The 115343-nt window shown below is 45.2% G+C and carries 109 protein-coding genes and 4 pseudogenes (1 of these 113 running past the window's edge); 66 read left to right on the forward strand and 47 right to left on the reverse strand.

Annotated features, from left to right (window positions below; translation table 11 throughout):
• Positions 1–374: 374 nt before the first annotated feature.
• From ACP2WE_RS14530 to ACP2WE_RS14545, 4 genes are all read right to left on the reverse strand, one after another.
• The gene (locus tag ACP2WE_RS14530) at positions 375–500 is read right to left on the reverse strand and encodes a hypothetical protein (RefSeq protein WP_330483535.1); all 126 of its coding nucleotides are present in this window, start codon (positions 498–500) and stop codon (positions 375–377) included.
• A 152-nt stretch (positions 501–652) separates the two neighbouring features.
• On the reverse strand, positions 653–1456 hold the full coding sequence (locus tag ACP2WE_RS14535; protein WP_425216268.1) for a transglutaminase domain-containing protein: 804 nt from the start codon (positions 1454–1456) through the stop codon (positions 653–655).
• A gap of 88 nt (positions 1457–1544) precedes the next feature.
• Positions 1545–2348: a beta-carotene ketolase CrtW gene (gene crtW / locus ACP2WE_RS14540; RefSeq protein ID WP_425216269.1), complete on the reverse strand. Its 804-nt coding sequence runs from the start codon at positions 2346–2348 to the stop codon at positions 1545–1547.
• A 550-nt stretch (positions 2349–2898) separates the two neighbouring features.
• Positions 2899–3861 carry an orange carotenoid protein N-terminal domain-containing protein gene (locus ACP2WE_RS14545; RefSeq protein ID WP_425216270.1) on the reverse strand — a complete coding sequence of 321 codons (963 nt, stop codon included), beginning with the start codon at positions 3859–3861 and terminating at the stop codon, positions 2899–2901.
• Positions 3862–4090: 229 nt separating this feature from the next.
• Between ACP2WE_RS14545 and ACP2WE_RS14550 the strand changes: the two genes are divergently transcribed.
• Positions 4091–4231 (forward strand): hypothetical protein, encoded by a 141-nt coding sequence (locus ACP2WE_RS14550; protein WP_425216271.1) that lies wholly within the window; start codon positions 4091–4093, stop codon positions 4229–4231.
• A gap of 339 nt (positions 4232–4570) precedes the next feature.
• Here the strand turns inward: ACP2WE_RS14550 and ACP2WE_RS14555 are convergent, their stop codons facing one another.
• The 3 genes from ACP2WE_RS14555 to ACP2WE_RS14565 form a co-directional block, all read right to left on the reverse strand.
• Positions 4571–4876, reverse strand: a complete 306-nt coding sequence (locus ACP2WE_RS14555) for a DUF1830 domain-containing protein (RefSeq protein WP_425216272.1) — start codon at positions 4874–4876, stop codon at positions 4571–4573.
• A 215-nt stretch (positions 4877–5091) separates the two neighbouring features.
• Entirely contained in the window at positions 5092–5772 is a 681-nt protein-coding gene (locus tag ACP2WE_RS14560; protein WP_425216273.1) for a response regulator transcription factor, read from the reverse strand.
• A gap of 90 nt (positions 5773–5862) precedes the next feature.
• Positions 5863–6627 carry a sensor histidine kinase gene (locus ACP2WE_RS14565; RefSeq protein WP_425216274.1) on the reverse strand — a complete coding sequence of 255 codons (765 nt, stop codon included), beginning with the start codon at positions 6625–6627 and terminating at the stop codon, positions 5863–5865.
• Between the two features lie 432 nt (positions 6628–7059).
• Between ACP2WE_RS14565 and ACP2WE_RS14570 the strand changes: the two genes are divergently transcribed.
• From ACP2WE_RS14570 to ACP2WE_RS14585, 4 genes are all read left to right on the forward strand, one after another.
• The gene (locus ACP2WE_RS14570) at positions 7060–8703 is read left to right on the forward strand and encodes an ATP-binding protein (RefSeq protein WP_425216275.1); all 1644 of its coding nucleotides are present in this window, start codon (positions 7060–7062) and stop codon (positions 8701–8703) included.
• 296 nt (positions 8704–8999) lie between these two features.
• A complete protein-coding gene (egtD, locus tag ACP2WE_RS14575) occupies positions 9000–10034 on the forward strand; it encodes an L-histidine N(alpha)-methyltransferase (RefSeq protein WP_425216276.1) in 1035 nt (344 codons plus the stop codon).
• Positions 10035–10080: 46 nt separating this feature from the next.
• Positions 10081–10959, forward strand: a complete 879-nt coding sequence (locus ACP2WE_RS14580) for a hypothetical protein (RefSeq protein ID WP_425216277.1) — start codon at positions 10081–10083, stop codon at positions 10957–10959.
• Positions 10960–11100: 141 nt separating this feature from the next.
• Positions 11101–12408 carry a 2Fe-2S iron-sulfur cluster-binding protein gene (locus ACP2WE_RS14585; RefSeq protein ID WP_425216278.1) on the forward strand — a complete coding sequence of 436 codons (1308 nt, stop codon included), beginning with the start codon at positions 11101–11103 and terminating at the stop codon, positions 12406–12408.
• A gap of 144 nt (positions 12409–12552) precedes the next feature.
• Here ACP2WE_RS14585 and ACP2WE_RS14590 read toward each other — a convergent pair whose 3' ends face one another.
• Complete coding sequence (locus ACP2WE_RS14590; protein WP_425216279.1) at positions 12553–12828, reverse strand: hypothetical protein; 276 nt, start codon at positions 12826–12828, stop codon at positions 12553–12555.
• A gap of 212 nt (positions 12829–13040) precedes the next feature.
• On the opposite strand from ACP2WE_RS14590, the gene ACP2WE_RS14595 reads away from it, so the two are divergent.
• The 14 genes from ACP2WE_RS14595 to ACP2WE_RS14660 all read left to right on the forward strand — a co-directional run bounded on the left by ACP2WE_RS14595 (position 13041) and on the right by ACP2WE_RS14660 (position 25562).
• Positions 13041–13613, forward strand: a complete 573-nt coding sequence (locus ACP2WE_RS14595) for a TetR/AcrR family transcriptional regulator (protein WP_425216280.1) — start codon at positions 13041–13043, stop codon at positions 13611–13613.
• A gap of 10 nt (positions 13614–13623) precedes the next feature.
• Positions 13624–14817 carry an ABC exporter membrane fusion protein gene (locus ACP2WE_RS14600; RefSeq protein WP_425216281.1) on the forward strand — a complete coding sequence of 398 codons (1194 nt, stop codon included), beginning with the start codon at positions 13624–13626 and terminating at the stop codon, positions 14815–14817.
• A gap of 35 nt (positions 14818–14852) precedes the next feature.
• The gene (locus ACP2WE_RS14605; protein WP_425216282.1) at positions 14853–15011 is read left to right on the forward strand and encodes a hypothetical protein; all 159 of its coding nucleotides are present in this window, start codon (positions 14853–14855) and stop codon (positions 15009–15011) included.
• Positions 15001–16167, forward strand: coding sequence for an ABC transporter permease DevC (gene devC / locus ACP2WE_RS14610; RefSeq protein ID WP_425216283.1), 1167 nt, complete (start codon positions 15001–15003; stop codon positions 16165–16167). The genes ACP2WE_RS14605 and devC overlap by 11 nt, the downstream gene beginning before the upstream one ends.
• A 45-nt stretch (positions 16168–16212) precedes the next feature.
• A complete protein-coding gene (locus ACP2WE_RS14615; protein WP_425216284.1) occupies positions 16213–16959 on the forward strand; it encodes a DevA family ABC transporter ATP-binding protein in 747 nt (248 codons plus the stop codon).
• Positions 16960–17170: 211 nt separating this feature from the next.
• Positions 17171–17974 (forward strand): SDR family NAD(P)-dependent oxidoreductase, encoded by an 804-nt coding sequence (locus tag ACP2WE_RS14620; protein ID WP_425216385.1) that lies wholly within the window; start codon positions 17171–17173, stop codon positions 17972–17974.
• A complete protein-coding gene (locus tag ACP2WE_RS14625) occupies positions 17974–18768 on the forward strand; it encodes an MIP/aquaporin family protein (RefSeq protein ID WP_425216285.1) in 795 nt (264 codons plus the stop codon). Before ACP2WE_RS14620 ends, ACP2WE_RS14625 begins: the two co-directional genes overlap by 1 nt.
• Positions 18769–18939: 171 nt before the next feature.
• Positions 18940–19416 carry a DM13 domain-containing protein gene (locus ACP2WE_RS14630; RefSeq protein ID WP_425216286.1) on the forward strand — a complete coding sequence of 159 codons (477 nt, stop codon included), beginning with the start codon at positions 18940–18942 and terminating at the stop codon, positions 19414–19416.
• A gap of 217 nt (positions 19417–19633) precedes the next feature.
• Positions 19634–20188 carry an SRPBCC family protein gene (locus ACP2WE_RS14635; protein ID WP_425216287.1) on the forward strand — a complete coding sequence of 185 codons (555 nt, stop codon included), beginning with the start codon at positions 19634–19636 and terminating at the stop codon, positions 20186–20188.
• A gap of 47 nt (positions 20189–20235) precedes the next feature.
• Entirely contained in the window at positions 20236–21705 is a 1470-nt protein-coding gene (locus ACP2WE_RS14640; protein ID WP_425216288.1) for an NAD(P)/FAD-dependent oxidoreductase, read from the forward strand.
• A 50-nt stretch (positions 21706–21755) separates the two neighbouring features.
• Positions 21756–22274, forward strand: a complete 519-nt coding sequence (locus ACP2WE_RS14645) for a DoxX family protein (protein WP_425216289.1) — start codon at positions 21756–21758, stop codon at positions 22272–22274.
• An 88-nt stretch (positions 22275–22362) separates the two neighbouring features.
• Positions 22363–23907, forward strand: coding sequence for a GMC oxidoreductase (locus tag ACP2WE_RS14650; protein ID WP_425216290.1), 1545 nt, complete (start codon positions 22363–22365; stop codon positions 23905–23907).
• A 144-nt stretch (positions 23908–24051) separates the two neighbouring features.
• Positions 24052–24408, forward strand: coding sequence for a hypothetical protein (locus tag ACP2WE_RS14655; RefSeq protein WP_425216291.1), 357 nt, complete (start codon positions 24052–24054; stop codon positions 24406–24408).
• Between the two features lie 77 nt (positions 24409–24485).
• Positions 24486–25562: a VOC family protein gene (locus ACP2WE_RS14660; protein ID WP_425216292.1), complete on the forward strand. Its 1077-nt coding sequence runs from the start codon at positions 24486–24488 to the stop codon at positions 25560–25562.
• Between the two features lie 442 nt (positions 25563–26004).
• Here ACP2WE_RS14660 and ACP2WE_RS14665 read toward each other — a convergent pair whose 3' ends face one another.
• Together ACP2WE_RS14665 and ACP2WE_RS14670 are read right to left on the reverse strand one after the other, a co-directional pair.
• Complete coding sequence (locus ACP2WE_RS14665; protein WP_425216293.1) at positions 26005–26601, reverse strand: cupin domain-containing protein; 597 nt, start codon at positions 26599–26601, stop codon at positions 26005–26007.
• A gap of 56 nt (positions 26602–26657) precedes the next feature.
• Positions 26658–27194 carry a sigma-70 family RNA polymerase sigma factor gene (locus ACP2WE_RS14670; protein WP_425216294.1) on the reverse strand — a complete coding sequence of 179 codons (537 nt, stop codon included), beginning with the start codon at positions 27192–27194 and terminating at the stop codon, positions 26658–26660.
• 412 nt (positions 27195–27606) lie between these two features.
• On the opposite strand from ACP2WE_RS14670, the gene ACP2WE_RS14675 reads away from it, so the two are divergent.
• Positions 27607–28254 carry a ferritin-like domain-containing protein gene (locus ACP2WE_RS14675; protein WP_425216295.1) on the forward strand — a complete coding sequence of 216 codons (648 nt, stop codon included), beginning with the start codon at positions 27607–27609 and terminating at the stop codon, positions 28252–28254.
• Positions 28255–28342: 88 nt separating this feature from the next.
• On the opposite strand, the gene ACP2WE_RS14680 is transcribed toward ACP2WE_RS14675, so the two are convergent.
• Both ACP2WE_RS14680 and ACP2WE_RS14685 read right to left on the reverse strand, forming a co-directional pair.
• A complete protein-coding gene (locus ACP2WE_RS14680) occupies positions 28343–28849 on the reverse strand; it encodes a hypothetical protein (protein WP_425216296.1) in 507 nt (168 codons plus the stop codon).
• Between the two features lie 41 nt (positions 28850–28890).
• A complete protein-coding gene (locus ACP2WE_RS14685; protein WP_425216297.1) occupies positions 28891–29685 on the reverse strand; it encodes a RecB family exonuclease in 795 nt (264 codons plus the stop codon).
• A 230-nt stretch (positions 29686–29915) separates the two neighbouring features.
• Between ACP2WE_RS14685 and ACP2WE_RS14690 the strand changes: the two genes are divergently transcribed.
• Genes ACP2WE_RS14690 through ACP2WE_RS14700 form a run of 3 tightly spaced genes read left to right on the forward strand, consistent with a single transcriptional unit; the run spans position 29916 to position 30483 of the window.
• A complete protein-coding gene (locus ACP2WE_RS14690) occupies positions 29916–30173 on the forward strand; it encodes a ribbon-helix-helix domain-containing protein (RefSeq protein ID WP_425216298.1) in 258 nt (85 codons plus the stop codon).
• 2 nt (positions 30174–30175) lie between these two features.
• The gene (locus tag ACP2WE_RS14695) at positions 30176–30301 is read left to right on the forward strand and encodes a hypothetical protein (protein ID WP_425216299.1); all 126 of its coding nucleotides are present in this window, start codon (positions 30176–30178) and stop codon (positions 30299–30301) included.
• A gap of 17 nt (positions 30302–30318) precedes the next feature.
• Positions 30319–30483: a hypothetical protein gene (locus ACP2WE_RS14700; protein WP_425216300.1), complete on the forward strand. Its 165-nt coding sequence runs from the start codon at positions 30319–30321 to the stop codon at positions 30481–30483.
• Positions 30484–30554: 71 nt separating this feature from the next.
• Here ACP2WE_RS14700 and ACP2WE_RS14705 read toward each other — a convergent pair.
• The 7 genes and pseudogenes from ACP2WE_RS14705 to ACP2WE_RS14735 all read right to left on the reverse strand — a co-directional run.
• Positions 30555–31052 (reverse strand): annotated as a pseudogene (locus tag ACP2WE_RS14705) (IS256 family transposase); the annotation flags it as partial.
• 2 nt (positions 31053–31054) lie between these two features.
• Positions 31055–31400: pseudogene (locus ACP2WE_RS14710) on the reverse strand (Rpn family recombination-promoting nuclease/putative transposase); the annotation flags it as partial.
• 471 nt (positions 31401–31871) lie between these two features.
• On the reverse strand, positions 31872–33524 hold the full coding sequence (gene groL / locus ACP2WE_RS14715; RefSeq protein WP_425216301.1) for a chaperonin GroEL: 1653 nt from the start codon (positions 33522–33524) through the stop codon (positions 31872–31874).
• Between the two features lie 141 nt (positions 33525–33665).
• Positions 33666–33977, reverse strand: a complete 312-nt coding sequence (gene groES / locus ACP2WE_RS14720; RefSeq protein ID WP_425216302.1) for a co-chaperone GroES — start codon at positions 33975–33977, stop codon at positions 33666–33668.
• Between the two features lie 243 nt (positions 33978–34220).
• Positions 34221–34802, reverse strand: a complete 582-nt coding sequence (locus ACP2WE_RS14725) for a 5-formyltetrahydrofolate cyclo-ligase (protein WP_425216303.1) — start codon at positions 34800–34802, stop codon at positions 34221–34223.
• A 234-nt stretch (positions 34803–35036) separates the two neighbouring features.
• Positions 35037–35285, reverse strand: coding sequence for an SH3 domain-containing protein (locus tag ACP2WE_RS14730; protein ID WP_425216304.1), 249 nt, complete (start codon positions 35283–35285; stop codon positions 35037–35039).
• 199 nt (positions 35286–35484) lie between these two features.
• Complete coding sequence (locus ACP2WE_RS14735; protein ID WP_425216305.1) at positions 35485–35802, reverse strand: SH3 domain-containing protein; 318 nt, start codon at positions 35800–35802, stop codon at positions 35485–35487.
• 541 nt (positions 35803–36343) lie between these two features.
• Between ACP2WE_RS14735 and gatB the strand changes: the two genes are divergently transcribed.
• Entirely contained in the window at positions 36344–37819 is a 1476-nt protein-coding gene (gene gatB, locus ACP2WE_RS14740; protein WP_425216306.1) for an Asp-tRNA(Asn)/Glu-tRNA(Gln) amidotransferase subunit GatB, read from the forward strand.
• 81 nt (positions 37820–37900) lie between these two features.
• Here the strand turns inward: gatB and ACP2WE_RS14745 are convergent, their stop codons facing one another.
• Positions 37901–39424 carry a hypothetical protein gene (locus ACP2WE_RS14745; protein ID WP_425216307.1) on the reverse strand — a complete coding sequence of 508 codons (1524 nt, stop codon included), beginning with the start codon at positions 39422–39424 and terminating at the stop codon, positions 37901–37903.
• 234 nt (positions 39425–39658) lie between these two features.
• Between ACP2WE_RS14745 and purQ the strand changes: the two genes are divergently transcribed.
• From purQ to ACP2WE_RS14785, 8 genes are all read left to right on the forward strand, one after another.
• Positions 39659–40375, forward strand: a complete 717-nt coding sequence (purQ, locus tag ACP2WE_RS14750) for a phosphoribosylformylglycinamidine synthase subunit PurQ (protein WP_425216308.1) — start codon at positions 39659–39661, stop codon at positions 40373–40375.
• 116 nt (positions 40376–40491) lie between these two features.
• Positions 40492–40992: a phosphohistidine phosphatase SixA gene (sixA, locus tag ACP2WE_RS14755; protein WP_425216309.1), complete on the forward strand. Its 501-nt coding sequence runs from the start codon at positions 40492–40494 to the stop codon at positions 40990–40992.
• Positions 40993–41092: 100 nt separating this feature from the next.
• Positions 41093–41968: a prolipoprotein diacylglyceryl transferase gene (lgt, locus tag ACP2WE_RS14760; protein WP_425216386.1), complete on the forward strand. Its 876-nt coding sequence runs from the start codon at positions 41093–41095 to the stop codon at positions 41966–41968.
• A gap of 29 nt (positions 41969–41997) precedes the next feature.
• Positions 41998–42624 (forward strand): DUF2232 domain-containing protein, encoded by a 627-nt coding sequence (locus ACP2WE_RS14765; RefSeq protein ID WP_425216310.1) that lies wholly within the window; start codon positions 41998–42000, stop codon positions 42622–42624.
• A 298-nt stretch (positions 42625–42922) separates the two neighbouring features.
• On the forward strand, positions 42923–43285 hold the full coding sequence (gene pedR, locus ACP2WE_RS14770) for a photosynthetic electron transport-dependent transcriptional regulator PedR (RefSeq protein WP_425216311.1): 363 nt from the start codon (positions 42923–42925) through the stop codon (positions 43283–43285).
• Positions 43278–43598: a hypothetical protein gene (locus ACP2WE_RS14775; RefSeq protein WP_425216312.1), complete on the forward strand. Its 321-nt coding sequence runs from the start codon at positions 43278–43280 to the stop codon at positions 43596–43598. Before pedR ends, ACP2WE_RS14775 begins: the two co-directional genes overlap by 8 nt.
• Before the next feature lie 68 nt (positions 43599–43666).
• Entirely contained in the window at positions 43667–44950 is a 1284-nt protein-coding gene (gene hisS, locus ACP2WE_RS14780; RefSeq protein WP_425216313.1) for a histidine--tRNA ligase, read from the forward strand.
• Positions 44951–45086: 136 nt separating this feature from the next.
• Entirely contained in the window at positions 45087–45737 is a 651-nt protein-coding gene (locus ACP2WE_RS14785; RefSeq protein WP_425216314.1) for a DUF1361 domain-containing protein, read from the forward strand.
• 80 nt (positions 45738–45817) lie between these two features.
• Here ACP2WE_RS14785 and ACP2WE_RS14790 read toward each other — a convergent pair whose 3' ends face one another.
• The gene (locus ACP2WE_RS14790; RefSeq protein WP_425216315.1) at positions 45818–48829 is read right to left on the reverse strand and encodes an AAA family ATPase; all 3012 of its coding nucleotides are present in this window, start codon (positions 48827–48829) and stop codon (positions 45818–45820) included.
• Positions 48830–48914: 85 nt separating this feature from the next.
• Here ACP2WE_RS14790 and ACP2WE_RS14795 point away from each other — a divergent pair, with 85 nt between their 5' ends.
• The 6 genes from ACP2WE_RS14795 (at position 48915) to ACP2WE_RS14820 (ending at position 55422) form a co-directional block, all read left to right on the forward strand.
• Positions 48915–49274 carry a hypothetical protein gene (locus ACP2WE_RS14795; protein WP_425216316.1) on the forward strand — a complete coding sequence of 120 codons (360 nt, stop codon included), beginning with the start codon at positions 48915–48917 and terminating at the stop codon, positions 49272–49274.
• A 64-nt stretch (positions 49275–49338) separates the two neighbouring features.
• Positions 49339–50181, forward strand: coding sequence for an endonuclease/exonuclease/phosphatase family protein (locus ACP2WE_RS14800; RefSeq protein WP_425216317.1), 843 nt, complete (start codon positions 49339–49341; stop codon positions 50179–50181).
• Positions 50178–50363 carry a hypothetical protein gene (locus ACP2WE_RS14805; protein ID WP_425216318.1) on the forward strand — a complete coding sequence of 62 codons (186 nt, stop codon included), beginning with the start codon at positions 50178–50180 and terminating at the stop codon, positions 50361–50363. The genes ACP2WE_RS14800 and ACP2WE_RS14805 overlap by 4 nt, the downstream gene beginning before the upstream one ends.
• A gap of 267 nt (positions 50364–50630) precedes the next feature.
• A complete protein-coding gene (locus ACP2WE_RS14810) occupies positions 50631–52313 on the forward strand; it encodes a SulP family inorganic anion transporter (protein ID WP_425216319.1) in 1683 nt (560 codons plus the stop codon).
• 329 nt (positions 52314–52642) lie between these two features.
• Complete coding sequence (locus tag ACP2WE_RS14815; protein ID WP_425216320.1) at positions 52643–54175, forward strand: phytoene desaturase family protein; 1533 nt, start codon at positions 52643–52645, stop codon at positions 54173–54175.
• Positions 54176–54207: 32 nt separating this feature from the next.
• The gene (locus tag ACP2WE_RS14820; protein WP_425216321.1) at positions 54208–55422 is read left to right on the forward strand and encodes an FAD-dependent oxidoreductase; all 1215 of its coding nucleotides are present in this window, start codon (positions 54208–54210) and stop codon (positions 55420–55422) included.
• Here ACP2WE_RS14820 and ACP2WE_RS14825 read toward each other — a convergent pair.
• Entirely contained in the window at positions 55419–55868 is a 450-nt protein-coding gene (locus tag ACP2WE_RS14825; protein ID WP_425216322.1) for a 4a-hydroxytetrahydrobiopterin dehydratase, read from the reverse strand. The genes ACP2WE_RS14820 and ACP2WE_RS14825 overlap by 4 nt on opposite strands.
• Positions 55869–55941: 73 nt before the next feature.
• Between ACP2WE_RS14825 and chlG the strand changes: the two genes are divergently transcribed.
• Positions 55942–56919: a chlorophyll synthase ChlG gene (chlG, locus tag ACP2WE_RS14830; protein WP_425216323.1), complete on the forward strand. Its 978-nt coding sequence runs from the start codon at positions 55942–55944 to the stop codon at positions 56917–56919.
• Positions 56920–56970: 51 nt separating this feature from the next.
• On the opposite strand, the gene ACP2WE_RS14835 is transcribed toward chlG, so the two are convergent.
• The gene (locus tag ACP2WE_RS14835) at positions 56971–57846 is read right to left on the reverse strand and encodes a transglutaminase family protein (RefSeq protein WP_425216324.1); all 876 of its coding nucleotides are present in this window, start codon (positions 57844–57846) and stop codon (positions 56971–56973) included.
• 446 nt (positions 57847–58292) lie between these two features.
• Between ACP2WE_RS14835 and ndhL the strand changes: the two genes are divergently transcribed.
• From ndhL to mutL, 5 genes and pseudogenes are all read left to right on the forward strand, one after another.
• Entirely contained in the window at positions 58293–58538 is a 246-nt protein-coding gene (gene ndhL / locus ACP2WE_RS14840; protein ID WP_425216325.1) for an NAD(P)H-quinone oxidoreductase subunit L, read from the forward strand.
• Between the two features lie 71 nt (positions 58539–58609).
• Entirely contained in the window at positions 58610–58927 is a 318-nt protein-coding gene (locus ACP2WE_RS14845) for a DUF3007 family protein (protein WP_425216326.1), read from the forward strand.
• A complete protein-coding gene (locus tag ACP2WE_RS14850; RefSeq protein ID WP_425216327.1) occupies positions 58927–60714 on the forward strand; it encodes a hypothetical protein in 1788 nt (595 codons plus the stop codon). The genes ACP2WE_RS14845 and ACP2WE_RS14850 overlap by 1 nt, the downstream gene beginning before the upstream one ends.
• Positions 60715–60987: 273 nt before the next feature.
• Positions 60988–61809 (forward strand): annotated as a pseudogene (locus tag ACP2WE_RS14855) (IS630 family transposase); the annotation flags it as partial.
• A gap of 33 nt (positions 61810–61842) precedes the next feature.
• A complete protein-coding gene (gene mutL / locus ACP2WE_RS14860) occupies positions 61843–63585 on the forward strand; it encodes a DNA mismatch repair endonuclease MutL (RefSeq protein WP_425216328.1) in 1743 nt (580 codons plus the stop codon).
• A gap of 67 nt (positions 63586–63652) precedes the next feature.
• Here mutL and ACP2WE_RS14865 read toward each other — a convergent pair whose 3' ends face one another.
• Positions 63653–65863 carry a phosphoketolase family protein gene (locus ACP2WE_RS14865; protein ID WP_425216329.1) on the reverse strand — a complete coding sequence of 737 codons (2211 nt, stop codon included), beginning with the start codon at positions 65861–65863 and terminating at the stop codon, positions 63653–63655.
• A 401-nt stretch (positions 65864–66264) separates the two neighbouring features.
• On the opposite strand from ACP2WE_RS14865, the gene ACP2WE_RS14870 reads away from it, so the two are divergent.
• On the forward strand, positions 66265–66636 hold the full coding sequence (locus ACP2WE_RS14870) for a hypothetical protein (protein WP_425216330.1): 372 nt from the start codon (positions 66265–66267) through the stop codon (positions 66634–66636).
• 84 nt (positions 66637–66720) lie between these two features.
• Here ACP2WE_RS14870 and ACP2WE_RS14875 read toward each other — a convergent pair whose 3' ends face one another.
• Positions 66721–68409 carry a tetratricopeptide repeat protein gene (locus ACP2WE_RS14875; RefSeq protein ID WP_425216331.1) on the reverse strand — a complete coding sequence of 563 codons (1689 nt, stop codon included), beginning with the start codon at positions 68407–68409 and terminating at the stop codon, positions 66721–66723.
• Between the two features lie 234 nt (positions 68410–68643).
• Here ACP2WE_RS14875 and ACP2WE_RS14880 point away from each other — a divergent pair, with 234 nt between their 5' ends.
• The 4 genes from ACP2WE_RS14880 (at position 68644) to ACP2WE_RS14895 (ending at position 72835) form a co-directional block, all read left to right on the forward strand.
• Positions 68644–68907: a flavin reductase family protein gene (locus ACP2WE_RS14880; protein ID WP_425216332.1), complete on the forward strand. Its 264-nt coding sequence runs from the start codon at positions 68644–68646 to the stop codon at positions 68905–68907.
• Positions 68908–69003: 96 nt separating this feature from the next.
• Complete coding sequence (locus ACP2WE_RS14885) at positions 69004–69993, forward strand: FkbM family methyltransferase (RefSeq protein ID WP_425216333.1); 990 nt, start codon at positions 69004–69006, stop codon at positions 69991–69993.
• 229 nt (positions 69994–70222) lie between these two features.
• The gene (locus tag ACP2WE_RS14890; RefSeq protein ID WP_425216334.1) at positions 70223–71743 is read left to right on the forward strand and encodes a protein kinase domain-containing protein; all 1521 of its coding nucleotides are present in this window, start codon (positions 70223–70225) and stop codon (positions 71741–71743) included.
• A 210-nt stretch (positions 71744–71953) separates the two neighbouring features.
• Positions 71954–72835 carry an Rpn family recombination-promoting nuclease/putative transposase gene (locus tag ACP2WE_RS14895; protein ID WP_425216335.1) on the forward strand — a complete coding sequence of 294 codons (882 nt, stop codon included), beginning with the start codon at positions 71954–71956 and terminating at the stop codon, positions 72833–72835.
• Positions 72836–72870: 35 nt separating this feature from the next.
• On the opposite strand, the gene ACP2WE_RS14900 is transcribed toward ACP2WE_RS14895, so the two are convergent.
• The 6 genes and pseudogenes from ACP2WE_RS14900 to ACP2WE_RS14925 form a co-directional block, all read right to left on the reverse strand.
• Positions 72871–73023 carry a hypothetical protein gene (locus tag ACP2WE_RS14900; RefSeq protein WP_425216336.1) on the reverse strand — a complete coding sequence of 51 codons (153 nt, stop codon included), beginning with the start codon at positions 73021–73023 and terminating at the stop codon, positions 72871–72873.
• A gap of 132 nt (positions 73024–73155) precedes the next feature.
• A complete protein-coding gene (locus ACP2WE_RS14905; RefSeq protein WP_425216337.1) occupies positions 73156–73665 on the reverse strand; it encodes a GNAT family N-acetyltransferase in 510 nt (169 codons plus the stop codon).
• A 15-nt stretch (positions 73666–73680) separates the two neighbouring features.
• Entirely contained in the window at positions 73681–74295 is a 615-nt protein-coding gene (locus ACP2WE_RS14910; protein ID WP_425216387.1) for a histone deacetylase family protein, read from the reverse strand.
• On the reverse strand, positions 74296–75012 hold the full coding sequence (locus ACP2WE_RS14915) for a hypothetical protein (protein WP_425216392.1): 717 nt from the start codon (positions 75010–75012) through the stop codon (positions 74296–74298).
• 152 nt (positions 75013–75164) lie between these two features.
• Positions 75165–75362: pseudogene (locus ACP2WE_RS14920) on the reverse strand (RHS repeat-associated core domain-containing protein); the annotation flags it as partial.
• Between the two features lie 57 nt (positions 75363–75419).
• Positions 75420–76952, reverse strand: coding sequence for an EAL domain-containing protein (locus tag ACP2WE_RS14925; protein ID WP_425216338.1), 1533 nt, complete (start codon positions 76950–76952; stop codon positions 75420–75422).
• Between the two features lie 330 nt (positions 76953–77282).
• Here ACP2WE_RS14925 and ACP2WE_RS14930 point away from each other — a divergent pair, with 330 nt between their 5' ends.
• From ACP2WE_RS14930 to pntB, 5 genes are all read left to right on the forward strand, one after another.
• The gene (locus ACP2WE_RS14930; RefSeq protein WP_425216339.1) at positions 77283–79520 is read left to right on the forward strand and encodes a hypothetical protein; all 2238 of its coding nucleotides are present in this window, start codon (positions 77283–77285) and stop codon (positions 79518–79520) included.
• Positions 79517–80518: an ATP-binding protein gene (locus tag ACP2WE_RS14935; protein ID WP_425216340.1), complete on the forward strand. Its 1002-nt coding sequence runs from the start codon at positions 79517–79519 to the stop codon at positions 80516–80518. The genes ACP2WE_RS14930 and ACP2WE_RS14935 overlap by 4 nt, the downstream gene beginning before the upstream one ends.
• A gap of 4 nt (positions 80519–80522) precedes the next feature.
• A complete protein-coding gene (locus ACP2WE_RS14940) occupies positions 80523–81854 on the forward strand; it encodes a vWA domain-containing protein (protein WP_425216341.1) in 1332 nt (443 codons plus the stop codon).
• A gap of 565 nt (positions 81855–82419) precedes the next feature.
• Positions 82420–84000, forward strand: coding sequence for a Re/Si-specific NAD(P)(+) transhydrogenase subunit alpha (pntA, locus tag ACP2WE_RS14945; RefSeq protein WP_425216388.1), 1581 nt, complete (start codon positions 82420–82422; stop codon positions 83998–84000).
• 30 nt (positions 84001–84030) lie between these two features.
• Complete coding sequence (pntB, locus tag ACP2WE_RS14950; RefSeq protein WP_425216342.1) at positions 84031–85476, forward strand: Re/Si-specific NAD(P)(+) transhydrogenase subunit beta; 1446 nt, start codon at positions 84031–84033, stop codon at positions 85474–85476.
• Between the two features lie 512 nt (positions 85477–85988).
• Here pntB and ACP2WE_RS14955 read toward each other — a convergent pair.
• From ACP2WE_RS14955 to ACP2WE_RS14965, 3 genes are read right to left on the reverse strand one after another with little or no spacing between them, the layout of a single operon-like run.
• Positions 85989–87158 (reverse strand): DUF3095 domain-containing protein, encoded by a 1170-nt coding sequence (locus ACP2WE_RS14955; RefSeq protein WP_425216343.1) that lies wholly within the window; start codon positions 87156–87158, stop codon positions 85989–85991.
• Positions 87159–87164: 6 nt separating this feature from the next.
• Complete coding sequence (locus ACP2WE_RS14960; protein WP_425216344.1) at positions 87165–87953, reverse strand: ABC transporter permease; 789 nt, start codon at positions 87951–87953, stop codon at positions 87165–87167.
• Positions 87950–88963, reverse strand: a complete 1014-nt coding sequence (locus tag ACP2WE_RS14965; protein ID WP_425216345.1) for an ABC transporter ATP-binding protein — start codon at positions 88961–88963, stop codon at positions 87950–87952. Before ACP2WE_RS14965 ends, ACP2WE_RS14960 begins: the two co-directional genes overlap by 4 nt.
• Positions 88964–89497: 534 nt before the next feature.
• On the opposite strand from ACP2WE_RS14965, the gene ACP2WE_RS14970 reads away from it, so the two are divergent.
• On the forward strand, positions 89498–90421 hold the full coding sequence (locus ACP2WE_RS14970; RefSeq protein ID WP_425216346.1) for an EAL domain-containing protein: 924 nt from the start codon (positions 89498–89500) through the stop codon (positions 90419–90421).
• A 41-nt stretch (positions 90422–90462) separates the two neighbouring features.
• Here ACP2WE_RS14970 and ACP2WE_RS14975 read toward each other — a convergent pair whose 3' ends face one another.
• From ACP2WE_RS14975 to blaOXA, 3 genes are all read right to left on the reverse strand, one after another.
• On the reverse strand, positions 90463–91977 hold the full coding sequence (locus ACP2WE_RS14975; RefSeq protein ID WP_425216347.1) for a serine/threonine protein kinase: 1515 nt from the start codon (positions 91975–91977) through the stop codon (positions 90463–90465).
• Between the two features lie 166 nt (positions 91978–92143).
• The gene (locus ACP2WE_RS14980; protein ID WP_425216389.1) at positions 92144–94192 is read right to left on the reverse strand and encodes an amylo-alpha-1,6-glucosidase; all 2049 of its coding nucleotides are present in this window, start codon (positions 94190–94192) and stop codon (positions 92144–92146) included.
• Positions 94193–94308: 116 nt separating this feature from the next.
• Positions 94309–95205, reverse strand: coding sequence for a class D beta-lactamase (gene blaOXA, locus ACP2WE_RS14985; RefSeq protein ID WP_425216348.1), 897 nt, complete (start codon positions 95203–95205; stop codon positions 94309–94311).
• A 412-nt stretch (positions 95206–95617) separates the two neighbouring features.
• Between blaOXA and ACP2WE_RS14990 the strand changes: the two genes are divergently transcribed.
• From ACP2WE_RS14990 to ACP2WE_RS15000, 3 genes are all read left to right on the forward strand, one after another.
• A complete protein-coding gene (locus tag ACP2WE_RS14990) occupies positions 95618–96907 on the forward strand; it encodes a 4-hydroxy-3-methylbut-2-enyl diphosphate reductase (RefSeq protein WP_425216349.1) in 1290 nt (429 codons plus the stop codon).
• 3 nt (positions 96908–96910) lie between these two features.
• Positions 96911–99034 carry a spermidine synthase gene (locus ACP2WE_RS14995; protein ID WP_425216350.1) on the forward strand — a complete coding sequence of 708 codons (2124 nt, stop codon included), beginning with the start codon at positions 96911–96913 and terminating at the stop codon, positions 99032–99034.
• A 589-nt stretch (positions 99035–99623) separates the two neighbouring features.
• Entirely contained in the window at positions 99624–100514 is an 891-nt protein-coding gene (locus ACP2WE_RS15000; RefSeq protein WP_425216351.1) for an S-methyl-5'-thioadenosine phosphorylase, read from the forward strand.
• A gap of 323 nt (positions 100515–100837) precedes the next feature.
• Here the strand turns inward: ACP2WE_RS15000 and ACP2WE_RS15005 are convergent, their stop codons facing one another.
• Complete coding sequence (locus tag ACP2WE_RS15005; RefSeq protein ID WP_425216352.1) at positions 100838–101908, reverse strand: glucose-1-phosphate thymidylyltransferase; 1071 nt, start codon at positions 101906–101908, stop codon at positions 100838–100840.
• A 187-nt stretch (positions 101909–102095) separates the two neighbouring features.
• Complete coding sequence (gene rfbB / locus ACP2WE_RS15010; RefSeq protein WP_425216353.1) at positions 102096–103112, reverse strand: dTDP-glucose 4,6-dehydratase; 1017 nt, start codon at positions 103110–103112, stop codon at positions 102096–102098.
• A 499-nt stretch (positions 103113–103611) separates the two neighbouring features.
• Here rfbB and ACP2WE_RS15015 point away from each other — a divergent pair, with 499 nt between their 5' ends.
• Positions 103612–104748, forward strand: a complete 1137-nt coding sequence (locus ACP2WE_RS15015) for a glycosyltransferase (protein WP_425216354.1) — start codon at positions 103612–103614, stop codon at positions 104746–104748.
• Positions 104749–104845: 97 nt separating this feature from the next.
• Here the strand turns inward: ACP2WE_RS15015 and ACP2WE_RS15020 are convergent, their stop codons facing one another.
• The 8 genes from ACP2WE_RS15020 to ACP2WE_RS15055 all read right to left on the reverse strand — a co-directional run bounded on the left by ACP2WE_RS15020 (position 104846) and on the right by ACP2WE_RS15055 (position 111400).
• Entirely contained in the window at positions 104846–105076 is a 231-nt protein-coding gene (locus tag ACP2WE_RS15020; RefSeq protein ID WP_425216355.1) for a hypothetical protein, read from the reverse strand.
• A gap of 177 nt (positions 105077–105253) precedes the next feature.
• On the reverse strand, positions 105254–106237 hold the full coding sequence (locus ACP2WE_RS15025; protein WP_425216390.1) for a sll0787 family AIR synthase-like protein: 984 nt from the start codon (positions 106235–106237) through the stop codon (positions 105254–105256).
• Positions 106237–106743, reverse strand: a complete 507-nt coding sequence (locus tag ACP2WE_RS15030) for an MSMEG_0567/Sll0786 family nitrogen starvation N-acetyltransferase (RefSeq protein ID WP_425216356.1) — start codon at positions 106741–106743, stop codon at positions 106237–106239. The genes ACP2WE_RS15025 and ACP2WE_RS15030 overlap by 1 nt, the downstream gene beginning before the upstream one ends.
• A gap of 194 nt (positions 106744–106937) precedes the next feature.
• On the reverse strand, positions 106938–108035 hold the full coding sequence (locus tag ACP2WE_RS15035) for an MSMEG_0568 family radical SAM protein (protein WP_425216357.1): 1098 nt from the start codon (positions 108033–108035) through the stop codon (positions 106938–106940).
• A gap of 20 nt (positions 108036–108055) precedes the next feature.
• Positions 108056–109087, reverse strand: a complete 1032-nt coding sequence (locus ACP2WE_RS15040) for a Nit6803 family nitrilase (protein ID WP_425216358.1) — start codon at positions 109085–109087, stop codon at positions 108056–108058.
• A gap of 46 nt (positions 109088–109133) precedes the next feature.
• A complete protein-coding gene (locus tag ACP2WE_RS15045; RefSeq protein WP_330485239.1) occupies positions 109134–109616 on the reverse strand; it encodes an MSMEG_0572/Sll0783 family nitrogen starvation response protein in 483 nt (160 codons plus the stop codon).
• A gap of 221 nt (positions 109617–109837) precedes the next feature.
• Entirely contained in the window at positions 109838–111121 is a 1284-nt protein-coding gene (locus ACP2WE_RS15050) for an MSMEG_0569 family flavin-dependent oxidoreductase (RefSeq protein WP_425216359.1), read from the reverse strand.
• A 96-nt stretch (positions 111122–111217) separates the two neighbouring features.
• A complete protein-coding gene (locus ACP2WE_RS15055) occupies positions 111218–111400 on the reverse strand; it encodes a hypothetical protein (protein ID WP_425216360.1) in 183 nt (60 codons plus the stop codon).
• Between ACP2WE_RS15055 and ACP2WE_RS15060 the strand changes: the two genes are divergently transcribed.
• From ACP2WE_RS15060 to ACP2WE_RS15090, 7 genes are all read left to right on the forward strand, one after another.
• Positions 111387–112223 (forward strand): Rpn family recombination-promoting nuclease/putative transposase, encoded by an 837-nt coding sequence (locus ACP2WE_RS15060; RefSeq protein ID WP_425216361.1) that lies wholly within the window; start codon positions 111387–111389, stop codon positions 112221–112223. The two genes, ACP2WE_RS15055 and ACP2WE_RS15060, sit on opposite strands and share 14 nt — an antisense overlap.
• Before the next feature lie 138 nt (positions 112224–112361).
• Positions 112362–112784 carry a hypothetical protein gene (locus tag ACP2WE_RS15065; protein WP_425216362.1) on the forward strand — a complete coding sequence of 141 codons (423 nt, stop codon included), beginning with the start codon at positions 112362–112364 and terminating at the stop codon, positions 112782–112784.
• A 281-nt stretch (positions 112785–113065) separates the two neighbouring features.
• Positions 113066–113368, forward strand: coding sequence for a hypothetical protein (locus ACP2WE_RS15070; RefSeq protein ID WP_425216363.1), 303 nt, complete (start codon positions 113066–113068; stop codon positions 113366–113368).
• Between the two features lie 91 nt (positions 113369–113459).
• On the forward strand, positions 113460–114038 hold the full coding sequence (locus ACP2WE_RS15075; protein ID WP_425216364.1) for a zinc ribbon domain-containing protein: 579 nt from the start codon (positions 113460–113462) through the stop codon (positions 114036–114038).
• A gap of 117 nt (positions 114039–114155) precedes the next feature.
• Positions 114156–114353 carry a hypothetical protein gene (locus ACP2WE_RS15080; protein WP_425216365.1) on the forward strand — a complete coding sequence of 66 codons (198 nt, stop codon included), beginning with the start codon at positions 114156–114158 and terminating at the stop codon, positions 114351–114353.
• Between the two features lie 105 nt (positions 114354–114458).
• Entirely contained in the window at positions 114459–115244 is a 786-nt protein-coding gene (locus tag ACP2WE_RS15085) for a TIGR03943 family putative permease subunit (RefSeq protein WP_425216366.1), read from the forward strand.
• On the forward strand, positions 115234–115343 hold the 5' end (the start) of the coding sequence (locus ACP2WE_RS15090) for a type IV pilin-like G/H family protein (RefSeq protein ID WP_425216367.1). 487 nt of this gene lie beyond the right edge of the window; the window shows 110 of its 597 coding nt (coding positions 1–110); it begins with the start codon at positions 115234–115236; its stop codon lies beyond the right edge, outside the window. The genes ACP2WE_RS15085 and ACP2WE_RS15090 overlap by 11 nt, the downstream gene beginning before the upstream one ends.

Below are 115343 nucleotides of genomic sequence, written 5' to 3' on the forward strand. Positions count from 1 at the left end.
GTTTTGATGCTTTGACGGAGGCAATTAGCCATTTAAGCCATAATATCAAGCAAATACTCTCATTTTGCCTTTAGGTTTACTTCTTTTCTCCTATTTACTCAAGAATGAAACAGCCCTGCCTGCCCTATCGGGCATCCCCCTTGCAAAAGAATCTCCCCCCTTTTGTAAGGGGGGCTGGGGGGGATCCTATGGGATATATAGCGTTTCAGGTTTTTTATCCCGAACTGATGTTCAATGAGTTGAATGTTTTCTAAAAGCATCTCTATTTGTAAAGCGCACAAAAAACTCTACCTCTCACGTTAAATGAGAAGCAGAATTTTAAAACAACTAAAAATTACTGATGACCAATGAAATAGAATGACGGCAGTAGAGAATTACTGGGGTTTATCGAAGAGTGTGGTGGTTCCGCCCTCTCTTTTAGCAGCTTTCCGATTCTTTTTCTCTTCTTTTGTAGCTTTAGGCTTTTTAGATTCTTTATTGCCCTTTTTTTCCTTTGACATAACGATATCTCCAATCAAAATTTTTATAATTTGGCTCAATTCTGTAGGGTTAGAAGCCTCGGTAGCCTAGAGTGACTCAAAGCTTCATAGCGATATTAGATACCTCGCACCTTGTAGCGATGTCGCTGGTATATGGTCATTATAGCTTGTAATCAACGATTCCGATCGCTTATAGAATCCGATGCGCGAACCCATACCCCCATGCTAGTGAGGGTTAAGAGCCCAAATTGAGTTGCTAAAGCTACATCTGCCGCATCTCGACCATAGGCGATCGCGACACGGTTCCCGCGAGGTTTGGGTTGCGTGGCGTCAAAGGTATACCAGCGATCGCCCACAAAGGCTTCAAACCAAGCATGGAGATCCATGGGTTTGAGTTCGTAAAGATAGCCAACTACCATACGTGCTGGAATCGTCAGACTACGGCATAGTGCAATTCCTAAATGAACAAAATCACGACATACACCCACGCGGGTTTCTACGGTTTCCATCGCTGATGTGGAGGCGTTGCTGGTTTCATAACGATACTCAATGTGGGTGTAAATCCAATTTCTAATCGCTTCCACCTGCTCGTAGGCAGACTCAATACCCGCAGTAATCTCATTGGCTAACCCACCGAGTAAATCCGATTGACAGTAGCGACTGGGTAGGAGAAATTGGAGGGTGTAATCTGGTAATTCCTGCACGAGAACGAAAGTTGCACAAGGATCGACATCAATTTCATCCGCTGTTTCCACCGTTGCCGAGGTGTCTACTTGAAATATGCCTTCAGGAACTAACAGTCGTTGACAGAGGTTGCCATAGCTATCGATATACTCAACTACAGGAACGTTGGGTTCAAACCGATATTCTTCGGACACTACTCGCTGCCCCAATCCACTAAGGGGTCGGAGCATGAGAATGAGAGGAGAAGGCGCGATCGCTTCAAATAAAAGTCGGCATCCTACATTCAACCGCATAAGTTCTCCACACTTGCAAAAGCAGAATATACCATTCTAGCGAATGCCTTGTCGAAACACTGCTGCTTCAATTTGAGAGTCGGGCAATTTATTGAGAATTCGGCAATTCGTGAATTGCTCCTACTCGCTTGATAAATATTCTATGAACATCTGGAAGTCGCCACCAAGGAATATAGGGACATGCATGATGTTCGTGATGATAGCCAAAATGATAACAAGCAATCAATGACCACAAAACAGGCAATGCATTTGTCTGCGATCGGTGTGAATTTTGATAGCCTGACTCTGGTTCTCGATGGGGTAAGAAAGTACCAAAGTAAAAGAGTTGCATTGAACTCAAAATCGGTGGAACTGTCCAAAAGAGAAGCAAATTGAGATAGGACACCTTCACAATCAAGCAAAGCATAACAAAGACAGCAGCAACCTTCATCAACTGAGTCCAGTTCCAATAATGGCTCATGAAGTGCAAGTACCAAGCTAGGAGACGCTTATGCTGACCATCGTGAAAATCTGGGTCGCGATCGCTGGCGGGATAAAGGTGATGCAGTTGGTGTTTTCGCAAAAGTTCTTGATAGGAAAAAAAACTATAGCAAAAGGCAGCCAATGAGCCAATCCAATCATTGAGTTGAGGATGCTGCGGACACACCGAACCATGCATGGCATCATGGATGGTAATAAATAATCCTGTATATAGAAAAGTTTGCCAAAGTAAGGCACTCAGGACGAACCATATGCCCAAATCAAAAAAATTAAGCCTTAGAAGAATCCCAAGACTGATTCCCCAGAGGCTAATAATAAGGCAGGCAACGAGAGTGCTATAAACGCTATCCTGTGGCTTTGTTAATTGCTTAATTTCTAAAAAGTTAAGGGTAGTGGTAGATAATTCAGCCAATACAGTTCTCCTTTAACTTCTATGAGACATTATATTTTTTACTCCGTTACACCTGGATTGTCGTCGCAGGGGCAATTCATGAATTGCCCCTGCGAGATCGAGAATGATGTCAAGAGAACGATTATTCCTCTGAATCGAAAGATTCTTCTTCATCTTCCAGATTATAAATTTCTGGCTCTAAAATACCATCTAGCTCTTCCATCATTTTTCGCTCTTGAAACTCATCCGTTTCATCGGTCTTGAATCTACCAGTTTTCTCCAGTCAGAAAAAGAGAGATTCTCTTCCTATAGAAGACGGAATCTTGTTAGATAAGCTCCGTCGAGGTTCCTGAGAAACCGCAGGATTATATAGTGTAGGCATTTTTATTCATTTTTAGAACAAATATGGATTAAGGAGATTTCCAACAAGTAAATTACCCGATGTAGGAGTAGCACCCCTTCGCTCACCCCGTGGTATCTAGGGCAACCACAGTGGGATTGCCCCTACAGTATTTGGTATGGATTTTCTTAGATATCACCTAATAACTCAAACGATTGAGTCCGTAAGCAGTTATGGGCGTATTAGGTTCAATAGTTCCTTGGGTGATGCCAAGAGATCGATCGCTACAAAGAAAATTTTGCCTTCAGGATCGAGCAAAAAACGCCATGCAATGTTCATGCCCACGCTACTACCAAACCAAGGGGTTTGAACTTTACCTGTCACTTTAATCGGGGTATAGCCTTCTTCCAATTTCTCAATCACACCTTGCTCTGGCATCATCTTCAACCCTTGGCATTCTGCTCGCATGTAGGCAAGGATTAATTCATGTCCAACAATTGGTTTTTGAAAAGGAGGTTGCAGAGAACCATTAGATGCGAACAGATTCACAGCCGCCTCAAAGTCATTTGCATTCATGCGATCGATATAGCCGAGAATTGTCGTATTCGTCACACCTTCGATTTTGGCTTGGGTTCGAGTTGCCATATCAGTCGGAACGACGACAGGGTCGGCAACATTTTCGGGGTGGGATAGATCCTTCGAGTCAAACCCCATGTTAACCACGGTGTTACGAAGAATGGTAATCTGTTGTCCTGGCTCGGCATTTTCGATGGATTGTAAAACAGTAGTTGCCTTAGGAGAAAGCTGATAGCCTTTAGGAATAGGAGCGACAATCCCCTGTTCCATCCATTCTCCGAGCTGATTCCAGAAACCAAGCTTAACATTCATGCTAAAGAAGCCATAGGAACGGCAGATTGGTGTATCCGCATGGTTTGCTAGATCGCACATCACCTGCGTTTGCTCAACGGGAGACATTTTCTTGATTTGGTCTAGCATTCCTTGGGCGAAAACCATACTGGCTGCACCTGGAGCAGCAATCGTAATCGTTTTGCCCATTTCAGTAAAGATAAACCAGATTAATGCTAGTTGATCTTCCGCTTTGAGTTGGTTAAATTGTTCGATCGTTTTAGGAACGACAGCAGCAGACTGAACCTCAGGAAAGATAGACTGTGCAGATTCGATGGTAAAAGGCATGGGATAAAAGCTCCAAAACTTGAATAAGGGTAAATTAGTCAGACGATATGGGTCGATACGAATGCTCTAGAAAAGGTGATACAGTCGTTATGTTTGTGAATGGATCTGATTCTAGAAGCTTGATGTTGGGATAAGCTGAGAACCTTATCAAGCGATCGCATTCAACATTTATACTTAGTTGACAGAAAATGTGATTTGTAGAAGTATGACAACAAGTAGAGCAACTCCTATGATTAGAAAGGAATGGTGCTATTGTTGTCTTGCTGAGGATATAGATGTCAGGCTCAATTGCGTAGTTATTGATGAGACCTATGGTTTAGGGTATAGTCAGAAGGTTCGCAAATATTTGCTCGAACTGCGGCGGGAATGAGTTCATTACCATCACATTGAGGGTTTTCCCTCCCATCTGAGTGTAGCTTATGGGTAACCTCTTATAAATCCTATAATTCCATCATAGTCTATATAAATCAGAAATGTATTGACCAATAAAACAGTTAATTACTCAAAGCCATACACTCTAAAATTTGTAGCTATTAGAAATATAAATATTCGATCTATATTCTATTTGCTCAATCGTTACTATATTTCTGCATCCAGTCGGGCAGAGATCGCTACCCTTTCGCTTCATTAACCCCTGCCATTGCAACAACAATTCTACGAACGGCAGCATCCTCTTCTCAGGATTTTACTCCTAGCTTCCGATCGGAGTCTAGTTAGGAACTTTAGCAAAAGATTTAGCAAGATCATTCACTTCATTCACATGCAACAGCCTACAGTCAACTCTGCTTAGTCTGATCCCATCGATTAGGGGTGAATGGATTTCTAAATATGATTCTGGTAATGCTGTAAATAAAATGCTTTCTCTTGAGAAAACCACGCGATCGAAAAGGCACTTTGCCTCACTGATTACTCGAACAATTTGAATATTCATAGCGTTATTGATGTAATAGCATAGGAAGTGCTTCGATCTGTCAATAGATGATTCAGTTCCTATGAGAGAAAGTAAATAAGTCATATTTTTAAGTCCAAATCAAATCAGATGAGTGATGAAATGTTTTGAATTTAAAGACTGTGGCACAGGGATGTTTGAGATCGTGTTTATACAAATGTTTGAAGTGCATAACTTGTATCAAAATGCATTCAAACTTTACAAGATTCCAGATAGGAGGTTGCTTGACTAACAGTCGAGCCGATTATGATAGGTACAATCAGATTGTTGGTTTTCTGTTCTCATTTACTCGATCGCATCACATACCCAACGCCGCGAATGGTTTGAATCAACCGCTTGGGATTATGCTCTTCGAGTTTGAGTCGCAGGGTGCGAACATAGACCTCAATGACATTGGAATCACCGCCAAAGTCATACCCCCAGACCTTCTCTAAAATGCGATCGCGGGTTAAGACCTGTTGGGGATTCGCCATCAAATATTCTAAGAGTTCAAATTCTCTCACGGTAAGCTCGATGAATTGTCCTGTCCGCTTGACTTCGCGTGTGAGACGATTTAAGCTCAGATCTTCAAACTGTAACGTATCTGTATTCTCTTCCTTAGTGCGGCGCAGGTGAGAACGAATTCTCGCTAGCAGTTCCTCAATGCTAAAAGGCTTGATGATATAGTCATCTGCACCAGCATCAAGCCCCATCACGCGATCGCTAATTTCATCCTTTGCCGTTACCAAAAGAATCGGTACTTTAATCCCCGTCGATCGCAATCGTCGGCAAATTTCAATCCCCGACAATCCTGGCATCATCCAGTCTAAAATCACCAAATCGGGAGAAATTTGTCGCGCTAGGGTTAAGCCAGTCAATCCGTCATTCGCCATGCTGACTTGGTAACCTTCGCAACTCAATTCCATTTCTACAAATTGAGCAAGTTTTATTTCATCTTCGATTAATAAAATTTGAGTTGCCATCGTTTTATCCTGACTATATCTAACAATTGAATTTAAAAACTGGACTTAAAAATTGAATTCAAACATTGACTTGCCCAGAAAAAGCGGTGTTTATGAAGCGGACGAGATCGGAAACATAACCGTGAACGTGCTGCCTTTACCCTGTTGTGACTGTAAGCCAATCGTACCGCCCATGGCTTCGGTTAACTCCTTAGCGATCGCTAAGCCGATGCCCGCACCACCCGTTGTTCGAGCGCGGGAGCGATCGACGCGATAAAACAGCTCAAAAATTTGACTATGTTCCTCATCAGGAATACCACAGCCTTGGTCGCAAATACCAATCGCCATGCGATCGGCAATTTTATTTAACTTTATGACAATCGGCGTATCTGGCGGGGAATATCGAATCGCATTTTCCATCAGCTCAATTAATATCTGCTGTAATTGATAGCGATCGGCCGCGATCGCCTCGAATTCCAGCAGCGATTCTGGTTGAATTTGGATGGTGCGTGTATGCTGTGTCTGAATTGTTTTTATGGCTTTATCCACTTCTGCTTTTACCAATAAAGCTTCCATATGAGGTGGCTCGATTCCATCACTGGCACGAGCGGCATCCAGCATTTTCTTGAGTAGCCCGATGGTTTGCTCCATTTCCGCGATCGCAATTTTTAAGGCTTCTTGCTGTTGAGCGGTCAAGTTATCTCCCCGCCGCAGCACGCTTTGCATATAGCCATAGATTAACGTCAGCGGCGTGCGTAACTCGTGAGAGATGTTACTAATTAGGTGCTTTTGCTGTAATTCCATCTCTTTGGCTTGTGCTATGGGCGGTTCTAAAGGAATAGATATTCTGGTTTTTGTGGTTTGAAGAAATGGCAACAGTTTTTAGATTTAGTAAGGTTCTAGTCAAGCGGAAATCGTAGTTATATCTATATTAACGATCTTTGCGGGTTTAACATGATTTAACTTTAAGCATTTCCCTAAGGAAATCTTAATTCTCGCTAAAGAAATTCTTAGGGTATATTCAGCGAATCTTCATATAAGGTAACCTGAGTTCAGGATAATAAGACCTATGTCTACGTGAGTTTGATTTTCCTAGAATTTGACCTCTCCCCAACCCCTCTCCTCGTAGGAGAGGGGCTTGAAAGCCTTATTTTCTTGCTCCTCCCTCGCCTTTTAGGAGAGGGAGGCTGGGAGGGAGAGGTTCATCAAACTTAGCTATGTCTGTATAAGTTAGCTGGCAAAGGGAAAATCGGAAATCCAGTTCGCGTTAAGATCGTAACGGCGTGCTTTGTAACCTCAAAAAATCTAATGATTTCGCATCTAGACTTTACACAAGCAGGTAAAATTCAACGCACGATGGAAGTGCTCTCTGCACTCAGTTATCGTGCGGGTGAGTTAAGTGCTTACTTGGAATCAACCGCCAAGAGTGTCAGCGAGCTTGTCGGGCTAGATTGGTCGGTGGTAACACTATGCCAAGACGGTCTCGAACGCGTACTTGCCAGTTCTATCGACATTGGCGAAGCCGCGAACGCAGTTTATGAGCTGCATGGCACATTGACAGGGCAGGTTGTTGAGAGCGGACATTGTCTGGCGGTAGAGAATACTGACCTAAACAAGGAATATGGAGAACCACCGGAGGGCTATCAATCCTATCTCGGTGTGCCTTTGCGTTTACCAACAGGAAGCGTAATCGGTACAATTTGTTCCTTTCATCAACAACCCAGAAAATTCACTCTAGAAGAAATTCGTCTAGTTGAGGTTTTTGCCGAAAGAGCGGCAACGGCGATCGATAACTATAATCTTTATCAACAGCAGCAGGAACTCAATCAGAAACTGCAACAGGAAATTGAGGAACGCAAGGCAGTAGAACAAGCGCTGCGGGAGAGAGAAGAGCAACTGCGCCAGATTGCGGAAAATTTGGAACCCGTCGTGTGGATGTATTCCCATGATGGCATCCCTCTCTATATTAGTCCGCCCTTTGAAAAGATATTTGGGATATCTAGCGAACTTTGGTATCGCGATCGCCATGCTTGGAAAAATACGATCCATTCTGAAGACCGAGAACAGGTATACGCTGCTTTCGATCGCTTTGATACCCAAAAATTCGATCTTGAATATCGAATTATCCGACCCGATGGTCAAGTGAGGATAATTCGCGATCGCTCGTTTCCGATTGTAGATAATTTAGGTCAAGTCTACCGAATTGCAGGGATTGCGGAGGATATTACGGAGCGCAAGCAGGAACAAGAAAAAACGCTACAGGCAATGCAACGGCTGTCAGAATTAGGTGGGTTGGCGGCAACAATCGTGCATGAAGTTCGCAATCCGCTAACAACTGTGTTGATGGGTTTGACTTATTTTCAGCGATTAGAATTATCTGATGGTGCGCGTAAACGTTTGGATTTATCTTTGGAGGAAGCAGAACGGCTGAAACGTTTATTAAATGAAATTTTGCTGTTTGCGAAACGTGAGGTTTTGCTTTCTGAGTCCGTAGAGTTAAATGATGAAATCGCAGAGATAGTTAAGAATATCGCTAGTAGCCCGATCGTTGCCGAAAGACAGATTGAATTTTATCCACTATCCGTTCCTATCTACGTGTCTGTGGATCGCGACAAGTTTAAGCAGGTTTTGATTAATTTATTGCAAAATGCCTGTGAAGCTGTTGCGGTAGGGGACTCTGTTTTCATGCATGTCCGTTGTGACGATATCCGCAGCGAAGTCTTGATTCAAATTTGTAATGGGGGCGATCGCATTCACCCTGAAATTCTAGCAAAACTGACGGAACCATTTTTTACGACGAAACCCTCGGGCAATGGTTTGGGTCTGGCGATTGTCAAAAAGATTGTAGAGGCTCACGGGGGGAGTTTTAAGCTAGAGCCGGGGACCACAGGCGGCGCGATCGTTGATGTGCGCTTGCCGATAAATTATGAGAGAACGCTGAGTGCAAAATAATTATTCTTTCATGGATATATTGGGAGATTCTTAAATCAACTTCATATCCACCTTAGCGAGGCTGGCGATTATTAAGTTTAGACGATTTCTCATTTAGAATTTACCCCACCCTAGCCCTCCCCTTGTANNAGATACGAATTGACTTCCCCCTAGAACAAGATTTCTAGTTTTCGCCCTTAAAGGGGGTAAGTCCGAGTTACTGGATTAAAGTAGTTTCTTTGCTAGAAACATCCTTAACCTAAACTCACTTTAGCTAGGACTTCCAACATCAAACAACAACCCAATTGAGAGAACGAATGACTATTTCCGATCGCAGAACGAGCGCAGTACGTTTGAGTAGTGGGCAATCTCGCCTGAGTCTAAAGCACTTAATCGCTCCGAAAGACATTCATCATGATTCAGGTATAGATGTTGTAAAAGGATTGAGGGAATCGCCTAAATCTATCCCTTCCAAATATTTTTACGATCAATTGGGTTCGGAATTATTCGAGCAGATCTGCGATCTCGACGAATACTATCCTACGCGGACTGAAGCGGCGATTTTGCAAAGCTATGCTGCTGAAATTGTGGCAATTACTGGGGAATGCGAGTTAATAGAACTAGGCAGTGGGAGTTCGACAAAAACTCGAATTTTGCTAGATGCTTATCGCGATCGCGGCGATCGTTTAAAGTACGTTCCCATCGATATTAGCAGTAGCATTCTCTCGAACAGCGCGATCGCTTTATTGTCTGATTATCCTACGTTGGCGATCGATGGCTTTGTGGGAACTTACGAATTAGGACTTCAGCATTTACCGCAACCTCACCTACCCACCAGATTGTTGTGCTTTTTGGGCAGTACGTTGGGTAATTTTAGTCCTGATGAATGCGATGTTTTCTGCGATCGCCTTGCTGGGGTGCTACAAGCAGGGGAATATTTGTTGTTGGGTGTCGATCTGCAAAAGCCAAAGTCAGTATTAGAGGCTGCATACAACGATAGTCTGGGTGTAACTGCTGCGTTTAATCTCAATCTTTTACGCCATCTCAATGACAAGTTTGAAGGTGATTTCGACCTCGATCGGTTTGAGCATGTGGCATTTTACAATCAGGAGCAGCATCAAATTGAAATGCATCTTCGCAGTCTTGGGCAGCAGAGGGTGGACTTGCGATCGCTCGATTTATCGATTGATCTAGAGGCAGATGAGACCATGCTCACGGAGATTTCGCGCAAGTTTAATCTAAAGCATCTCGCTCGCGATTTGGAAAGCAAAGGCTTCCGTCATATTAGGTCTTGGACTGACCCAAACCATTGGTATGGCTTGGTACTTTGTCAGATATTACCCTTACGATAGAATGAGGGTGCTATAATTAAGGGATTCGATAACGCGATCAATGGTCATGGTTGTAGAAATCTCCAAACTAACTGCGACAAAAGGATATCGCCCCCAAGCGATCGATACAACCATAGAGACAGACCTCCTATGTTTCGCGCTGCTCCGACAAAAGACCGTGCAGGAACATTTACAAATGGGAGCGCAACTAAACCGTAGTGCTCGTAAGTTCGCGATCGCAGGTTTCCGCCGCCAATTTGCCCATTTATCTTTTACTCAATTTAGCCGCAAACTAGCAGAGGCATGGCTGCCAAACTGTCCATCTACATATATTCCCCAAGGTTCGGAAATGACTTGGATTCAGGACTCGATTCAATTGGCAGGGCAGCTAGACTCCATTTTTAAACAGCTATCTATCCCTTACTATGTTACGGGTGGTGTTGCCGCGATCGCCTATGGAGAAATTCGTACTACCCAAGATTTAGACATTGTCATTGAGATTTCAACAGAGCAGATCGTTCGCCTATCAGACCTACTGGAACAACAAGGATTTTATGTGGCTGGGCTAGAGCAAGTGATTACAGAGCAAATGAAGACCTTACAAATCACTCATATTGAATCGATCTCTCGTGCCGATTTGATTGTTGCGGTAAGGAATGACTACGAGCAGTTGAAATTTACGCGGCGGCAATCTTATCCTCTAGAAAGTGGTATTGAAATCGATCTGGCTTCTCCTGAAGATTTAATCGTTAGTAAACTAAGCTGGCAGCAGTCTGAAAAGCAGTTACGTGATGTTTTAGGCATTTTGAAAATTCAAGCGGATAACCTCGATTTTGCTTATATTTACCATTGGGCAAAGGTATTTGGCTTGACTGAAGTTGTCGATCGCCTTTGTGTTGAAGCTGGATTGAAAGCGATCGCGGATTCCCGTCAGGATTTGAATTAATCGGTTTAGAGCGATCGTTAAAGATATTTAAGTAACTTCTTAGCGAATCTTCATTTTCCAACTCAGCCAATATGGAAAGATGCTATGGAAAGACCTCACTGGTCTGAAAGCATAAACATCTGAAACGAGCGCGAGGCAAAAGTGTTGGTAGCAATCAAAAATCCATTACTCAGAACTGTTACAGCCGCATTTACAGCACTTTCTATTGTTACGATCGGTGGCACTATAGCGATCGCTGTCACCAAATCAAATCACGAAACAGGCTACAAAACCGTTCTATATTCATCTCTAGCCGCTGCGATCGTGGGAGGTGCGCTAGGCTTAAGCCTCAAATATAAAGAGGTGAAAAAGTCCACTGAAACAGAACTTAATGCAGAAACGACTTGGAAAGATTGGCAGAATCTCAAAGTAGTCAGAAAAGTCAAAGAAAGCGAAGAAATTACTTCTTTTTACCTGAAACCAGAAGATCGTGGCGAACTTCCCAATTATCAACCAGGGCAGTTTTTGACGATTAAGCTAGATATTCCAGAACAAAAAAGACCGATCGTTCGCACCTATTCTCTCTCTGACTACAACCATGAATACTATCGCTTATCGATTAAGCGCGAAGGTGCTCCCAAGGATCGAGATCTCCCTCCGGGTGTTGCCTCTAACTTTATGCACGATCGCATTGAGGTAGGCTCGATTATTCCCGCGAAACCGCCTAGTGGTAAGTTTGTCCTAGATCCGAAAAAGTCTCTCCCTGCTGTCCTGATTAGTAATGGCGTCGGCATTACCCCCATGATTGCGATGGCTAAGGCTGTTACCCTTTTAAACCGCGATCGGCAAGTTTGGTTTCTGCATGGCGCAAGGTCAGGCAAATTTCACGCCTTCCGCGATGAGATGTTGGCAGTTGCCCAGAAAAATCCCAATTTGCATTTGCATTATTGCTACAGTCAACCTAGCCCCGAAGATGAAGGTCACTATCAAAGTACGGGCTATACGGATGCTGCCTTGGTGGAGCAACTCGTGCAACAAGAAGCCGAATATTTTCTCTGTGGTTCTCCTGCGTTTATGAAATCTTTAAGAGAAGGATTTATGGCAAGAGGCATCCCTGAGAGCCGAGTCTTCTTTGAGTCCTTCAGCAAAGAGCGTAAAGAGACTGTGCAAGCCGATAAGGTTATTGAGTCGGCGAAAGCAGACATAACTGGAGAATCTAAAGTCGAGTTTGCTAAGTCCGAAAAAAGTGTTACATGGAACCCTAACAGTGTTTCCCTTCTCGATTTTGCCGAAGAGAACGATCTAAACCCTGACTACAGTTGTCGCGCAGGAGTCTGCGGTACTTGCATGTGCAAATTACTGGAAGGGGAAGTAACCTATCTGGAGACCCCAACTGCAACTATAGACGAGGGTTCCGTGCTCATTTGCATCTCAAAACCCAAAACGGCAAAGATTGTTCTCGATCTCTAAAAATATTGAGAATTGCCATAATCGCCCTCCCAGACAACTTTTTATTTGGGAGAAATTTAGACAGACTAGTCTCGGTCTTGTGGCTTTGGCAGAAACACGAACAATTTTCGATCGCATCTATACTTTTAGAGAATGGTGAAGACATCAACTAACTTGCAACACGCTTTGCTTGCTTTGTGGGTTAATTAACAAGCGATCATACTCACCCACAGGTAGAGATTGGTTATAAACCACCTCCTCATTTCTAGAAATCTTGAGTTTCAGATTTTTGGGATGGCGACCATCTGCTTGATAGGAAAGCTTTGCCTGCACGTTTCCCGATCGCAGCGAGATTGTTTCGGAGATCGCTTGCTGGACTCCAGACAAGCACAGAACCATCAATCCTACACTCAACCCTAAAAGCGATCGTTTTTTTCCCATAGCCAATCACCAAAGACACAATACTTAAATTTATAGGATACGCATGAAAAACATAATAGTGCGTGAAGAAGCGAGGCTCAAGCAGCAAATGGAGGACTTTACCCCAGCATCCCCAACTCTAGATTAAATGTGTAACGCCTATTGAAAAATTAAAAAACCGCATGTTAATATATCGATTGTTCGATATAAATCATTTGGATGGCTTGGCTTAAATGCCCAAAATTATCGATCGCGAGCAATATCGCAAACAGCTTTTGCATAAAAGCTTCGATCTGCTTGCCGAGAAAAGCTATAGCGAAATTACCATGCGAGAAATTGCCAAAGGTTTGGCTGTATCTACTGGAACCCTCTATCATTATTTTCCCAGTAAAGAATCTCTGTTTTTGCAGTTGGTTGAAGAAATCACCCAGCGAGATATTTCACTCTTTTTCGCAGAAGTCCCTCCAGATCTAACCCTCAAGCAACGCATTGGAGCATTGATTGATCATGTGGAGAAATACCAAGACTATTTCTTTAAGCAAAATCTATTGTTTATGGACTTCTATCAACATCAGCGACTGAATGGAGTCCTAGATATGCAAATTTTGCAAGATGTATGGGAAAAAAACCGACAGGCGATCGCTGAATATCTAGAGATCTCTGACATGGCAATGATTGATTTCATGCTGACATTTTTTGATGGATTATTATTCGGAAAGCTCTATGAAGGGAAATGCGCTTCATTTAGCGAACGGACCTCTTTGCTAAAGCGTTGGATGACTTGTGAATTGGCATCGATAAATTGAGACAACAAAGATGAACTTTCAAATATTCTCAAAATATAAGTTTCTCAACCGTTGGACGATCGCCGCGATCGGATTGGGCATTTTGATGACAGGAGGGATTGTTACTTATGTTTTGTCTCAATTTGGGCAGGTTGGCGCTAGAAACTTATCTCAGCCAGATAACACAACAGTTACGACAAAGAAAGTTACGGCTTTAGGAAGACTCGAACCTGAAACCGAAATCGTTAAACTTGGAGTGCCAGTCATTTTAGATGGCGATCGCATCGCCGAACTGCAAGTAAAACAGGGCGACCGACTGGAAAAGGGGCAAATCATTGCCGTTTTAGATAGTCGCGATCGCCTGCAAGCGACTTTTGAGGAAGCACAGAAAAGAGTGTCGATCGCAGAGGCACGTTTAGCACAGGTGCAAGCAGGCGCAAAGTCTGGCGAGATTCAAGCGCAGTCGGCTACCATTCGGCGCATTCAAGCCGAATTACAGGGAGAGATGTCAACCCAAACTGCCGCGATCGCAAGGGTCGAAGCAGAGTTTAATAACGCTCAGACTGAGTTAAATCGATACCAGCAACTCTATCGCGAAGGTGGAATTTCCCAATCACTCCTTGATAGCAAACGTTTAACGATGGAAACCGCAGAGGCAAGACTGCGCGAGACGCGATCGTCTAGAACCAGAACCTCTGACACCTTGCGATCGCAGATCGACGAAGCTGAAGCCAATCTTTCTCGTATTGCGGAAGTTCGTCCTGTGGACATTCAGGTTGCTCAAGCCGAAATTGACAATGCGATCGCTGCGGTTAAACGGACAAAAACCGAACTCCAACAGGCTTATATTCGCGCTCCATTTGCGGGTCAGATCCTCAAAATTTATACTCGCGTTGGCGAGAAGGTGAGTTCGCAGGGAATCGCAGATTTTGGTCAAACGGCTCAAATGGTTGCGATCGCGGAGGTATATCAAACCGATGTCAACAAAATCCAAGTTGGACAAACTGCCAAGATTTCCAGTCAGGCATTTGTGGACGAAGTCAAGGGAACTGTGGTTCAAGTGGGCTTACAGGTTCTGCGCCAAAACGTGTTTAGCAATCAACCTGGCGAGAATCTCGATCGCCGCGTGGTGGAGGTCAAAATTCGCTTAACAGCCAAAGATAGCAAACGGGTAGAAAAATTTACCAATCTCCAAGTTCAAGTTGCCATCGATCTAGAAAAATGATGAAAAGCTCTATATTGTTCAATTCGGAAATGCTCATGGCGATCTCTTGGGCTTGGAGCTGTGGCGAAGATATCGAATATTTCATTGCCTACGATCCTGATGTAATTAACGTGCTATTTACAATTGCGATGTTTAAACCCATTGAAATTCTAGTTGAATACCTGTCTCAAAAAAGAGGGAAAGATGCTGCGTAAACTCTTAAAACGAACTCCTCTAGCATGGATGCAGGTCAAAAGAGAGAAAACTCGCCTACTTGTAGCGATCGCAGGTATTACGTTTGCAACCCTGCTCATATTTATTCAAATGGGATTTGAAGGAGCGCTCTATGACGCAGCGATTAAACCCCATCGCAATCTGCAAGCTGATATCGTTTTGATTAATCCTCAGTTTCAAACGCTGTTTTCCGTGAAAAGTTTCTCACGCGATCGCCTCTACCAAACCTTAAGCTATGAAGGTGTCGAGTCGGTAAGTCCTGTATATATTAATACTGGTCAATGGCAAAATCCCGAGACAAGGCTGAGTCGAGCCATTTTGATTTGGGGAATCGATCCAACTAAACCTGCGTTCAAGTTTGAAGAAGTCAATCAAAATCTCAATGAACTGAAACAGCTAAATCATGTTCTCTTCGATCGCGCCAGCCGTCCTGAATACGGAGAGATCGGGACAATATTCGATCGAAAGGGCGGTCTAGAGACAGAACTCAATAACAAGGTCATCACTGTTAAGGGTTTATTTACCAATGGGGCTTCCTTTGCAGCCGATGGCAATGTAATTGCCAGCGACTCTACTTTTTTGCAGTTATTTCCAACTCGCCAACCTGACCAGATCGAGGTGGGCTTAATCAGGCTCAAAAGTGGTGTGGATCCCGAAAAAATGCGATCGCAATTAATTAAAGGACTTCCCTCAGACATCAAAGTTCTGACCCTTGAAGGATTTGCTCAAATCGAAAAAGAATACTGGTCAAATGGAACGGGAATCGGCTTTATTTTTGGTTTAGGGGTAATCGTAGGTTTTATCGTGGGTATTGTGATCGTCTATCAAATCCTCTATGCCGATGTATCGGATCACTTGCCTGAATATGCCACCTTAAAAGCGATGGGCTACAGCGATCGCTATTTACTCGCTGTCCTCATGCAAGAAGCTTTACTCCTTGCTGTATTGGGCTACATCCCGGGCTTCATTCTCTCGTTCGGGCTCTATCAGGTTGCCTATTTTGCTACGCTCTTGCCAATTTCGATGACCAGCGAACGGGCGATTACAGTGTTGGTTATGACAATTTTGATGTGCAGTATTTCAGGCGTAATTTCAATGCGAAAACTTCGATCTGCCGATCCTGCAGATGTTTTCTAACCCTTCCTTTGAACCCTGTTGAGATTTCATATCTAATTCTTATTTATGTTTCAAGACTCCCAGATTCAATCTTTTTCGCACAACTCAGACACCGAACTGATTTCTGGCGACTCAATAATTTCCATTCGCAATCTCAATCACTATTTTGGGCAGTTAGAGCATTTGGAGCTTCGCAAACAAGTTCTGTTTGATATTAATCTGGATATTGCTAAAGGCGAAATTGTGATTATGACTGGGCCCTCTGGTTCTGGCAAAACTACGTTACTGAGTTTAATGGGTGGTTTACGAACGGTACAGGAAGGTAGTCTCAAAATCTTAGGTTGGGAAATGTGTAACGCTTCAAAACAAAAACTTGTGGAGGTGCGTCGCCAAATTGGTTTTATTTTTCAGTCCCACAATTTGATGACCTTTTTGACCGCAAAACAAAATGTGCGAATGGCGATCGAATTACACGATCGCATGCTCGATCTCGATATGGATGCCCTTGCAGTCCAAATTTTAGAGTATGTGGGCTTGAAAGATCGCGTTGACTACTATTCAGATAGTCTGTCTGGGGGACAAAAGCAGCGGGTCGCGATCGCAAGGGCTTTAGTCATGCAACCCCAAATAGTTTTAGCCGATGAGCCGACTGCGGCACTCGATAAAAAGTCTGGACGTGATGTGGTTGAGATCGTGCAAAAACTCGCAAAAGAACAGGGCTGTGCAATTCTATTAGTTACCCATGACAATCGCATTCTTGATATTGCCGATCGGATTATCTATATGGAAGATGGAAAGTTGCAAGAGAACTGATTTTTCATGGTATGGGGGCAGTTCCATTCAGACGAGCGATTATGAGTATTTCCTGAGTCACAAATTAAAGAAGATTTATAAATCTATCAGGATACTTCAGCTAACTCCTTAGGAAGCTATAACCTCTATTTCCGTTTCTCGAACCACAATTCTCTCAAGTTAGCTCGATCGCATGACGACTGACCCTAAAACAATTCTTGAGGAAAAGGTCATGAAACTGGAAGGAAAAGTAGCACTGGTAACGGGTAGTAGCGGTGGTATCGGTCAGGGTATCGCAATTCGCCTTGCCAAAGAAGGGGCTAGTGTCGTGGTTAATTATCGTTCAAACCCAGAAGGTGCTGAAGAGACCTTATCGAAAGTCAAAGCAGAAGGCGGCAATTGTCACATGGCAGAGGGCTTTTGCGATAACGATCGCGGTTACAGCATTGGAGCCGATTTGGGCATGTTAGACGATGTACGTCACCTGATCTCGCAAAGCATCGAGCATTTCGGTCGGCTGGACATTCTCGTGAACAATGCGGGCATTGAGAAACATGCGGACTTTTGGGACGTAACGGAAGCAGATTATGAAGCGGTGATGAATGTGAACTTCAAAGGTGTCTTTTTTGCTACCCAAGCCTTTGTGAAGTATTTACTTCAAGAAAAAAAGCAAGGACGGATTATTAACATTAGTTCCGTCCATGAAGAATTGCCTTTCCCTCACTTCACCGCCTACTGCGCTAGTAAAGGCGCATTGAAGATGATGACGCGGAACCTTGCGGTTGAACTTGGATCCTATGGGATTACGATTAACAACGTTGCTCCTGGAGCGATCGAGACGCCGATCAACAAAAAGCTGCTCAACGATCCAGAGAAACTTCTGCCCTTATTAAAGAATATTCCCTTAGGTCGTCTAGGACAGCCCGATGATGTGGCTTCGATGGTAGCTTTCTTGGCTTCCGAAGATGCTGGCTATATTACAGGCTCCACCTTTGTGGTGGATGGCGGTCTACTGTGGAACTATCAGGAGCAGTAATGAAAGCGCAACCTCTCCATTGGCAAGAATATCTGATTGAAGCAGCTAGTTTAGGCTTATTTATGATTTCAGCGTCATCGGTGGTTGCTTTTGTGGAACTGCCGAGTTCTCCTTTACGGCAAGCGATCGCCGATCCACTCTTACGTCGCTTTTTGATTGGCATCGCCATGGGACTGACCGCGATCGCGCTGATCTATTCTCCTTGGGGCAAGCGATCTGGAGCGCATATCAACCCATCCGTAACCCTGACATTTTGGCGACTCAAAAAAATCACCACTTGGGATGCTGGCTGTTATGTTCTGGCACAGTTCATGGGTGGCATAACGGGCATATGGCTAGCTGGCATTTTGATTGGGAAAGCGATCGCCGATCCAGCGATTAACTATGTGGTGACAACGCCGGGATCGGCAGGGGATTTGGTGGCATTCTTAGCGGAATTTGTCATATCCTTCTGTCTGATGACGATGGTATTGCAGGTATCCAATCGCGCGAATCTGTCTCAATTCACAGGATTGTTTGCTGGGATTCTAGTTGCGACCTATATTACGCTCGAAGCACCAATCTCAGGCATGAGTATGAATCCCGCACGCACGCTAGGTTCTGCTTTTTCTGCACAGATTTGGCAGAGCATTTGGATTTATTTCACCGCCCCACCCTTGGGAATGTTGCTTGCTGCCGAGGCTTATCTACGCTTGGGTAAAAAGAAGCGCAATTCTGAGCTGTGTTGCAAACTCTGCCCCAATGGTTCCACGCCCTGTATTAGTCCCCTTTGCTGTCAGCAGTGCAAACTCTGAGCCTGAGTTTTTGCTGAGCGGGATCTGAGTAAATATTCTTGGCAAAATCAGCATACTTCACAGACTACTCAGAGCGAATTCACTCTCGCTCTACAGTCCAGATTCATAATGCTCTTAGTTCAAGTTAAACGCATCAAACATTTCAAGTTCGCTTAATTCGAGGAAAAAGCTATGAAACCGACTCAATTCTTTGCACTTTCTTTGACATCTCTACTGGCTGTTGGCGCGATCGCAGCCTGCTCTACACCTCAGCCTCCAGTTGCCGTTCAGCAGGAACCTAGTGTTGCTGCTTCTCCAAAATCACAACCATCGAATATTTTAAGTACTGGTTCTTTTGTCAAAGCCGAACAACCCACCCAAGGAGGCGTTCGCATAATTACTGAAAATGGCAAAAACTATTTAGAGGTCGCCGAGAATTTTAAAACCTCCGACCAGGGGCCCGATCTGCAAGTCATTCTTTATCGCACTGCCAACCCGCCAGAATCTGGGATTAAAGAGAGCGATTACGTGATTTTGGGCAAACTGCAAAAGTTCAGCGGCGCACAACGCTACGAAATAGCCAGTAACGTCAATGTCAAGGATTTTGGCTCCGCTGCTATTTGGTGTCGCAAATTTAATGCCACCTTTGGTTACGCCAAACTTGGTTGATTTTGATTCACGGCTCAATAAGGAGAACTTCCAGATTCTCCGCTGCCGCGTACACACATGTCGTCAAACCTAACTAAATTAACAGCTTTTTGCCTCCTAGCCCCCAATTCTGCAGGGACAAGAAAATTCGAATCTTTCAAAGTCCCCCAGAATTGGGGGATTTAGGGGGCTAGATCTATCAAGGAAATCTACTTATATCCTGTAGCCAATAAAACCTATGACTTTTTGTTTGAGTTCTTGTGAAGCGATCGCCGATCCAGATCGGTTGGAAGCCGTAAGTGTCAGGTCTGAAAAGGCGGAAGGCAACCAGCATCGCATTATTGCTACGATTCAAGTTCCCTATCCAATCGAACAGGTTTGGCATGTTCTCACCGATTATGAAGCTATGCCCGAATTTATCCCAAATTTGGTTGCAAGCAGACGGTTGGAAGAATCAAATTCCACAAATCGGATCGAGCAAATCGGTGCGGCATCGCTCTTAAATATTCGTCTCACGATCCGAGTCGTTTTAGAAATGATGGAAAAATTTCCCCATCAGATTGATTTCCAGATGATTGAAGGCGATTTTAAAGCATTTTCTGGGAGATGCGAACTCGATGCTAGTCCCTATAAATGCGGCACAAAGACCGACCTCTATTATGCCGTACAGGTACAACCCAAACTCACGATGCCGATCGCGATTTTAGAAAAACAACTGCGCCACGATCTTCCCTTAAATCTGTTAGCGATCGAGCGCAGGCTAGATACGCTATTTGGCAGAAAAGCCTGCTGAATTCCATTCCCTAACCTCTAATTACCCCTTTTCCTGTGAGGTCATCTATGAATCAGGCAAATCAACCTACAGTAATCCTTGGCGGAGGTTTTGTTGGACTCTTTACAGCCCTTCATCTCAGCCGCCAAAACTATCCCCATCCGATTATTCTGATCGATCGCCATCGAAATTTCAACTTTAAACCCCTACTATACGAGTTACTCAGCGGCGAAATGCCCGTCGATCGCATCTGTCCCCACTATACCGAACTTTTGGCAGGGAGTGAGGTCGTTTTCATCCAAGGAAATATCCAGACGATCGATCTGCATAAACGTCATGTGACCTTAGAATCTGGCAAAACCTTTTTTTATGCAAATCTCGTCCTCGCTCTCGGTGGAAAGACCACCTATTTTCATACCCCCGGAGCGCAGGAAAATGCTTTTCCTTTCACCTCGGAAGAAGAAGTATTTTCGCTCAGCCATCGCATCAAAGAGAATATCAATCGTGCCGCACAATCCAAAGATGCAATCGAACGACGACAGCTTTTGACCGTAGTTGCGATCGGAGCGGGCCCAGCAGGTGTGGAACTCGCCTGTACTTTAGGCGATCTCATGCCAATCTGGTGTGCCGAAGCTGGCGCAAATCCTAAAGAGGCGCGTATTGTCCTAATCAATCGCAGCGATGAGATTCTCAAAGGGGATGTTAACAGTCGCCTGCGCGATACCGCCAAAGCTGCTCTAAAAGAATGTGCAATTCCAGTGGATTCGATCTTGGGTGCAGCAGTAACGGCAATTACACCCGAAGGCGTGGAATACAAGCAGCAAGAGCAAGTCAAGTTTTTGCCAGCCAAAACGATCGCTTGGACGGCGGGAAGCGAACCCAATCCACTGCTCAAAGATTTGCCAATTCCACCCGAACAGCGAGATCGACGCGGACGACTGCAAGTGAGATCTTCGCTTCAGCTTATGGGGTTTCCAAATGTATTTGTGGGTGGTGATTGTGCCTTTGTCAAGGACGATCCGCAACCCGCAACAGCTCAGGTTGCCTATCAGCAGGGAACAGCGATCGCATCAAATCTCATGGCTCTAGCAAAAGGTGGAATGCCCAAACCTGCCCATATTGCCATGCGCGGTACATTGATGAAATTGGGCTTGGGCAAAAGCGTTGCCAATCTTTTCGATCGCGTGGAAATCAAAGGCAAATCTGGTCACCTAGTTCGCGAAGCTACCTATTTGGAACTCCTACCCACACCCGTTCATAACCTGAAAGTTACAACAGAATGGTTGACTGATGAAATTTTCCAGCGCCATCAGCCACAGGTTTCGATCGAGGGCGAACCTGAAATTGAAATCGACGATAAGCCAATCAGCACAGATGCAATTTTCCCAGGCATTGCCGCGATCGCCGCAGGGTTAATTCTTGCCCTACCGCTAACATTACGCGCCGCCAATCCCCAACAGTTTCATCAAAACTTCCACTGGTCGGGCATTCCCACATTACTCGATCGGCTTGCTCCACCTAACAATTCCAACTCTTAATTCGCTTAATCAACCAATTTGAACCCATACTTCAAAAGGAGAACGCAGTCATGTTAAGCAAACTGATCCCATTTCACAAACTTTCGCTCAAGCAAGCGATCGTGGCTAATCGCATTATCTTAGGCATATTCTTCTTACTTTCTGGAATCGCCAATTACCTAAACTTTAGCGTTCCCAATGGATTTTATCAGACGGTGACTACAGTAAAGCTGCAACTATGGGGTCCATTTCCCGCAGGCTGGCAAGGTATAGGCCCATTACCAGAATTTATCGCCATTCCCTATGCATGGCTGCTCCCAGGAGCCGAGATCGTCTTAGGACTGTTATTCGCCTTTGGCTTCTGGATCAGATGGACGGGATTGCTCCTGATCTTGATGACAGCCAGTATCGTCTTGGCATTTGGCATTATCCCCGCTGGGAGTCTCTTCCCCAATGGAGCTGAGAGCTTTAATAAAAACATTCTATTTATGACATTGGTTTGGCTCTGTGTTGCCTATGATGTCGAAACTAAAAAAGCTCAGGCACGCAAAATCGCAGAAAAACAAAGACAGCTATCGGCAATTAATTAAACAGGGAAATCGATAATCGGTATCCAGATGGACAGCTAAAATCTACCAGCCACTTAACCAACCACTGACAACTGACAACTAAAAAACTATGTCTACCGAACACTACGATGCGATCATTATTGGAACGGGTGCGGGTGGTGGAACGCTCGCATATCGTTTGGCACCAACAGGTAAGAAAATCCTGATTCTAGAACGAGGTGCGTTTTTACCCCAAGAAAAAGCGAACTGGGATACTGTCGAGGTCTATCACAAAGATCGCTACCATACCCCTGAAGTTTGGCATGACGACAGCGATCGCAGCAAATTTCACCCAGGTACGGGCTACTGGGTGGGCGGCAACACCAAAGTCTATGGCGGGGCGTTGTTCCGCCTCAGAGAGCGAGACTTCGATCGCGTCGTGCATAAAGGTGGTATTTCTCCATCTTGGCCGTTGAAGTATCAAGACTTCGAGCCTTACTATACGGAAGCTGAAAAGCTTTATGAAGTTCACGGACAGAGAGGACAAGACCCCACCGAGCCACCCACAAACGATCCCTATCCATTCGCACCCGTCTCCCACGAGCCTCGGATTCAGGAAATACACGACGATCTGCAAAAAAAAGGATTGCACCCTTTTAACCTGCCTTTAGCGATTAAGCTGAATGAGGTCGATCGCCGACTCGGAGCTTGCATTCGCTGCAATACCTGCGATGGATTTCCCTGTTTGGTGAATGGCAAGGGAGACTCGGATATTAACTGCGTGCGTCCTGCGATCGCCAAAGAAAATGTCACACTACTTGCTGAAGCAGAGGTGCTGCGCCTGCACACTAGTCCATCGGGTCGAGAAGTTACCAGTGTGGAAGTGCGGCACAAGGGCGAAATCATGAGTTTCTCTAGCGATATCGTGGTGGTCTCCTGTGGCGCAATTAATTCTGCCGTGCTGCTGCTGCGTTCTGCCAACGAGAAGCATCCCAATGGTCTAGCGAATAGCTCCGATCAGGTGGGAAGGAATTTCATGAAGCATCAGCATGGTGCGGTGATTGGGCTGACACCGAAGCCGAATCCAACGGAATTTCAAAAAACCTTGGCGATTAACGATTTTTACTGGGGCGAACCCGGCTTTGACTATCCGATGGGATTGATACAGCTATTGGGTAAGGTGAATAAGGATATCGTTGCGACCGATGCACCAAAATTTGCGCCCGGCATGGCATTGGATGAGATTGCCAAACATTCCGTAGACTGGTTTGTGACAGCGGAGGATTTGCCCGATCCCAACAATCGCGTCACATTTAAGAATGGTGCCGTACATCTCAGCTATACCGAAAATAATACGGAGGCTTTCGATCGCTTGTTAGCCCGTTGGACAAAGGTACTGAAATCGATCAACTGTGGCGATGCGATCTTGCCCTGTTCGCTCTATTTTCGTAAAAAGCTAGCGATTCAAGCGGTAGCGCATCAGAATGGTACTTGCCGCTTTGGCGAAGACCCAGCCAATTCCGTTTTGGATCTTGACTGTCGCACCCACGATGTTGATAACCTCTATGTGGTTGATGGGGCTTTCTTCCCTTCTAGCGCTGCTGTGAATCCCACCTTGACGATTATTGCTAATGCTCTACGGGTAGGCGATCGCTTAATCGACCGCATGGGATAAATTCTCTCAGCAAGTTCTCATGTTCGCATCAGGTTTTTTGGCGAGAGTTTAATCATCTCTCGCTTTTGCTTCAGAGGGTTCTCAGGATGGCGAGCGATACTTAACTCAAGTCAGAAAACACATTCCAATTTGGAGACGAAGATAATGAAAAAATTACTTTTAGGTTGCTTGCCCGTTCTATTTCTTTCCACTGCTGCTGTAGTTCTTCCCGCCAAAGCTGAAGTCACAACCGTGGGTATGGCAGCGATCGCTCAAACTCAGTCACAACCCAGTGTTTCTCCTTTTAATCTTGCCTACTTGGCATATCAGGGATACTTTGAAGATCGAGGCATTTCTAGCTATGCCACTCTCATCGAAGATATACGCAGCAGAAAAGTCACCCCCACCCAGCTCGTACAAGCCGCTGTTGATTCCCAGAGACTTGCACCCTCAGTCCTTAACGATTCTAGCTATATCAGTGCTGTGGAATCTCAGTTAACTTCACTTGTGATGAATCAGTAAATTTTGACATTCAAGGGAAGAACGATGTTCTTCCCTTGTCCATTTCTCTTAAGAATTACTTTAGAAGGAGAAATCCTATGGCTATCCAAATCGAAAAAGCCTTGCTTGCTGTTATTTTCTCGCTTGCAGTAGGAGTCTTTGCCCAAGAACCGATTACGGTTTTAGCAGGACAGCGATCGCCCAATCTCTCCTATTTTTCTGCTCAAGCAGAATCCCTTGCGGTCACAACAGTTGACTCAGTGGGCATCACCGTGTCAGACATGGATAAAGCCATAGAGTTTTATTCGCAGGTTCTATCTTTTCAGAAAATATCGGATGTCGAGGTATTAGGAAGCGAGTACGAACGCTTGCAAGGCATATTTGGCATAAGGATGCGGGTAGTCAGGATGCGTCTTGGCGATGAAATTCTCGAACTCACCGAATACCTGACGCCGAAAGGAAGACCAATCCCAGTTGAGTCGCGCAGCAACGATCGCTGGTTTCAACATATTGCGATCGCAGTCAGCGATATGGACAAAGCCTACGCACAACTACGTCGCTTTAAAGTCCAACATGCCTCGACTGCGCCGCAAAGAATTCCCGACTCCAATCTTGCCGCAGCAGGGATTCGCGCCTTTTACTTTAAAGACCCTGATGGACACAATCTAGAGATCATCTATTTCCCGCAAGGTAAGGGCGATCCAAAATGGCAAAAGTCAGCCGATCGCATCTTTTTAGGCATCGACCATACGGCGATCGCAGTCGGCAATACGGAGACAAGTCTAAAATTCTATCGCGATCTTTTGGGAATGCGCCTTGCAGGCACGAGTGAAAACTTCGGGACGGAGCAAGAGCATCTCAATAACGTTTTTGGCGCAAAACTCCATATCAGTGGCTTGAGAGCGCCTACGGGTTTGGGCGTAGAATTTCTGGAATACCTCGCGCCCAGCGATGGCAAGCCTTATCCAGCCGATGCTCGTCCAAATGACTTGCTGCACTGGCAAACCACGCTGGTTGTAAATGATGCAAATGCGATCGCGCAAAAGTTACGGGCTTACCGCACGATTTTCATCTCTTCTGATGCAGTTGATTTTCCTTCGCGATCGCTTGGCTTTAAACGCGGTTTCCTAGTCCGAGACCCCGACGGTCACGCCATCAGAATTATCGAGCGCTAGTACATTAGGATACGCTCTTGCGATCGCCGTAACCCGTCAGAATTACAAAATTTGTAATTCTGGGATTGTTGCATTTTTAAATCGTAATCCCCTTACATTACAGCTATGAGCTGAACAGTATAACCAGAGCTACAAACAGGGTATTTTAGAGGTTACGATAGACCAAGAAACATACGAGCGCGTTTTTAAACCGCTTGAGAGGACTTATCAGGGTGGTTCAAATATAACGATCTCCGAAATCGAAAAAAAATTAGAGGATGTCAAAATCTTGATGAATCCAGAACAGATATTCAAAACTTTAGAACATATTTTCGCTTTAGCCCCTATGTCTATTTATTGAGTGGGAAGGGAGTAGGTGTTGTTTGGGGATGGTAGCAAGGTCACGCTTGCTGAGATTAACGAGTGGCAGCTCAAACGCAGGGGTGATGCGATCGCAAAAATTCTACAAAAACACATCATCCATAGAGGTGCGCACGAGAAATACACAGCCATGGGTAGAACTTGGGGCATGTACGGAGTCTTGAGTGGAGTAGAGAAAGTCACCCACGGTATAGGTAACGCTATTGTCAACCAGATCGCCTTCGAGCATAAAAATTTCTTCGCCAATCGCGTGCCGATGCGGGGGATAGATCGCCCCAGGTTCGCAGCGTACTAGGGCAGACACAAGGCGTTTAACAGGATCGGTGTGGAGCATTGCGATCGAGACCCCTTGCACGGAGTGAGACTGCCATTTTACCTCAGCGGCGCGAACTGCCCAAAATGCTGGGCTGGCAGGAACTTCCTTAGAGGTTTCTTTGGGGGGCTGAATGCGCTCAAACAGGTGTTGTTTAAGGCTGGCTGGCACTGGCAACCTCGGCTCAGCATAGGCTAAGGCATTGCCAGCCATTTGTAGCGATCGCAACTCTAGCTCTAGCTCTGGGTCAGCAGCAGCCAAATCTTCGACAACTTGCCAATCGCGATCGTCGATCGCATCCAGCGCCGCCAGTGCGAATAAATCGCTAATATCCTTTTGGATTTCTTCTGTTTCTATGTCTCTCATTTTTCTCTGTTAGCCCCGTTATTCATATATTAAATTAATTTTGAGTCTGGGAGTCGCTAAAAGCCGCACCATTCCTCTCCCAGTGCTTCTCGTAATTTTTTAAGCCCCAACCGAATGCGCGTTTTGATCGTACCCAGAGAGATTCCTGTTTCTACAGCGATTTGCGTATGAGAAAGCCCCTTAAAGTACGCCAGTTCTAACACAAGGCGTTGCTCGTTGGGGAGTTTCTCTAAGGCAGCTTTGACATAGTCGCTACGTTCTCGCACCAATACATCCTCTTCGGGGCTATCTGCGTGCGAGTGCAATAGCAACGCATTTTCAGAAGCAGCGATCGCTTTATAGCTGCGGGTACGACTGCGGATGCGATCTAAAGCGCGGCTGCGCGTAATCATAAACAGCCATGTATCGACCCTACCTTTTTGGGGCGTATAGTTTTTGGCAATTCGCCACACTTGAGTAAATACGTCTAAAACGATCTCTTCGGATTCCTCTGCAGAGCCAATGATTCGATAGGCGATCGTATAGATAACGCGGGAATAGCGATCGTAAAGCAAGGACAGCGCTGCTTGATCTTGGCTAGCAATCCTCGCCATCACTGAGATCTCGTCAATTAGTGGATTAGTTAACATTAAACGCAAACAACGACTTACAGCCTAAATCTATTGGCATTATGCTACACCGCACGCAGCAGGAATTTCACAAGTTTTTGTAGCTCTACTTTTGAATTTATTTTTGAATTGAGAGATCCAATCCCTAGAAACAAGCGTAATTCCTATCAAAGCGCGATGGTTGTAGAGCAACTGATTTCTGCCTACTCTGCACGCTCAACTATAAATTCTATAGAACTTTTAGCGATACGTTCGCGAAGGTAATTGTCGCATCCTATTTCCCAAGAACTGCTATATAGCTCTTGGGGAAACCTTGCCCTGCAAGGAATTCATATTCCGATCTGTCACAAATTTACGAAGTTTGGTCTCACTAGCAATCTTTAAGAGGATAAAACCCATGTACAGAACAAAGTCTTCCCAAGCTGCATCTCGCCGTCAACTGATTAAGGCTGGAATTTTTGGAGCAGTTGGCATTGCAGGGGTATCTGTAGCATCCACAGCGATCGCGATGCCAAGCAACAAAGCTAATGCCAAGGACGATATTAAAATTCTCAACAACGCGCTATTTTACGAGCATCAGGCAATCTGGGCTTACAGCCTCGCCGCAGGCAAACTCACGGGCAGCAATGTTGGTAAGGCAGTCTTAGCGATCGCGCTGGCAAATCAAGCCGATCACAAACAACACCGTGACACCTTGTCGATGGTGATTCGGCAACTGGGTGGCAACCCCGTCATGGCAAAGTCCGATTATCTAGAAACTGTGAAACCCTATCTGGAAAAGGGTGAAGGCAATCTCGACTCAGATGTGAATATTGCCAAATTGGCTTTAGCTTTAGAAACTGACGCAGCGATCGCCTACACCACTGAAATCGCTCAACTCAAAACTCCTGCTCTGATTACCGCTGGCGCAAGCATTGGCTCCACTGAAGCTTCTCATGCCACCGTGATTCGTGCTGCCTTTCAGTCGTTGGGTGTCGATCTTAAAGTGGTTCCCGCTTCTTTTGTGAGCGCTGATACGCGCGAAGCGTGGATTATCAGAGTCTAATCCCTCAAATTCCAGATATAAATTTATCCCACATTCAAAAAACCTGCGATGCAGGTTTTTTGAATGTGCTGAGTATCTTTTACGACCATTAGGGTTGCGTGTAAAACTTGCTGTAGTGATAGAGCAAAGCTTCTGCTCGTCCCTGTTGTGTCTTGGTGTTGTAGGACTCTAGATAGGCATTTAAGCTTTCGGGTCTGGCTCCATCTGCATAAATGGATACCTTATAATCTTCGCTCTGCCATGCAACTGGCTGGCTGTTAGGTCGATCTTCTGCGATTAGTTTTCTGACTTTACCGTTCTTTAGCGCTTTCTGAATCCAGTACTTCTTTAAGTCGTTTGTATCATCTCGACAGATCATGACTAAAAAGTGAGTGCTTTGGGCAAATTCCTCTAGGTGAGATTTGGCAGGGCAGCGATCGAACAAACTTTTTAGGGGTAGGGCTTCAAGGGGCTTGCGAATGGTCACTTTTCCTGTTTGCGGCAGTGGTGTTGAGAAGTCGTAGTCTCGTTTGAATTCATCGGCGATCGCGCTGGGTTGATAGCCTGCAATCAGGGCAATGCCAAAAAGGAATCGAAAGCAATGCTGGATCTTCATGTTTTCTAAAATTTTTTTGTAAATTCCTGAGAATTTGCGATCTAAAGGTTTAACGTCAATTGTAATTGTTTGCTGCTCTTCCCTCCACTGGGCACGGGTTCGGGATCGGTTTGCTTGGCGGGGCAATATTTGACGTAGGTACAGCGATCGCAGTGTTTTCCAACCGAGGGTTCCCATTCTTCATCGCTGCGAAGCTTGATCGCGAGTTCGCTAATCATCTGATAGACTCTCTGGCTCTGCTCTGGGGTGGCGCGAAAGCTGACTTTCTCACCCGTGCGTAAAAAGATCAAACTGAGTTGCTTGAGGCTTTGCTGATATCGTTGCTCTAGTGCCAGATAATACAGTCCCATCTGTAAATCTAGTTCCGTTGGCTCTGGAAGTTTGGTTTCTTTGGTGCTTTTGTAGTCAATCAGTTCCAAGCCGTCTTCGTACCAATCTAAGCGGTCAAAGCGTCCAATCAGCGAAAATTCTAAATTGCTAACACGCAAACTTCCCTGTACTTTACCTTCGACGGCGACGGGTTTGGCGATCGCGGGTTGATTGGCAATAAAACTCTCGTAGTATCCCTGTAAAATCTGCTGTCCTTCTTGGGCTTGGGCGTCGCTGAGTCCTTTGCTGTTGTCTGACCAGCAGGCGTTAATCCATGTCAGGTCGGGAAGGGGTGTTTGGTAATGCCAGTCTCGATAAATCTGTGCGAGGGCTTGATGGAGGGATGTGCCCAAGGCTGCCGAACCAAAGAAGGCGGCACTCTTGATGCCCTGCTCGTAACGAAAGTGATAGGACTTAGCGCAACGATGATAGGTTTGCAGTTTGGAGGCTGAGAGAGAATAGGTCATGACTAGCGTTTGGGGCGAATTTGAGCGTAAGCATTTGCTGCTCTTGTCTAAAAGCCTATGGGACAGGCTTTAGAGGCGATCGCATTGTCAAGATTAGGTAACTGACTCATCCAAAAGATAGTTACACTATGATGATGGTATGTCCTTATTGTAAGGGGGTAAACAGCGATCGAACAAACTGTAGGTATATTGCCCCGGTATGCGGATTGAGTCAGAAATGGAGCTAAAAAATGCAAATAGCCTTAAAACAGGAACAAGAAAATTTTATTCTTGAAAAGTTACAGCAAGGTAAGTATCAAAGTGTTGATGAGTTGTTGGCTGTGGCATTTCGACTTTTAGAGGAACATGAATCTAAAGAACGAAAGCTGATAGAGCTAAGGGAAAAGATTGCTGCGGGAACCCAACAAATTCGTCAAGGAAAAGTTGTCGATGGCGAAATTGTCTTTCAACAGTTGCAAGACAAGCTAAATCAAATAGAACATGGCTAAATATGGGCAGCTACACTTTCTCAGAACTGGCAGTCCGAGATCTGAATGCGATCTGTGACTTTATCGCACAAAGCAATGTAAAAGCTGCCAGTAAATTATTTGATGCCATTCGACAAAATGTAAGTTAGTTGCTAGCTTTCCTGATATGGGAAAAGAATACGCATGGATCGCTGTCGATCTGCGGGGATTCATCGTTGATGACTATGTTGTATTTTACTATTCGCGATTAGAAGGAATTGATATTGTCCGTGTGGCTTATGGAGGTAGAGATTTAAAAGCTTTGTTTGATGAATTTGAAGATGAATCATAAGGAGATCGCAATAAGGGATAGGAAGAAACCGCCATAGGAGAGTGTCAAGTAAATTGTGTAAACTCTGAAATCTAGATATGGAGGCGATAGCCAAATAAAATATCAAAGTGATTCAGGGCAGGTTTCCAATCCTTAATCGGCATCGTCCACTTCTTGGAGATATTCCGCATCGCCAAATAGACCAATTTAAAAGCAGCCTCATCGGCCGGAAAAATCTGTTGATTTTTAATCACCTTGCGCAAACTGCTATTCATCGACTCAATCGCATTCGTAGTGTAAATCACCTTACGGATCTCAGTGGGGAAGGCAAAGAAAGGAATGATATGGGGCAAGTGAGCGCGTCAAGATTTACTGATGGATGGATATTGCTCATCCCATTTTTCGGCAAATAATTCCAAGTTAAACTCAGCCTCAGCCTCGGTTGCTGCACCGTAGATGGTCTTGAGGTCAGCACAAACTTGCTTGCGTTGCTGCGATCCCACAAAAGCCACTGAGTTACGCACCATGTGGACAATGCATAACTGTACAGTCGTTTTGGGAAACACAGTCTCAATCGCATTGGGAAATCCCGTATTACAGGATCTAGAAATGTATAAGCCTGACCTTGTTTGAGCTGAATCGAATATGCTTTAGCAGCATCGTAGAGAATTCGTTTCTCAAATCCTTCGATATTTAATACCTGCATTTCGATAATCACAGTTGAACGATTATCGAGCGTGGCTTTAATATCTAGGTAGGTATCTTTAACGCCTCTTAATCCTAGGTGCGAGATAAGGATTTAGAATTTCTAAGATCTCGATCGTAGATTGACCATTGTAGAGAATTGCATTCAGAAAACTAATTAAAATATCATGGCTTTGTTCTGAGCCAAAAATTTTCTTGAAAGCATAATCTGTTTTAGGATTAATAAATCGCATTTAATTTATACCAATTTCAATTGAAATCGCAACAGATTGGGATTTGAGTTCCTCACTACGCAAGGTCTTTCAAAGAAACGACCACGCATTTTATTGAAAATTATATTAGCTAAACTATCCGTTACTAAATATTGTAGCTATTTTTTTAGATACTTTCGAGATAGATTCCTGTGCTCAACTCATAAAAAAGAATAGACTCAGGGATATCTCCCCAAGCCTATTCTTATACCAATTTCTCTTGAATTTGTGGCAGATCGGGTTTTGTGTTTCGCGCAGAGCGCGGTCTTTTCAAAAAGATGCGTTGCATCACTTTTTGAAAATGGTATTATACCGATTTTAATTGAAACAAATCGGGATTTGAGTTCTGCACTATGCACGAGTTTTCAAAAAGCTGCGACGCAGCTTTTTGAAAGTTTTAATTGCAGTCGGTTAAGCAACGGGCAAAAGGGTATTGTAATTACCTGGAGGCAATTACATCATGCCGCCCATACCGCCCATGCCACCCATACCGCCCATGCCGCCCATATCAGGAGCAGCACCTTTCTTTTCAGGCTTATCGACAACGAGGACTTCGGTCGTTAGAACCATGCCAGCGATCGACGCCGCATTTTGAATTGCAGAGCGCACAACCTTAGCAGGGTCGATGATACCCGTAGCAATCATATCGACATACTCAGATTTCAAGGCATCAAAGCCCATGGTGAAGCCCATACCCTTCAACTTCTCAACAATCACAGTTCCTTCTAGACCAGCATTGTCACTGATCTGACGCAGAGGTGCTTCTAGAGACTTGGCGACAATTTCTACACCGATCGCTTCCTCGCCCTTGAGCGTTGCTTTTAACTCAGTGAGGTGCTTGATCAGATGAATTAGCGTCGCGCCACCACCAGGAACAATACCTTCTTCAACCGCAGCACGGGTTGCATTCAGCGCATCTTCGATGCGTAGTTTGCGATCTTTCAGTTCGGTTTCTGTAGCAGCACCAACTTTGATCACGGCAACGCCACCAGCCAACTTAGCAATGCGCTCTTGCAGCTTCTCGCGATCGTAGTCAGAGTCACTGTCTTCAAGTTCTTTACGAATTTGAGCGACGCGCTTATCGACATCTGGTTTGGTATCTGTACCAGCGACGATGGTGGTCTTGTCCTTGCTGATCGTGACCTTACGCGCCGTACCCAACATATCGAGGGTAGCAGCATCGAGGTTGAGCCCTAGATCCTCAGAAATCACACTTCCGCCTGTAAGCACGGCAATGTCTTGAAGAACAGCTTTGCGGCGATCGCCAAATGCTGGAGCTTTAATCGCGGCTACATTCAAAGCGCCTCTGAGCTTGTTGACAACCAAGGTTGCTAGGGCTTCGCCTTCGACATCTTCGGAAATAATCAGCAGGGGAGAACCACTACGTGCTGCCTTTTCGAGAATGGGAACGAGGTCTTGGATAATATTGATCTTCTTGTCTGTGATCAAGATCTTGGCGTTCTCAAACTCAGCGATCATGCGCTCGGTATCAGTAACGAAGTAAGGAGAGACGTAACCGCGATCGAGTTGCATCCCTTCGACAACTTCCAATTCTGTGTTTAAGGACTTGGATTCTTCGACAGTGATGACGCCATCTTTGCCGACCTTATCCATGGCGTGGGCAATCATGTCGCCGACTTCGCTATCATTACCTGCTGAGATTGTGGCGACTTGAGCGATCGCTGTCCCCACATCAACGGGCTTAGCATTGGCTGCAATCACTTCCACCAATTTTGCAACAGCCTTTTCAATGCCAAGGCGCAAGCCAATAGGGTTAGAACCTGCGGCAACGTTCCGCAAACCTTCACGAATCATCTCCTGTGCCAAGACGGTTGCACTGGTTGTGCCATCGCCTGCAACATCATTGGTCTTTGAAGCAACTTCGCGAATCAGTTGTGCGCCTGTATTCTCAAGGGGATCTTCGAGTTCGATTTCTTTGGCGATCGTCACACCGTCATTGATGATTTGAGGTGCGCCATACTTCTTTTCTAGGACAACATTACGTCCCTTAGGTCCGAGGGTAACGCGAACTGCATCTGCCAGTGCATTTACGCCTCTTTCAAGAGAACGTCTGGCTTCTTCATCAAATACTACTTTCTTTGCCATGATTTTTCGTTAGTTATTAAGGTTGTCAGTTATGAGTTGTCGGTTATTTCAAGGCTGTTAGCTTTTAGCAGTTATCGGTTGGCTATTTCTAGGAAGCTAAGAGCTAATCACTAAGAGCTAATCACTAAGAGCTAATCGCTGTTATTCCACGATCGCTAAGATATCTTTCTCAGTTAGCAAGAGATAGTCAACACCATCTGCTTTCAGTTCTGTACCCGCATATTTGGAGTACAACACTTTGTCCCCAATCTTGACTTCAGGTACTACACGCTCTCCTTTGTCATTGCGTGCGCCAGGACCAACAGCTGCCACTTCACCTACTTGAGATTTTTCTTTGGCGGTGTCAGGTAAGAAAATGCCACCAGCAGTTTTTTCTTCCTTGACCACCATTTTTACTAAAACGCGATCGCCTAGTGGTTTTAAGGCACTTCCTTGCAGTGTCAATGATGCCACAATTACAAACCTCCCTATCTAAAAGCTAATATGTAGTACTAATTTGTAGAGCGCGTTTTGCTTTAGCACTCTACCCATACCGACTGCTAATATAACTGCAAATGGCAACGACCATGGATCGGTTTACCGTATCAAATTTCCGATCTTGGTGGGAATTTAAGCATTCTGTGGCAATTTTAATCGCAAGGTTGGCTTGCTTTGAAAACTACAACATGTTTCAACCATTAGCCATGCTTAGACTTGCTAAGTCACCTCAAAAATCCCCAACTCTGTACAAATTGCTTGCATGGGTACATCCCAAGCTTCATGGGGCAGTTGCGCCAAAAGATAGTCGGAAAAAATAATTCCCACCTTGTAACCTCTTTGCTGGGGCAACCAGCGATCGTAAAAGCCCCCGCCATAACCAAGTCGATAACCCGTGCGATCGCAAGCAACCGCTGGCATGAGAATCAGATCTACGCTTTCTTCCTCCATGATAGGTAAGTGAGGGCATGGCTCTGGGATGCCAAATTTTCCCACTTCTATGCAGGTGTCTTTAGCCGTTTGTAGTTCGAGAATATCGATCTGATGCCAGATAAGATCTTGCCCCACACAACGGGAAAAGCCCCAAGTCTTATCGGGGAACTGTTGCCATAGGTCGCTGAGATCTGGCTCTTGGCGAAAACTCTGGTATGCCAAGATCGTCTGCGCTTCTTGAAAGGTCTGCCACTGGGCAAGTTGCTGGCAAATTTTCTGGTTATGTTGTTGCCAAAGATAATGGGGGATTGCCTGTCTTGCTGCGATCGCATCCCGTCTTAAAGATTTTTTTTGTGAGGCAGATTGCATAGATTTCGGCAGAAGGTTTTTCAAGGAGCGATACTCCAGATTTACGTGCCTATTTCTTGGAGAGCTTCTGAAACTGCTTCAAGGGATATATGTCCACAAGATCCATGCACAAAACTATTCATGCCTTTGGCAGTAGTTTAGTCAAAAAGAGCCAGACCACTTTTGGCTGGAGAAATCAAGTGATTAATCCAGAAATTTCTTAATTGATAGATTTCAGGAGTATATACTCACCTTCTATTCTTGGTAACAAGATAAATAACTAGAAGCTACCCAGCCCCTACCTGTTCTTCCGTCAACTCTCAAGTACTCAATGCGAGCCCATTCACCATTAGAACTCATGCCTGTAACTCTGACAATGTTACCATAGGGAAGGGTGGTAATGATTCTACTTCCAGCATTGACATAAACATATAGTCCTCGACTGCGAGTTACTTTGTAGGACTGGCAAAGTCTTTGAGCGATCGCCGAATCAGTGGACTTCATTTCAATCGCGACAAGGTTTAAAGAGAGTCCGACTGCAAGAACGAGAAGATTACTAATTATTCTTTTCATGATTAAGTACTGTATTAAGTACTGTAATGTTTTGGCTTCATGCTTTCAATGGATATCTAATAGAGAGAATAATGGAATATCCAGCCATAAATCTTTCAATCAAAGATTTATGGCTGGATACATTCGCCTTCTATTCTTGGTAACAAGATAAATAACTAGAAGCTACCCAGCCCTCACCCGTTTGTCCGTCAACTCTCAAGTACTCAATGCGAGCCCATTCTCCATCAGAACTCATGCCTGTAACCCTGACGATATTACCGTAGGGAAGTGTGGTAATGATTTCGCTACCAGCATTGATATAAACATATAGTCCCCCGTCGCGAGTTACTCTGTAGGACTGGCAAAGTCTCTGAGCCATCGCTGATTCAATGGATGTCGCTTCAACTGCAACAACGCTCAAACTGACCCCAATTGCAAGAACGAGAAGCTTACTGATTATTCTTTTCATAGCTACACTATGCACCTTTTGATAATTACGAACTTTATTGCTTTGACTTCATGTTTCCTAGCGACTTCGGTCTCATATTCCCCAACAATGCAGTTTTCCAGCAGGCAGGAAAATGGATTTTTTAAAATTTTAACATAAACAATAAATTTTTTTCCTGTCGATCGCGTCCCTAGAAATCATAAATTTAACGCTATACGGTTGTTTTAGCGTCCTTTAGTTGAGCTTAGTCGCAATAAGCCCTCGTTAGATCCCCTAGGAATGGGAAAAAATAAAACAGGCAAATTTAGAATAATGAGAGCTAAAGCCAACAATACCTATATATGGCAAACCTATATGATTCGTAGGGTAAGCTTCTTGCTTGCATAGACTAGAAGTCTGCCCTACGTTCACAAATAACTTAGGATTGCGATATGAAGAGCTTGCACGTTTAAAAATCATCTAGCATCGCTTCTGATTCTGACTGGATTTGCTGTAAGTGTTATGATTTATGCGATCGCCTGTTTGACGATTGTAATATATTCCCGTACGTTACGTTCTATTTATGACTACAACTGCCCCTGCTAAGACAAAATTTGAAGCTGTAATTGGATTGGAAGTCCACTGTCAACTGAGCACGACCACAAAAATCTTCTGCGGTTGCTCGACTCAATTTGGTTCGCAGCCTAACAGTAATGTCTGCCCCATTTGTTTGGGAATGCCGGGAGTTCTGCCTGTTTTAAATGAGAAGGTTCTAGAATACGCGGTCAAAACGGGTTTAGCCTTAAATTGCCAAATCGCTCCCCATAGTAAATTCGATCGCAAGCAATATTTCTATCCCGATCTTCCTAAAAACTACCAAATCTCTCAATTCGATCTTCCCATTGCCGAGCATGGTTGGTTAGAAATTGAAACCGAAGATGGCAAAACCAAGCGGATTGGAATTACGCGCCTGCATATGGAAGAAGATGCTGGCAAATTGGTTCATGCTGGTTCCGATCGCCTCTCTGGTTCCAGTCACTCCCTCGTGGATTACAACCGCACGGGGGTCGCTCTCTGTGAGATTGTTTCCGAACCTGATATTCGCACCGGAGCAGAAGCTGCTGCCTATGCCCAAGAGCTGCGCCGCACCCTACGCTATCTAGGTGTCTGTGATGGCAACATGCAAGAAGGTTCGCTGCGCTGCGATGTGAATATCTCCGTGCGTCCTGTGGGCAGAGAGGAGTTTGGCACAAAGGTAGAAATCAAGAATATGAACTCCTTTAATGCCATTCAACGAGCGATCGACTATGAAATCGAACGGCAAGTGAATGCGATTGAGGCAGATGAAAAAATCTATCAAGAAACACGTTTGTGGGAAGAAAATACCCAACGCACGATTAGTATGCGTTTAAAAGAAGGTTCAAGCGACTATCGCTATTTCCCCGAGCCTGACTTGGTGGCGATCGAAGTTCCTGCTGCCACCTTGGAAAAATACAAATCAGAGTTACCCGAATTGCCCTCTGCCAAACGCAATCGATACAAAAGCGAATTCGGTCTGAGTGCCTATGATGCTAACTTAATTGCTGACGATCGCGCTGTATCTGAATATTTTGATGCGGTTGTGAAATTAGGGATCGATCCGAAACAAGCCTTTAACTGGATTATGGGCGATATTACGGCATATCTCAACGAGAACAAGCTCAAAATTGCCGATCTACCTCTTACCCCAATAGTCTTAGCGGAATTAATTACCTCGATCGCCGATGGAACTATTAGTAGCAAAATCGCTAAAGATATCTTGCCTGAATTATTGACCAAGGGGGGCTCTGTGAAAGCGATCGTGCAAGAGAAAGGATTAACGGTCTTAGCGGGTGCAGATTTAGAGAAAATCATCGATCGAATTCTGATCGAGAACCCCAAGGAAGTCGAGCAATATCGTGCGGGCAAGACAAAATTGCTAGGCTTTTTTGTCGGTCAAACCATGAAAAAAACCCAAGGACGGGCTGAGCCTCAAGCAACCAATCAACTAATAACCGATAAGTTGAATCAAGCCCTATAGGTGAGATATCGCAATTCTATTTGATTTGTATGTAAGGGCAATTGATGAATTGCCCTTACAATTCTAGGCAGAGAAAATTGCTTACTCATTCATCTCACTATAGATTGCCGCAGTCGATGGTGAAGATTGGTTCAAATATTGGAAGATCCAGAACTTAAATAAACCATCAAGAAATACGGGAACGGTGGAAATAAAGGCCATGGTTAAGATTTTATTCTCAGGCAAACCAAAGTGATCGAAAAGGACTATAAGTAAGGCGTCCCAACCTTCACTTGAGTGGAAGCCGACAAACGTATCTGTTGAAACAATAATTAGAAAAGCCTTAGCATTGTCATTGAGACTATACATGGTTTCATCAAAGAAGTCTTTGATTACCCTTAGCTGCCTTCTGCCAGAAATTACGATAAAATAAAACACAAAGCCAGCAGTAGAGTCAGCTAAAAGATTCTTAATTCCTTCCCAGCTAGAACGGTTAAATTCCTTGAGGATTTTTAGGGATTCCTGTTGCAGGCGTTTTTCAAATTCTTCTTCCGCATTCACCGATTCTTTACCCTTTTCATTCCCTTGCTCCTTTTGGGCAGTGGAAGTAGTAGAGGGCTTCTCTTTTTCGTTATTTGTCCCAGAGTTAATCGTGGGATTCTCTTTCTCACTGGGAGAATTATTTGCAGGAGGCTTCTCAAGCTCTTTGGGAGGGGAACTGAGCGCCACCGCTTTAGAGATTAATAGTTCAAACTCTAGCCTTTCTTTTACTGCTTTAAAGCTATTAAAGGCTCTTTCTTGCATGCTGGCACTAAATTTAATTTCAGTCCCTTGATTCCCGACCCAATAGTCAAGCAAGGGGCTATAAACCAGTGATTTCGATAAAAATTGAACAGCTAGAACCGTGATCACTAAAAATGCCAGATATTTGAGAGCAGCATTGATGCGTCTTCTTGACTGGCGAAGCTCATCAACAATATTTTGCTCGTAGTTGCTATAGGAAGAACTGACATTACGCTTAATGCGATCGAAGGCTTTAAAGAAAGACCCAGGTAAAATACTATTTTCAATTGGAACTACAGCATCATCTTTTTTGGGTGGTTTTCCATTGGTTTGACTATTGTTGGGATAAAGTGAAAATTTACCCTTTTTCTTCGACTTTGAATCAAGCTCATCTTTAATATCTAAGAGTTGGATCGAACTTGAGTTTCCAATGGCAATATCATTCGTTTCTGTTGGTAGGCGATATCTTGACAGCATGAAGTCAATAAATGCCAATTGCTGCGTAAGAGAAGGTGCGTTGTCATCAAGATTTGGATTCCCGAGCGGTTTTGATATTTGACTGACATCACTAACAGGTAAGCAGTAGGGCATTTTCGCGCTAACCTTATAGGCTGCCAGACTAACATCAATCGTACTGAGATATTTGTTGAGTTGAATCTGAAATAAGCTGAATGTATTTTCACTATAGCCAGCTAAATTTGAGATTTCACTTCCATTAAAGTATTCGTCCTCGATTTTCTTGATATTAACGGCAGCTTGGTAGGCTTCGGCAACAGATCGCTCTGGTGTTTTTTGTACCCACTGCAGAGCTTGTTTAAGATTTCCGAATAAATTAAGGGTCATAATGGCAGAGAAGCACTATGTAAACACGATGAGAAAATAAGAACAGCTGAGATACAAAGAATTAGGGAAAATTGAATGCATTAGCAGATTACACATTAGAACAAAGCAATTGATGAGATCGAAATTTTCGCTACGAAATCATAATTTCTGGCTAAATCACTAGATTAACCCAAGATTCATTGGGCGTATCTTTAAAAAATAACGAACAACTACAAAACTAGCAAAAAACAAATCATGAAATTTGGTGTTTTAGTGTTTCCTGGTTCTAACTGCGATCGCGATATCGTCACAGTTACAAGTGGCATTATGCGGCAGCCGACGCGCATGATCTGGCATGAAGAAACCGATATCAGCGATATTGACGCGATCGTTGTCCCAGGGGGCTTTAGTTACGGGGATTATCTACGCTGCGGTGCGATCGCCCGCTTTGCCCCTGTGATGCAAGCAGTCAAACAGCATGCCGCTCAAGGCAAGTATGTTCTGGGAATCTGCAACGGATTTCAAATTCTTACTGAGTCAGGGTTGCTACCTGGGGCATTAGTGAGAAACCGAGATTTGCATTTCATTTGCGATCGCGTACCTTTGCGGGTAGAGCGTAACGATCTGGCTTGGACAAATGCCTATCAGCCCGATCAAGTCATTAGCCTTCCGATCGCGCATGGTGAGGGTTGCTACTATGCCGACCCAGACACGCTGAAATCTTTAGAAGCCAATAACCAAATTGTCTGGCGATATTGTGATGCCCAAGGCAAGGTCAATGGATCGGGTAATCCTAACGGCTCTTTGAACAATATTGCAGGCATCTGCAATCGCGAAGGCAATGTTTTAGGTATGATGCCTCACCCCGAACGCGCAGCGGATACCGTGCTCGGCAATACTGATGGTAAAGGACTTTTTGATAGCCTTCTAGCGAAACTACCTGTTTCTGTATATAGAGGGCAAAGCATTTAGGAGAGAGGCTTATCTGGATTTATAGAGATTGATGCCCGAATGCTTCGCCCCTACCAGATGCCTCTTTGACAACTGACAACTGACAACTGACAACTGACAACTGATAACCAAACCGTATGACCAGTCTTTATTTAATTCGCCATGGGATTGCCGAAGAACGGGGCACATATCCTAATGACGACGATCGCCCTTTAACAGACGAAGGCAAAAAGAAATCGCGGCAAGTTGCCAAACGCCTCCATAGTTTGGGATTGCATTTCGATCTAATGCAAACAAGTCCTCTGGTGAGAGCGCGACAAACGGCTGATATTTTTGGCGACGTGTTTAACACCGATCCGCTAACTTCGGAACTACTTGCGCCCAGTGGCGATTTTGAGCAATGGCTGAGCTGGTTTCAAACTTGGTGCCAGCAGCATGGTTCTCCACGCTCCTCTTTGGGGCTCATTGGTCACGAACCCGATCTGAGTGCTTGGGCAGAGTTATTAATCTGGGGCGAGGCAAAAGGTACCTTAGTGCTCAAAAAAGCTGGCGTTATTGGTCTAGCCGTCCCCGAACAAGAAGCGATCGCGGCGAATTGTCTGCTATTTTTACTGATCCCACCCAAACTCTTGATTTAGTTTTTCTCGCAAGCTTGACTGCAAGCTCTGTTACGATCTCATAGTTAAAACGTTCGATCCTCTGACTTTAGTCCAACGAATTTAGGACTGACTCATGCATATGCTCAATATCTTGCCTCTTGCCTTTGAGTTCACTTCACCTGGACCAGTTCTACTTAACCTTGGACCTCTGACAATTCGCTGGTATGGCGTACTCATTGCCTCTGCTGTAATTCTTGGTACGCTCCTAGCCCAAAAACTCGCCGAAAAGCGAGGCATTGACCCCAATATTATGGGAGATTTGGTGATTTGGTTGGTAATTGGCGCAATCCCTGGTGCAAGACTTTATTACGTCTTATTTGCTTGGTTTGAGCGCTTTCAATACCAGCCTTGGTATAAGGTTTTTGCGATCTGGGAAGGTGGTATCGCCATTCACGGTGCAATCATTGGTGGTGTGATTGCTGCCATAATTTTTGCCAAGCGCAATCGTCTGTCGGTATGGAAACTAGCGGACTTGGTGATGCCATCCCTGATCTTAGGACAGGCGATCGGACGTTGGGGGAATTTCTTTAACTCCGAAGCCTTTGGTACGCCCACAGATTTACCTTGGAAACTCCTGATCCCTCCCGATCGCCGCCCACCTGCAACTTTTACCGAAGCCTATTATCACCCTACTTTTTTGTATGAGTCGGTGTGGAACCTCATGGTCTTTTCATTATTAGCTGTGGTGTTTACCCGCTTTCCCAAGGCAAAACCAGGCACGATGGTGATGGTTTACTTGATTGCCTATAGCGCAGGTAGATTGTGGATTGAGGGACTGCGTACCGATAGTTTGATGCTGGGCCCTTTACGAATCGCGCAGGTGATTAGTTTAGCGTCGATCGCTTTTGGCATATTTGGTCTATGGTGGCTCTACGGTTCGCGCCGAGAATTTTTGGACACGATCCGAAACCCCATGCCACGCGATCGCACCACACCAGAATCCACGGACTCCTAGATCCCTCAAAGATCGATCAGACCCACCCTATGCCCAAGCCCAACCCTCCGAGTTCTCTGGTCATGGTAGAAACGGCATTTCTTGCCAGTACAACTGCCATGCTGTTTTTGATCAATTTCTACTTTCCCTTAGGTCCGTTCTTGCGGATGTTTTTTCCAATCCCGATCGCCTTGGCATATTTGCGGTGGGGCAAACGTGCCGCTTGGATGTCCACGATCGTAACAGCGCTTTTACTATCCGTTTTGATGGGACCCATTCGCAGCATTCAGTATATTTTCCCTCATGGACTTGTAGGAGTCTTGTTGGGGTATCTGTGGCGTCACAAAGTGCCTTGGGGGATCTCGCTATCGTTTGCTACCATAGTTGGGGCATTGGGTACGGCGTTTCAGATTTTATTTTTGTCTTTATTGGTAAGCGAAAATCTTTGGAACTATGCCACCGTACAAATGACTGGTTTTGTCAGTTGGCTGATGCAGCTATTTGGTTCGCTCGACCAACCAGAACTCTCTGTAATCCAGGCTTTAGCGGTGGGGGGGATTGTTTTTAGCAATCTGATGTATCAATTACTGGTACATCTTGTGGCATGGATTTTGCTCGATCGCTTGGGAAATCCCATCCCATCTCCACCCAAATGGTTAGAAAGCCTTTTAGCCTAGAAATATCACGATCCCAACGCATTGACATCCTTAGAGATAAGAAATTATACTCATTACAAGATCCCAATGAAATCTTTAACGGCGGTCAATCATGACCGTATTTTCAGTTCTGATAATTTTGAGAAAAATCTGACTCAAGCTTTAAGGGGGCAGATACTTTTGCAGTTAGACCTGTTTTTGTCCGATAGCAAAAGTTTTATAGGACAAGTCCTATAACTTATTTTCATCAATTGTCAGAATTTAATGGATAATACTTAACAGTTAGTTACGGAAAACCTAGTCTTTAATAGTCGCTACCATGACCAACACTATCGAACTCCATCAGCCACAAAGTAATAGCCCGATCGCCCTATCTGAGCGCGAACTTCAGGTGATTGAGTTGGTAGCCGCAGGGATGTCAAACCAAGATATTGCCGTCGAATTGGCAATTAGCAAACGCACGGTAGACAACCATATCAGCAATATTTTAAATAAAACCCAAACAGATAACCGCGTGGCACTGGTACGCTGGGCTTTGCAATGGGGAAAGGTTTGCCTTGATGAAGTAAATTGTTGTAGCATTTCCAGACCTCAAAATATAAAAGCTCAACCAGCGAAGTCCCAAGTTGCCGTACCTTCTGTGACTTCATCTTTGATCATGGAAGGATTAGAGAGTGCCTGATATCGATCAGAAATGTAAAGTCATTTACAGTCCCGATATTTCGTTAGCGATGTATCGGGAGCTAGCCGCACATCTAGCGCAGGTCGATCCCATATCTGTCGAGCTGATTTGGCAAGATAGTCCGACTTTTGACTATGCTGCTAGTCAGATTTCGGGGATGTGGTTACATTATCCAAGAGCGGTATCTCAAAGTTTGTATCATCTTGTACAGGAAATTTTGAGCCATTACGGTAGATGGACTGCCGAACCCAAACTTTTCGAGCCTACGCTGTCTGAATTATTGGTTAGTAAGTTCCAAGAAAGTAATTTGTAAAGATTCAGAATCGTAGGGGCAATTCATGAATTGCCCCTACATACTAAAAAATACGCTTCATCTCGTTTATGTCTTCCATTCAAGCTTCACGCGGTACGCGCGATATTTTGGCTCCAGAAATTTATGACTGGCAGCACCTTGAAGCCGTAGCACGGCGCATTCTTGCCCAAGCTGCCTATACCGAAATTCGCACGCCAAGTTTTGAGGCAACGGAGTTATTTGCCCGCGGCATTGGGGAAACGACAGATATTGTGGGCAAAGAAATGTACACCTTTGTCGATAAAGGCGATCGCTCTTTAACGCTCCGCCCCGAAGGCACGGCGGGTGCGGTACGAGCCTTTATCGAGCATAAATTATTTGCTCAAGGCGGCGTACAACGACTGTGGTACACAGGGGCAATGTTTCGCTACGAAAGACCTCAAGCAGGTAGGCAGCGCCAGTTTCACCAGTTAGGGGTGGAGGTTTTAGGTAGCAAAGATCCCCGTGCTGATGCTGAGGTGATTACGATCGCCAGCGATTTCTTAACGGAGTTAGGACTTACCGATCTGGTCGTGGATTTAAATTCTGTGGGAAATGCTGAGGATCGGCTTGCTTATCGTGGCGCTCTGGTGGACTATTTCACTCCCTACGAAGCAGAACTCGATGCCGATTCTCGCGATCGCTTGACACGTAACCCCTTAAGAATTCTCGATAGCAAGGACAAACGTACCCAAGAAATCGTACAGTCGGCGCCTAGCATTCTCGATTATTTGGGTGCTGAATCGCAAAAGCATTTCGAGCGCGTGCGATCGCTCTTACAGGATTTAGGCATTGCTTTTCGGCTCAATCCCCGTCTAGTCCGAGGGCTAGACTACTATACCCACACAGCTTTTGAAATTCAATCGACCCTGTTAGGGGCGCAGTCCGCTGTCTGTGGCGGTGGTCGATACGATCGCCTTGTGGCGGAGTTAGGTGGGGCAGATACGCCTGCGGTAGGTTGGGCGATCGGCTTGGAACGCTTGGTATTATTGCTGCAAAAGCTATCCCAAAGGTCTGCTCCTGGGGCTGATTTTTATCTCGTATCTAGGGGTGAGCTTGCTGAGGCAAAGGCATTATTTGTGGCGCAAAGCTTGCGTCGTGCGGGGTTTATTACCGAACTCGATCTGAGTGGGGCAAAATTTGATAAGCAGCTCAAACGCGCCAGCAGTGCGGGGGCAAAAGCAGCACTGATCCTTGGGGAATCTGAGGTAGTATCAGGTCAGCTACAACTGAAGTGGTTGGCAACGGGTGAGCAGCAAGCGATCGCCCTTACAGATATCACAGCCAATCCTGAAACATTTCGTCAATCCTTTAGTCAAAGATTATCGTCGTAGATTTAATTTTCATTCGATCTTCGGCAGGGACAAATACTCCGCTTTGATTGGGTGTTGCGCTCGAATCCTAATTATCAAGGAAGCGAGACTTTTGCTTTGATTACAATAGTGAAATCGATCGTGAGAATATAAAACGATGGGACCGATCTTGACTGATATTTCAGAGGCATTAGATAAGCATAGTGGTTGGATCGCTTGGAATCTATTTCTAGCATTTATTCCCCTCGCACTCAGCTTTTGGCTCTTTCGTTATAGAAATGTGCGGGAGCGATCGTGGTTGTGGTGGTTGGGTAGTCTCATTTTTATTGCCTTCCTTCCCAATGCTCCCTATTTACTGACGGATGTTATCCATCTGATTAAAGCCATTCAGGATGGTTATTCTGTTTGGATCGTCACAATCATTCTCATTCCCTTGCATTTGTTCGCAATCTTGAGTGGGTTTGAGGCTTATGTGATTTCGTTAATCAATTTGGGGAGTTATCTCAAGCGGCAAGGCGCAAGTAAGCTGCATATTCTCTATGCTGAACTTTCCATCCATGCGATCTGCACGATGGGGGTCTATATGGGGCGATTTATGCGCTTTAATAGCTGGGATTTAGTCACCAAACCCAAAACTCTACTGATCGAATCATTTAATTCGCTGACCTCAAAGCTTCCCTTGCTGATTATGGCGATCGCTTTCGTCCTGATCTCTGTGTTTTATTGGATTATGAAGCAGGTCACGCTAGGAATTAGCTTGCGGATTCGTCAACTACGGCAAGGACAAGATGAAGTTGACTCAATATAAAGCTCCTGATTACAGTAGGGGCAATCTCCCCGTGGTAGCCCTAGTCCCACGGGTTTGGTACTGGAAATCTCCTAAGATCCTCACCCAACTAAAGTAATGACTGAGCCTGATTCGGTTTTGGTGACTTCGATCAGGGTATTAAACGCCTCTTTTAGTTGCGGCATATGGGTGATTACGAGAATGCACTCAAAATCTGGAGCGATCGCATTAATCGCTGCTACGAGGCGATCGCAGCCATCTCGATCTTGGCTACCAAACCCTTCGTCGATAATTAATGTTTGCAGCGAACTTCCTTTACGTTGTGCTAAGACCCGCGAGAGTGCAAGCCGAATTGAAAAATTAATCCGAAAGGATTCCCCGCCCGAATAGGTTTCATAGGGGCGCGTACCTCGACTATCGGCGATTTCAATTTCTAGGGTTTCAATTACCTTATCTGCTTTTTTCCCTGCCTTCTGGGTAATAAACCGCACGTTCAATTGATGGTCGCTTAGTTGTGCCAAAATCTGATTTGCTTCCGCTTCAATCTGAGGCAATACCGTTTCGAGCATCAAAGCCTGAATTCCATTTTTACCAAAGGCAAGTTGCAGTTCTTGGTGCAGTCGTTGGCGATAGCGAATTTTTTCGAGTTTGGCGATCGTTTCCTTTTCTTGTTCGATTAGTTGAATCACTTGCTGCTGCGCCTGTTGGAGACTACCAATCTGCCCAATTAGATCGTCCATTTGCGATCGCGCTTGTTGCAGTTTCGCTTTCAGTATTGGGATCTCCATGTCGTAGCGATCGCTAAACTGGCTGAGTTGGTTCTCCAATTCGCCAATTTCCAAGTGAAGATGTTGTAGCTCTTGGCGGCGATCGCTTTCTAACTTAAGGAACTGTTGGAATTGCTGTTGTAAGCTGGGATATTGCTGCTGAGCTTGGGTGAGTTCTTGATACCGCAGCAAAGCGGGGGTGGATTCTTCCTTTTGAGCGCGAATCTGTTGATGGTGGTTGGGATCGTAGGCAATCTGGGCGAGGGCGCGATCGCACTGTTCCAATTGGTGCTGCAATTTCAGATCGATCAGGTTGCGATCTAAGCGATCCTGAAGTTGCTGAATGCTGGTTTGTAATTCTGGAATTTTTTGAGCGAGGTTTTCGGCTTGCCGTCGGGCATTTTTTAACTCTGCCATCTTCACATCTGCCCATCGCCAGCGATCGGCTTCGCCTCTGGCAAGGGCAAGATTCTTTTCATCGTAGTTGAGACGCACTAAACTGTGCTCGACAATCTCTAGTTCCTTTTGACTCTCTCGGCAATAATCGTTCGTCTCCAGTCTCAGCTTGAGTTTGGCGATCTCTTGTTCGAGGTGTAGTCCCTTTTGTTGCGCCTCCAAACCAGCTTGCAATTGAGCTTGTAGCGTTCCCTTTTGTTGCAAAAGCTGTGGCAGAGGACTCAGATCTACATTCAGTTGACGGTATTCTTCGCGCAAGACCTTAATTTCCCAATCTGAGGCTGACTGCTGCTCTTTAATCAACCACATCTCAGCTTGAATCTCTTTGGACTCTTGGCTATGTCGGCGCTGTACCAAGGTCCAGTTGGCTTCATCGAGGGGGCGATCGCACAGAGGACAGGGCGCATTGGGTTCTGCCAATTGCGACATTTTAGAATGCAGTCGCTCAAATTTTTGTTCGCAGTCCGCCAAGCGGGTTTTGAGTCTTTCTAAAAAATCACGCCGTTCCAGCCCCTTATCGTGAACTCTCTGCTGATAGACCTGTTTTTTTTGCAGCGCCACAATCTGCTGCTCTAGCTTTTGGGCAGTCTCGGCAATCTGAAGCGATTGCTGGTGTTGGGTTTGAAACTGTTGACGGCTACGCTTAAATTCTTCGACTCTGGCGGTCAGTTTCGCGGCATCTCGATCGATTTTGCGCTGTAAGACTTGGCGACGTTGTAACAGGGGCGATGATTCCGCCTGTAATTTTTCAATGCGTTGTAGGTTTGTTCTTGCTTCTAACAGTTGGGCATGGGCAGCTTCAATATCTGCGGCTCGGTTGAGAATATTCTGCAACTCCTGCTGCTGTTGCAACAGAGATTCTAATTGCGCTTGGTTGTGGCGTAATTGCCCTTTGAGTTCGCTTTTTTGATTAGTGAGTTGATGATTGAGGGTTGTTTGCTGACTGAGCGCCTTTTGATGTTGCTGTAGTTTTTGATTGAGCAGGGTCTCTTGTTGGCAGAGTTGCTGATAGTTGGCATAGGCTTGGGCGATCGCTTCTTGTCGATCTAGTAGGGCAGTGAGCGTTTTAAGTTGCTGTTGTTGTGTGGCAATTTGTTGTTGTAGTCGCTCGATCTCTGTCTGTATTTGTGCCTTTTGTTGCCGTTTCCAATGGCATTGTTGGGATAAATTTTGCTGCTGTTGCTGCTGTGTTTCAAGCAATTGTAATTGGGCTCGATCTTGTTCGTAAGATAATTGCCAATTTGCCAATTCGATTTTGAGGGTTTCTAACTGCGGCGCGATCGCTTCTCCTGCCAAAATTTGCTGTTTGATGTGTGCTAGATAACTCTCTAAAGCCGTTGCCTCACCTTTGCAAGTACGAGAAATATCTTTTGCGCGTTCGGCTAAGTAATCATATTGCGACAAACACAGCATTTCTGCCAAGATTTGCTTGCGATCGCTCGGGCGTTTCAGCATAAATTCATCGGCTCGCCCCTGTCGTAAATAGGCGGAGTTAATGAAGGTGTCATAGTCCATTTTGAGATGGGACAAAACCACCTGCTGCGTCGCTCTCAGCCCCCTTTCAGTTAAGGATTTAAATTGCCCTTCACTTTTAATTTGAAACTCTAAAACACTGGCACTTCCCCTAGCTCTTGTCCGAATGACGCGATAGGTTTCACCGCTAGAGGTAAACACAAAATCAACCTGTGTCTCTTTTGTCCCAATGTGAATAATGTCGTCTTCAGTTTCGGCGCGACTTTCTCCCCAAATTGCCCATGCGATCGCCTCTAACAACGACGACTTGCCAGAACCGTTAGCACCACATATACAGGCAGTATGCAATCCACTAAAGTCAAGGGTCAGTTGTTGATAGCTCAGGAAATTTTTAATTCTTAATTTCTGAGGAATCATTACAAGTGTTGATCAAAGATTATACTAATAGGATATATCGCATTACTTTGCTATAGAATAACCTACTCCTTAATTAAGGCAAGTTATGGAAATATGGGAGCAAATTAGTCGCCAACGGGTGCAGCATATTATCGAAAGTTACCAGTTATATGGTGATGTTTTTGATGATTTTAGCGACTATTTAGAAGACTTGTTAATCGCCTATCCTCCCCCCTTAATCGAATTAGCTCTGATTGAAATCTTGGTACAGAGTTGGCTTCAAATCCCCTTAATTAAAGGCATTGCCTTTATCGAAAAGGTTCACGAGCAATTAAAATCTTGGGAATATGGTGCGATCGCTCCCAAAATTACACCTTCCCAATTTCGCCAAATTACAGGACTTGATCCCACCCCAGTTTTTGGCAGTAACTACAGCCAACCATCGCTTTATAAATCTACATACTAAAAATATTTATCTTTAGAACGATGTTCGTGTAAATTTGTCTCCACTGTGAAGCAATTCATAAGTTATGCGTATACTCAGTTACAACATACATGGGTGGCGCACCCTTGGCGATCGAATGAACCTAGGGCTGTTGGTTGAGTTACTCAAAAGCACTGAGGCTGACATAATCGGTTTGAATGAGGTGTATCATCCAGTTGCCATGGAAACTAGCACGGCGCTTTCATTTCTTGCCGAGCAACTTGGGATGTATGTTGCCTTTGCTGCAAAACGACCTTGGCAGTCTCCTGGCGATATTGCGATGGGTGCCTCGGGGAATGCTTTGTTGAGTCGCTATCCTTTCTTATCCACCGTCTCTGGGCTTTTCTCATCTATTCCTGGGAAGAAACAAAGGGGCTTTTTAGAGGGGCGTATTGCTTGGAGAAGCGGTCAAACCTATTCCATTGTCGTCACTCATTTCGATCCCACAGACGAGCAAACTCGGCAAGCCCAGTTTGCAGAGCTGCTTGAATGGTTTGAGCAAACTGGCAGTCGCCCAGATATGATTCTTGGAGATTTTAACTGCATCAATCCTCGCGAGTATGAGCACCATCCTAAAGCTTATGCTGCATTGAGTAATCTGCCCGAAGTTGCCAAGCATCTCGTCAACTCACCAGAGGGACCTCAACTTGCACGTAAAATCGAGCAGGCAGGCTACATCGATGTCTTGGCTCAGAACGGGTCGGGGAGATGTGGTACGTTCATTCCAGCACAGATCCCTGTACGGCTCGATTACATCTGGTTGCGCTCCGATCGACTGCCGCATCTTTCTTGGACCACGATTATAGAGGAACCATCTGGTCAGGAAGCGTCAGACCATCGACCAGTTCTTGCTGAACTGACAACGACTGAAGTATCGACGATCGGGTGATTCAATATTTACCTGAGTTAAAAGACCGAGGACTAGATGCATCGATCGTTCGCGATTTGCTGCGGATGTCTTCTGGCGTTCTCTTTGAGGAAAATGGCACCATGTTTCTGCTGGCTGTGCCGTTTAGCGACGATCCGCTTAGTTATACTAGAGGGAGATGCAAAACGTTGCAATCCCCTTGAAGATCGCCTCTTACATTTCTGCACCAAGGTTTTTGCAATCCGCCCGACATTGGAGATTTTAGCGATAAAAACGAACGATCGCCTGTTAGAAGTACAAGGAATAGTGCGATCGCATTCGGGAAGTCACAAAAAATTCCATCGTCGTTCGTCCCTATATTGGCGCTGAAGTAGTTTTGGCTCTTATGCTTCAAGGAAACCCTAGGGTTGAAATATGAGAATTGCGGTAAAAGCTGAAGTCACGAAATTCATCGCATCAAATAGGAGAACATGACACAAACAAATACAACGGAGCGCGATCTCCTCAGCCCCCATGGGTTGTTTTCTCATTGGCGAGGAGACTTAGCAGGCGGACTCACCGCAGCAGTGGTGGCATTGCCTCTGGCATTGGCGTTTGCGGTAGCAAGTGGTGTAGAGCCCAAAGCAGGACTTTATACCGCGATCGTCGCAGGGATTGTTGCAGCAGTATTTGGCGGATCTCCCGTACAAATCACGGGACCGACGGGCGCGATGGCGGTTGTGCTGGTGGGCATCGTTGCCAAGTATGGCATTGAGAAAGTCTGGATCGCAGGCGTAATGGCAGGCATTATCCAAGTGGCTCTGGGCGTTGCCAAACTAGGACGGATGGTGAAGTTTATTCCCTACCCCGTTACCGCAGGATTTACAAACGGGATTGCCGTAATTATCTTTTGCGGTCAGTTAAACAATTTTTTTGGCTTACAGTTGCCGCGTCAAGAGCATTTTCTCCCTGCCTTTTGGGAAACGGTAATACATTTGGAAGGTATCAACTGGGCAGCAGCAGGATTGGCTGTGCTGACGATCGCCACCAAGCTATTCTGGAATCGCATCAATCAATCCATTCCCGGCTCTTTGGTGGGTTTGGTTGTAGCCACATTGGTTGCTTCCTTTTGGCATTTAGATGTGCCAACAATTGGCGTGATTCCACAATCATTACCGATGCCACATTTCATTCCCCATTGGGATAATTTTGGGCTAATTCGAGAATTGATTAATCCCGCGATCGCTCTAGCAGCATTAGGTAGTATCGAATCGTTGCTTTCAGCAGTGGTTGCCGATAGTTTGACTGTCAGCGATCGCCACAACAGCGATCGAGAACTGATCGGACAGGGATTAGCTAATATCGTCGTCCCATTCTTTGGGGGCATTCCTGCTACAGGTGCGATCGCGCGGACAGCCGTTAACGTGCGATCGGGCGGCAAGACCCGTCTTTCGGGCGTGATTCACGGCTTAGCCTTGGGAGTAATTGTTTTAGCACTGGCTCCTCTTGCGTCACAGGTTCCTCTTGCGTCACTCGCTGGCATATTAATGGTGACGAGCGCGCGCATGATGGAATGGAAAGCGATCGGCTTTTTAGTACATACGAACTACGCCGACTTTTCCGTCATGATGTTGACTTGGCTCGTTACGGTTTGCTTTGATTTGGTACTCGCGGTCGAAGTGGGACTGATTGCGGCAGGAATTTTGTTTATCAAGCGCATGAGCGAACTGAGTCTCGTAAAAATGCCAGAAGAGAGCGTGTTTCCCCCTGGTGTACCGCTGGAGTTTAGCAAGCAGATTGCCGTGTATCGGTTAGATGGCCCCATGTTCTTTGGTGCTGCGGCGCAATTTGTCTCGTTTCTACGAGATGCCCCAGATGTGAAATATTTAATTTTGAGAATGCGCTATGTTCCGATTATGGACACCACTGGGCTCGTCGCGCTAGAAGAAATCTATCGCGACCTCAAGCGCCATGGTTGCCAGCTAATATTTAGCGCCCTGCGCCCAGAAGTAGAGCAACTGCTAGAGCGTAGCGGGCTGCTTGCAGAAATCGGTCAAGAAAACTGCTTTGAGTCCACCGAAACAGCGCTGCATGCGATCGTGCCAAGTATTCCCTTTCTCCCCGCACCTCCGCAGAAAACAGATGTAGCCTTGCCAGAAATCATCAACTCATAAGAGCTGTTTTTGAAGCGATCGCCTTTTTAGCCCGAACTGCGAAATTTTTGTAACGATTTGAATGCTTTCATTACAATCTTTAGGACTTATTCGCTATTCCACCATTGCCTCGTCTATGATTTTTAGTAGCAGGACTTTATTTTGATGCAAATTTGCTAGCTTGCGCCAATTTGACAGAGGCAGCGATCTAGCTAATACCATTTTCAAAAAAAGATGCAACGCATCTTTTTGACAAGCCCACGCAGAGTGTGGAACCCAAAAATCGATTTGCCGTAAATTTAAGAGAGATTTGGTATTAATTGACGGGGAAATTCGGAGGAAATAATCCTATGCAAACTGATTACCTCATCGTCGGTAGTGGCTTATCAGCATTAGTATTTGGTTCCCTCATGGCAAATTCTGGAAAGACCGTACGCGTGCTGGAAGCCCACGAACACGCAGGTGGCTTTGGTCATACCTTTACGATGGCTAAGAAATATACCTTCAATGCCCAATTTCACTATGTTTGGGATTGCGGCGAAGGTTATACCGTCAATCGCGTCCTTAAAAAGCTGGGTTTGGAACGGGATGTAACCTTTGAACGTTACGATCCGCAGGGTTTTGACCATATGCGAATGCCTAATTACGCTTTGGACATCCCCTCAAAGCCAGAGGTTCTAATTCCACGCTTATCATCCCTATTTCCTGAATCTGCTGCTCAAATCCGTAAATTTATCAACGAAGTCGAGAAAACTGGCGAGGGGCTCAAAAAGCTGTCTCCACCGATCGCGCCCCTCCAGCTATTACAGAATGCTAGCGAAGTATTCTGTGCGGTTCAATATCTCAATAGCACGCTGCAAGATGTATTCGACAAATTTAAGCTCCCGCAGGCAGCCCAAACCCTATTAGCATTGCAATGGCCAGACTTTTTATTACCTCCCAAACAGCTTTCGTTTTACGCTTGGGTGATTTTGTTTAGAGGCTATCAGGCTGGTGCATTTTATCCCACACAGCACTTTGAGCATGTAATTGATTCTTTAGTGAAGGTGATTGAATCCCATGGCGGGGAAGTGTTGCTCAACCGCGAAGTGACGAAGTTTATGGTTGTCGATCGAGCGGTTACAGGCGTTGAAGCAATGGATTTGGTTACCCATCAAAGCCATGAATTTACAGGCGGCACGGTGATTTGCAATATCGATCCGAAAAAGGCTGCCAAAATGATTGGGGAATCCCGCTTTTCTGCCAAAGTGCGGCGGAAGCTTGACTATGACTATTCACCGTCTAACTACATGGTTTACTGTGTCGTCAAGGATATCGATCTGCGAGATTATGGTTTTGGCAAGTGGAATACTTTTCATACGGAGCATCAAGATTTAAATGCCGCCTTCGCGCAGATGTACGAGCAACAAGATTATTCCCATCCGAGCTTTGCGATTACAACACCGACGCTATTAACAGAAGCGCGTCGCGATTGTCCAGAAGATTGTCAAATTGTAGAGTTTCTCACCGTTGCCAACTATGCTTACTTTAAGCAGTTGAGAGATCGCGATCGCCAAGCCTATCGGCAAAAAAAACAAGAGATTCTCGACGCGATTTTAGATGTGGTAGAAAAGCATTATGTGCCTGATTTTAGAAAACATCTAGTCTTCCATGTTACGGGAAGTCCTACGACCAACGAGCATTTCTGCTGGTGTCCAGAGGGAAATTCCTATGGTTCCAGCCTCACCCCACGCAATATGGGCTTGGGCAGACTCAACCACGAAACTTCGCTCGATCGCTTCTATTTCTGTAACGCGTCCTCTGGCTACCCAGGATTTGCACCGACATTCTGGACAGGAGCGCTATTGTATCAACGCCTATCAGGGGATGTGATTTTGGGCTAACTCTCTAACAATACCAACCATAATGGGGAACTATGAGAATTGCTGTTATTGGTGGCGGAGCGAGTGGGATGACCAGCGCCTACTTGCTCGATCGCATGGGACATCATGTAACTGTGTTTGAGCGGCAATCTAGTTTAGGCGGACATATCAAAACGCTAAATAAAAATGTGACAGCCAACCATGCTGCCTGCGATCGGATTTTAGAGAATGGCGTGCTGGAATTTCCTACCGCATTTCAAAATTTTATCAATCTCATGCAAGCGCTAGGCGTGGAGCTAGAACCCGTTAACATCGGTTCCGCTTTATTTCTCAAGGATGGCAGTCATTATTTGTCTGCAACAGCAATCCAGAAAAACTTTATGGGATTTCAACGCTGGATCGAATATTTGCGACTAGACACCCTTTATGCCCGTTCCGCAGGCTTTTGGCTGCAAATAAAATTCTCAAAAATGCAAGATTTTTACGACCAATCCATGGCGCAACATCTGAAACAGAACTGCATTCGGAATACTTGGTTAAAGCTACTGACCATGTATAGCTATTCCACACCTTTGGCAATGATTGATAACTTTCCAGCGGAGTTGGCAATCCCTACCCTGCGCGATTATGTGTTTGTGGATTGGGTCAGGGTTAAACATGGGGTTTACTCCTATATTGAAAAAATTGTGGAACGTTTTCAGGGAGAGATATGCCTCAATGCTGAAATTACGGGTATTTCGAGAAATTTTGATGGGGTAGTCCTTAAGCGATCGCCTGACGATATCCGCACATTTGATAAGGTGGTATTCGCAACGCCCCCAGACCAAGTTATGAAGTTGTTAGAGGATCCAACCGACAGCGAAATTAAACGCTTCTCGGCATGGCAACCGAACTTTGTCCAGACTGTGCTGCATCGCGATCGCTCCATGTACGATCGCTATGGCATTCAACAGGCATCGGAGTTTGACTTCTTTCAAACCAGTAACAAATGGGGATATAATGCCTATCTCAATCAGCTCTGTGGCATTTCAGCATCAACGCAATATAGCCTCGCGTTTCAATTGGAAGAGCTAATTAATCCAGAAAAGATTATCCACGTTCAAGCGCATCATACGCCTTTATATAACGTCGAATCTTTTCATTATCGCGATGAAATTGTTGACACAAACGGAGAGAATCACACCTATCATGCAGGAGCCTATCTGGGCGATGGATTGCATGAAGGAGCCATTACTTCTGCACTTCGTGTAACCCAATTGATTGGCTAAATCACTTGAAGGCTATTGATTTGCTTGGCCAGCTCAATATCGAGTGTACTAATGCCACCAACATCGTGGGTGGTGAGGTCAAAGGTGACAAGGTTGTAGACATTGTAAATTTCGGGGTGGTGTCCTAATTTTTCGGCAGCGATCGCCACTTTCGTCAGAAATCCAAATGCTTGGATAAAGTCAACAAACTTAAAAGACCTATGCAGTTTGCCATGCAGCACTGACCAACCCGTGATTTGGGGTAAAACATTTTTAATCTCGACATCACTAAGCTTTCTGGGGATCAGATCCCCATTCGTGCTTGCCAGCAAACTGCGGCTTGAACTTTGCTGCGGTTGGGCAAAAGAACTGACACTAGCATTATGGGCAAAGGGCATAAAGGTCGCGATCGCACTTACGCTGAGACTTAGCACCAAGTTTGACATCAAGTTTGAGGTGATTTTCATAGGATTCTAAACGCGCTCTAGCACCAGCATATTAAAGTAGAACTGTACGTGTTAAGTAATTTAGAAACTAAAAATGTCTTCTCCAACTCCTGACCTTCCTTCTAATGACGCTCGTGCCCGTCAAATGCTAGGTATGAAAGGCGCGGATGTCAAAGAAACTTCGATTTGGAAGTTGCGCCTCCAACTGATGAAGCCAATTACTTGGATTCCCCTGATGTGGGGCGTGATTTGTGGGGCTGCTTCGTCAGGTGAGTTTACATGGACTATTGCCAATGTCTTGACCTCGTTGCTGTGTATGTTGATGTCAGGGCCCCTGCTCACAGGCTATACACAGATTATGAATGATTATTACGATCGCGAAATTGATGCGATTAATGAGCCCTATCGCCCGATTCCGTCGGGTGCGATGCCGCTCAACCAAGCGATCGCCCAGATTTGGATTTTATTGATTGCGGGGATTGGGGTGGCGATCTTACTCGATCTAGGTGTAGGGCATACAGATTTCATCATCACCAAACTGGCTGTAGGTGGGGCTTTCTTGTCCTATATCTACTCTGCCCCACCACTCAAACTCAAACAAAATGGTTGGCTGGGTAGCTATGCCCTTGGGTCGAGCTATATTGCCCTGCCTTGGTGGGCTGGTCATGCTTTATTCGGAACGCTCAATTGGACAGTGGTATGGTTGACGCTATTTTATAGTTTGGCTGGTCTGGGAATTGCGATCGTCAATGACTTTAAGAGCGTTGAAGGCGATCGCAGTTTGGGGCTAAAGTCTTTGCCTGTAATGTTTGGCATTGAGAAAGCCGCGTTGATTTCTGCCACCATGATTGATGTGTTTCAAATTGGTATTGCTGTCTACCTCGTCACCGTGGGACAACAACTACTCGCCAGTTTGATCGTGTTGCTGGTGATTCCTCAAATCACATTTCAAGATATGTACTTCCTGCGCGATCCGTTAAAAAATGATGTGAAATATCAGGCAAGCGCTCAACCTTTCTTGGTCTTGGGAATGCTGGTCGCTGGAATTGCCATGGGTCACGCTGGCGTTTAAAAATGTTTTGCTCCTTGTAGCTGTTTAGCAATTACAGGGAGCGAAGCGATTTTAGCCTCGCTCCCTGTTCGCCAAAATCGCTAAGTCATACGTCATTGTCGATCGCACATTAGAAGTTTTGAGTTTGCCAGTAGCGGGGGTAGTCATATTTGGAAAGGGGCTGGCAACCAAGGGAATATGCCGATCGCTGACCGCCAACCCTTGAGTGGGGTCGTAACCACGCCAACCTGCTGCGGGTAAATACACCTCAACCCAAGCATGCAGGTGCTTTTCTGATTCGGGGTCGCCCTCTTGATAGCCACTTACAAATCTTGCCGCTAAACCGAGCGATCGGCAGCATTCCATAAACAGCAGGGCAAAATCTCGACAGGTTCCTGCTTTTTGAGTCCAAGTAATCGATGGGGGAAAGGGATCTCCAGTTTCGCGGAGTATATATTCACAATTTTCGTAAATGCGCTGGTTGAGAGTACCTAGAAAGGAAACAATTTGGCGATCGCAAGTGTAAGCAATTTCTTGAGCTAATTGGGCTGCTACAGGATCGAACCCCGTTCCACCTGCGATCGCACCTAGATATCCGCCGAGATAGGGTTGTAACTGAACCAGCATAGAGGTAGGATAGTCTATGGGGAGTTGGGTTGCCCAAGGTGCAAGTAAAAAATCAAAGGGGTTAGTGCGAAAGGTTTCGACTTCCGAAATGGCTGTGACGATCAGACGATCGGTTGGCGATTGGAACCAAACCTGCGCGATCGCATTGCCATCCAGATCGATCGCTTCGGAAATTCCTGCTGGCGTTGGCTCTACGGTTAAGCGAAAAGAATGTAGCTTTTGGGTGTTATCACTGCGAGGTCTAAGTCGTAATGTATGAGGCTCTAGACCCACTGGCTCCGCATATCTATAGGTAATCTGATGAGTAATCTGATAAAGCACGGGTTGCCCTCTTTTGGCTTGTCAATTTCGCTTGGTAGGATGCAGTCATAATAGCGCACCAATCTTCTTTCTCACACCATACATCTTTTTCTAGTCGTTCCTAAAATACCGATCGTCCTTTCTTGCGAACCTCTTAGGTAGATGTTCTAAATCAGGCGTGTGTGTGGGATTTAGGAACTAAATTCAGAATTTGGGATCGTATTTTTCACGATCGCTACACCCTTCACAATAATTTCAGTTTCTAGGATTGTAGCAACTGTATCTGTAGGCGCAATTTTAATCGTCAGCCTTAATCACGATTTTATTTTGAATTCCCTATACGATCGGGCATCCATGCTGTAGGGGCAATTCATGAATTGCCCCTAATTCAACAAACAAAAAGTCTGAGGACATATTTCTCTGTTAAGATACACATAAGTTAAAGATAGGAAATACCCACAAGAAATATGTCATTTCTTTTGTCTTCGCCGCTTTTGTCTTCGCCACTTTTTAGCCTTGCGCTTTATACTGCGATCGCTGGTGCTTACCTTTTAGTTATTCCCGTAGCTTTGATGTTTTACTTCAAAGCACGCTGGAATAAAACAGGTTCGTTAGAACGGGCATTTCTGTGCTTTACCGTGTTTTTCTTTTTCCCAGGTCTATTACTGATCTCTCCATTTCTGAACTTCCGTCCAGAAGCCAGAAAGATATAAACTTCAGTCTGTAGATCTCAGCATGAATCTCAACCTACGGCAAAGTCAAAAGAGGAGTTTAGAGAGAACCCATGCGTCGAATTGATGCGATCGCCATTACAATTGCTTTCTTTGGACTAGGGGCTTTAGCCTTTTGGGGCTTTTCCGTATTTGGTTTAGATGCCACCAACGCTGGAATTTGGAGTCAAGTTATCTTAGTCGGTGGTTTGTTAGGCTGGATTTCGACCTATGTGTTTCGGGCAGTGACCCAGACCATGACCTATAACCAGCAGTTAGAAGACTATAAAACAGCAGTATTGAGAAAGCGTTTAGAGGAAATGTCTCCCGAAGAGTTGGCTCAACTGCAACAGGAAGTAGCAGCGGAGGTTGAGCAATCTAAAACCAATTAATGATTCAGCGATCGCCGCATTACGATCTATTCCACATAAAACCAGTCACGAGACGAATTGGTTTGTTCGGATTCCCTGCGGATTTAAGCAATCGCCACCAAAAGATTCAGAAATGGCTGACCTTTGCAGCAGAGGCACAGGAGCCAAATCAGCAGACCGATGCCGAATTTTTACATGACATTTTTGTGGATGTTCTCGGCTATACCTCACCGTTTCATGGAGGCAAAGGCGGATGGGAACTTGAGTTTAGTCCAGAGCCCGCTCTTGGCTTTTTTACAGAAACCTCGGCAGAAGTTGTCGTAGAAATCATCTTTTATCGTTCTGGCAACCCTCTAGACAATGATTCGGATAACTGGCTGAACAACCAGCATGACAGTAAGCCCAAACTCAAACATGCCAGCACGGAATGGCTGATTGTTGTAACCTACCAAGCCATTTGTCTCTATCACCGCGATATTTCTGGGTTATTTTGTCAGCAGTTTAATTTAGACTCGCTCACGAGCATCGAAGAGTTAAAGTATTTTTATTTTATTCTCTGTCGCCGCAGATTATTAAAGGGCACAGCTCAAAGTAGCGAGCCTTCACGCACGTTTCAACTATTAGAAGATTCGCAACAACTAGAAATAGAAACTGCCAAGAATTTTTACAGTCAATACAGTAAAATTCGGGCGCAATTGATTAAAGATTTTCGCTATCGACTGCAACAGTCTTATGCACAGCTCAATCCTCAATTACCCCCCCAATCGGAAACCGATCGCAGCATTAGCGAACTGGCGAATACTCAGATTGATGCGGAAGCGATCGCGAAGGCGCAGAAATTACTCAATCGCATTTTATTTATTGCCTTTTGCGAAGACAACCATTTACTGCCCGATGGCTTAATCAATGAAGCCTATGAGTTTTACAACCCCTATCAAGAACAGCCGATCTGGGAAAACTATAAAGCCATTTTTAGCTGGATTTATCAGGGTACAACCAGACATGGAAAACTGATTTCTTGCTATCACATCAGCCTATTTGAGTCAGACAAAATCCTAGACAAATTGCTATTTGTAGGCGACGAACTTTGCCGCCAAATCAAAGAAATTACGCGATTTGACTTTCACGAAGATATTTCTAGAACGGTATTAACACACATCTTAGAAGAAGCCGTAAAAGATTTAGCTTTGCTCAAAAAAGATATGCAAAATTTGAGCAAGCGGCGTAGTACGAGATATCCATCCAAAGCATTAATTCATAGCGAATCTGTGAAGGTGGCATTAAGGGAATATCTACTAAAAAAAGCGACTCCCCCACTTCCAACTTCTGACACAACTTCTGACACGACTTCTGAATCTGTTCGCGCTGAGACGTTAGCCTATTGGCGATCGCATCAACAAAATCTGCTCGATCTCAAGGTGTTAGATCGTCGCTGTGGCTCAGGCATTTTTTTAGTGACAGCATTGAACTTTTTATTGGCAGAACACGAACAAGTCCATCAAAAACTTCGCACTTTACGCAAGCAACCCCACGAACCCGATCGCGAAGCTGAACTCGATGAATTGCCTGAGAAAACAACGGCTGAGCTAGTCTCGCACATCTTGCAACACAATCTCTATGGCTGCGATCGCGCAATCGAATCGGTCGAAATTACGCGACTGCATTTATGGCTGGCAACCATTCAACTCAATCCTGCGCTTGTTTCCCTCGATTTCAATATTCAAGTCGGCGATCCTGCCGCCTGTGATTTTGGCTCAGCCTTTCAGCAAGCGATCGAGCAGGGTGATGCGATTATTTTAGGAAAATAGCGATACTTCTAGTAAAGAAACTCCCAGCCTCTCTTTAGGCTACCTACGGACGTACAAATAAATTCGTAATTGCTCAACCTCGGGAAATTGACAAAAACGACAAAACTGATACAGTAAAAAAATGAAAGAAGTTCCCGACCTAAAACAGCTAACGAATGAAAGAAGTTCCCGACCTAAAACAGCTAACGGAAGAGGCGAAAGATGCCTTGATAGTGGAACTATGGGAAGAAGTACAAAAATTAAGACAGTAGTTAGAGACGTAAATTAGGGGAAGGACGCACCTTGAGTGCAGAGGAGGAAATAAAGATGCAAAGGTTGATGCAGAAGCATTTCCCAGACAAATTGCAAATAGATAGTGCCCTGTGGACGCGACGGGCAGTACAAGCATTGATAGCCCAAGAGTGTGGTGTAAAAATGCCTATCCGCACAGTGGGAGAATATCTGAGACGATGGGGTTATACACCTCAAAAGCCACTCAAGCGAGCCTATGAGCAAGCCCCAAACGCAGTCAAGCAATGGTTAGAGCATGAGTATCCAAGCATTAAGCAACGTGCACAGGAGGAACATGGAGAAATTGCTTGGGGAGATGAATCTGGACTGCGTTCTGACGATCAATCGGGTCGAGGTTATGCCCAAGGTCAAACTCCCGAGATTCACTTGAGTCAAAAGAATCGAGTGCGGGTGAATTTTATTGCCAGTCTCAGCAATTGGGGAAGGATAAGATTCATGCTCTACACCTGCAAACTAACAACCGAAGTGTTCATCGTATTTCTAGAACGGTTAATTCGCAAGGCAGAACGCAAGTTGTTTTGGATTGTCGATAAGCATCTGGTACATCGTTCCCAGACCGTGAAGCAGTGGCTTGCTGAGCACAAGTCACAGATCGAACTATTTCCCCTCCCCTCGTATTCACCAGAATTGAATCCAGTGGAACACCTCAACTGTGATGTCAAACAGGGAGTACATTCCAAACCACCAACTCGTAACTTGACACAGTTAAAAAATCGAGTGCTTTCGCATTTACGTAAGTTACAGAAATTGCCTGCTCGAATTCAGAAATATTTTCAACATCCTTATATTGCTTATGCTGGTTAGGATAATGCACGCTCAACTATTGCCAGGTTAATAATGCCATTGATTCAAACTTTACCCACAGAAGTCGTCCATTTAATTGCGGCAGGAGAGGTAATTGACTCTCTGGCGGCGGTGGTACGAGAGTTGGCAGAAAATGCGATCGATGCCCGAGCTACCCGTCTGACAATTTTGATTTGGACAGATACGCTCAGCATTCAAGTGAGCGACAATGGCTGCGGTATGGACTTAGCCGACCTCAAGCAAGCGGCTATCCCCCACACCACCAGCAAAATTCATTACAAACAAGATTTACAACAGATCGATAGTTTGGGCTTTAGAGGCGAAGCGCTACATAGCCTTGCCCAACTTGCCGATCTGCAAATTTGCAGTCGCAAGCATACCGAAAATGCAGGCTGGCAAGTTCGTTACGACCATGCGGGGAATCTATTGGGCGATCCTAAAAACGTAGCGATCGCACTGGGAACAGTGGTTACGGTCGATCGCCTCTTTGCCACATTGCCCTCACGGTTACAGGTACTGCCTGCGATCGCCCAGCAAGTTCGCAAAATCCAGATTTTGATTCATCAGATGGCGATCGCTAATCCGCAGATTACATGGCAGGTCTCCTTGGACGATCGCGAATGGATTGCGATTTGGGCAGGTAGGAACGTTCGGGATATTTTACCCCAAATCATCAGTGCAATTCAGTTTACAGATTTAGCTACAGGTAGCGAAATTATTAGCGAAATCATTACGGAATCCTCAAGCTCTATTCAAGCAGTGAACTCCTTATCCACCCAACCCACCCAATACAAAACTCGCGCTGAATCTTTAGATTCCCATCATCAAACCTCTACGGCTCAAATTGAAGTTACGCTCGGACTGCCCGATCGCTTATCTCGCCGCCGTCCTGAGTGGGTGAAAATTGTCGTAAACGGTAGAATGGTTACCTTCCCTGAGATGGAGCAGATTGTCCTCTCTGCCTTTTCCCATACCTTGCCGCGCCATCGTTATCCAGTCTGTATCGTACATCTGCGTATCCCCCCCGATCGCGTCGATTGGAATCGCCATCCTGCTAAGAATGAAGTGTATCTACAAAATTTGAGCGATTGGCAATCTCAAGTCAGTAAATTAATTTCACAGGTTTTGCACGCCCCTGAGACCGATCGGGAGGTAGGCAACTCAGCAGGGGCTAGAACCCTGTTACGTTTGGCTGAAGGTCAAAAACGCTATCTCACCCATTCACCAACCTCTGAACCCTCGACGCGATCGGTAAAGGCGCTGGCTCAGGTGCATAACACCTATATTCTTGCCGAACATGCGGCGGGCATGTGGCTGGTAGAACAGCATGTCGCCCACGAGCGAGTCTTGTTTGAAGAAATAGAACAGCAGTGGCAAATCGTCGCGATCGCACCGCCCATTGTCTTAGATCGGATCTCCCCAGAGGGCGTGGAGAGACTTCAAGCCCTTGAGATCGAAATCGAACCCTTTGGCGAAAATTTGTGGGTGGTGCGATCGCTGCCAGCAATTCTTGTGGGGCAAACCGATTGTGCCGCCATATTATTAGAACTCAGCCAACAACCTGAACCACAGGGGGCAAGGGCAACAGCAGCCTGCCGCAGTGCGATTCGGAATGGAACGCCGATGGATTTATTAGAAATGCAAAATTTACTCGATCGCTGGCAGCAAACCCGCAATCCTCATACTTGTCCGCATGGTCGTCCCATCTGTTTGTCTCTAGAAGAATCTGACCTTGCACGATTCTTTCGCCGCAACTGGATTATTGGCAAAAGCTGAAGGGCATATCGGAAATCNNGTTCCCTCCCCTTTNCAAGGGGAGGGTTAGGGTGGGGTAATAGTCTCCTTATCCAATTAACGCGATCGCTCGTTTCGCTAGAGCATCCGCCGTAATGCCGTTGAACTCCATCAGTTGACCCGCAGTTGCCGTGGTTTCGCCGCGCTTCCATGCGAAGGTGTCTCTGGGTTGCTGAGCGCGCAGCATAATTGGTTCTAGCATTCCCGAAGCACCGCCCGTAATGCCAATTAGAGCATCACCAGAGAATAAGCGAATGAAGCCAGCATCATCCAAAAAGTCGCCATCAGGTTCGGAACAGGTATCCCAAGCCGTATCGTGAAGGCGATAAAGCCGACGGGGATTAACGACCGAGACAATTTTGGAACCGATGCCTTGGGCTTGGAGTTGCTTTGCTGCTTCGTAGGCAGGAAGTAGCGTCATATCGCCAATCACGGCAAAGACTACGGTTTTATTACCAGCGATTTCTTGCAAAATTACTGCGCCATCTTGGAGTGCCTGTCTGGTTTCCGCAAACGAGGTGCGAATTGGTAAAGGAGACTTACTTGCCGTAATTACCACCCCTTTATTCTTGGTTCCTAAAGCCCAGTCATAGCAAACTTGAATGCTATTGGCATCAGGTGGGAATAGAGGGAAGATATTCCCATTTCGCATCATGGCAGCAAAATAGGCCTCGATTTCAGGACGTTGATGCGTCCAACCGTTGCGACCCTGTTCCAATGCACCTGCGGTAAACAGACAAATGGTCGAAGGCGTGGGACGGCGGAGTTCTGCCATTGCCTGTGTTACAGTTTGCCAAATTGGCACGCCGTTAATTGCAAAAGACTCATAGGAACACCAGAGCGTGCGACTTCCCAATAGGGATAAACCGACCGCAAGTCCCGCGCAGGCATCTTCGCTCAGAGGTTCGTAAACCTGTCCGCCAGGCGTTTGGTTGTAAAGAGGGTCATCGGTAGGATGGTTGATCTTTAGTGCCTGATTGATATTGGCAATGCCAGAGGCTTCATTCCCATCGGCATTGGTAACGATAAATCTTTTATCGGTTTTTCCGACATAGCCCACCAATTGTCCCATTGCCGTCGTGGAAACCTTAGGATCTCCTCCGATCGCGTATTCTTCTAAAGGCAGGGTTCCCAAATCCACCAGAGGTAAGATAGATTCCGTTACAGCTACCTTCGAGGCGGAACCACCTGCGGCATACTCGAAGTTAGAACGTACGGTTTGCCACGCACTGGGTGAGAGCGCTCTGGTCTGGAGCCCATTCACCACATCAGGATTGTCGAGCGTATGATGCGCGTAAAGATTGTGAGATTTTGCTCCCTTGGCATGAACGCCAGCCCCTTTGAGTTGCTTCACGATCAGAACAGTTAATTTGCCGCCCAATGCCGATTTTGCGGCGCGATCGGCTGCCACTAGCACTGCCTCAGTAAAAGCCAAACGTTGTTTGAGTGAAAAGATGGTGCTATCGACATATTCGCCCGTTTGACCGCGATCGTCAAAATCCTTGGCATTCACCAAAATCACTTCTTCAAACCCATTCCCCGACCAATAGGCAATCATTTCCTCATTAGTCTTGGTCGATACCATGCTGTGATGCTCTTGGCTAAAGCCGTTCCAAACCAACACGGGCAAGAAATTTGTAACTTGGGGATAAGCCGTGTGGAAATGTGCCATCGCACTCATGGGGTAAGGTTCGCCCATGCCACCGTCGCCCATCGTAAAGGGAAAGAGTTTGTCTCGGTGCAGTAGCGCTCCAGCCATGGCAAAATGTTCGCCTTGCCCTAGGGGTCCTGCGGGAGCCAAGATTCCGGGAATAAAGCCTGATAAATGCCCCAGTAACCCATGCTTTTCGCGAAACCGCTCGCGTAGCTGCGTCACTGTGTGAATTCCCATGTCCTCTAAAGAACGATCTAGGAACATCGCACTATAAAATCCTGGCGCGTGATGCCCCACTTCAGTAGGGATATTTTTATGTCCGAGCATAAATAAGGACGCATAGGCCTCAACCGAACTAGCAAAGCCGCCTGGATGCCCCGATGCTTTACTTGCCGTAACCTGAAGCGTGAGATAGCGCAGCGCATCTGCGGCAAGCAAGGTTTGAAACACAGCCGCAGGATCTTTGGGGTCAGTTACTGCAGATTTATTGGCAGCGAGTACAGGCGATCGCCCGTAGGTTTCAAACCCCTCTAATTCTTCACCAAAGTACTGAATGCCTTCACAAAAATCGGGAGCTGCGGTTTTGATGTCTGAGGTTGCGACCATATTGAATTCCTTGTCTGACACGAACAATGCAAGTAAATTTTGGCATTAGGCTAACTAAAGTCATACCTAATTTGCCATGTTCGATCTTATACGCTCATGCGTACCTTAAGCGCAGATTGCGTATTGCTAATCTTGGGGACAGTTTGCTGGTTACATAACCCCAAGTCTTTAGCTGAACCCCAAGTCTTTAGCTGAGACCTTTTACAGATAAAGTTGCTAAGTTCACAGGTTTAGCGTGATATAAATCACAGGTGATTTTGTCGGGTGCAACTTACACTAATTCTTGTAGGAACAAGTTTATAGATGGCAAAGTCAATCTTTTGAGCTAACCTACTGAAAACAAACGGGAGTTTGGGAATTTAAAGGTTATCGATTTGTAGTTAAACTGGGAAGATAGTTTTATGAAGTTACACCAAACATTACAGGCGATCGCAGTCACGGCATCTCTCAGCATTGCATCCGTAGGAATCAGCTCCACGATCGCTGCCCAAGACGCCAAAGCCTCTTCTCAAGATGTAATTTTTATTAATAACAACACGCGATCGCCGATCGCTTTACAACTCGGGGCCGATCGCTTTGAAATCGGTTCTGGTATTTCGGTAAGCTACCCAGTGCGGAGCAATACCAAACTCTGCTTAGAAAATGCGGTCATTCGTACGAAACAAGAATGCTTTCCCATCAAGGCAGGACGCAGCTATACGGTGATTCGGGCAAATAACGGTAGCGTGAAGTTGATCCAACTTTCTGATGTTTTTGTCGTTCGCAGCAATTAAATTTCAATTAAAAGAATCTGACTGTATTCCCTCATTTATCGCCTTGACGGAAGAGATAGCTTGAAAGAGGTCGGCACGCTAGCCTCATACCATCAATTGCTGGAACTCTAAAGCATCCCGAATGTTCGCAAAGCTATCGTCAGTTCTGGCTTGTTCCTTAAGATCGCGATCGCCATATTCAAGTGCAGATTTGAGATTGGATATAGCTAGGCTTACTTGATTTTTCTCAGCATAGCAACATGCTCTGTTGTAATAAGCATTGACATATTTAGGATACTTTTTTAGGATGCGATCGAAACAGAGAATTGCCTCATCAAATTGTCTGAGCAAACAGAGAATATAGCCGCAGTTATGGAGGAAATCGGGATCGCGCGGGTCGATCTGTAAAACGCGATCGCCACATTCCAGAGCTTCCTCCAATCGATTTAGTTCTGTCAAAATCTTGGATTGAGAAATCCATGCTGAAATCGATCTTTTATCAAGTTCGGCGATCTTTTGATAGGATTTCAAGGCGGCTTCCAAACTTTTCTGTTGCCATAAAATTTCACCTTTTAGTTGCCAAAGATAAATGATGTGTGGTTCTAAAGCAAGAATGCGATCGCAAGCTGCCAAAGCTTCTTCAGGGTGATTCAAATCTTTCAATATTGCCGCTTTTAACTGCCCGACATAGGTGTTGTTTGGATCTTCAGATAGAATGCGATCGCTTAAATCTAGGGCTTCTTGCAGGCGATTTAGGTTCCACAGCGCTACAATAAAATTTTGCTGAATCCATAAATCTTGGGGATGTTGTTCCCAAATACTGACTGCCTCTGCATAATTTTGTTGCGCAAACAGAATATCTGCTTTTAGCAAGAGTGCTTTTGGGAAATCGGGTTGAAGTGCGATCGCTTTTTCTAGATTCTTAAGTGCAACAACTAACTTTCCTGTGCGGCGATCGGCTAATGCACTCTTATAGAGAGCTTCATGTTTTTTAACTGTAATCCGACGCACAATTACAAACACAATAAATGCTCCCACCACAAGCGGCGTAGATGCCTGTTGGAACAAAACGAATCCTTCTCGAACATACTCTAGATCGACATCCAAAAGCCGCGTCAATTGATAACACCATCCCGAAATTTTCTGACTAAACGCAGGTGAAAACCAAAACAAGCCGAGAAGAAGTGGAAAAGCATATTGTTTAAACGGCTGTAATTTTCGCTTCCATTCCTCAGTCATCCAAGGTTCAATTACACCATACCCATCTAAAGTGGGAACTGGTAAAAGATTAAAAATGACCCCAAACACTTGCAAATAAATTAGGACAGATAATCCAAGCACAAACCAATATTTCGAGATAAACGCTGTTTGGAAATTTAGCGACACATTATCCTGTAATTGATGCACATATTCCAACTGAGAAAGTTGGATAAAATTTTCTTGCGGCAACTGACCAACCGCAACCTTGTAAATGACTACAAGTATAATTGTAGCGACGCAACTCGCTAATGGTCCAGCTAAGGAGGTCAGGCTCAACCAAAAACGACTGCGAATCTGACTGTCATTGATATATACTGCTGCGCCTGGAAGTCCAATTCCACCAATCATTAAAAATATCATTGGCATAGCTAGCGAGTAGACTGGATGGATGTATTTCAAAGGATTTAGTGTCAAATAGCCTTTCTCTTTTACAGAAGTGTCACCACCCCAATAGGCAACGATCGCATGGCCAAATTCATGCAGGCACAAGGACAGCAACCATCCAAAAAAAACGAGTATAGTAAGCTGATACATAATGCTGTTAATTTCTGGGTTTGAGGGAAAAGGATGGTGGTGATGACCTGACTTGGCTAATTTTGAGGAGATACGCGAATAATTTTGGAGTTTCTACCCACGACAATTCATATTCTAGATTGTTTGTATAGTTTATCTCACAAGTTAAAGTGTTTGAAATTACGGCGCAGTAGATCTTGCCTTCGATATAATGGTTCAGATAGATCGCTTGACGCAATCGCTGGCTATACTCCTATGCATATCGATCCAGACTCGAATCTTCCATCGGATAACGACAAGCTTTTAACGAATCTTGTCGTTCCACGCCCGATCGCTTGGGTAACTTCACAGAATGCGCTGGGTGTCGTGAATCTCGCTCCCTTTAGCTTCTTTAATGCTGTGGGCAGTAACCCACTCGATCTGATTATCAGTATCGCCAATCAGGATGATGGCAGTTTGAAGGATACAGCAAGTAACATATCCTCAAACGGCGAATTTGTCGTGAACTTGATGAAGTAGTCTTTCAAAGTTCCAACTCTGGATCTAGAGAAGCATAACAACGTCTATGCTCATTTTCTGCTATGCTGTCGAAGTGTAAGTCCTAAAGAATTTACGATGCCAGTTTTTCTACCAAGTCTCAAACAGAGCGGTCTTTTAGATCGCGTACATATCACGATCGCAAATGTTGGTTCGCGTAAGATTTCTAATGATGATGATTATGGTAGCAGTTGGCAGATTTTTGCACCCAACCTAACCATCTATGGGTTTGATGCGGATGCAGATGCTTGCGAGGAAGCAAATGCAAGCCTTTTATCTAAGCAAATCAACTGGAATGAAATCCATATTCCTTTGGCACTGGGGAAATCGATTGAAGAAAGAACCCTCTATGTCACAAAACATCCCATGTGTAGTTCGCTCTATCCACCGAACGAATCTTATTTAAAAAGGCTTGCGGGGCTTCCAGGGTTGGTCAATTTAGACTTTAGTTTTGAACTTGAAACGACTACGTTGGATACTTTCTGCCAAGAAGAAGAAATTAATGCCATTGACTTTCTGCAAATTGACGTTCAGGGTGCAGATCTTGATGTTTTAGAAGGAGCCACCTGGATTTTAGAGCGTAGTATTCTAGCCATCCAGATAGAGGTAGAGTTCTCGCACATTTATGTAAATCAACCCCTGTTTGCAGATGTAGATATCTTCCTAAGAAAGCATGGCTTTACTTTGTTTGACATATCTGCATCTTATCGCTTCCGTACTCGATCGCCGATTAGGTCAACACTTCGTTCGGGACAAATGCTTTGGGGAGATGCGTTTTACCTGCGCGATTTAATTCGCGATGACTTAGAGATGCCCTTAAAGACTCCAGAGCAAATTCTTAAACTGGCTTGTATAGCTGATATTCTAAATTTCCCTGATTACAGCTTAGAACTATTAGAATATTTGACCTTACAGTATGGTAGCAATCCCAATTACAACTTCGCGAATGTCATTGTTGAAAGTCTTGCCCAAATTCCAGAACTCGTGCAGGCAGGGTTGGGTTCCTTCCCAATAGTCAAAAATATCCGAGATTACATTACTGGCTGTAATATAGAACTAAAGGGTTAGCAAATAAGCAGCTTATTACTAACCGATGCTACGTGGAAGGAATTCCTCTCATGGCATAGGTCTATGGCTGGCACAGGGGCACAGCCCCTACAAAATCCAAATTTGTTCGGGTAGGAGCAATCCTCCCGTGGTTGCCCTGCCACGCTTTGTCTGAAAGGGACTCCTGAGTTCTCACAAAAAGCAAGATGAAGACAGATACGATCTTAATTGACGATTGTTGTTGAAAATTATGCAGATCGGACAAACACTTCGGAATCGGTACAGAATCCTTCAAGTTATTGGTGGTGGTGGTTTTGCCTCGACCTATTTGGCAGAGGATCTGGATGTCCCTGTGACCCCAAAGCCAAAATGCGTAATTAAACGACTGCACCCTCAAACGACCAATGCTGAGGTAATTCGACTATTTCAACAAGAAGCAGAGATTCTTTACAAACTGGGGCAGCTACACGACCAATTACCCAAAGTATTTGCCTATTTTGAGGAAGATGGCAAGTTTTATCTGGTTCAAGATTTTATTGATGGGTTTGACCTCAGCCGCGAGATGATGCGTGGAGAGCGCTGGAGCGAACCGAAAACCATTCAATTGCTACTTGAGATTTTAGAAATCCTCGATTTTGTCCATAGCCAAAATATTATCCATCGCGACCTCAAACCCTCTAACCTCATGCGTCGCCATCAGGATCGCAAACTGGTTTTGATCGATTTTGGTGCAGTGAAGCAGTTCCATCAAGCCCAAGTCGATTCGCAGGGAAAAACCAATTTAACCGTGGCGATTGGTACGCCCGGCTATATGCCTGACGAGCAAGCCAATGGCAAACCAAAGTTGGCAAGCGATATCTATGCAGTCGGCGCGATCGCTATCCAAGCTCTCACGGGTGTCGAACCCAACAGTCTACCCGAAGATGCCAATGGCGAAATGATTTGGCGCGATCGCGCTACCGTCAGCGATGAATTTGCTGAAGTCTTAACCAAGATGATTCGCAGTCACTTTTCGCAACGATATCCATCGGCAAGGGAAGCACTGATTGCTATACTGGCTCTGGCACAGACAGCATTACCAACTGTATTACCAACCGTGTCGATCGAGCCAAAAGAGCGATTTTATGCCGCACCCCCAACTACGCCTACTCCATTACATCCCACCCATGACCGTCCGACAGTTGTGGTAACATCACCGAAAAAAGGGCTTTCCACGATTCAATGGGCAGCGATCGCGGTTGGCTCTACGATTGCCGTAGGTTTAGCCGCTTTTGGTCTGACCAAACTCACTCCACTAAAAAGCGATCCAGCCGCGCTTGAATCGAATGTCTCTCAAAGCAAAAATTCATCCCCTGCGACTCCGACAACGCCCTCTCAAGCCCCTACGGTAGTTGCGACTGTTACCGTTACTTCTACTCCCACTCCAATTCCTACACCTCCTCCGATCGCTCCGCCTAAACCTCCAGAAATTCCAGCGATCGTCAGTTTGGAACGGGTCAGCTTTGCAGAAGGTTCGATCGCTGCGGTCGTGCGTGGCAGTCTTGCGCCCAATCAAAAGCGTCAGTACGTTCTCAATTGCGGTCAAGGACAGCAACTCAATGCCACAATATTTCAAGGACAGGCAACCGTCACACTGATTGCTCCCAATGGTGCAGCGATCGCTTCTGGTGACAACAAATTGAGTGCGCGACTGCCGATCTCAGGCGATTACATTATCGAAGTTTCCGCACCTGCTCCAACCAGCTTTAATTTACGCATCGAAGTTCTTTAGATAGATAAGATTCAAAAGACTTTATTCTTAAGATACAAGGGTGCGTTAATGCAGTGTAACGCTGAACAGAACGCACCGATAAATCCACGAACGCGAGCAGCATACAGTTGGGACATCCGCGACAGATTGACGGGGCTTGTGGCGAGGGTGAGCATCGCCCGCAACCAACATCCTTTGCATGGCTCAAGCATTATGCTATGCTTAGCGACCATGAAAACTGATACCCTCTTTTATCAACTCTTTCATACATTCCATTCCCTACTCTTTGAGCTAATAGATCGCCCGATATCAGAAGCAGAAGGCTATCAATTTAGCTCAGTGGAAATTAAAGAGAAAGCCTTTCGGCTAGACGGAATTTTTATACCCTCAGCCAACGATCGACAGATCTATATCGTAGAAGTTCAATTTCAGCCCAAAGAAGACTTTTATTCCGAATTTCTAGCCGAAATATTCCTTTATCTCAACCAATATCGCCCAGTCCAAGACTGGCAAGCAGTAGCCATCTTCGCACGACGTAATTGCGAACCAAAACCTGGCAAATTTTGCCAAGAAGCGATCGCATCAGGTCGAATCATCCGAGTCTATCTAGAAGATTGTCTAGAGCAAGAAACAAACTCTACGGGTATTTCAATTATCCAGCTAATTTTAGCCTCAGAGAAAAAAGCCCCTAAAATGGCAAAAGCCCTAGCGCGTAAAGTTGAGAAAGAAACAAACACAGATCTACAAGTCGAAGTAGTAAAATTTATAGAGACTGTGCTTGTCTATAAATTCCCCAAGTTAAGTCGTCAGGAGATTGAGAAAATGTTTACCCATAGCGATTTAAAGAAAACTCGCGTCTACCAAGAGGCTTTGGAGGAAGGCTTACAACTAGGTGAGCAAAGAGGCTTACAACTAGGTGAGCAAAGAGGTTTGTTAAAAGGTCAGGTTGCCATGTTACTGCGTATGCTAACCCGCAAATTTGGTAGAATAGACCCAAAAACAAAGACACGGATCTCCAAATTATCTGTGGTGCAGCTAGAAAATCTTGCTGAAGCAATATTTGATTTTGAAACTGTTGCTGATTTGAATGCTTGGCTGCGGACTCACTCGTAAAGCCGTATCACATCGATCGCACCAACAACACCCACTCAAACACCTACGGTAGTTTCGACAGTTACCGTTACTTCTACTCCAATTCCTACACATCTTCCGATCGCTCCGCCTAAACCTCCAGATATTCCAGCGATCGTCAGTTTAGAACGGGTCAGCTTTGCGGAAGGTGATCGTGCACCGTATTTCATCGCTTCTGGTGACAACAAATTGAGTGCCCAACTGCCCATCTCAGGTGATTACATTATCGAAGTTTCCGCATCTGCTCCGACCAACTTTAACCTACGCATTGAAGTTCTGTAGATAGTAACCTTGTTGCCAACCTAAGCAGACAACAAAAGCATTTCGCGGAATATTCTCTTGAATTGGGTTCCCTGTAATTCTCTCTCACCGACAACTTTCAGTCCTCTATGCTCGTATAGATATTGTGCGGCAGCCTCATTGGGATGATTAGATGTATAAAGCCGCAGGAATTTCTTACCTTCAGAATAAGCTTTAGCGATCGTAAAATCTACTAATTGTCCGCCTATTCCCTGTCCGCGTGCAGACGGAGCAACGCAAGTCCAGCCAAGCCAAAGAGACTCATCTTTATCTTGAATATAACTGTAAAGACCTGTGACACCAATTACCTCTCCAAACTCATTTAGTGCAACCCAATAACGAGCTTCAGTGACACTCATAAGCCTGAAAAGTATTTTTGGTAGCCAACCAGACATTAAGCTTAGTCGAAAAGCAAGGTTTGCACTTTCCAATAAGCGTTGATATGGAAATACTTGATTTGTTAATTGAATCGCAGCAGAAAGTGTTGATAAAGATAGAGGTTGAATTTGCATAAATTTAATTTGAACTCATTCGCGTTTGACAAAACTGGAGAGCATTGCACAAGTATTAGTACCCAATTCATCGATACTATAGCCGTCCTCCATCACAATCAGAGTCGGTAGATTTAAACTTGAAATCTTGGCTCCGATCGCTCGCAATCCCTCTGTACTAATTGCAAAGTTTCCTAATGGATCGCCTTGGAATGTATCTGCACCAAAGGAAAGCAGCAAGTAGTGAGGTGCAAAGTTTTTAACTAATTCCAATGCGCGATCGAGGGTCTGTAGATAAGTAAAATCATCAGTGCCTAATGGTAACGGAAGATTATGATGGTAGCCTTGTCCGAGACCTTCACCTGTCTCTTGAGTATAACCGATAAAATAGGGATACTCCCAAGCTGGATCGGCGTGGATAGAAATCGTCAGTACATCAGATGATGCGTAGAAAATATCTTGTGTCCCATTTCCAGCATGATAGTCAATATCTAAAATAGCAACCTGTCCTTGCTGAGATAGATATTTAGCAGCGATCGCGACATTATTGAGGTAGCAGTAGCCACCAGAAAAGTCATGTCCAGCATGATGTCCTGGTGGGCGACAAAGGGCAAAGGCAGTTGACTCTCCAGATCTGTCGCAGATTCTCAGTTATACTCCTTGTTGCCCATCAATCCTGTCCCTAACTAGATATACGATCTTCTGTCCTGCAATCCAACGTCCAGAGTGCAAATCCACGATCTCCAGTCCCTCAATCCAACGTCTAGGGTGCAAATGTTCTTCACCTGAGGTGTCTTTGGTAATTAAGGCAAGAGGATCTTCTGAAGATAGCATTTCCAATTCACCTGAATTAAGGTCTATTCGCACTGTGCCATTATCTTTTCGTTGTTCATATTCGTCTAATATAAATCCTGGTGGTGGGGCTCCTCCGTTATAATGACCTTGAGCTTCCCAGTCTAGGAACAGATAATATGTAGTAGCACGTACTTGGAATTTTAAATCAGGTATACCCAATGGTCGGAGGCAGACCCAATCGGGAAAAACTATCGGTGCTGACAGCCAGAGTAAATTACCATTACGATCTAGCTTGGCAATCTTAAAAGCATTCCCAAAGTTGGGTAGCATCTTTTGTACTGCTAACCATTCACTGGTGGCTAGTAGCGGATATGACATCTTTTGTACTCCCAACCATTCCCATTCCCTGGTGAGCGGATATGATGCGACATCAGTCGTCCAGAGTACGCTACCATCATTGAGATCGATCGCTTCAATTTCATTATTGATATTGATAAAATAGCCAATCTGATGATTAGGCGAAAGGATACCGCCTGGTAGGAATATCGCTCGAATATGCTCGGCATTAGACATACAGCACTTAAGGGTAAAAACACAAAGCGGTAAGTATAGCGCTCAGTTGTGAGTATTGGGAATTGCCCAAGGGATTTGATTAGTCTATGGCGGAGACTGTAAATTAGATTGTGTAAATTGAGTGACAGAGGATTATTCATCTCCCCATCAAATTGCGTAAACCTGTCAATATCCGTACTGTAATACCTATCCCTCAGATAATAATCACCCAGATTCTTATCAAACTGCTCACCCGCATAGAGGTAACTGTTCGCAGTCTTTCCCGTCGAACTAGATAGATTTCCAAATGTAGACCATTGGGTGTTTGTTTCGCAAGGTGGGCATGCTATTGAAGTTGCCTTTATCAGCAATCCTTTGCGTATTCCTATTTTTTGAGTTTATTACCCAACAACTCCACCATCTGTACTTTATCGATCCTGAGCCTGAAGAAATCGCTCAAAGTCTTCAAACGGCATGGCTCGGGCAAATAGCCACCCCTGTCCGTAACTGACTCCTCGATCCTTAAGATACTGATATTGTGTTTCGGTTTCTATGCCTTCGGCAACGATGGTTAACCCTAAGCGATCGCCAAAATCAATCAAGCTATCCACAATCTGAGAAATCTTATTGCCATGTTCCAGTCCCTTGGTGAATAGTTGATCGAGTTTCAGTTGATCGATGTCAAGCCTCTGCAAATAGGCAATATTAGAATATCCAGTGCCAAAGTCATCGATCGCGAAACGAATCCCCCATTGCTTGATGCGAGCGATGACATCTTGAACGACTTGACCCTGTTGTTCGACTAGTCGATTTTCGGTGATTTCAAATGTAATTTTGGCATGAGCGCGATCGCTTTCTCGCAAAATCTGAATCAACCGTTCAACATCCCCAGTATTGAGATGAGAGGGTGATAGATTTAAGGAGATATACAGGTCTTGAAACTTTGTTTCTAAGATAGCTCGATCTTGTATCACCTTTCTTAGCAACCATTCGGTCATCGGTACGATCAGACCTGTCTGCTCGGCAATGGGAATAAACAGCCCTGGATAAATCAGTCCCCTTTGAGGATGTCGCCACCGCATCAAGGCTTCAGAGCCTACGCATTTCGCTGTTTTCAAATCTATAATCGGCTGATAGTAAACTTCAAACTCATTTAGGGCAAGTCCGCGTTTTAACTCATAATCTAGGGTATTGAACAGCCGTACTTGGCGGATAAAGAGATAGCTTAAAATCCCGCTAATTAATAAAGTTAGAGGAGCCCCGACGAGAAATTCTTGCATCCAATAGCGTAGCGCCCACTGGCGATCGATCTCTCCCACAATCGCGATCCTGCCATCTTTCGTCGTGTTAATCACTTGTATTGTATTGAAAGACTGATTTTGGAGGGCAGAAACCATGTCTGGAGATGGAGATCCGATCGCACTGAGAATACGTCGATCGCTTGTCATATAGGCAATATAACCGTTGGATCCCAAATCCAGATCGGGGATTGCTTCTAGAAAGTTGGTGAGAATTATGGGATCGACGAGGAGATACATACTGCCGATTCGTCCCGACCCCTTTAACATCAGAACGATGGATTGTTCTTGCATGAGCTGCGTTCTGCCCAGCCCTAGGATTTGGAGGTTGAGATCGCTAGGTTCAAAGCGGTACTTTGTCGGAGATATGGTTACTGGTGGGTTGGTCGCCCCTAAGCTAGACAGGGTCAATAATCCTTCAGGATTGACGATGCCAAATTCTCGAAAGCGAAAATCATTATAAATCTGTCGTTGCAGAATATTGATAGCAGTTTGACTATCTGCGTTTTGGAGGTCTATGTTGCTGCGTCGCATCATAACCTCCGCATTATCTAGTAGCAGGTCAGTCTTCTGCGTGGCTACCTTGATGATGCCTTCCAAATTCGTTTTTGCATTGGCGATCGATTGAAAATAAGAAATAACTAATAGAACAACCGTTGGCAATATGCTAACTACAATAACCCAAAGGATTGGGTTGCGAAAAACACCAAACGCACGATGTCTGCTTGGATACTTGTTATGAGTAGAACTACTGCGAGCCATTAACCAACAGTGTATTTAAGTATTTAATTGGTTGCGAGAAATCTAGTGAATACCATACCACTTATGAGACTAAATCTAGGTGAAATTGAAATCATCTGTTCTAGGTTTAGGGCTTGCCCAAGAGTGCGGCTTTTAGGTGTTGAAGATCACATATGACAATGGTTATGGATCACAAGGATAACTGCTTGTACAGCGCTACATTAAAGCCATCAGACAGTATTAGTGATTTCTATGCGATTGACAGTAACTTTACCCGAAGACCCAAAAACTACATTGGTTGAACCGATTATGGAAACGATTCCAAATGCTCCAGATAACTCCTATAGCGAATCTATCGATTCGAATGCCGACCCTGAGCTTTTGGAGAAACTAGCAAAGAGCAACAATGCTAAGATACGGCAGGGAGTTGTCAGTAATCCCAATACTCCAGTCAAGGTTCTTTTGGACTTAGGAGGGGAGTTTCCTGCTCAATTATTGGTAAATCCGATATTTACACTGCTGCTATTAGAGAATCCAGATCTATTATCAGACATTCCGCCAAAGACAGTATATAGCCTCGTTAGGCAAGCAAATTGTCCGCTATCTTTTCTAGTGAAATTAGCAGAAAATCAATCTAACGAGCCTCTGTTGTTAGGAATGGCAATGAATCCCAATTTGCCTAACAATATTCTTGAGAAGTTGATCCAAAGTGACAATCCAAATGTTTCTGAAGCAGCAAAATGGCATGTAAGCAGAGTTTTAGATGTTAATAAAAATTGGGATGAGATTGCTCAAACTGCGATCGCCCAAACCACAAAATCTATTAGTTCGGTTATATCCACCCACAAAAATGCAAATATAGTAGAGATTCCCTTAAGAGCGTTGGCTGATGCGGGGGGAATTCCATTGTCGCTCTTTTGGGAATGGCACAAAAATCCCGATCTAAGACAGGTAAACTATTCGGCAGGGCGATCGCCTCATACATCAACGGAGATCCTCGAATTACTTGCTCTCTCTAACGATCTCAGACTCAAGATTTCACTCGCAGCTAATCCTTCAACACCTACCTCTATTCTCGATAAGTTAGCGCAAGAACAAGATCTAGAACTCAAGATTGCGCTTGCTACCAACACCTCAACGCCTACTTCTATTTTCAATAAGTTAGCGCAAGAACAAGATCCTAAACTCAAGATGGCTCTTGTCGCTAATCCTTCAACGCCATCCTCTGTTTTAGATAAGTTAGCGCAGTCACCCGATCTGAAACTCAAGATTGCGATCGCTAAAAATCCTCAAACATCAGCATCTACTCTTGAAAAACTGGCTAATACCGCAACATCCAGAGATGCGATCGCCGATATATTGAGCAATCAGTTAACTGACATGCAACAAAAGTACCGCAAGAAAGGAGCAACAGATTTAATCAGCGATTTCTTACCCTTATTATTTACGAGTGTTGCCACACAGGTCGCCAGTCCTGACACTCGCAGAGAAGACCTACTTACCTTGCTCCAATCCATTGCCGCCCATCGCAATACGCCTCCTTATATTCTTGAAGATATGGCCTGGGACAAGCGTATTCATAATGGTAGTCAGATACGAGTGATTGCCGTCTCTAACCCTAATTTTCCACTAGATCTATTAAGACAATTGTTGCGTGGTAGTGGTGATAAATATGTCGCACATGCCTGTGCTAGAAATCCTCAAATGCCAACTGAGGATTTAGAAAGCATTGCGAACTATGGAGAAAGCTGGATTGGGACAGTTGCGGGACATCCCAATGCTCCATTAAAAATATTAGAAAAAGCGGCTCAATCCACAGATCCTAGACATCGCCTTATTGTGGCTCAAAACCCTTCTACTCCAACGCACTTACTCAAGCAAATCGCCCAAATGCCAACTCTCCATTCAGAGAAAGAACTCCATTTGCGGATCGCTCAAAATCCCAGCGCTGATGCAGATGTCCTAGCATATATCGCTTCTATAACTCAGGATGACAGCATTCATCTGGCCATTTCTTACCATCCCAACGCACCATCACCAGTTTTAGAAACGATTTCATCAACGCGAAAGCCTACTTATTATCGCAATGGCAAATTTGTGGAAGAACTGCCAATCCAGTCGGAAGAATCATATCAAGATCAACAAAAGCGATCGCAAGTAACTTCTGAGCGTCTAATTGCCAATCGCCTAGCATCTGAGTATCAGCATAAATTAGAACGTGTTCTTGAAGAGCAGAGCAAATCTTCATTGCCACTAGTACGCACGATTGTATTACTCAATCCACAAGCCACTGCTTTTTGTTTAGAAACTGCTTCGCGATCGCTATATTGGTTAGACCGCTACCTCGTGGCTAAACATCCCAACACACCTGATTCTATCCGCGAACAGCTAACAATGGATGCAAATCGCATCGTTTGCGAATCGGCAAAAAAAGTACTTAAAAAAAACAATAAATATGTGGGCATTGCCCACTCTACTAAACCTTTATGATTCCAGATCAACTCAAAAATTATCTCGATCGCCTAATTACCAAAGATCTTAAAATTAGTACGATGATTTGGGGCGCACCTGGGATTGGCAAATCAAGTATTGTCCAGCAACTCACCCAGGAACATGGAATTGATTTTGTGGATTTGCGCCTCAGTCAACTAGCACCGACCGATCTGAGAGGTTTACCCGTTGCTGAAGACGGGCTTTCTAAATGGTATCCACCTGAATTTTTACCCCAAGAGGGTAAAGGGATTTTATTTCTTGATGAATTGAATATGGCTCCACCTGCGATGCAAGGTATGGCACAGCAGTTAATTCTCGATCGCCGTGTGGGTTCCTATGTCGTGCCTGATGGTTGGTTTATCTGGGCGGCTGGCAATCGCAAAGAAGATCGTGCTTCTGTCTTCGATATGCCAACTCCCTTAGCCAATCGATTTCTCCACCTGCAAGTGGAACCTGATTTTAATAGTTTCAAGAAATATGCCCTAGAGCATGGTATTCACGAACAAATCATCGCCTTTCTCTCCTTTCGTCCTGAACTCATGCATAAAATCGATCCCCATCAGCCCGCTTGGTGTTCGCCGCGATCGTGGGTAATGGCAAGTGCATTGCACTATGCTGGGATGGATGTTGCTCCAGCCGTTGGCGTTGGTGCAGCCGCAGAATTAGCAGCATATATCCGACTCTACGAAACCATGCCCGATCTCACCCCAATTCTAGAAGGTCGAGGTTATGGAATTCCTTTCTCTTCCGAACCTTCCACTAGATATGCTACGGTGATTGGGTTAACATTGAGAGCGGTTGATGCCCAGCAATCCTACAATGCTTTTCTGTGGCTCAGTCAAGCAGCCACAGCAGAATGGGTACAGCTATTTGCGGTAGATATGTTTCGTGTAATGCGGAGCAGAGGACAAATGGGAGCCTTAGCTGTCTTAGTTCAGCAAGATGCGCGATTACAAGCATTCTTAAAAGATTTTCAACAATTACTTGGGTTATAGCCGAATGAGCGATCTTCCTAATCTCATTAGTGCATCTCTGTTGCGATCGCGCATGAAATCACCTTTCTTTGCCACCCTTGCTCTATTCACCCGATTTCTGTCCAGTCAGCAAACTCCGACCGCCGCCACTGATGGCAAAGATATTTTCTTTAATCCCGACTATTTGCGATCGCTTACTTCCGCCCAACAGGATGGATTGCTAGTCCATGAAGTCCTCCACGCTGCACTACTGCATGTGATCCGTCGTGGTGTCCGCGATCCCAAGTTATGGAATATAGCGGCTGATATTGTCGTAAATGGGATCATCGCACAGCATGGTCAATTTGAATTACCTGCTAATGGTGTACGCGATCGAAAATTAGAAAATCTCAGTGTTGAAGAAATCTATGAGATATTGCTAGAGCAATGTTTAGGAGGGAAATCATCGCAACAATCTCAATCCCAATCTCAATCATCACAAAAATTTAACTTGCCAAATCCTGACTTATTAGACAAACCTCCTGAAGACATCTGTCAAGAAAGGCAAAGGAGTGATTCTGGGCAAAGCGATTCTAAGTCTAAGCAAAGTAATTCTGGTAAAAGTGATTCTGGTCAAGGTAAAGGCAATGGAAGCGCAAATGCGATCAGTCCCACTCCAACTAAAAACACTGAGGCAATGGGGCAAAGTAATTTAGATAGTCTCAGTCAATCCCACAAAGCAAGCTTAGAAAATCATTGGCAAAATGCTTGGCAACAAGCGGCGATCGTGGCACGAACCACTAATCAAGGTAAACTTCCTGCCGATTTAGAAAGATTATTAGGGCAAATCACTCAGCCCAAAATCGATTGGCGCACTTATCTATGGCGATATTTAGTACAAACGCCCACGGATTTCTCTGGATTCGATCGCCGCTTTATTGGGCGAGGGCTTTACTTAGAGAGCTTGATCGGTGAATCGATCAAAGTTTTTATTGCCGTTGATACCAGTGGATCGATTCGCGATCGCCTACTCCAAATATTTCTAAGCGAAGTCAAAGGTATTCTCAGCTCCTATCCTCATCTCGAAGGCGAACTTTATTATGCCGATGCTGAAGTTTATGGGCCTCATGAAGTTAGTGGCGATAGCGAGCTTCCTGTCCCCAAAGGCGGTGGCGGCACTTCCTTTATTCCTTTTTTCAACAAAGTACGCGATCGCTGGGATGGACAGCAGCAAGCAGTTTGCATTTACCTTACCGATGGCTATGGTACTTTCCCGACGACAACACTAGAACTTCCAGTCCTATGGGTAGTTATCGCTGGTGGCTTAGCTCTAGAAAAATTTCCCTTTGGCGAAACTGTCAGACTAGAGACTTCATAAAGCATTACGCTTACAGACTGGAAGTTATGCCCATTCAATCAGCCGACATGCAATCTTCAAATAGGGATTTAGAAGCGATTCGCCTAAATTGACAAACTTATTTGTTATATACCCAATAAGTTGCTAAATACTCCCGAAAAGAAGTTGGGAGTAAAGTTTACAAAAGCGATCGTTGCTTCATTTAACGGGTTATATCTTAACAAACAGCAAAATTGGTTTAAAGATTAAGCCTATACTGACCTTGGCAAGATTGTATGGGGTTAAATGAACCCGCGATCGCCTCTAGAAATCACAAAAAAAAGCAATCAGTTTAAATTTCTATTGAGGTTTTTAGAAAAATACATTTTCTCACTTAGACTCTATAGGTATTCATACTGCTGTTCATCTGGCTATTTGTTAAAACTCTTAACCCTCTGTGATGAATAGCTTTCATGTCTATGACAACCACCCCTCGCAATACTAAAAAACTGTCCAGCGTATTGGTTATGGACTTATGGATTAAGGAGAATTCATGTCAAGCACGATTGAAAAGACAACCGAAACAAGCCTAAATGGCACCCACGCAATGAAAACTTGCCTAAAAGTCGGCATCCCTAAAGAAGTAAGGGCTGGTGAGTGCCGTGTAGCCGCTACACCAGATACAGCGAAACGCCTACAAAAGCTTGGTTTTGAGGTTCTGATTGAGTCAGGGGCTGGTAAGGCTGCAAGCTTTACCGACGATGCATTTAGCCAAGCGGGCTGTCAGATCGTGACCGATGCTGCAACGCTTTGGAGCACATCCGATATTGTGCTAAAGGTTTGCGCTCCCGATATGAATCCCGATCTCGGCAAACATGAGACCGAGTTACTCAGAGAAGGCGGAACGCTAATTAGCTTCCTTTGGCCAGCCCAAAATCCCGATCTGCTGAAACAGCTATCGACTCGCAAAGCTACCGCTCTGGCAATGGACTCAGTTCCACGCATTAGTCGCGCTCAAAAAATGGATGCCCTGAGTTCCATGGCAAACATTGCAGGCTATCGTGCCGTGATTGAAGCTGCGAACAACTTTGGGCGCTTCTTTACGGGGCAGATTACAGCCGCAGGGAAAGTTCCCCCCGCCAAGGTATTGGTCATCGGTGCGGGTGTCGCTGGTCTCGCCGCCATTGGTACTGCGAAGAGTTTAGGTGCGATCGTGCGGGCTTTTGACACGCGCCTTGCCGCTAAAGAGCAAGTAGAAAGTTTAGGGGGAGAGTTTTTAGAACTCAGCTTTAAAGAAGATGGCTCAGGTGAAGGCGGCTATGCCAAAACCATGAGTAAAGAGTTTATTGACGCAGAGATGGCATTGTTTGCCAAGCAAGCCAAGGAAGTCGATATTATTATCACCACGGCTTTAATTCCAGGTAAAAAGGCTCCACTATTGGTGACCCAAGAAGCTGTCGAGAGCATGAAACAAGGCTCGGTGGTTGTAGACATGGCAGCCGAACAAGGCGGCAACTGTGCTGTGACCAAACCTGGTGAGGTTTATCGCTATCAGGGTGTGACGATCGTCGGTCTTACCGATCTGACCAGTCGCATGGCAGCTCAATCTAGCCAACTCTATGGCACCAATCTTTGCCACCTCTTAGATGATATGGGCGGTGCTAGTAACTACAAAATCGACCTAGACAATGAAGTGGTTCGGGGTGCGTTAATTTTGCATAATGGCGAGCTAACTTGGCCGAGACCCCAAGCAACTCCTGCCCCCGCAGCCCCTAAACCCGAAGTAAAGGCTGAGCAAGTGGCTCAACCCACAGAGACCAAAACAGCGACAGCGCCGAAATCAAAAGGTACTTCAGGACTACTTTGGCCAGTGGTGTTAGGAGCCGCGCTTGTCGGCATGGGCATTGGCGCACCTCCCTCATTCTTATCTCACCTTACGGTCTTTGTGTTGGCTTGCTTTGTTGGTTGGCAAATTATTTGGAACGTAAAGCCTGCTTTACATACACCGCTAATGAGTGTCACCAATGCGATTAGCGGCATCATCATTATCGGTGGCATGCTCCAGATCTCTGGGGAACTGACATCACCTACCACAATTCTCGGTGCGATCGCTATTCTCGTGGGAACTATCAATATCTCTGGTGGCTTTTTGGTTACCCAACGCATGCTCAAGATGTTCCAGAAATAAAGCCAAATATTTAAGAAGAAATTAGAAACTATGTCATATAACTTGCTCACCGTTGCATATATTGCCGCGAGTGCTTTATTCATTCTCAGTTTGGGTGGACTGTCCAATCAAGCGACGGCCCGTAAAGGCAACCTGTTTGGCATTATCGGGATGGCGATCGCCATTGTCGCGACAGCTTTAAGTCCAGCCGTCAGTTCCTATGGCACCTTGGCAGCCGTGGTTTTGCCAGGCGTCGCGATCGGTGCGTTGGTGGCAGCGAGAGTCGAGATGACCTCCATGCCCGAACTCGTGGCAATTCTGCATAGTTTTGTTGGAGCTGCTGCAGTTTTAGTCGGACTAGCTAGCTATTTAGAACCCTCTTCTTCCCTGACTGGTGTAGAAGCTACCATCCATCAGATTGAAATTTTCGTAGGCGTATTTATTGGTGCTGTCACCTTCACTGGTTCGATTATTGCCTTTGGCAAACTACGCACGATCATCGGTAGTAAGCCATTGATGCTACCAGGACGGCATTTGCTCAATATCGGGATGCTGGTAGCAACTCTATGGCTGGGCGTTCAGTTTATGGGCGGTGAAGTTCTTACAGGACTGCAATCGCTCCTAATTATGACTGCGATCGCTTCAGTGTTGGGCGTTCACTTGGTTATGGCGATCGGCGGTGCAGATATGCCTGTTGTGATCTCTATGCTCAACAGCTACTCTGGCTGGGCTGCTGCAGCAGCAGGCTTTATGCTTTCCAATGACTTACTGATCATCACGGGTGCGCTGGTGGGAAGTAGTGGGGCAATTCTGAGCTACATCATGTGTAAGGCGATGAACCGATCGTTTATCAGCGTTATTCTTGGTGGATTTGGCACAGGTACGACTAAGGCTTCAGCAGCACAAAGTCCAGTGGGCGATGTGATTTCAACCTCTGTTGCCGAAACCGTCGAGCTACTAAACGAAGCGAAGAGTGTAATTATTGTGCCTGGCTATGGCATGGCAGTGGCTCAGGCGCAGCATCCTGTCTCTGAAATTACGAAGATTCTACGCGATCGCAATATCGAAGTTCGTTTTGGCATCCACCCAGTTGCGGGTCGCTTGCCCGGTCACATGAATGTGCTTTTGGCTGAAGCGAATGTCCCCTATGACATCGTTTTGGAAATGGACGAAATCAACGAAGATTTCCCCAAGACCGATGTAGTTTTGGTGATTGGGGCAAACGATACAGTTAACCCTAGTGCCATGGAAGATCCAGCCAGCCCGATCGCGGGTATGCCCGTTTTAGAAGTCTGGAAGGCAAAGACAGTCGTGGTGATGAAGCGCGGTATGGCAAGTGGTTATGCAGGCGTAGAAAATCCCTTGTTCTACAAAACCAACTCCCAAATGCTCTTCGGCGATGCAAGAAAGAATGTTGACGCAATCTTAGGTCGGCTGTTGCAATCTAACGAAGATGACGAAGCTCAAGCTCCTGAAAAAGTGTTAGCTAAGACTTAAGTTTATAGCAACTGCCTATTTGATTAGGACAAATTGGGCTTTGACTGATACATCGATGGCTTAAGTGGCATGTCCACTGCTATCTTAGCCCTCGCGGGAAAAAAGGAAGGGAAGAATCGTGATTCTTCCCTTCCTTTTTTTTGTGTTTTATCAGCTTTTTGGTATCCTAATACCAATTTCATACCAATTTCTCTTAAATTTTCGACAGATCGAGGTTTGAGTTCCGCGCAGAGCGCGGTCTTTTCAAAAAGATGCGTTGCATCATTTTTTGAAAATGGTATCACTTGAATTTGCAACAGATCGAGGTTTGAGTTCCGCGCGGAGCGCAGTCTTTCAAAAACAATGTGTCGCATTATCTTTTTGAAAATGGTATAAAACCCACATTCCGCTCGTAATGGAAGCCTAAAAATATTTACAACGAGACAATGAGTGTTTCGAGGAAGCAATACGATTAAAGTTGGATCTTGCAAATCCGATGTAAGTTATACTGACAAATTGTTTCAGCGGACGCCCTAGGATTTTAATCGATCTTTCATTTCTTTGGCAGCGAGGGCATAGCCACCATCTGCACCATCAATAAAGTGAACTTGGCGTCCATTTCGTTCAAATACGAGGCAGGTCATCAGCGCGCGATCGCTGACATGATATCCATAGACCAATCTTCCTTCTTTAAATTTTTTATCCAAGTAAGCAATCAGTTTCTTTCTTTGATTTGAATTACCTGAAATTACCATCCGTAAGCCATCATCGAACTTTTTGTAATCCGTTGCTTCAGATACGATCTGTTTATAGGTTCCCCAATCAAAGCCACCAACATTGAGATTGAATTTAACGAAGATAACACCTAATAGATTTTCTAAGCGAATTTTGAGCAAGTAAGTCTGTCTTTGCAACCAGTTCCCAGATTTTGTGAACACTCTCGTTTCAGGCAGGAGCTGCTCATTTTGAAAGGCAAGGTGCAATCCTTTTTGAAACGCAGGATGGAGATCTTGTTCTCTTCCATAGATTTTTTCGATTTGGTCGATCGCTTCTCGATAGATATTATCCGTTTGCGTTTCGCTCGGTGCAGTACCAATTACAATCAGACTGAGAATCTCGCCGTGACGGCTTAAAATGTCTTTCCAACGGCATTCTAATCCCGAAAAGTCAGCTAAAGGAGGACTCCCTTCCCATTTTGGACAATATAAATTTGTGGTTGCGATGTCTTTAACCAACCGTGTTGCGTAGGTAATGCCACCCCCACGTAAAATCGCTTGGTTGTAGTTTTCCGAAATGCGGAGTTTGGCAATTTTAAGCTCATAACCTGCCGCGATCGCATACACAGGAATTATCCCTGCCCGCAACTCCATCTGAAACTCCTGCTGTGCAAGGATTTGTGTTGCCAATAACGCTTTTTCGCAAGCATCTTTTAGCGATGGCGGGATTAGCATTGAAGCCCCATCTCCACCAAACACAAAGGGAATCTCGATGTTTTGAGCAACATTCAAAATCGCAATAATCGAACAAGCACCCAACAAATTGACATTCTTGTATTTGCCTGCCTCGATCGCTTTGGTTGACATGGTAATATCTGTCACGATCGCGTACCAATCATCGGGGACAAAGGCAAAGTTTTTACCGTAGGTAATATCGGTAAACTTCTCTAACATCGGAAGTTCCGCGTAGAAATTTTCTGTACTCATTTTTATTTATGCTCCCATTCCAGAATAATGTTTGAGTCCGCGTCGCCATAGCCAGCGATTGAGCACATAGAAAAGAGCTGTCCAAACACCTATAACAAGTACGCCTTGAATCACGTTAACAGATCTGCCCATCAGCAATGCGGAGGGGAAATAGATCATGTAAGGAAACGGCGTCCATTCCAATATGGCACGCACGTTAGCAGGAAACACATCTAAAGGCGCGATCATACCAGAGAGAAACAAATACAGCAAAAACCAAAACTGTTCGATCGCACTGGCGCGTTCTGTCCAAAAGGCAAATAGGGCAAAGGTGTACTGAGTCAGAAAGCGTAAGCAAAATGCGATCGTAACCACAAAGATAAATGTGAGTACAGTGGTTAAATCGGGAACCCAGAAAGATTGCGGGTAGAGAGCAAAAAACAATCCAATCAGCACGACAATAAACGGGAAACGGGCAAAACGTTCGGCAACATGGCCTGCAAAGTGATGCCAAAACGGATCGAGAGGTTGCAGTAGGCGATTTGAGAGTTGACCCGAAACCACTTCTTTCTCAAAGTCCCAAATTACCCAAACCACATTAAATTGGCGCACGATAAAGGCGGCTAAAAAATAACGGGCAAATTCTATCGAGGTAAAGCCAAAGCCTCCAGTTTGCGATGCCTGTATCCAAGCTCCCATCAGAATAAATGGTAGAGAGTTAGACAATGCCCATAATATAAGCTCGGCTCGATATTCAACCATATGAGCGTAGTAAACAGAAAGCAGCGCTTTCGCAATCCGAAATATATGATTCATGACACGCTACCTGCTCGAAATACACGACCAATCACTTCCTCAATCGGGGGATCTGTAACAGTAAGGTCAAGCACTTCTAGCTCAGCTAAAATACGAGATACTGTCTTAGTAAGTTCCTCCCGTTGCACCAAAAAGCGTACAGATTGCCCATCCACACTCGCTAATTCCCCATAGGTTTGCAACCCAGACAAAAGCGCAGAAGACTGAGCCGCGACAAGTTCAGGAATAGACTGTGCCAACTCAACCCTCACCTCACGGTAGGGGGCAAACTTTTCTAACAATCCCTCTAAGCTGCCATCATAGATCAACCCTCCCTCATAGATTAGCAACACGCGACGGCATAGCGCCGTGATATCTGCCATGTAATGACTGGTAAGAATAATCGTGGCTCCGTACTGCTGGTTATATTGCCGCAAAAAATCGCGCACGGCTACCTGAGCATTGATATCTAAACCCAAGGTGGGTTCATCCATAAACAAGATCTGGGGCTGATGCAGCAGAGCTGCAAGTAATTCAGCTTTCATGCGTTCGCCTAGAGACAGCTTACGCACGGGTTGGCTGAGTTTGTCCTCTAGTTTCAACATCTCGGTAAGTTCTGCCAATCGGTAAGCAAATATTTTGTCAGGAATGCCATACACCGCTGCATTAATTTTGAGCGAGTCTAGTGCTGGCAAATCCCACAAAAGTTGCTGTTTTTGTCCCATCACCAAGGTGATCTTTTGCAAAAACTTGGACTCTCGCCGAAAGGGGATATGGTCTGCAACCCTGACGCGTCCAGCCGATGGATGAATCAGTCCCGTTAGCATTTTTAGGGTTGTGGTTTTTCCTGCGCCATTTGGTCCTAAAAAACCCACAATTTCACCAGGCTCAATTTGAAATGAAACATCCCGCACAGCGGCAATCGTGCGATAGGCGCGTTTCCAAAAGTGCTTGAGCGTACCTGCAAAGCCTGCCTCTTTGACCGCGATCGGATAGAGCTTACTTAAACCTTCTACCGTAATAATTGCCATTGCTTAACGCTACCTGATTTCTTTTGTTGACTCGGTGTGCTAAAAGCACAGTTGTAATTGGGGTGCTCCTATTGTGCCATTCCCCCTGCTTACACAAATGAGCGGCAAAATTTAATACCATTTTCAAAAGGTGATGCAACGCATCTTTTTGAAAAGACCGCGCTCCGCGCGGAACACAAAACCCGATCTGTCGCAATTTCAAGAGAAATTGGTATAAGCAGGCAGTAAATCGGAATCGGTCAAAGGTTAGAACAAAGGTGGAACATATATTTGACGGTCAACACATGATGGGAGGCGCTAAATTGGTTTGGTCAGAGCAAAGGCCCAGATAGGGTTACAGAATTTGGTTTACAACATGAGTCGATTCATATGTTGGGAAACAAAACTTGCTTTAGTGTAATCTTGAGGAATCGTGTGACTACGGGTGAATAATTGCCACATAAAATCAGGAAAATAGGTTACTGAATCAGCATTTTTCTGCTATTTTCAGTTTTAGTTTTTTGCTAATTTTTAGAGGTGCCCTTAAGAAATTCGATGGAAACAGAATTTGACCCCCTAGAAACTGAGCACATCGATCTTGATTTGGATGACTGTCTTTCTGAAATTAAGTTAGCGGCAGATAAGTTTGAGCTTTGGTTTCAGCCAGTGTATGAAATTGTCTCAGGGACAGTTTTGCACAATGAGGTTCTGGTACGATGGCGGGATAATGAGGGAAGGTTGCGATCGCCTCGCGATCTATTTGAGGTTTTACAAAACACGCACCTAATTTGGCAACTCGATCGGATTGTGGCAGAAAAAAGCATCGAAATCCTTGCTCAAAATTCTAAAATTAGCCTTTCGATCAATCTTTCAGAGGAAATACTCGAAGATCGTGATTTTTTATCTCAACTCCAAAACTGGCTGGCACATTATCGCGTTAGCCCCAAGCGTTTGATGTTTGAACTGGATGAAGCCGTTGTCATCCAAACCTCCTTAAAATCTCAGGAATTGATGAAAGCTTTCCAACAAATTGGATGTGGTGTCGTATTGGATCGCTTTACGGGGAGTCACTTCTCACTTCAGCAATGGCAATCTTTACCCATTGATACGATTAAGCTCGATCGCAACATGATTGCCGATCCCCAATCTTCCGAACAAAAACAACTGGCAAAAGCGATCGCCCATATCAGTCCCATTTTCCACAAGCGTTGTATCGCCACAGGCATTGATAACAAAAAGCTCCTAAAATTTGCTTATGATATTGGCGTGCAGGGTGTTCAAGGTTATCTTTTAGACAGACCCGATGAAAAGCCAAAAACCTTTATCTCTGCTGGGGTGTTGGTTGTTAGAATTATCACCGTTTTAATTATGATCTATATTATCAAGACTTTAGCTGGCATCGATCTATTTCCCGAACGTCACTCATGGGAAGTGATTAGTGATTTCTTTCAGTCATTATTTGAGGGAACAAAACAGTAGCGATCTCGGTATTTAGAAGCTCGAACAAAATTAGCTCGAAATTATGTTTCGTCGTTATGCGATAGCTTATTTTTCTGACGATCCAACCATTCCTGTATAACATCAATAATCCAATCAACCTCTGTTTCTCTAATTCCTGTAGGCGCTAATAAATAGCTCTGGTTATTTGCCCAAAGCTTCACATTTACCTTGACTGAGTTATCCTCAGTTTTCTCACTAGCAAGCCAAAGTATATGCTCCAACAGATCGCTCTTTCGTTTTTCCATCATTCGCCAGACAGGTTCAACATACAACTCGCTCGTTGGTAAATTTACTTGCCAGTAGACTTTCCCAAACAAAGAACTTTTTAAACTACTCTCAAATTGCTCAATTGTAAGTTGAGAAACTGTTAGACCTTTGACTGTAAGGAAAACGGCATATATCAAAATCAGAGCAACAACTCCAGTTAGCGTCCAGAGAGAAAAGCTTGTGAAATATATCCTCTTTAAAATTTCAGTAATTGGCAATATGGATGTAACAATGCTCCCGATCAAAATCAATAAACCCCAACTGCAGACCACAAGCCAAGGATCGCTAGGGAAAGTAATTCTGTGCAATGAAGAAGACTCCTCGACTTGAATTTTGGAGTCGCTTGGGGGACTTGCCCTACGGCGGCGATGGGTTGGTGGTGGTGGTGGATCTTCCCTTACTCGAATGGGCTGTTTGTAAATGGAAGTTTCCACTGTGGATGTTATTGGATGCTCTTGGAGAGCTTTAGGCTTCTCTTGGAGGGCTTTTAGGGCTAACCGCGCCGATGGATAACGCCGCTTTACTGTCGGTTCGACCAAACACTGAATCCATTGAGCCAGTTGTTCGCTTGTACCCGTGCGATCGCGAAATAAAATTCGAGCTTCATCATCCTGTGGCAAATCCGCAGGCGAGATGCCCGTCAGTAAATGAATCAGCGTAGCGCCTAAGCCATAAAGATCTGAAGCGGGAACAGCCCTTCCTCCATATTGTTCCATAGGAGTATAGCCATAGGTTCCAACTACGGTAAACGATCTGCCTTCGGCAGTTGCTTTATCCTGTGCTGCCCCAAAATCAACCAGATAGATATGGCGATCTTCAGTCAATATCAAGTTACTGGGTTTAAGATCGCGATGGAGGACAGGCGGATTGAGTTCGTGGAGGTAGATGAGAATCTCCAGAATTTCTGTAGCAATTTGCCGTATTTGCGCTTCTGTAAACTTTTGTCCATTGGCAATACATTCGCGGAGAGAATTTCCTGCCAGATACTCCTGCACCAGTCCAAACCAAAGTTCGCGATCGTCTAACGAAAAGTAATCGCGGTATTTAGGAATGCGTGGATGGTTGACTTGCTTTAGAACCTGCGCCTCGCGCTCAAACAACTTCAGGCTTTCCCACTGCACATCTCCACCCAAAGTAAGCAGTTTTACAACCACCAATTCGCCTGCTGCTGCAAGGTCTTTAGCCAGCCATGTCTGCCTCCCAATATTTTGCCCTAATAGGTTTTGTAGTTGATAGCGTTCCTTAATAATTTCTTGGGCTTGGGGCATGGCTTTCTTTAAAACTAAGAATTAGATCTAGGAATTTCTGAATACCATTCGGAATTTAGAGTATCTCTTGAAATTAACATAAATATGTTCAAAAATGCTCTACTGCCCAATCAAGCCTGAGCCAATCCCCAATCAGTCGGTAATGAATTGGGAGAATCCACGAGAATTAATGCTGGGATTTTCTGTATTGCTCCACAAACACCCATGTCTGTAAAACTTCGGCGACAGTCCAGGCTTGGGCGATACAACCGCGCGATCGCATGGGAGCATCGCCATCAAAGATTTCACTGAGGCTACCTATACCCCCTGCTTTGAGATGATGGGACATCGGTTGCAGCAAGGCATGGGCTTGCGTAGGATTTTGATAGACCTGTAAATGAGCGCGGACAAACGCTCCCAGCAGCCACCCCCAGACTGTGCCCTGATGATAGGAACCATCGCGTTGATAGGCATCGCCACCATATAGCCCTCGGTAGTTGGGATGGTCGGGAGGTAAGGAACGCAAACCGTAGGATGTCAGTAGCGATCGCGCACAGGCATCAATCACACTTCGTTGCTGCATAGGAGTCAGTAGAGGTTTCATGCTTCCCTCTCCTTGCAGGAGAGGGGTAGGGGGAGAGGTCATAGGAAGAGAAATCGCAAAGATTTGATTGGGGCGCAGCGTGGCATCATCTCCATCTGGACTATCCAAGACATCAAAGCAATAGCCTGTAGAAGGATTCCAGAACCGTTGAAATCCAATTCTCGCCTGCTCTGCAAGGTTGTCATACCGTTCGTGAGGTTTTCCCAATCGCTGGGCGATCGCTGCCATCACCGCGAGCGCATGATACCAAAGGGCATTGATTTCCACGGGTTTACCGATGCGTGGCGTAACCACCCAATCGCCTACCTTGGCATCCATCCAAGTCAGTTGTACGCCTGCTTCCCCTGCATAGAGCAAGCCATCGCGATCGAGGTGGATATGGTAGCGCGTACCGCGACAGTGCCAGTCTATGACTTCTTCCAAGGCAGGAAAGAGTTGGCGGAGTAGTTCGTCATCCCTAGCAACTGCATCGTAAGCGCGGATCGCCTCAAAATACCAGAGCGTTGCATCTACAGTATTGTATTCTGGCATCTCTCCCGCATCGGGAAATCGATTGGGAAGCATCCCTCGATCGAGATATTGGGCAAAGGTGAGCAAGATGGAACGGGCAATTTCTGGCTGTCCCGTCGCTAGGGTCAGCCCTGGCAGGCTAATCATCGTATCGCGTCCCCAGTCAGAGAACCAGTGATAGCCTGCAATAATCGTTTTGCCATCGGGGCGATTGGGTAAGGGGCGATCGACTACAAACTGGTCTGCTGCCAAAACCAAATGTTCGATCCAATCAGGTGCTGACTTTGTATCGATCTTCAAATAATCAGCAGAATTCCAAATATTGACAAGCTGAGTTTCGCGATCGCGTTGTGCTTGCAAAGCAGTTCGTCCATCAAGGGAAGGATTGGATTCTGTGCTGGCAACTATCGTCAAGGATTCGCCCCGATCCAGTGTGGCTGTGAAGGTAGCAGCATGGAGGTGATCTTCGCGATCGCTGAGCCCACGATAGCGTTCCACAGCTAGATCGAATCCCTCGTACCAATCATGATGGGTGGTAAGCTCTCCGCAATCGCTGAATAGATAGAATGGCGTTGCGGATGGGAAAGACGCAATCCTTACTCCTTGAGCGATCGAATCTACCTGCATCTGCCAGTTCTTTCCTATCGTGTTGCCATGGTAATCGCGATAGTTGACCAATGCTTTAATCGATAGTGCGATCGGACTACTACCGCGCTCTAGGGAATATTGAATATAGGTGGTATTTTTACCATGCTGCATCCAGACGCGCTTTTCTAACAGAGCATCGCTACAGGCAAATCTCCAGACTGGTATCGTTCCCTCTAGGGTGAAACTCTCAAGATTTAGATAACCCGATGGATTCACAACGTTGCCTGTCCAGTGATTAGTATAAAGCGGATAGAGCTGTTGTCCGTATTGAACCGTTTCGTCTAGTTTAGACAGCAGCAACGATCGCTCTAAGGGAGGTTTGAGCGCTGCTACCAGCAAACCATGATAGCGACGGGTAAGCGCTCCTGATACTGTGCCTGAGGCATAACCACCAATGCCGTTGGTAACCAACCATTCGTATCGATCGGCTACATTTAGCTCGCCACAGATTTCTCTACCAAAATCTATATTCATCATGTTTATATCAAATCTTCCCCTAGACTAGCGGTATTCATTAAACGTCAACTGTAGGAGTCCTGAAAGGTTGCTAAAACATTGCTTAATGGACAGCGTGGAAATCTTCAGCAAAATTAAGGCATTTGGGGAATAGGAAGCAAGCTCAGTTCAGTCAAAATCTGCTTGGCGATCTTGATACGGGCTTTGGCATCATCAGGTTTCTGAATGTCGATGTTAATTGCAAAGAAAAAGGCGCGATCGCCGCGTTCCAGATAGCCCACGAACCAACCAAGATTAGGGCTTGTAGAACTCGCCCAACCTGTTTTCCCCCTTAGAATATACTCGCTGGTTTGTTCCCGAATCATGATATCTTTCACGATCGCCAGCGATCGGTTTGAGAATGGCAGCTTATTTTGATAGAACTTCACCAAAAAATCAATTTGTTCCTTGGGACTAATGCGGATCTTCCCATCCAGCCAAAAGCGATCGATGCCACCCCCAATATCCCGATTGCCATAATCTACAAGGTTGATATATCGTTGCATTCGTGCCAGCCCAATCCGCCTTGCCAGTTCTTGATAAAACCACACGGTTGAATATTCGATCGCCGATCGCAGGGTTTGATCTTGATTCCATTCTGGGATGTCTCGCTTAGTACCATCCCATTTAATGACAACATTTTCATCGGCGATCGCACCCGTTTCTAAGGCAACCAAGGAGTTGAAAATTTTAAATGTAGAAGCAGGCAAAAACCTCGTTTTGGCTCGTTTGGCATTGTAAACCAAATATCGATCTTGCTTGAGGTCATACAACAGAAAGGTTCCTTTGACGCCAGCCTGTTGAAAGTATTTGCCAAAGTCAGTGCGTTCTTGCCAGTTCTTGGGTATAGGTTCTGTAGATATTTGGGGCAATGTCACAGCATTCTCAGGGGATTTAGATTCTGGTTGAGGTGCTGCCCATGCCAGTCCCTGTGAAATTCCACTCAAACAGAGGATGCTTAATAGGAGCAGATATTTACTTTGCGGCGTCATGGGAGTTCTCTTGCTTTTCAGGATTTCTTATCAATTGAGATTAAAGATCCTATCAAGATTCGAGACTCATGTTGAGATTAACCGCGAAAATGCTGTCCAGATTGAGCTGGATACTCACATGAATATCCTCTTGCATTTTTGCGACAGATCGATTTTTGGGTTCCGTGCAGAGCGCAGTCTTTTAAAAAGATGCGTTGTCTCATTTTTTGAAAATGGAATTACGCCCCAAATATAGCTTTTGGGTATTTATTTCGTTAGCCCTATTTTGTCTTGGTTTTTTGTTTTTTATAGCAATCAAGTGTAGCAATCAGGCATGATTCAAAAGACTTCAGGCAGCTCGATTTGAGGATCCCTCACAACATTGGGCTCTAGATCGGCTTTAATAGTAGCAGCAGAAAATTTAGTAAATCTCATGGATAATACCCTCGACACGCAACTAGAGCCAGAGACTGTTGACACGCAAACTGCGACTTTGGGCATCCCATCACTAGATCTTCAAACGCTCGATACGCAGGCTTTACGTCGATCGCTGCATAAGTCACCCAACTATCACCGTCACGGCTTTGGGCATGGTGAAGAAGCCGAAACCACGATGAAAAGTGAATATCACAGTGACTTAATCCAAACCATTCGCGATCGCGACTATGTCTACACGCAGGGGGATGTCACGATTCACTTGGCAAAGTCTTTTGGTTTTTGTTGGGGCGTAGAGCGGGCGGTAGCGATGGCATACGAAACGCGCCAGCAGTTCCCCACCGAGCGAGTCTGGATTACCAATGAAATTATTCACAATCCCTTGGTCAACGCTCGGCTCAAGGAGATGAATGTGGAATTCATTCAAACCGATGCCCAGGGTGGCAAAGACTTTTCAGGCGTGGCGCAGGGTGATGTCGTGATTTTGCCAGCCTTTGGCGCTAGCGTACAAGAAACGCAGTTTTTGAATCGTGTCGGTTGTACGATTGTCGATACCACTTGTCCTTGGGTGTCTAAAGTCTGGAATCGTGTCGAGAAGCATAAAAAAGCAGATTTCACTTCGATCGTGCATGGCAAGTACAACCACGAAGAGACGATCGCGACGATTTCCTATGCCAAGCGCTATCTGGTCGTGCTCAATCTTAAAGAAGCCGAATATGTATCGAACTATATTCTCAAGGGCGGGGATAAGGACGAATTTCTCGCTAAATTCTCGAAAGCAATTTCCGAGGGCTTTGACCCCGATCGCGACTTACAAAGGGTAGGGGTTGCCAACCAAACCACCATGCTCAAAGGCGAAACCGAAGCGATCGGCAAGCTGTTTGAACGCACGATGATGCAACGGTATGGCGTGGAATCTTTAAACGAGCACTTCCTTTCGTTTAATACGATCTGCGATGCCACTCAAGAGCGTCAAGATGCCATGATCGAGATCGTCGAAGAACCTCTAGATCTGATGATCGTGATTGGTGGCTATAACTCCTCAAACACGACGCACCTACAGGAAATGGCGATCGAACGGGGCTTGATTTCCTATCACATCGATAGCAGCGATCGGATTATTTCGGCCGCAGCGATCGAACATAAGCCTTTGGGCAAGCCCTTAGAAATTGCCTCGGACTGGTTGCCCGCAGGCAAATTGCGTATAGGCATTACCTCTGGGGCTTCTACGCCCGATCGCGTCGTTGAGGATACGATCGAAAAGATCTTTGCACTCAAATCCGCTTAGATCGTGACAGGATTATTTGCTACGACCCTTGCGCTCAGTGCCTTTTTACTGTTCTGGGTGCAGTTAATGTCTGCAAAGCTGATCTTGCCCCTGTTGGGCGGTACGCCTGCGGTTTGGAATACTTGCCTTGTTTTTTTTCAGGCAGTTTTACTGTTGGGCTACAGCTACGCGCATTGGGCATCTCGGCTGAAGCTTACATATCAAGTTGGATTGCAGATTGGCTTCATGCTTGTCGCGATCGCTTTTCTGCCAATTCAGATCGCCAGCCAGGATCTGCCGCCCACCAATGCCAATCCGAGTTTCTGGCTATTGGGCTTGCTCTGCCGTACCGTCGGACTACCCTTTTTTTGCGTGTCCACGTTAGCCCCATTGATTCAGCAGTGGTTCCATCTGAGATCCAAACAGGAGCGAGCAAATCCCTACAAGTTTTATGCGGCTAGTAATGGTGGTAGCTTACTTGCTCTGATCGCCTACCCGACGGCGATTGAATCTCAGTTACGGCTCAGCGATCAGACCTGGTTATGGACTGGAGGCTATCTTGGCTTAATTTGTCTAGTATGTGCAAGTGGATTTGCCAGCATTCGGGTCGGTAGTAAAAACGCTAACCAAATTTCTGGTCTTGAGAATTTGCCTTTACTTCCAGACCTTCCATCTTCGGAATTACCTTCACAAGATTATCTAGAATCAGAGCGAATTCCAAATTCTCCACCCAAACCTCCTACGGGCAAGCAAAAATGGCGATGGATCGTACTGGCAGCTCTTCCCTCTAGTCTATTGATGGGCGTAACCACCCATGTCACCACCGATATCACACCGATTCCATTACTATGGGCAATTCCCCTAGGGATTTATCTATTCACCTTTGTGTTAGTATTCGCTCCCAAACCAGTACTGTTGAATCCAGCGATCGCTACGTTCGTTCCTACCTGTGTGGGTCTCACGTTACTGAGCAGCCACATTACGGGAATTTCTATCTTCCTTCAGTTGCCGCTGCATTTGATTGCGGTAGCACTCTTGATGTGGGGCTGTCATAGCGAATTAGCAAAGGCTAAACCCGATCCGCAATATCTAACGAGTTTTTACCTGTATTTAGCACTCGGTGGCGTGTTGGGTGGTCTCTTTAATAGTCTTTTAGCACCGATCGCCTTCAGTTGGCTATTGGAGTACCCACTAGTTTTGGTGCTGACCGTATTCTTTTTGAAGTTCCCTCAAACGCGAATTCTGCGCAACCTCTATATGCTGCAATTAGGCATTATGCTCTCGATCGCAGTTGTCGGTCTCAATACTCCACGCGTCACAGGACATTTACTCGCTCAAGAACGTAGTTTTTTTGGCGTGTATCGCGTTAGCAAAGTCAAGGTGGAGTCTCAAGAGCAAATTGTGTTCTCTCACGGCACGACCATTCACGGGAGACAGAGCACCAATCCTCAGCAAAAGATGGAACCTTTAAGTTATTTCTCCCATTCTTCGGGAATTGGTCAATTATTTGCGGCAATCTCCTCTAAACCATCCCTGCGTGTCGGGGCTGTCGGTTTGGGTGTAGGAACGATCGCTGCCTATGGTAAAGCCGATCAAGACTGGACGTTCTATGAAATCGATCCCCTGGTGGAAGCGATCGCGCGAAAATATTTTAGCTACCTTTCGGACTCACCAGCCAAGATTAAGGTTGCGATCGGCGATGGTCGCCTCACCTTAGCCAAAGCTGACCAATTCTACGATCTAATCGTGTTAGATGTGTTTAGCTCCGATGCGATTCCCGTTCATTTACTTACTCGCGAAGCTTTTGCAACCTATCTTTCCAAACTCGCCCCTGATGGTGCGATCGCATTTCACATCACCAATCGCTATTTAGACCTTGCCCCTGTACTTGGGAAGCTAGCAGAAAATTCGAGTTTAATCGCACTCAAATATCGCAACAATATGTCTCTCTTGCAACCTAAACTCAGTGATTATCCATCAACTTCTATTGGGAATTCTCCTTCAACTTGGGTGGTTTTAGCACGTAACCCCAGTTCCATTCAGAGTCTCATTGCAGATAGTCGTTGGACTAAAATCGAAGCCCCAAATCAAGCTTTATGGACGGATGATTATTCCAATCTCTTTAGTGTCATGTCAGTTCGCAAATGATAGGATAATGCCTTAGAATTAAGGTATGAGAGTACCCCTTTAAATCCCAAATTGCCCCTACACTAACAATGTAATTGAAGACATATTCATCTGAATACGAGATCGTTAGAAAATATCAGTAGCCTACGATGCAGTATGACTCAAGTCAAATTAAATTTAAAAATATTCCTAGACTTGACAATCTAGTGAATAGAAATTGTTGCCGCACATATCTCTATTTTTTTAGCGATAGATTACCTCAACAGAATGATATTGACCAAATAGCCAGTAGTCTAGCAGCTTGTCGAAGAGAAGATTTTGCCACTAGAATAAAGGTAATAGCAAGGTAGCATGTGATGATACGAAAATTCAAAACAGCAGAATATGATGCGATTCTCTTTGTGTGACTTGACTAAATCCACTGGAGAATGGAACCTTTTTTGTTTAGCTTTCAATTTCAGACGCTTACACCAACTCATGTTGAAAAAAGTTGTTTCTCCGAAAGGCTACTAGAGTGATTGTATTTGTAGATATAGCGCTTACCCAAATGTTCTGAAAGCATGCTAATTTTAGTCTGAACTATACAAAACCTGTAGTAAGGACTCTCGATATGAGTGAAGCGATCGCAGTCAGCGCCAAAATTGGTATCATCGGTGGAAGCGGACTCTATAAAATGTCTGCCCTCACCGAGGTTCAAGAAATTCAGATTGATACCCCCTTTGGTAGCCCTTCTGATGCCTTGATCTATGGCAAGCTTTCTGGTACGCCTGTGGTATTTCTGGCTCGACATGGGCGATCGCATCATCTCTTGCCCACCGAAGTTCCCTATCGCGCCAATATCTATGCCATGAAGAGTTTAGGCGTAGAATACATCATCTCAGCATCAGCGGTCGGCTCGTTGCGAGCCGAGGCAAAGCCTGTCGATATGGTGGTTCCCGATCAGTTCATCGATCGCACCCGTTTGAGAACTTCGACATTTTTTGGTAATGGAGTAGTAGCCCATATTGCCTTTGCCGATCCGATTTGCCATGCCCTTGCAGATATTCTTGCCACTACAGCGGAGAGTCTCGAGCTGGGCGAAACCCAAATCCATCGAGGCGGAACCTATGTCTGTATGGAAGGTCCTGCATTTTCTACCAAAGCCGAATCCTTTCTCTATCGCAGTTGGGGCGCAAAAGTAATTGGCATGACCAATCTCACCGAGGCAAAATTAGCCAGAGAAGCTGAAATTGCCTATGCAACCTTGGCTCTGGTCACAGACTATGACTGCTGGCACGAAGATCATGACAGCGTTACCGTGAGCATGATTCTTGAGAATCTGCATAAAAATGCCACAAATGCCCAAACCGTAATTCAGGCAGTGGTTGAGAAACTTGCAACCAATCCACCTAAATCAGAAGCCCACACGGCTTTACAGTATGCGATTTTGACCGATCTCAGCAAGGTTCCATCTGACGCGATCGCTCGGCTAGGCATCATTATTTCCAAATACCTCAAGTAGTAGAATAACGTCAGTTTGGGATAAGAGAACCTAAAGCGCTATACATCACAAGGATCTCCCCCAGCCCCCTTGAAAAAAGGGGGAGAATTCACTTGTCCCCCTTTTTTAAGGGGGATGCCCGATAGGGCAGGGGGATCAAACCCCTCGGTTACAGCAAGTTGGCTTGCTTTGTTCCGAAATCCTTAACCCGAATTCACGTTAGAATAGTCATCTGACTGATTTTTGGATGCAATCCAGCTAGTACTTAGGAGACAGTATTTTAGGCCAATTGCTGGGTTCATCTTTTAGTAAGATTTTTGAGGATTTTTGCCGATTCTGTAGATTTAAAGCTCTAACTGCGAATCATCACCAACCATCAATCGTAATGCTGTCGGGCGATTTGGTGCCACACTTAAGCAAACACGTCTACCAATGACGCTATCGATAATGCGCTGTTGAATCCCCAAAATCTTGACATCATCGAGAATCACACAATGTTCGATATCTGCATCTGTAATCTTAACTTGGTCGGCAATACTTGTATAAGGTCCAATAAAAGCATTCTCTAGATGACAGTTTTGCCCAATAATTACCGGCCCACGAATTTTGCAGTTGATAATTTGCGAACCTGTACCAATTTGTACGCGTCCGCTAATTTTGCTGGCTTTATCGACTTGTCCAAATATTCCAGAGGTGAGACGGGCATCTAAAATAATTTGGTTGGCGGCGAGAATGTCATCCTTTTTCCCTGTATCTAACCACCAACCCTCTAATTCAGAAGCTTCTACATTTTTGCCTGCGTCAATCAACCGTTGAATCGCATCCGTAATTTCTAACTCGCCTCTAGCTGACGGCTGAATCTCTGCGATCGCCTGATGAATTGCCGTTGAGAAAAAGTAAACTCCCACTAACGCCAAATTGGAAGGCGGATGTTTGGGTTTTTCAATTAATTGGATTACTTTCCCATTATCGTCGATCGTTGCTACTCCAAAGGCAGTGGGGTCAGGTACTTGACGCAACAGAATGAGCGCATCATTCTGTTTTTGAAGGAATCGATCTAAAAATTGTCCCAGTGGGGCTTCAATTAGGTTATCTCCTAAAAACATAACAAACGGAGAATCCTTTAAAAAAGCCTGCGACACCTTTACTGCATGGGCTAAACCTGCGGGCTGAGATTGCAGAATGTATTCGATCTTGGCACCAAAGCGATCGCCATTGCCAATTTTTGTTTGGACTTCTGCACCTGTTTCTGGGCTAATAACGATACCAATGTCTTGGATTCCAGCAGAGACAATGCTTTCGATACAGTACGCGAGAATTGGTTTATTCGCCACTGGTACGAGTTGCTTTGCTCCTGTATATGCAATTGGACGAAGGCGAGTCCCCCTGCCACCAGAGAGAATGAGAGCTTTCATGAGCGGTATCCTTTCTCACGTAAATATGCTGCATTGTAGGTATGAGTAGGAATTATCATAAATATTCGGATTTTCTGCATAGGCTTGTATGGGGATGGATGAGGGCGATCGCCACTAAACATATAGTCCCGTACTCATTTAAACGTACAATGCTTTCATTGCACGACAGTCACAGATCGGGTTTTTCTTATCGAGAATACCACTGCATGTAATGCTCGCTAAAGGCTTCTTTATTTTTTAAGCGTTGCCACCAATCTGAATGTCCTTGATACCATGCTACAGTTTGTGCCAGACCACGGGAGAAGTCCCACTGGCGTAACCAGCCTAGCGACTCAGCACTACTAGGATCGACGGAATAGCGATAGTCATGCCCAGGGCGATCGGTCACAAACTGCATCAATGATTCAGGTTGCTTGAGTAACGCCAACACCTGATGCGCTACTTCTATGCCTGAGACCGCTAGTCTTGCCCCAAGGTTATAAGCTCTACCACTTTCTCCAAATTGCAAAACCGTATCAATGCCCGAACAGTGATCTTCCACATGGAGATAATCTCGAACAGCAGAACCATCACCATATACGGGTAAGGATTTTCCTTCTAGGGCATTTGTAATAAATAGGGGAATAATTTTTTCGGGATATTGATTTGAGCCATAGGTATTAGAACCCCGAGTTACGACAGCATTCAAGCCGTAGCTGATATGGTAAGAGAACACCAGATGCTCTGCCCCCGCTTTAGAAGCGGCATAGGGACTGCGCGGAGCCAAGGCATCAGACTCTAAAGAATGGCGATCTGTGCCTGATAAGTCTCCATATACTTCATCGGTTGACACATGGACAAACCGCTTAACTTGCCGATCGCGTGCAGCTTCTAGGAGCACCAAAGTTCCTTGGATATTGGTACTAATAAAGGGATAGGGATCCTTAAGGCTGCGATCGACATGGCTTTCAGCCGCAAAATTGATCATGCAGTCTATGCCTTCGGTAGCTTTTTGGACATCTTGCGGATCGGCAATATCACCCTGAATGAATGTGATGCGATCGCTCACTGCACTTAGGTTCTCTAGGTTCCCTGCATAGGTGAGTTTATCAAGAACCACGATCTCCCAGGTAGGATGATGCTGAAGCGCATAGCGGACATAGTTAGAACCAATAAAGCCAGCTCCACCTGTCACCAGCACTTTTTTAATCAAATTTTGAGCCATACAAGTTAGAATTTGCCACTTTATAAATCATACTCTGTCTCGACCCTTCAAATGGAAGTTCTGAGGTTATTAACCCAGCAACCTTATACAAGTTTCAAAAAAAGATGTAACGCATCTTTTTTTAAAAAGCCCTCGCTCAGTGCGGAATCCAAACCCCGATCTGTCGCAAATTTAAGAGAAATTGGTCTTAGATATTAAAGGAGATCCCGTTGTTTCAGGAGCCGCCGCAAAAAAAAATGCACGCTCTATTACTGCCAAGTTAATAGGTTACTATCATCAGAGTTTTGCTGCCTCAATGCCCTAAGATTTGCCACTTTGACCAATTAGATAGTCTGGTCTTTTTCTTGCTGGGGTGCACTAATTTCCCACTCTCGATCGGTTAAACTACTTGCGTATGCCATATTTTGTACCTTTTCTTTTCTTGAAATACCAAAGGGGCTCTTTCTATCGATCGTAGACGGTGATTAGAAGCATCCTGTCATTCAACTTAAAAAAAACTATGTCCAAAGCCCCTAAAGTTTTATGCCTGAATACCGGTGGAGAAGGCAGCCTTGATTCGCGAAGATCTAAGAGTCTAGGATCGAGATTGCAGGCAGAGGTTACTTATCTTGATTTGAACCGCAAAATCGGCAAACTTTCAGCTAGCAAAGAAATTTGGCAAGTGATTACTTCAACGAAATGGGATTTGATCTATCAAGAAGGATCGGGCATCGCAGGCGGGATTAATTTGATCAGAGCCGCTCAGAACTGGCAACAACCCTATATTATTTCCACTGGCGATCCTATTGGTGGCTTTTTTCGCGTGACCAAGGGGATGGCGATTGGCAATCTGATGGAAATCTATGAGCGATCGCTTTATAAGCACTGTACTGCCTTTATTGGTTGGACCCCCTATCTCACGGGTGCTGCCATCAAATTAGGAGCAAAAAGAGCGATTACGATTGAAGGAGGGGCAGAATTTGAAGTATTTAAACCGCGATCGCTGACTGAAAAATCTGTGCTTCGTGAAAAATATGGCATTCCTCAAGAGCATCTCGTCTGCGGTGTCGTGGGGAGTTTGCAGTGGAACAAACGCAATGCTTATAGCTATGGCTATGAATTGATTGAATCATTAAAACTGGTTAAACGCTCCGATCTTACAATCTTGATTGTTGGCGATGGCGATAGTCGCGAGAGATTGCAATCATTAGTCCCAGAATCTTTACGATCGCGCGCCATATTTACAGGCAGATTGCTGCCTAATGAAGTTGTGGAAGCAATGAATGTAATGGATATTGGCTTTGTCACGCAAACCCTAGATGAGTTAGGCAATTTTCGGCTGACCACGAAATTACCTGAATATCTCGCCTGCGGTGTACCTGTGGCAATGAGTCCGATTCCCGGATTTTACGATTATGATGTCGTATCAGCAGGTTGGGCTTTGCCTGCTTATCATCCTGCTAGCCATGAGTTTCATACTCGCTGCGCGCAATGGCTCGATAATTTAACATGGGAAGATGTCAAAGCTAAAGCGGACAAAGCTCCCGCGATCGCCCAAAAATATTTCAACTACGAAGAAATTGCCCATCGATTTGCCACCTTTGTCCACGAACTATTGGGTGTTGCGGAAACAAAGAGTTACAGCAAGAATCAATAACGAACTCGCAAGCAACGCCATAATCTTGGAATTCGCCAGTGGCTGACCTGCGAGCAAAACTAACACACGACATGTCCAACTTGGGATAGCACAGACTTTATGCAGATTCGGAATGTTGCGACTCCGCAGCACGCATCAATACATTTTGTTGTAGGTGTTCGGCTTCTAAACGTTCTTGTGTGAGAAGTTCCCTTGTTTCTTCGCTTACAGCAGGTTCTATCGGTGCTTTTAGTGTTTCGGCAGCACGCATCAATACATTTTGTTGCAGGTGTTCGGCTTCTAAACGTTCCTGCGTAAGAAGTTCCCTTGCAGAGTCCTGTGTGCTCATAATCTAAGACCTCCTTATGGTTTAATGAATAGGCTTTTCTTTTGTAGCTATTTATACTTTCTCATGCCTCTGTAACCTAGCGCCCGAAAAGTTAGAAAAGTTATAGAAACAGCTAAGAATTGTTTCAAGGTTTTCACAGTTACCTAGAAATAAATTTCAAATAACAAATTCAGCCTACTAGGCTCTGTTTTGAGAGAAACCTGTTAAGGGTTGCTGCGCAAAGTTCCAAAATTGCACAGATTCTCTTTGTGATTCTTGAAAGGATGGATTCTGTCGCAGGATTAATACTGTTGTGGGTTGTACCTCGCCCACCACCTCACAAACCAAGTCCTGTTGATGAAACTGTGTCTGCACCTCTGCTACGCGATCGGGGCGCACGCTCAAGAGAAAGCCATAACTAGGAAAAGAAATCAGCCAGTGCTCTAGAGGAATCTCAGCAGGACAGGGAATTTTATCCAAATCCAAAACTGCACCGCAACCAGAGGTTTCTAGTAGCATTAAGAGCGTACCAAGGATGCCGCCATTGCTGATATCTTTGCCAGCATCGCATAACCCTGATTCCGCAAGACGCGGCAGAATCGACAAATTCTCGCGGAGTCGGACAGGATCGGCTGTAGTAGCAGCATTCCAAAAGGGATAGTCGGGATGGGATTTACCGCGAAAATCTACAGCAACTAAAAGTAAATCGTTCGGTTTAGCATGGAAGCTGGTAATTAGCTGCTTGGCTCGACCTAGAATTGCCACAGATAGAGCGTTGTAGGGACTATGACAATTTGTATGACCACCCACAATCGGTACATTGTAAGTCCGCGCAGCATCTTTCATCCCTTCCCAGAGTTCTTGCGTAGATTCTGGCGACTGACTCCAGAGGGTATCGACAATGGCGATCGGAGTACCCCCCATCGCATAAATATCGCTGACATTCACCATTACGGCACACCAACCCGCAAACCAAGGGTCGGTTTCGAGCAGTTGCGGCAACATGCCCTCCGCTGCCAGTAATAAATAGCCATCGCCATCGGGAATGGCAGCACAGTCATCCCCCAGTAAAACCCGATCGCTTTGCCAGTCCCCACCCAATGCGATCGCGGCTGTCTGGATATCTTGTTTGTGCTGAATGCTCAGCGATCGCTTTAATCGCGTTACCAATTCCGACAGCATTAGGAGGCTCGTTTCGTTTGTCGCAAAAGGCTGGGACATAATTCTATTCCCGCAGGATAAAAGTTAAGGTCGGCTTGCATGAGGTGATGGGGGCGATCTGCGATCGTGATTTCTTCGAGGGAATCCCAATGCAGCCGTTGAAAGAACCGCACGTTCTGAAGTTGCACCGTTGCTAAGAAGCGATCGCATCCCCAAGTATTCGCCGTAGTCACGGCTTTGTAGATTAAGCCTTTACCGATTTGCCAACCCCTGCGATAGTCGCGATCGGTTCCCAATCTCCCCCCATACCAAAGTCCGGGTTGCGGTTCGTAAATGCGTACCACCCCGACAACGCGATCGCTAGCGGTTTCAATTGCAACAATGGGATAGGCGATCGCGTCGATGTCATCAACATCATTTTGCTCAAACACATATTGCTCTTCCACAAAGATGGCACGGCGCAGATCGAAATAGGCTTTGATTTCCTGAGGCGTAGTTGCCAATTTAAAGTGATAGGAGTTGCTCATAGGTAATTAGGGATTCTTTGTGTGGGTTCCGAATTCTAGTCTTGGGCTTCGGCTTTGCTCAGCCCTATTACTGCGTTTAAGGGTTTAGATCCCCCCCGCCCCCCTTGAAAAAGGGGGAGAAGAATCAAAGCTCTAGCCATATGATAAGTTCCTTCCAGTAGGGGCAATTCATGAATTGCCCCTACTGGAAGGAATTACTTCTCAAAATTTGAGAGAGCAGAACAAGCCCCGCATTTGGCGCAGCCAGCTTTGATATCTTCAGAAGACATGCCTGCTCGTTTCAGCATTTTGCCAATCTGTTCGTAGAGGGCGAACATAAATTCGGTCTTTGGTGCAGGATGGTTGGCGAGTGGCGTACCCGTAATTGGTACGAAGGGAACGACAAAAGGATAGACCCCGAGTTGAATCAGGCGATTGCTAACCTCTAACAAGGTTTCTAAGCGATCGCCCAAGCCTGCAAGGAGGTAGGTACTGACCTGACCCCAACCAAATACTTTGACCGCAGCCGCGAATGCCTCGAAGTAATATTCCACAGGAACCGTGGCTTTCCCAGGCATAATACGGGCGCGAACTTCTGGTTCGACTGCCTCTAGGTGCATGCCCAAGGTGTCAATACCCGCAGCTTTCATACGATCGAACCAAATGAAGTCATCGGGCGGTTCGCATTGCGCTTGGATGGGAATACTTACCCTAGCTGAGATTGCTTTCGCACATTCCGTCAGATAGGCAGCACCGCGATCGCTGGTGTTAGGCGTCCCTGAAGTCATGACCAAATGCTTGACTCCATCCAAACGCACCGCAGCTTCGGTAACTTCGGCGAGTTGGGCGGGCGTTTTTCTCGCGATCGTGCGACCAGCCTCCAACGACTGCCCGATCGCACAGAACTGGCAGGATGTCTCCGTATTGTTATAGCGCATACAGGTCTGTAGAACTGTGGTCGCCAAGACATCGTGACTGTGCAGGAGGGCGATTTTCCAATAGGGAATGCCGTCGCTGGTGGTCAAATCGTAAAACTTGGGTTTCTGGGGAAAGGAAATTGGCGCGACTTCGCGTTCGTCAAGCTGTAGGACGATGCGATCGGTAACGGGATCGAGGGTCGCAGTATAGGGCGATCGCGCTGCCGAACCTGTATAGATCGGAACCATCACCGTCGTTCCTTCAATCGTAATCGCTTTATGGTCGGAAGGTCCCGCACCACCTTTACGTCCCGCCGCTCCCGCATTTCCTGTATTGGGCTCGACCCATTTCAGTCCCTGCGTTTGAATTTCCGTAATTAGCTGTTGTTTATTCATCGGCTTACTGGTTGAGAACTTTAGGTCAAGGATTGGAGCAGTCCATAGGGGATTTCTGGCAGGGGAGAACACTGAGGATTTTGGGGTATTTCTGCTTCTGGATGCTCTTTGTCAATTAGCGATCGCTGTGCTTGAGAATTAAGCTGCAATTGCAATAGATCGGGGCGGGAATAGTGCCCGACAGAGTCCATCATGCGCTTGCGTTTGGTAATGAGAGAGAAGTCAAGATCGGCGATCGCCATCCCTTCGCCTTCGGTAATCGGCGGACAGAGGTGATTGCCTTCTGGCCCAATGATTGCCGTATTGCAGCCACCACTTAGAACTCGCTGTAGTTTCTCATCGGTTGTGATTTGTGCCACCTGCTCGGGTGAGAGCCAACCCGTAGAATTCACGACAAAACAGCCCGCTTCTAAAGCGTGATGTCGAATCGTCACATCGATCTGGTCGGCGAAAATTTGACCCACTAAGGAACCGGGGAACTGAGCGCAGTGAATCTGTTCGTGCTGTGCCATCAGAGAAAACCTTGCCAGAGGATTGTAATGCTCCCAACAGGCAAGCGCACCCAGCTTTCCCACAGCCGTATCTAGAACCTTCAATCCCGCTCCGTCCCCTTGACCCCAAACCATACGTTCGTGGTAAGTGGGCGTAATCTTGCGCCGCTTTAAGAGCAACGTGCCATCCGCATCAAAGATCAGTTGCGAATTGTAGAGCGACCCCCCATCCCGTTCGTTGACCCCCAACACCACCACGATCGCGTGCGATCGGGCAGCATTGCTGACCGCATCGGTCACAGCACTGGGAACAGTTACGGCTTCTTCGTAAAGACGCATATGTTCCTTACCCATGAGTACGGGTGGTTGCACGAAGGAAAAGTAAGGATAATAGGGAACGAAAGTCTCTGGAAATACGACCAGTTGAGCGCCCTCTTTGGCAGCTTTAGCGATCGCATCCAAGACTTTCTCAGTTGTGCGATCGCGACTGAATAGAACGGGACTGATCTGTACGGCTGCAGCTCTGATTTTACGCGAATAATCGAGGTGTGAGGAATCCATGCCAAGGTTTGCGAATGTTTTGATTGAATGCTTTTATTGAATATTTCTACAATGTCCAAGTATCCAAAATGAAGGCATTATCCTTGCGATGCATGAGTACGATATCCAACACATCCAAAGGACTAATCGGGCGAATACCGGGGATGAGGGAAGGTTCGCCATGACCGTAGAGAGCCTGTAGGGCAAAGCGACAGGCGTAGACCTTGCCACCTTCAGACATGAATTTGGTGATTTGATCGTTGAAATTTTGATGTCCGGGGAATGCCGCATCTCCCAATTTTGGGAATCCACGTTGCACGCCTAGGGTTACACCAGGACCATAGAGCAAAATAGAAGTTTCAAAGCCCTTACGCTGTAAGCGCGTCGCTTGTAGTAAATTCACAAAGCCGATCGAACCTTCAAAAGCAACCGTGTGGAACGTCACCAACGCTTTCTCACCGGGGTCTGCTTTAACATCAGGGAATACCTTCTCTTCGTAATCGACAAAGAAATCACCAGTTTGATGTGCGGGTTTAGTTACTTCAGGCATGATTATCTCCTTACTTAAATATTTGTTGCAGTACTAACGGTATGGTTGACAGATTACGTGCTGGCTGAGAGCATGTTTTGTAACACGCAATACGGAATTGCGAAGTCTATCCATATAACTAGGGGTGGCGATCGCAATGTCAGGAACTCCCCAAAATCGCTTCTAGACACCTATCGATTTCGATAGTTCTTTCAAGATTTCTGAGGTTCTGGTAACATTCGCTACGAACCGAGAAGGAATTCATTCACGACGCTCCAAGCACTGGGATAGGTAACCTTCTTTCTTGCTGCAATTCGTTCGGCTAGGTAACTAGCATCCCTTGCCACTCCTGAGAATCTTCCCGAACCCCATGTATAGAGCCAAGGCAAGCCCAAAAAGTAGAATCCACCCACATCCGTAACGCCGCGCTTGTGACCGGGGTAGCCCTTGCCATCAAATACGGGAATCTCAATCCAACTAAAATCAGAATGATATCCCGTACTCCAAACCACAGCGCCGATATTCGCTTGGATATAATCAATCTCTAAAATCGAGGCTGTTGGCTCCCAAATAGGTTTATAGGGCGGATCGCTCGGGGCTTCGATCTGGTTCTTTTGAATAAATCCGTCAATGGTTTTCTTGATATTCTCAGCTACCGCGTCAGCACCATCTAGATTTTGCTTGAGGTCGTCAAAAAATTCCAACTTGGTTTTGGCGATCGCTTTCAACCTGCCATGCAGTTGCATTCCCTTTAGGGCAAATTGCCGCAGATCGATCTCGCGACCGCCATCCCGACCTGTGACATAGTGATTGGTATTGGTTCTCGCCTTCTCTTTTTGGGGATGATCGTCAATCGATAGATCGTAGTAACCCATTTGGTCGAGCCATTCCACCACATCTTTACCGCGATATCGACGCGGCGATCGCGGCGCACTGCCCACACATAAATGTACCTGTTTGTCTGCGAGGTGGAGGTCTTCCGCAATCTGACAGCCCGATTGTCCCGTTCCTACGACTAAAACTGCACGATCGCCCAGTAAATCTGGCGTTTTATATTGCGAGGAATGAATCTGTACGATATCCTCTGGCAATCGCTCTGCCATTTTCGGTATCTTGGGTGTATGGTAACCTCCCACAGCAATCACCACTTGATCGGCGGTAAAGTCTCCAATGGAGGTTGTCACTTCAAAGACGTTCCGCGCTTCATTCTTGCGAACTTTCGACACGGCAACACTCTCTTTAATCGGCGGATCGAAGGAGGCAGCATAGTCCTCTATATACTTCACGATTTCATCCTTTTGCATAAATCCGTTGGGGTCGTTCCCTGGGTAGGGATAGCCCGGTAGTTGGCATTGCCAGTTGGGTGTGACCAGACAGAATGTGTCCCAGCGGTGAGTACGCCAAGAATGCCCAATTTTATTTTTTTCAAAGACGATGTGGTCGATGCCTCTTTCCTTTAAGCAGTAGCTCATCGAAAGACCTGCCTGACCGCCACCGACAATTACGACAGAATAATGCGTGCTCATTCGCTAACTTCTCTTGCTCATAACCGCTTGGAATGTTGTTAGGTTAAGCGCTGGCTGAGAGAAGATTTTGTAACAGGGAATACGAAAGAGGGAAGTCTAGCGATAAGGGTAGGAGTGGAAACCTGCGATCGCCGAAATATCTTTACCCCTTGACGAACATCTATCTAAATCGTTAGGCGTTACAAAAATCAGTTGCGTTGATGACGCATAACGGTGAAATTGCTGTGCGATCGCATGCACCGAATAATCTGCTAAAATCGCCCGCATGTTTGACAACATCTGTAAATTTCTAGCAGAAAATTTCCCGCAGGATTTTGCTTCATGGCTGATTGGCGAACCAATTCCCCTAACGGAGCTAAGTCCGACGGAACTCTCGTTGGAACCAATTCGGGCTGATTCGTTAATTTTGCTGCAAAGCCAGAATCTCGTGTTGCATTTGGAATTTCAAACGCAGCCAGACGCATCGATGCCTTTTCGGATGCTTGACTATCGCGTTCGCGTTTATCGGCGTTTCCCAGAGAAACAAATGCGACAGGTGGTAATTTATCTGATGCCTACGAGTTCAGAAATGGTTTACCAAACGAGTTTTAGCATACCTGGCACACACCATGAGTTTGAGGCGATCAGGTTATGGGAGCAGCCTACTGAGGTGTTTCAACAGTTTGAGGGACTACTACCCTTTGCTGTGTTGAGTCAGACGCGCAATCGTGAAGAAACGTTACGGTCAGTGGCACGTCGGATTGAGGAAATTAGCGATCGCAAGGTGCAAAGTAATGTGGCGGCTTCGACTTATGTGTTGGCTGGGTTAGTATTAGAAAAGCAATTAATTCAACGTTTATTGCGGAGTGACATTATGAAAGAGTCTGTAACTTATCAAGAAATCTTGGCTGAGGGTAAGCAAAAAGGTTTACAGCAGGGTTTACAGCAGGGGCAGATTGTTATGCTCTTGCGTTTGTTGACTCACAAGTTTGGAAAGGTAAGCCCTAGAGTCAAGTCTCGGCTCGCGAAGTTGTCTGTGTCACAACTTGAGGATTTGGCTGAGGCAGTTTTAGATTTTGAAACGGTTGCCGATTTGAATGCATGGCTGCGGAGTCACCCATAAACCTCACGAGATCGATGTTCGTCATCATCATGGAATTTGCACTTGAGCTACGTCTAGAGATGAGGTAGTTTCGTCATCTTTAGTAATTGAGTAGGTCATTGCCCAAAATTCACAACCGAATGAGTGATAGTAAAGAATATGAAGTGTGGTTATCATCTGTTGCCTATTAAAGGGGCGCGTGAGAAACTTATACTTTATCCTGTATCCATTTATAAAGTGCTGATTGGCAGTATGGAAGATAAAAATATAGATTTTGAAATTCGTCGAAACAAAGACAAGAAACTAGACAAGCATTACGGTATATATGTCGATTGCAAAAGAATTAGAATAATTGGTTTTCGTATAAAAAATTTACGTGTTTGGGGAAAAGAAGAGCAAGTTATTGAGCTTGTCTCTAAAATAAAGCCGCCTCATATTAGAGGCAATGTTGAGATAGAAGTAAAACGTAATGAGAACCACTTTAAAGTAAAAGGGCATTGGCATAGCGGATTCTCCGAGCCTGGAAACTTTATAGAGACGTTTATTATAGTAGAAGTTTTGCATGGTGAGTTACCAGAATAGATTCTTTAACAAGTGAAGTTATACTAGTGTACACTCCGTACTCAAGAAGGATTTGCTGTACTCAATTTCGATGGGTTTCCATGAATGACGTTGTTAAATCTAATGGAATAAATGCTAAAACGGGTAAGCGATCGCTTCCTTGCAAAAGTTGGGTTGCTTTTTGGGAAGAAATGCCAAAATACCGATGTAAATTTTTAGTGTCATGAATCTCCCCTACGATTCTAGGCTGATTGCTATATTTCTGAGAGAATCTCTGAGAACCAAGCAAAACAAGTGTTTCAATGACTAATCAAAATAGCGATCGACCAAACGAGAAATTGGTGGATAGTTCAGTTGCCAACCATCGCTATTCCAAATCATTACCCGTTATGAGTAATCCCAACAGTAAAAACAAAGTCTGTTTGAGTGAAGAACAACGTCAGCGTCTGAGGGACATCAGTCGGAATGGAACTGCACCCGTCAAAAAGGTTCTGCATGCTCGTGTTCTCTTGATGTCAGACCAAGAGCATCCCGAAGAACGATGGACTGATACTCAAATTAGCGAAGCCTTGGGACTCCATACAAAGCCTTTTATAGCCGATTGACTTGAGTCGTCCTCTTTGTTTGTGCTTCACCAATTGCGCATAGACCAAACCTACAATAGACTGTAAATGAGCTGTTTTACTAGGAGGCATCATGGTTTACGTTTGCGAACTAGGATCGGGTTACAGCATCTATCTCGACAATCAAGGCATCCAAACCATTATTACTACAGTTATGAGCAGCCCAAGCCAGCAGCAACAGGCTAGCAGTAGTATTAGTACTGGTGTCTGGACTGCCCCACCAAAGATTTTCCGCACTCCCACAGGTGCAGCGATCGAGATTTTTACTGCGCAAGGAGAGGTTTTTATTAGCGTTCAAGGAAATGTAGCGAGCGTTACAAGCGAAATTTCTTTTGTTGGCGGTGCTCAACAAATGCAGATGCAACAAGTTGCTAGCGCTCCGTCGTTTTCCACTTCACCCATGGAACCCATGAACCCCATGAAACCGCTGCAGCCAATGCAACCGTTAAAAATGGGGAACATGCAAATGAATATGAATCCGATGGAAATGCGTATGGGGAATATGGAAATGCGTATGGGGACTGCGACGACTTCGACATCAATGTCAACCTCCAGTTCCAATTCCAGTACCCGTCGGTTTTGCAGTCAGTGCGGTAAAGCAATCGAGCCAAGCGATCGCTTTTGTTCCAATTGCGGACATAATTTAGCTTAGGGAGCTATCTAGTCATCTTTTGAGAAGAGCGATCGCGACGCAGAATTTACCAAGTCTTGAATGCCTGCCAATGCTGAAATAGACTTAAATAAGTAAATAACAAGTCAGGAGGCTTATATGAATATTAAACAAATTGAATCAGCTATATTGCAACTTCCAACAAAGAAATTTCGGGAGTTTATGAATTGGTTGCACGATCTAGATTACCAACGTTGGGATGCACAAATAGAAAGCGATATTGCCAATGACAAGCTAAACTTTCTAGATCAAGAAGCAGTTCACAACTTTGAAAATGGGCATTGCCAACAAATCTAATGCACTATTCTTTTAACCCAGCATTCTGATAAGTTGTCAAACAACTACATTGTAATTACAGAAAATCAAGTTCGATTTGCACGTTCAATTTAGGGAGTCTACTCTGTGAAAGGTCAAAATTCCAGAATTTATCGCTCTCCACGTTTCTGGCAGAGGATTGCTCCTTGGCTGGAATCGATCGCGATCGTCGGCTGGGGATTGTTGTTGCTAAAGTTGTGGATCTTCGGTCAACTCTATTTGCTGATTCACCCTAACTACATTGCTTTAACTGTATGTGCGGGATTTGGCTTGGTGGCGATCGGTGGGATGGAAGCTACGCGGGTATGGTGGCGGCAACGGAATGGTGCAAATCTGGATCGGTCGCAGCATGTTACGTTTATGATGCCCAGTTGGAGCAATAGTCTATTGCTAGCCACGGCAATCTTGGGCTTGTTAATCAGTCCTCGTCCCTTCGCGAGTGAAAAGGCTATTCATCGCGGTGTTACGGATGGAATTACGGCGACGCGATCGGCGCCTCAGTCCTTTCGGGCGAGCAATCGTCCTGAAGATCGGACGTTGGTGGAATGGGTGCGTACGCTCAATGTCTATCCCGAACCTGATGCCTATACAGGACAAAAAGTGAAGGTCAAGGGATTTGTCGTCTATTCCAAGGATTTACCTGATGATATTTTCTTGCTTACCCGCTTTGTGATTACTTGCTGTGCTGCGGATGTCTATCCTGTGAGTTTGCCAATCAAGGTGGCTCAGAGTCGTACGGCTTACCCTGCGGATAAATGGTTTGAAGTTGAGGGGCAAATGACTACAGAAACTCTGACAAATCGCCGACAATTATTGGTTCAAGCAAGTAATCTCACCCCAATTCCCGAACCCCAAAATCCCTATGAGTATTAATCTCAACAAAACTATGCCTCCTAAAAACTCCTCCAATTTTTACGCTTGGCAATGGGCATTGATTAGCTCTTGTTCCACACTTGTTGTAGCGATCGCTTT

This window comes from Tumidithrix helvetica PCC 7403 (genome assembly GCF_965232925.1).
In the GTDB taxonomy this organism is placed as follows: Bacteria; Cyanobacteriota; Cyanobacteriia; order Pseudanabaenales; family Pseudanabaenaceae; genus Tumidithrix; species Tumidithrix helvetica.

Excerpts from the sequence above, each read along its gene's own strand:
- ACP2WE_RS14530 (WP_330483535.1), bottom strand. The coding sequence starts at position 500 with ATGTCAAAGGAAAAAAAGGGCAATAAAGAATCTAAAAAGCCTAAAGCT.
- ACP2WE_RS14535 (WP_425216268.1), bottom strand. The coding sequence starts at position 1,456 with ATGCGGTTGAATGTAGGATGCCGACTTTTATTTGAAGCGATCGCGCCT.
- ACP2WE_RS14545 (WP_425216270.1), bottom strand. The coding sequence starts at position 3,861 with ATGCCTTTTACCATCGAATCTGCACAGTCTATCTTTCCTGAGGTTCAG.
- ACP2WE_RS14550 (WP_425216271.1), top strand. The coding sequence starts at position 4,091 with ATGATTAGAAAGGAATGGTGCTATTGTTGTCTTGCTGAGGATATAGAT.
- ACP2WE_RS14555 (WP_425216272.1), bottom strand. The coding sequence starts at position 4,876 with ATGACTTATTTACTTTCTCTCATAGGAACTGAATCATCTATTGACAGA.
- ACP2WE_RS14560 (WP_425216273.1), bottom strand. The coding sequence starts at position 5,772 with ATGGCAACTCAAATTTTATTAATCGAAGATGAAATAAAACTTGCTCAA.
- ACP2WE_RS14570 (WP_425216275.1), top strand. The coding sequence starts at position 7,060 with ATGATTTCGCATCTAGACTTTACACAAGCAGGTAAAATTCAACGCACG.
- egtD (WP_425216276.1), top strand. The coding sequence starts at position 9,000 with ATGACTATTTCCGATCGCAGAACGAGCGCAGTACGTTTGAGTAGTGGG.
- ACP2WE_RS14580 (WP_425216277.1), top strand. The coding sequence starts at position 10,081 with ATGGTTGTAGAAATCTCCAAACTAACTGCGACAAAAGGATATCGCCCC.
- ACP2WE_RS14590 (WP_425216279.1), bottom strand. The coding sequence starts at position 12,828 with ATGGGAAAAAAACGATCGCTTTTAGGGTTGAGTGTAGGATTGATGGTT.
- ACP2WE_RS14595 (WP_425216280.1), top strand. The coding sequence starts at position 13,041 with ATGCCCAAAATTATCGATCGCGAGCAATATCGCAAACAGCTTTTGCAT.
- ACP2WE_RS14600 (WP_425216281.1), top strand. The coding sequence starts at position 13,624 with ATGAACTTTCAAATATTCTCAAAATATAAGTTTCTCAACCGTTGGACG.
- ACP2WE_RS14605 (WP_425216282.1), top strand. The coding sequence starts at position 14,853 with ATGGCGATCTCTTGGGCTTGGAGCTGTGGCGAAGATATCGAATATTTC.
- devC (WP_425216283.1), top strand. The coding sequence starts at position 15,001 with ATGCTGCGTAAACTCTTAAAACGAACTCCTCTAGCATGGATGCAGGTC.
- ACP2WE_RS14615 (WP_425216284.1), top strand. The coding sequence starts at position 16,213 with ATGTTTCAAGACTCCCAGATTCAATCTTTTTCGCACAACTCAGACACC.
- ACP2WE_RS14620 (WP_425216385.1), top strand. The coding sequence starts at position 17,171 with ATGAAACTGGAAGGAAAAGTAGCACTGGTAACGGGTAGTAGCGGTGGT.
- ACP2WE_RS14625 (WP_425216285.1), top strand. The coding sequence starts at position 17,974 with ATGAAAGCGCAACCTCTCCATTGGCAAGAATATCTGATTGAAGCAGCT.
- ACP2WE_RS14630 (WP_425216286.1), top strand. The coding sequence starts at position 18,940 with ATGAAACCGACTCAATTCTTTGCACTTTCTTTGACATCTCTACTGGCT.
- ACP2WE_RS14635 (WP_425216287.1), top strand. The coding sequence starts at position 19,634 with ATGACTTTTTGTTTGAGTTCTTGTGAAGCGATCGCCGATCCAGATCGG.
- ACP2WE_RS14640 (WP_425216288.1), top strand. The coding sequence starts at position 20,236 with ATGAATCAGGCAAATCAACCTACAGTAATCCTTGGCGGAGGTTTTGTT.
- ACP2WE_RS14645 (WP_425216289.1), top strand. The coding sequence starts at position 21,756 with ATGTTAAGCAAACTGATCCCATTTCACAAACTTTCGCTCAAGCAAGCG.
- ACP2WE_RS14650 (WP_425216290.1), top strand. The coding sequence starts at position 22,363 with ATGTCTACCGAACACTACGATGCGATCATTATTGGAACGGGTGCGGGT.
- ACP2WE_RS14655 (WP_425216291.1), top strand. The coding sequence starts at position 24,052 with ATGAAAAAATTACTTTTAGGTTGCTTGCCCGTTCTATTTCTTTCCACT.
- ACP2WE_RS14660 (WP_425216292.1), top strand. The coding sequence starts at position 24,486 with ATGGCTATCCAAATCGAAAAAGCCTTGCTTGCTGTTATTTTCTCGCTT.
- ACP2WE_RS14665 (WP_425216293.1), bottom strand. The coding sequence starts at position 26,601 with ATGAGAGACATAGAAACAGAAGAAATCCAAAAGGATATTAGCGATTTA.
- ACP2WE_RS14670 (WP_425216294.1), bottom strand. The coding sequence starts at position 27,194 with ATGGCGAGGATTGCTAGCCAAGATCAAGCAGCGCTGTCCTTGCTTTAC.
- ACP2WE_RS14675 (WP_425216295.1), top strand. The coding sequence starts at position 27,607 with ATGTACAGAACAAAGTCTTCCCAAGCTGCATCTCGCCGTCAACTGATT.
- ACP2WE_RS14680 (WP_425216296.1), bottom strand. The coding sequence starts at position 28,849 with ATGAAGATCCAGCATTGCTTTCGATTCCTTTTTGGCATTGCCCTGATT.
- ACP2WE_RS14685 (WP_425216297.1), bottom strand. The coding sequence starts at position 29,685 with ATGACCTATTCTCTCTCAGCCTCCAAACTGCAAACCTATCATCGTTGC.
- ACP2WE_RS14690 (WP_425216298.1), top strand. The coding sequence starts at position 29,916 with ATGCAAATAGCCTTAAAACAGGAACAAGAAAATTTTATTCTTGAAAAG.
- ACP2WE_RS14695 (WP_425216299.1), top strand. The coding sequence starts at position 30,176 with ATGGGCAGCTACACTTTCTCAGAACTGGCAGTCCGAGATCTGAATGCG.
- ACP2WE_RS14700 (WP_425216300.1), top strand. The coding sequence starts at position 30,319 with ATGGGAAAAGAATACGCATGGATCGCTGTCGATCTGCGGGGATTCATC.
- groL (WP_425216301.1), bottom strand. The coding sequence starts at position 33,524 with ATGGCAAAGAAAGTAGTATTTGATGAAGAAGCCAGACGTTCTCTTGAA.
- ACP2WE_RS14725 (WP_425216303.1), bottom strand. The coding sequence starts at position 34,802 with ATGCAATCTGCCTCACAAAAAAAATCTTTAAGACGGGATGCGATCGCA.
- ACP2WE_RS14730 (WP_425216304.1), bottom strand. The coding sequence starts at position 35,285 with ATGAAGTCCACTGATTCGGCGATCGCTCAAAGACTTTGCCAGTCCTAC.
- ACP2WE_RS14735 (WP_425216305.1), bottom strand. The coding sequence starts at position 35,802 with ATGAAAAGAATAATCAGTAAGCTTCTCGTTCTTGCAATTGGGGTCAGT.
- gatB (WP_425216306.1), top strand. The coding sequence starts at position 36,344 with ATGACTACAACTGCCCCTGCTAAGACAAAATTTGAAGCTGTAATTGGA.
- ACP2WE_RS14745 (WP_425216307.1), bottom strand. The coding sequence starts at position 39,424 with ATGACCCTTAATTTATTCGGAAATCTTAAACAAGCTCTGCAGTGGGTA.
- purQ (WP_425216308.1), top strand. The coding sequence starts at position 39,659 with ATGAAATTTGGTGTTTTAGTGTTTCCTGGTTCTAACTGCGATCGCGAT.
- sixA (WP_425216309.1), top strand. The coding sequence starts at position 40,492 with ATGACCAGTCTTTATTTAATTCGCCATGGGATTGCCGAAGAACGGGGC.
- lgt (WP_425216386.1), top strand. The coding sequence starts at position 41,093 with ATGCTCAATATCTTGCCTCTTGCCTTTGAGTTCACTTCACCTGGACCA.
- ACP2WE_RS14765 (WP_425216310.1), top strand. The coding sequence starts at position 41,998 with ATGCCCAAGCCCAACCCTCCGAGTTCTCTGGTCATGGTAGAAACGGCA.
- pedR (WP_425216311.1), top strand. The coding sequence starts at position 42,923 with ATGACCAACACTATCGAACTCCATCAGCCACAAAGTAATAGCCCGATC.
- hisS (WP_425216313.1), top strand. The coding sequence starts at position 43,667 with ATGTCTTCCATTCAAGCTTCACGCGGTACGCGCGATATTTTGGCTCCA.
- ACP2WE_RS14785 (WP_425216314.1), top strand. The coding sequence starts at position 45,087 with ATGGGACCGATCTTGACTGATATTTCAGAGGCATTAGATAAGCATAGT.
- ACP2WE_RS14790 (WP_425216315.1), bottom strand. The coding sequence starts at position 48,829 with ATGATTCCTCAGAAATTAAGAATTAAAAATTTCCTGAGCTATCAACAA.
- ACP2WE_RS14795 (WP_425216316.1), top strand. The coding sequence starts at position 48,915 with ATGGAAATATGGGAGCAAATTAGTCGCCAACGGGTGCAGCATATTATC.
- ACP2WE_RS14800 (WP_425216317.1), top strand. The coding sequence starts at position 49,339 with ATGCGTATACTCAGTTACAACATACATGGGTGGCGCACCCTTGGCGAT.
- ACP2WE_RS14810 (WP_425216319.1), top strand. The coding sequence starts at position 50,631 with ATGACACAAACAAATACAACGGAGCGCGATCTCCTCAGCCCCCATGGG.
- ACP2WE_RS14815 (WP_425216320.1), top strand. The coding sequence starts at position 52,643 with ATGCAAACTGATTACCTCATCGTCGGTAGTGGCTTATCAGCATTAGTA.
- ACP2WE_RS14820 (WP_425216321.1), top strand. The coding sequence starts at position 54,208 with ATGAGAATTGCTGTTATTGGTGGCGGAGCGAGTGGGATGACCAGCGCC.
- ACP2WE_RS14825 (WP_425216322.1), bottom strand. The coding sequence starts at position 55,868 with ATGAAAATCACCTCAAACTTGATGTCAAACTTGGTGCTAAGTCTCAGC.
- chlG (WP_425216323.1), top strand. The coding sequence starts at position 55,942 with ATGTCTTCTCCAACTCCTGACCTTCCTTCTAATGACGCTCGTGCCCGT.
- ndhL (WP_425216325.1), top strand. The coding sequence starts at position 58,293 with ATGTCATTTCTTTTGTCTTCGCCGCTTTTGTCTTCGCCACTTTTTAGC.
- ACP2WE_RS14845 (WP_425216326.1), top strand. The coding sequence starts at position 58,610 with ATGCGTCGAATTGATGCGATCGCCATTACAATTGCTTTCTTTGGACTA.
- ACP2WE_RS14850 (WP_425216327.1), top strand. The coding sequence starts at position 58,927 with ATGATTCAGCGATCGCCGCATTACGATCTATTCCACATAAAACCAGTC.
- mutL (WP_425216328.1), top strand. The coding sequence starts at position 61,843 with ATGCCATTGATTCAAACTTTACCCACAGAAGTCGTCCATTTAATTGCG.
- ACP2WE_RS14865 (WP_425216329.1), bottom strand. The coding sequence starts at position 65,863 with ATGGTCGCAACCTCAGACATCAAAACCGCAGCTCCCGATTTTTGTGAA.
- ACP2WE_RS14870 (WP_425216330.1), top strand. The coding sequence starts at position 66,265 with ATGAAGTTACACCAAACATTACAGGCGATCGCAGTCACGGCATCTCTC.
- ACP2WE_RS14875 (WP_425216331.1), bottom strand. The coding sequence starts at position 68,409 with ATGTATCAGCTTACTATACTCGTTTTTTTTGGATGGTTGCTGTCCTTG.
- ACP2WE_RS14880 (WP_425216332.1), top strand. The coding sequence starts at position 68,644 with ATGCATATCGATCCAGACTCGAATCTTCCATCGGATAACGACAAGCTT.
- ACP2WE_RS14885 (WP_425216333.1), top strand. The coding sequence starts at position 69,004 with ATGCCAGTTTTTCTACCAAGTCTCAAACAGAGCGGTCTTTTAGATCGC.
- ACP2WE_RS14890 (WP_425216334.1), top strand. The coding sequence starts at position 70,223 with ATGCAGATCGGACAAACACTTCGGAATCGGTACAGAATCCTTCAAGTT.
- ACP2WE_RS14895 (WP_425216335.1), top strand. The coding sequence starts at position 71,954 with ATGAAAACTGATACCCTCTTTTATCAACTCTTTCATACATTCCATTCC.
- ACP2WE_RS14900 (WP_425216336.1), bottom strand. The coding sequence starts at position 73,023 with ATGAAATACGGTGCACGATCACCTTCCGCAAAGCTGACCCGTTCTAAA.
- ACP2WE_RS14905 (WP_425216337.1), bottom strand. The coding sequence starts at position 73,665 with ATGCAAATTCAACCTCTATCTTTATCAACACTTTCTGCTGCGATTCAA.
- ACP2WE_RS14915 (WP_425216392.1), bottom strand. The coding sequence starts at position 75,012 with ATGTCTAATGCCGAGCATATTCGAGCGATATTCCTACCAGGCGGTATC.
- ACP2WE_RS14930 (WP_425216339.1), top strand. The coding sequence starts at position 77,283 with ATGCGATTGACAGTAACTTTACCCGAAGACCCAAAAACTACATTGGTT.
- ACP2WE_RS14935 (WP_425216340.1), top strand. The coding sequence starts at position 79,517 with ATGATTCCAGATCAACTCAAAAATTATCTCGATCGCCTAATTACCAAA.
- ACP2WE_RS14940 (WP_425216341.1), top strand. The coding sequence starts at position 80,523 with ATGAGCGATCTTCCTAATCTCATTAGTGCATCTCTGTTGCGATCGCGC.
- pntA (WP_425216388.1), top strand. The coding sequence starts at position 82,420 with ATGAAAACTTGCCTAAAAGTCGGCATCCCTAAAGAAGTAAGGGCTGGT.
- pntB (WP_425216342.1), top strand. The coding sequence starts at position 84,031 with ATGTCATATAACTTGCTCACCGTTGCATATATTGCCGCGAGTGCTTTA.
- ACP2WE_RS14955 (WP_425216343.1), bottom strand. The coding sequence starts at position 87,158 with ATGAGTACAGAAAATTTCTACGCGGAACTTCCGATGTTAGAGAAGTTT.
- ACP2WE_RS14960 (WP_425216344.1), bottom strand. The coding sequence starts at position 87,953 with ATGAATCATATATTTCGGATTGCGAAAGCGCTGCTTTCTGTTTACTAC.
- ACP2WE_RS14965 (WP_425216345.1), bottom strand. The coding sequence starts at position 88,963 with ATGGCAATTATTACGGTAGAAGGTTTAAGTAAGCTCTATCCGATCGCG.
- ACP2WE_RS14970 (WP_425216346.1), top strand. The coding sequence starts at position 89,498 with ATGGAAACAGAATTTGACCCCCTAGAAACTGAGCACATCGATCTTGAT.
- ACP2WE_RS14975 (WP_425216347.1), bottom strand. The coding sequence starts at position 91,977 with ATGCCCCAAGCCCAAGAAATTATTAAGGAACGCTATCAACTACAAAAC.
- ACP2WE_RS14980 (WP_425216389.1), bottom strand. The coding sequence starts at position 94,192 with ATGAATATAGATTTTGGTAGAGAAATCTGTGGCGAGCTAAATGTAGCC.
- blaOXA (WP_425216348.1), bottom strand. The coding sequence starts at position 95,205 with ATGACGCCGCAAAGTAAATATCTGCTCCTATTAAGCATCCTCTGTTTG.
- ACP2WE_RS14990 (WP_425216349.1), top strand. The coding sequence starts at position 95,618 with ATGGATAATACCCTCGACACGCAACTAGAGCCAGAGACTGTTGACACG.
- ACP2WE_RS15000 (WP_425216351.1), top strand. The coding sequence starts at position 99,624 with ATGAGTGAAGCGATCGCAGTCAGCGCCAAAATTGGTATCATCGGTGGA.
- ACP2WE_RS15005 (WP_425216352.1), bottom strand. The coding sequence starts at position 101,908 with ATGAAAGCTCTCATTCTCTCTGGTGGCAGGGGGACTCGCCTTCGTCCA.
- rfbB (WP_425216353.1), bottom strand. The coding sequence starts at position 103,112 with ATGGCTCAAAATTTGATTAAAAAAGTGCTGGTGACAGGTGGAGCTGGC.
- ACP2WE_RS15015 (WP_425216354.1), top strand. The coding sequence starts at position 103,612 with ATGTCCAAAGCCCCTAAAGTTTTATGCCTGAATACCGGTGGAGAAGGC.
- ACP2WE_RS15020 (WP_425216355.1), bottom strand. The coding sequence starts at position 105,076 with ATGAGCACACAGGACTCTGCAAGGGAACTTCTTACGCAGGAACGTTTA.
- ACP2WE_RS15025 (WP_425216390.1), bottom strand. The coding sequence starts at position 106,237 with ATGCTGTCGGAATTGGTAACGCGATTAAAGCGATCGCTGAGCATTCAG.
- ACP2WE_RS15030 (WP_425216356.1), bottom strand. The coding sequence starts at position 106,743 with ATGAGCAACTCCTATCACTTTAAATTGGCAACTACGCCTCAGGAAATC.
- ACP2WE_RS15035 (WP_425216357.1), bottom strand. The coding sequence starts at position 108,035 with ATGAATAAACAACAGCTAATTACGGAAATTCAAACGCAGGGACTGAAA.
- ACP2WE_RS15040 (WP_425216358.1), bottom strand. The coding sequence starts at position 109,087 with ATGGATTCCTCACACCTCGATTATTCGCGTAAAATCAGAGCTGCAGCC.
- ACP2WE_RS15045 (WP_330485239.1), bottom strand. The coding sequence starts at position 109,616 with ATGCCTGAAGTAACTAAACCCGCACATCAAACTGGTGATTTCTTTGTC.
- ACP2WE_RS15050 (WP_425216359.1), bottom strand. The coding sequence starts at position 111,121 with ATGAGCACGCATTATTCTGTCGTAATTGTCGGTGGCGGTCAGGCAGGT.
- ACP2WE_RS15060 (WP_425216361.1), top strand. The coding sequence starts at position 111,387 with ATGTTTGACAACATCTGTAAATTTCTAGCAGAAAATTTCCCGCAGGAT.
- ACP2WE_RS15055 (WP_425216360.1), bottom strand. The coding sequence starts at position 111,400 with ATGTTGTCAAACATGCGGGCGATTTTAGCAGATTATTCGGTGCATGCG.
- ACP2WE_RS15065 (WP_425216362.1), top strand. The coding sequence starts at position 112,362 with ATGAAGTGTGGTTATCATCTGTTGCCTATTAAAGGGGCGCGTGAGAAA.
- ACP2WE_RS15070 (WP_425216363.1), top strand. The coding sequence starts at position 113,066 with ATGACTAATCAAAATAGCGATCGACCAAACGAGAAATTGGTGGATAGT.
- ACP2WE_RS15075 (WP_425216364.1), top strand. The coding sequence starts at position 113,460 with ATGGTTTACGTTTGCGAACTAGGATCGGGTTACAGCATCTATCTCGAC.
- ACP2WE_RS15080 (WP_425216365.1), top strand. The coding sequence starts at position 114,156 with ATGAATATTAAACAAATTGAATCAGCTATATTGCAACTTCCAACAAAG.